The sequence below is a fragment of the Salmonella sp. SAL00672 genome (assembly GCF_046552175.1).
GTDB lineage: Bacteria > Pseudomonadota > Gammaproteobacteria > Enterobacterales > Enterobacteriaceae > Salmonella > Salmonella enterica.
In genome coordinates this window covers 344487-459829 of sequence record NZ_JBGDUQ010000002.1, presented here as the reverse complement: position 1 = coordinate 459829, position 115343 = coordinate 344487, and the positions used below count along the sequence as shown (strand labels likewise).

At 53.0% G+C, this 115343-nt stretch carries 101 protein-coding genes and 3 tRNA genes (2 of these 104 cut by a window edge); 35 read left to right on the top strand and 69 right to left on the bottom strand.

Annotated elements, in window-relative coordinates:
- A protein-coding gene (gene rlmD / locus ACLJTG_RS07980; protein WP_021000727.1) for a 23S rRNA (uracil(1939)-C(5))-methyltransferase RlmD crosses the window boundary here: on the bottom strand, positions 1 to 568 show its 5' portion. The gene continues 728 nt to the left of window position 1, outside the view; only the first 568 of its 1296 coding nucleotides appear in the window; its start codon is at positions 566 to 568; its stop codon lies off the left edge, out of view.
- A 57-nt stretch (positions 569 to 625) separates the two neighbouring features.
- Here rlmD and barA point away from each other — a divergent pair, with 57 nt between their 5' ends.
- Complete coding sequence (gene barA / locus ACLJTG_RS07975) at positions 626 to 3382, top strand: two-component sensor histidine kinase BarA (RefSeq protein ID WP_000186397.1); 2757 nt, start codon at positions 626 to 628, stop codon at positions 3380 to 3382.
- A gap of 43 nt (positions 3383 to 3425) precedes the next feature.
- On the opposite strand, the gene ACLJTG_RS07970 is transcribed toward barA, so the two are convergent.
- The 4 genes from ACLJTG_RS07970 to gudP all read right to left on the bottom strand — a co-directional run bounded on the left by ACLJTG_RS07970 (position 3426) and on the right by gudP (position 8702).
- Positions 3426 to 4568 (bottom strand): glycerate kinase, encoded by a 1143-nt coding sequence (locus ACLJTG_RS07970; RefSeq protein WP_000706481.1) that lies wholly within the window; start codon positions 4566 to 4568, stop codon positions 3426 to 3428.
- Positions 4569 to 4645: 77 nt separating this feature from the next.
- A complete protein-coding gene (gene gudD / locus ACLJTG_RS07965; RefSeq protein ID WP_000107113.1) occupies positions 4646 to 5986 on the bottom strand; it encodes a glucarate dehydratase in 1341 nt (446 codons plus the stop codon).
- A gap of 20 nt (positions 5987 to 6006) precedes the next feature.
- Positions 6007 to 7347: an enolase C-terminal domain-like protein gene (locus ACLJTG_RS07960; protein ID WP_410958917.1), complete on the bottom strand. Its 1341-nt coding sequence runs from the start codon at positions 7345 to 7347 to the stop codon at positions 6007 to 6009.
- Positions 7344 to 8702 carry a galactarate/glucarate/glycerate transporter GudP gene (gene gudP / locus ACLJTG_RS07955; RefSeq protein WP_000097015.1) on the bottom strand — a complete coding sequence of 453 codons (1359 nt, stop codon included), beginning with the start codon at positions 8700 to 8702 and terminating at the stop codon, positions 7344 to 7346. Before gudP ends, ACLJTG_RS07960 begins: the two co-directional genes overlap by 4 nt.
- An 82-nt stretch (positions 8703 to 8784) precedes the next feature.
- On the opposite strand from gudP, the gene ACLJTG_RS07950 reads away from it, so the two are divergent.
- Positions 8785 to 9033 carry a hypothetical protein gene (locus tag ACLJTG_RS07950; RefSeq protein ID WP_001531815.1) on the top strand — a complete coding sequence of 83 codons (249 nt, stop codon included), beginning with the start codon at positions 8785 to 8787 and terminating at the stop codon, positions 9031 to 9033.
- A gap of 149 nt (positions 9034 to 9182) precedes the next feature.
- Here ACLJTG_RS07950 and ACLJTG_RS07945 read toward each other — a convergent pair whose 3' ends face one another.
- The 4 genes from ACLJTG_RS07945 to syd all read right to left on the bottom strand — a co-directional run bounded on the left by ACLJTG_RS07945 (position 9183) and on the right by syd (position 11918).
- The gene (locus tag ACLJTG_RS07945) at positions 9183 to 9632 is read right to left on the bottom strand and encodes a flavodoxin (RefSeq protein WP_000807731.1); all 450 of its coding nucleotides are present in this window, start codon (positions 9630 to 9632) and stop codon (positions 9183 to 9185) included.
- An 18-nt stretch (positions 9633 to 9650) separates the two neighbouring features.
- A complete protein-coding gene (gene truC / locus ACLJTG_RS07940) occupies positions 9651 to 10433 on the bottom strand; it encodes a tRNA pseudouridine(65) synthase TruC (RefSeq protein WP_001619863.1) in 783 nt (260 codons plus the stop codon).
- Entirely contained in the window at positions 10433 to 10762 is a 330-nt protein-coding gene (locus ACLJTG_RS07935) for a YqcC family protein (protein ID WP_000207012.1), read from the bottom strand. The genes truC and ACLJTG_RS07935 overlap by 1 nt, the downstream gene beginning before the upstream one ends.
- 610 nt (positions 10763 to 11372) lie before the next feature.
- Complete coding sequence (syd, locus tag ACLJTG_RS07930; RefSeq protein ID WP_000343990.1) at positions 11373 to 11918, bottom strand: SecY-interacting protein; 546 nt, start codon at positions 11916 to 11918, stop codon at positions 11373 to 11375.
- A gap of 68 nt (positions 11919 to 11986) precedes the next feature.
- Here syd and queF point away from each other — a divergent pair, with 68 nt between their 5' ends.
- The 5 genes from queF to xni all read left to right on the top strand — a co-directional run bounded on the left by queF (position 11987) and on the right by xni (position 18517).
- Entirely contained in the window at positions 11987 to 12835 is an 849-nt protein-coding gene (gene queF / locus ACLJTG_RS07925) for an NADPH-dependent 7-cyano-7-deazaguanine reductase QueF (RefSeq protein WP_000100459.1), read from the top strand.
- Between the two features lie 112 nt (positions 12836 to 12947).
- A complete protein-coding gene (gene ppnN / locus ACLJTG_RS07920) occupies positions 12948 to 14312 on the top strand; it encodes a nucleotide 5'-monophosphate nucleosidase PpnN (RefSeq protein ID WP_079951091.1) in 1365 nt (454 codons plus the stop codon).
- A 564-nt stretch (positions 14313 to 14876) separates the two neighbouring features.
- Entirely contained in the window at positions 14877 to 16166 is a 1290-nt protein-coding gene (sdaC, locus tag ACLJTG_RS07915) for an HAAAP family serine/threonine permease SdaC (protein WP_000450462.1), read from the top strand.
- A gap of 58 nt (positions 16167 to 16224) precedes the next feature.
- A complete protein-coding gene (gene sdaB, locus ACLJTG_RS07910) occupies positions 16225 to 17592 on the top strand; it encodes an L-serine ammonia-lyase II (RefSeq protein WP_000626376.1) in 1368 nt (455 codons plus the stop codon).
- Between the two features lie 169 nt (positions 17593 to 17761).
- Positions 17762 to 18517, top strand: a complete 756-nt coding sequence (xni, locus tag ACLJTG_RS07905; protein ID WP_023221202.1) for a flap endonuclease Xni — start codon at positions 17762 to 17764, stop codon at positions 18515 to 18517.
- A 91-nt stretch (positions 18518 to 18608) separates the two neighbouring features.
- Here xni and fucO read toward each other — a convergent pair whose 3' ends face one another.
- Both fucO and fucA read right to left on the bottom strand, forming a co-directional pair.
- A complete protein-coding gene (gene fucO / locus ACLJTG_RS07900; RefSeq protein WP_053444831.1) occupies positions 18609 to 19757 on the bottom strand; it encodes a lactaldehyde reductase in 1149 nt (382 codons plus the stop codon).
- A gap of 16 nt (positions 19758 to 19773) precedes the next feature.
- Positions 19774 to 20421, bottom strand: a complete 648-nt coding sequence (gene fucA, locus ACLJTG_RS07895) for an L-fuculose-phosphate aldolase (RefSeq protein ID WP_000440819.1) — start codon at positions 20419 to 20421, stop codon at positions 19774 to 19776.
- A 555-nt stretch (positions 20422 to 20976) separates the two neighbouring features.
- On the opposite strand from fucA, the gene fucP reads away from it, so the two are divergent.
- The 5 genes from fucP to fucR all read left to right on the top strand — a co-directional run bounded on the left by fucP (position 20977) and on the right by fucR (position 26811).
- The gene (fucP, locus tag ACLJTG_RS07890) at positions 20977 to 22293 is read left to right on the top strand and encodes an L-fucose:H+ symporter permease (RefSeq protein ID WP_000528625.1); all 1317 of its coding nucleotides are present in this window, start codon (positions 20977 to 20979) and stop codon (positions 22291 to 22293) included.
- Between the two features lie 31 nt (positions 22294 to 22324).
- Complete coding sequence (gene fucI / locus ACLJTG_RS07885; RefSeq protein ID WP_000724126.1) at positions 22325 to 24100, top strand: L-fucose isomerase; 1776 nt, start codon at positions 22325 to 22327, stop codon at positions 24098 to 24100.
- A gap of 100 nt (positions 24101 to 24200) precedes the next feature.
- On the top strand, positions 24201 to 25619 hold the full coding sequence (fucK, locus tag ACLJTG_RS07880; RefSeq protein WP_000806780.1) for an L-fuculokinase: 1419 nt from the start codon (positions 24201 to 24203) through the stop codon (positions 25617 to 25619).
- A gap of 1 nt (position 25620) precedes the next feature.
- A complete protein-coding gene (gene fucU / locus ACLJTG_RS07875) occupies positions 25621 to 26043 on the top strand; it encodes an L-fucose mutarotase (RefSeq protein WP_000920848.1) in 423 nt (140 codons plus the stop codon).
- 57 nt (positions 26044 to 26100) lie between these two features.
- Positions 26101 to 26811, top strand: coding sequence for an L-fucose operon activator (gene fucR, locus ACLJTG_RS07870; RefSeq protein WP_023194068.1), 711 nt, complete (start codon positions 26101 to 26103; stop codon positions 26809 to 26811).
- A gap of 58 nt (positions 26812 to 26869) precedes the next feature.
- Here fucR and rlmM read toward each other — a convergent pair whose 3' ends face one another.
- The 4 genes from rlmM to ACLJTG_RS07850 form a co-directional block, all read right to left on the bottom strand.
- Entirely contained in the window at positions 26870 to 27970 is a 1101-nt protein-coding gene (gene rlmM, locus ACLJTG_RS07865) for a 23S rRNA (cytidine(2498)-2'-O)-methyltransferase RlmM (protein ID WP_001045494.1), read from the bottom strand.
- Positions 27963 to 28358 carry a DUF423 domain-containing protein gene (locus ACLJTG_RS07860; protein ID WP_198898170.1) on the bottom strand — a complete coding sequence of 132 codons (396 nt, stop codon included), beginning with the start codon at positions 28356 to 28358 and terminating at the stop codon, positions 27963 to 27965. Before ACLJTG_RS07860 ends, rlmM begins: the two co-directional genes overlap by 8 nt.
- A gap of 18 nt (positions 28359 to 28376) precedes the next feature.
- Positions 28377 to 29294 carry a glycine cleavage system transcriptional regulator GcvA gene (gene gcvA / locus ACLJTG_RS07855; protein ID WP_000044409.1) on the bottom strand — a complete coding sequence of 306 codons (918 nt, stop codon included), beginning with the start codon at positions 29292 to 29294 and terminating at the stop codon, positions 28377 to 28379.
- Positions 29295 to 29640: 346 nt separating this feature from the next.
- Positions 29641 to 29868 (bottom strand): YgdI/YgdR family lipoprotein, encoded by a 228-nt coding sequence (locus tag ACLJTG_RS07850; protein ID WP_000750393.1) that lies wholly within the window; start codon positions 29866 to 29868, stop codon positions 29641 to 29643.
- A gap of 192 nt (positions 29869 to 30060) precedes the next feature.
- On the opposite strand from ACLJTG_RS07850, the gene csdA reads away from it, so the two are divergent.
- The 3 genes from csdA (at position 30061) to rarD (ending at position 32896) form a co-directional block, all read left to right on the top strand.
- Positions 30061 to 31266 carry a cysteine desulfurase CsdA gene (gene csdA, locus ACLJTG_RS07845; RefSeq protein WP_060451014.1) on the top strand — a complete coding sequence of 402 codons (1206 nt, stop codon included), beginning with the start codon at positions 30061 to 30063 and terminating at the stop codon, positions 31264 to 31266.
- Positions 31266 to 31709 (top strand): cysteine desulfurase sulfur acceptor subunit CsdE, encoded by a 444-nt coding sequence (gene csdE / locus ACLJTG_RS07840; protein WP_198898171.1) that lies wholly within the window; start codon positions 31266 to 31268, stop codon positions 31707 to 31709. Before csdA ends, csdE begins: the two co-directional genes overlap by 1 nt.
- 299 nt (positions 31710 to 32008) lie before the next feature.
- Positions 32009 to 32896, top strand: a complete 888-nt coding sequence (rarD, locus tag ACLJTG_RS07835) for an EamA family transporter RarD (protein WP_077905375.1) — start codon at positions 32009 to 32011, stop codon at positions 32894 to 32896.
- A 51-nt stretch (positions 32897 to 32947) separates the two neighbouring features.
- Here the strand turns inward: rarD and tcdA are convergent, their stop codons facing one another.
- Positions 32948 to 33754, bottom strand: coding sequence for a tRNA cyclic N6-threonylcarbamoyladenosine(37) synthase TcdA (tcdA, locus tag ACLJTG_RS07830; protein WP_000117742.1), 807 nt, complete (start codon positions 33752 to 33754; stop codon positions 32948 to 32950).
- 109 nt (positions 33755 to 33863) lie between these two features.
- Complete coding sequence (gene mltA, locus ACLJTG_RS07825; RefSeq protein WP_000678626.1) at positions 33864 to 34961, bottom strand: murein transglycosylase A; 1098 nt, start codon at positions 34959 to 34961, stop codon at positions 33864 to 33866.
- A gap of 207 nt (positions 34962 to 35168) precedes the next feature.
- Between mltA and ACLJTG_RS07820 the strand changes: the two genes are divergently transcribed.
- Together ACLJTG_RS07820 and ACLJTG_RS07815 are read left to right on the top strand one after the other, a co-directional pair.
- A tRNA-Met gene (locus tag ACLJTG_RS07820) sits at positions 35169 to 35245 on the top strand.
- 29 nt (positions 35246 to 35274) lie between these two features.
- Positions 35275 to 35351: transfer RNA gene (locus ACLJTG_RS07815), tRNA-Met, on the top strand.
- Positions 35352 to 35460: 109 nt separating this feature from the next.
- Here ACLJTG_RS07815 and amiC read toward each other — a convergent pair.
- Entirely contained in the window at positions 35461 to 36714 is a 1254-nt protein-coding gene (gene amiC / locus ACLJTG_RS07810) for an N-acetylmuramoyl-L-alanine amidase AmiC (RefSeq protein ID WP_000011919.1), read from the bottom strand.
- Between the two features lie 232 nt (positions 36715 to 36946).
- Here amiC and argA point away from each other — a divergent pair, with 232 nt between their 5' ends.
- Positions 36947 to 38278 (top strand): amino-acid N-acetyltransferase, encoded by a 1332-nt coding sequence (gene argA / locus ACLJTG_RS07805; RefSeq protein WP_000588970.1) that lies wholly within the window; start codon positions 36947 to 36949, stop codon positions 38276 to 38278.
- Between the two features lie 101 nt (positions 38279 to 38379).
- Here argA and recD read toward each other — a convergent pair whose 3' ends face one another.
- The 12 genes from recD to rppH all read right to left on the bottom strand — a co-directional run bounded on the left by recD (position 38380) and on the right by rppH (position 56802).
- The gene (gene recD, locus ACLJTG_RS07800; protein ID WP_080083323.1) at positions 38380 to 40215 is read right to left on the bottom strand and encodes an exodeoxyribonuclease V subunit alpha; all 1836 of its coding nucleotides are present in this window, start codon (positions 40213 to 40215) and stop codon (positions 38380 to 38382) included.
- Entirely contained in the window at positions 40212 to 43757 is a 3546-nt protein-coding gene (gene recB / locus ACLJTG_RS07795) for an exodeoxyribonuclease V subunit beta (RefSeq protein WP_001000530.1), read from the bottom strand. Before recB ends, recD begins: the two co-directional genes overlap by 4 nt.
- Positions 43750 to 46638 carry a pitrilysin gene (ptrA, locus tag ACLJTG_RS07790; protein WP_147186559.1) on the bottom strand — a complete coding sequence of 963 codons (2889 nt, stop codon included), beginning with the start codon at positions 46636 to 46638 and terminating at the stop codon, positions 43750 to 43752. The genes recB and ptrA overlap by 8 nt, the downstream gene beginning before the upstream one ends.
- Before the next feature lie 177 nt (positions 46639 to 46815).
- Entirely contained in the window at positions 46816 to 50187 is a 3372-nt protein-coding gene (gene recC, locus ACLJTG_RS07785) for an exodeoxyribonuclease V subunit gamma (RefSeq protein WP_000946832.1), read from the bottom strand.
- Positions 50188 to 50202: 15 nt separating this feature from the next.
- Complete coding sequence (locus ACLJTG_RS07780; RefSeq protein ID WP_000019291.1) at positions 50203 to 50523, bottom strand: prepilin-type N-terminal cleavage/methylation domain-containing protein; 321 nt, start codon at positions 50521 to 50523, stop codon at positions 50203 to 50205.
- Complete coding sequence (locus tag ACLJTG_RS07775; RefSeq protein ID WP_001078535.1) at positions 50508 to 50915, bottom strand: DUF2509 family protein; 408 nt, start codon at positions 50913 to 50915, stop codon at positions 50508 to 50510. The genes ACLJTG_RS07780 and ACLJTG_RS07775 overlap by 16 nt, the downstream gene beginning before the upstream one ends.
- Positions 50912 to 51475: a prepilin peptidase-dependent protein gene (locus ACLJTG_RS07770; protein ID WP_024792497.1), complete on the bottom strand. Its 564-nt coding sequence runs from the start codon at positions 51473 to 51475 to the stop codon at positions 50912 to 50914. The genes ACLJTG_RS07775 and ACLJTG_RS07770 overlap by 4 nt, the downstream gene beginning before the upstream one ends.
- Positions 51466 to 51936 carry a prepilin peptidase-dependent protein gene (locus ACLJTG_RS07765; RefSeq protein WP_000744668.1) on the bottom strand — a complete coding sequence of 157 codons (471 nt, stop codon included), beginning with the start codon at positions 51934 to 51936 and terminating at the stop codon, positions 51466 to 51468. The genes ACLJTG_RS07770 and ACLJTG_RS07765 overlap by 10 nt, the downstream gene beginning before the upstream one ends.
- Before the next feature lie 184 nt (positions 51937 to 52120).
- On the bottom strand, positions 52121 to 52915 hold the full coding sequence (gene thyA / locus ACLJTG_RS07760; RefSeq protein ID WP_021000738.1) for a thymidylate synthase: 795 nt from the start codon (positions 52913 to 52915) through the stop codon (positions 52121 to 52123).
- A 6-nt stretch (positions 52916 to 52921) separates the two neighbouring features.
- Positions 52922 to 53797: a prolipoprotein diacylglyceryl transferase gene (lgt, locus tag ACLJTG_RS07755; RefSeq protein WP_000204647.1), complete on the bottom strand. Its 876-nt coding sequence runs from the start codon at positions 53795 to 53797 to the stop codon at positions 52922 to 52924.
- A 215-nt stretch (positions 53798 to 54012) separates the two neighbouring features.
- Complete coding sequence (gene ptsP / locus ACLJTG_RS07750) at positions 54013 to 56259, bottom strand: phosphoenolpyruvate--protein phosphotransferase (RefSeq protein WP_000957887.1); 2247 nt, start codon at positions 56257 to 56259, stop codon at positions 54013 to 54015.
- Positions 56260 to 56271: 12 nt separating this feature from the next.
- On the bottom strand, positions 56272 to 56802 hold the full coding sequence (rppH, locus tag ACLJTG_RS07745) for an RNA pyrophosphohydrolase (RefSeq protein ID WP_000564481.1): 531 nt from the start codon (positions 56800 to 56802) through the stop codon (positions 56272 to 56274).
- Positions 56803 to 57484: 682 nt separating this feature from the next.
- On the opposite strand from rppH, the gene mutH reads away from it, so the two are divergent.
- The 4 genes from mutH to ACLJTG_RS07725 all read left to right on the top strand — a co-directional run bounded on the left by mutH (position 57485) and on the right by ACLJTG_RS07725 (position 60694).
- Positions 57485 to 58180 carry a DNA mismatch repair endonuclease MutH gene (gene mutH, locus ACLJTG_RS07740; protein WP_001274931.1) on the top strand — a complete coding sequence of 232 codons (696 nt, stop codon included), beginning with the start codon at positions 57485 to 57487 and terminating at the stop codon, positions 58178 to 58180.
- A gap of 181 nt (positions 58181 to 58361) precedes the next feature.
- The gene (locus ACLJTG_RS07735) at positions 58362 to 59075 is read left to right on the top strand and encodes a TerC family protein (protein ID WP_000895635.1); all 714 of its coding nucleotides are present in this window, start codon (positions 58362 to 58364) and stop codon (positions 59073 to 59075) included.
- Between the two features lie 169 nt (positions 59076 to 59244).
- A complete protein-coding gene (locus ACLJTG_RS07730; protein WP_000758662.1) occupies positions 59245 to 59463 on the top strand; it encodes a YgdI/YgdR family lipoprotein in 219 nt (72 codons plus the stop codon).
- Between the two features lie 190 nt (positions 59464 to 59653).
- A complete protein-coding gene (locus ACLJTG_RS07725) occupies positions 59654 to 60694 on the top strand; it encodes an NADP(H)-dependent aldo-keto reductase (protein WP_000558960.1) in 1041 nt (346 codons plus the stop codon).
- 86 nt (positions 60695 to 60780) lie between these two features.
- On the opposite strand, the gene lplT is transcribed toward ACLJTG_RS07725, so the two are convergent.
- Positions 60781 to 61983, bottom strand: a complete 1203-nt coding sequence (gene lplT, locus ACLJTG_RS07720; RefSeq protein WP_021000740.1) for a lysophospholipid transporter LplT — start codon at positions 61981 to 61983, stop codon at positions 60781 to 60783.
- Positions 61976 to 64135, bottom strand: coding sequence for a bifunctional acyl-ACP--phospholipid O-acyltransferase/long-chain-fatty-acid--ACP ligase (gene aas, locus ACLJTG_RS07715; RefSeq protein ID WP_000896095.1), 2160 nt, complete (start codon positions 64133 to 64135; stop codon positions 61976 to 61978). The genes lplT and aas overlap by 8 nt, the downstream gene beginning before the upstream one ends.
- A gap of 592 nt (positions 64136 to 64727) precedes the next feature.
- On the opposite strand from aas, the gene galR reads away from it, so the two are divergent.
- Both galR and ACLJTG_RS07705 read left to right on the top strand, forming a co-directional pair.
- Positions 64728 to 65756 carry an HTH-type transcriptional regulator GalR gene (galR, locus tag ACLJTG_RS07710; protein ID WP_000201030.1) on the top strand — a complete coding sequence of 343 codons (1029 nt, stop codon included), beginning with the start codon at positions 64728 to 64730 and terminating at the stop codon, positions 65754 to 65756.
- 10 nt (positions 65757 to 65766) lie between these two features.
- Positions 65767 to 66789, top strand: coding sequence for a LacI family DNA-binding transcriptional regulator (locus tag ACLJTG_RS07705; RefSeq protein WP_000968339.1), 1023 nt, complete (start codon positions 65767 to 65769; stop codon positions 66787 to 66789).
- Between the two features lie 9 nt (positions 66790 to 66798).
- Here the strand turns inward: ACLJTG_RS07705 and lysA are convergent, their stop codons facing one another.
- Positions 66799 to 68061 (bottom strand): diaminopimelate decarboxylase, encoded by a 1263-nt coding sequence (gene lysA, locus ACLJTG_RS07700; RefSeq protein ID WP_000056576.1) that lies wholly within the window; start codon positions 68059 to 68061, stop codon positions 66799 to 66801.
- Between the two features lie 117 nt (positions 68062 to 68178).
- Here lysA and ACLJTG_RS07695 point away from each other — a divergent pair, with 117 nt between their 5' ends.
- On the top strand, positions 68179 to 69114 hold the full coding sequence (locus tag ACLJTG_RS07695; protein WP_000741798.1) for a LysR family transcriptional regulator: 936 nt from the start codon (positions 68179 to 68181) through the stop codon (positions 69112 to 69114).
- Here ACLJTG_RS07695 and ACLJTG_RS07690 read toward each other — a convergent pair.
- The 6 genes from ACLJTG_RS07690 to ACLJTG_RS07665 all read right to left on the bottom strand — a co-directional run bounded on the left by ACLJTG_RS07690 (position 69086) and on the right by ACLJTG_RS07665 (position 75927).
- Positions 69086 to 69793, bottom strand: coding sequence for an aspartate/glutamate racemase (locus ACLJTG_RS07690; RefSeq protein WP_000848629.1), 708 nt, complete (start codon positions 69791 to 69793; stop codon positions 69086 to 69088). The genes ACLJTG_RS07695 and ACLJTG_RS07690 overlap by 29 nt on opposite strands.
- Positions 69794 to 69905: 112 nt before the next feature.
- Positions 69906 to 71324, bottom strand: a complete 1419-nt coding sequence (araE, locus tag ACLJTG_RS07685; protein WP_000253650.1) for an arabinose-proton symporter AraE — start codon at positions 71322 to 71324, stop codon at positions 69906 to 69908.
- Positions 71325 to 71677: 353 nt separating this feature from the next.
- Positions 71678 to 72439 carry a 2-dehydro-3-deoxy-D-gluconate 5-dehydrogenase KduD gene (kduD, locus tag ACLJTG_RS07680; protein WP_000602490.1) on the bottom strand — a complete coding sequence of 254 codons (762 nt, stop codon included), beginning with the start codon at positions 72437 to 72439 and terminating at the stop codon, positions 71678 to 71680.
- A 56-nt stretch (positions 72440 to 72495) separates the two neighbouring features.
- A complete protein-coding gene (gene kduI, locus ACLJTG_RS07675) occupies positions 72496 to 73332 on the bottom strand; it encodes a 5-dehydro-4-deoxy-D-glucuronate isomerase (RefSeq protein ID WP_000383274.1) in 837 nt (278 codons plus the stop codon).
- 430 nt (positions 73333 to 73762) lie between these two features.
- Positions 73763 to 74941: an acetyl-CoA C-acetyltransferase gene (locus ACLJTG_RS07670; protein WP_000665980.1), complete on the bottom strand. Its 1179-nt coding sequence runs from the start codon at positions 74939 to 74941 to the stop codon at positions 73763 to 73765.
- A 122-nt stretch (positions 74942 to 75063) separates the two neighbouring features.
- Positions 75064 to 75927, bottom strand: coding sequence for a LysR family transcriptional regulator (locus tag ACLJTG_RS07665; protein WP_001270774.1), 864 nt, complete (start codon positions 75925 to 75927; stop codon positions 75064 to 75066).
- A gap of 103 nt (positions 75928 to 76030) precedes the next feature.
- Here ACLJTG_RS07665 and ACLJTG_RS07660 point away from each other — a divergent pair, with 103 nt between their 5' ends.
- Positions 76031 to 76486, top strand: coding sequence for a multidrug/biocide efflux PACE transporter (locus ACLJTG_RS07660; protein ID WP_001519547.1), 456 nt, complete (start codon positions 76031 to 76033; stop codon positions 76484 to 76486).
- Between the two features lie 141 nt (positions 76487 to 76627).
- On the top strand, positions 76628 to 77857 hold the full coding sequence (locus tag ACLJTG_RS07655) for an amino acid permease (RefSeq protein ID WP_000036837.1): 1230 nt from the start codon (positions 76628 to 76630) through the stop codon (positions 77855 to 77857).
- Positions 77858 to 77887: 30 nt separating this feature from the next.
- Here the strand turns inward: ACLJTG_RS07655 and rcnR are convergent, their stop codons facing one another.
- Complete coding sequence (gene rcnR / locus ACLJTG_RS07650; RefSeq protein WP_000019953.1) at positions 77888 to 78160, bottom strand: Ni(II)/Co(II)-binding transcriptional repressor RcnR; 273 nt, start codon at positions 78158 to 78160, stop codon at positions 77888 to 77890.
- A 121-nt stretch (positions 78161 to 78281) separates the two neighbouring features.
- Between rcnR and ACLJTG_RS07645 the strand changes: the two genes are divergently transcribed.
- Positions 78282 to 79148 carry a nickel/cobalt efflux protein RcnA gene (locus tag ACLJTG_RS07645; protein WP_058644933.1) on the top strand — a complete coding sequence of 289 codons (867 nt, stop codon included), beginning with the start codon at positions 78282 to 78284 and terminating at the stop codon, positions 79146 to 79148.
- A gap of 209 nt (positions 79149 to 79357) precedes the next feature.
- Here ACLJTG_RS07645 and ACLJTG_RS07640 read toward each other — a convergent pair whose 3' ends face one another.
- The 10 genes from ACLJTG_RS07640 to vapB form a co-directional block, all read right to left on the bottom strand.
- Entirely contained in the window at positions 79358 to 80116 is a 759-nt protein-coding gene (locus ACLJTG_RS07640) for a transcriptional regulator (protein ID WP_000134795.1), read from the bottom strand.
- The gene (locus ACLJTG_RS07635) at positions 80103 to 80615 is read right to left on the bottom strand and encodes a CaiF/GrlA family transcriptional regulator (protein WP_021000746.1); all 513 of its coding nucleotides are present in this window, start codon (positions 80613 to 80615) and stop codon (positions 80103 to 80105) included. The genes ACLJTG_RS07640 and ACLJTG_RS07635 overlap by 14 nt, the downstream gene beginning before the upstream one ends.
- Positions 80616 to 80759: 144 nt before the next feature.
- Positions 80760 to 81836 (bottom strand): fimbrial protein, encoded by a 1077-nt coding sequence (locus tag ACLJTG_RS07630; RefSeq protein WP_021000747.1) that lies wholly within the window; start codon positions 81834 to 81836, stop codon positions 80760 to 80762.
- The gene (gene stdC / locus ACLJTG_RS07625; RefSeq protein WP_024792619.1) at positions 81833 to 82576 is read right to left on the bottom strand and encodes a fimbrial biogenesis chaperone StdC; all 744 of its coding nucleotides are present in this window, start codon (positions 82574 to 82576) and stop codon (positions 81833 to 81835) included. Before stdC ends, ACLJTG_RS07630 begins: the two co-directional genes overlap by 4 nt.
- A 40-nt stretch (positions 82577 to 82616) precedes the next feature.
- Positions 82617 to 85106, bottom strand: coding sequence for a fimbrial outer membrane usher protein StdB (gene stdB / locus ACLJTG_RS07620; RefSeq protein ID WP_198898176.1), 2490 nt, complete (start codon positions 85104 to 85106; stop codon positions 82617 to 82619).
- Positions 85107 to 85225: 119 nt separating this feature from the next.
- Positions 85226 to 85810 carry a fimbrial protein gene (locus tag ACLJTG_RS07615; RefSeq protein WP_001244638.1) on the bottom strand — a complete coding sequence of 195 codons (585 nt, stop codon included), beginning with the start codon at positions 85808 to 85810 and terminating at the stop codon, positions 85226 to 85228.
- Between the two features lie 718 nt (positions 85811 to 86528).
- Positions 86529 to 87161: a YfdX family protein gene (locus tag ACLJTG_RS07610; protein ID WP_000835265.1), complete on the bottom strand. Its 633-nt coding sequence runs from the start codon at positions 87159 to 87161 to the stop codon at positions 86529 to 86531.
- 46 nt (positions 87162 to 87207) lie between these two features.
- A complete protein-coding gene (locus ACLJTG_RS07605) occupies positions 87208 to 87744 on the bottom strand; it encodes an STM3031 family outer membrane protein (RefSeq protein ID WP_079951098.1) in 537 nt (178 codons plus the stop codon).
- Between the two features lie 806 nt (positions 87745 to 88550).
- Entirely contained in the window at positions 88551 to 88949 is a 399-nt protein-coding gene (gene vapC / locus ACLJTG_RS07600; RefSeq protein WP_000911337.1) for a tRNA(fMet)-specific endonuclease VapC, read from the bottom strand.
- The gene (gene vapB / locus ACLJTG_RS07595) at positions 88949 to 89176 is read right to left on the bottom strand and encodes a toxin-antitoxin system antitoxin VapB (RefSeq protein WP_000557545.1); all 228 of its coding nucleotides are present in this window, start codon (positions 89174 to 89176) and stop codon (positions 88949 to 88951) included. The genes vapC and vapB overlap by 1 nt, the downstream gene beginning before the upstream one ends.
- Before the next feature lie 208 nt (positions 89177 to 89384).
- Here vapB and ACLJTG_RS07590 point away from each other — a divergent pair, with 208 nt between their 5' ends.
- Both ACLJTG_RS07590 and ACLJTG_RS07585 read left to right on the top strand, forming a co-directional pair.
- Entirely contained in the window at positions 89385 to 89636 is a 252-nt protein-coding gene (locus ACLJTG_RS07590; protein ID WP_001540858.1) for a hypothetical protein, read from the top strand.
- Positions 89637 to 89910: 274 nt separating this feature from the next.
- Positions 89911 to 90717 (top strand): DUF1460 domain-containing protein, encoded by an 807-nt coding sequence (locus ACLJTG_RS07585; protein ID WP_010989071.1) that lies wholly within the window; start codon positions 89911 to 89913, stop codon positions 90715 to 90717.
- 131 nt (positions 90718 to 90848) lie between these two features.
- Here ACLJTG_RS07585 and ACLJTG_RS07580 read toward each other — a convergent pair.
- Positions 90849 to 90922 (bottom strand) — tRNA-Gly (locus ACLJTG_RS07580).
- 79 nt (positions 90923 to 91001) lie between these two features.
- On the bottom strand, positions 91002 to 91760 hold the full coding sequence (actS, locus tag ACLJTG_RS07575; protein ID WP_000244328.1) for an amidase activator ActS: 759 nt from the start codon (positions 91758 to 91760) through the stop codon (positions 91002 to 91004).
- Between the two features lie 264 nt (positions 91761 to 92024).
- Between actS and idi the strand changes: the two genes are divergently transcribed.
- Positions 92025 to 92570: an isopentenyl-diphosphate Delta-isomerase gene (gene idi / locus ACLJTG_RS07570; protein ID WP_023218751.1), complete on the top strand. Its 546-nt coding sequence runs from the start codon at positions 92025 to 92027 to the stop codon at positions 92568 to 92570.
- Positions 92571 to 92645: 75 nt separating this feature from the next.
- Here the strand turns inward: idi and lysS are convergent, their stop codons facing one another.
- From lysS to xerD, 5 genes are all read right to left on the bottom strand, one after another.
- On the bottom strand, positions 92646 to 94163 hold the full coding sequence (gene lysS / locus ACLJTG_RS07565) for a lysine--tRNA ligase (RefSeq protein WP_000003339.1): 1518 nt from the start codon (positions 94161 to 94163) through the stop codon (positions 92646 to 92648).
- Positions 94164 to 94172: 9 nt separating this feature from the next.
- A protein-coding gene (prfB, locus tag ACLJTG_RS07560) for a peptide chain release factor 2 (protein WP_010989230.1) occupies positions 94173 to 95271 on the bottom strand; the annotation gives its coding sequence in 2 pieces (ribosomal slippage) (positions 94173 to 95195 and positions 95197 to 95271; 1098 coding nt in all).
- Positions 95272 to 95375: 104 nt separating this feature from the next.
- Positions 95376 to 97109 carry a single-stranded-DNA-specific exonuclease RecJ gene (gene recJ, locus ACLJTG_RS07555; protein WP_023181521.1) on the bottom strand — a complete coding sequence of 578 codons (1734 nt, stop codon included), beginning with the start codon at positions 97107 to 97109 and terminating at the stop codon, positions 95376 to 95378.
- A gap of 5 nt (positions 97110 to 97114) precedes the next feature.
- Complete coding sequence (gene dsbC / locus ACLJTG_RS07550) at positions 97115 to 97828, bottom strand: bifunctional protein-disulfide isomerase/oxidoreductase DsbC (protein ID WP_000745622.1); 714 nt, start codon at positions 97826 to 97828, stop codon at positions 97115 to 97117.
- Between the two features lie 23 nt (positions 97829 to 97851).
- On the bottom strand, positions 97852 to 98748 hold the full coding sequence (gene xerD, locus ACLJTG_RS07545) for a site-specific tyrosine recombinase XerD (RefSeq protein WP_000434302.1): 897 nt from the start codon (positions 98746 to 98748) through the stop codon (positions 97852 to 97854).
- Positions 98749 to 98860: 112 nt separating this feature from the next.
- Between xerD and fldB the strand changes: the two genes are divergently transcribed.
- On the top strand, positions 98861 to 99382 hold the full coding sequence (gene fldB, locus ACLJTG_RS07540) for a flavodoxin FldB (RefSeq protein WP_001055885.1): 522 nt from the start codon (positions 98861 to 98863) through the stop codon (positions 99380 to 99382).
- 52 nt (positions 99383 to 99434) lie between these two features.
- Here the strand turns inward: fldB and ACLJTG_RS07535 are convergent, their stop codons facing one another.
- Complete coding sequence (locus tag ACLJTG_RS07535) at positions 99435 to 99848, bottom strand: protein YgfX (protein WP_000244756.1); 414 nt, start codon at positions 99846 to 99848, stop codon at positions 99435 to 99437.
- A complete protein-coding gene (sdhE, locus tag ACLJTG_RS07530; RefSeq protein ID WP_000351186.1) occupies positions 99829 to 100095 on the bottom strand; it encodes an FAD assembly factor SdhE in 267 nt (88 codons plus the stop codon). The genes ACLJTG_RS07535 and sdhE overlap by 20 nt, the downstream gene beginning before the upstream one ends.
- 249 nt (positions 100096 to 100344) lie before the next feature.
- On the opposite strand from sdhE, the gene ygfZ reads away from it, so the two are divergent.
- Positions 100345 to 101325: a tRNA-modifying protein YgfZ gene (ygfZ, locus tag ACLJTG_RS07525; RefSeq protein ID WP_000874175.1), complete on the top strand. Its 981-nt coding sequence runs from the start codon at positions 100345 to 100347 to the stop codon at positions 101323 to 101325.
- A 115-nt stretch (positions 101326 to 101440) separates the two neighbouring features.
- Here ygfZ and trhA read toward each other — a convergent pair whose 3' ends face one another.
- Positions 101441 to 102100, bottom strand: a complete 660-nt coding sequence (trhA, locus tag ACLJTG_RS07520; RefSeq protein ID WP_000250289.1) for a PAQR family membrane homeostasis protein TrhA — start codon at positions 102098 to 102100, stop codon at positions 101441 to 101443.
- A gap of 161 nt (positions 102101 to 102261) precedes the next feature.
- Positions 102262 to 102576, bottom strand: a complete 315-nt coding sequence (gene yqfB, locus ACLJTG_RS07515) for a N(4)-acetylcytidine aminohydrolase (RefSeq protein ID WP_001182977.1) — start codon at positions 102574 to 102576, stop codon at positions 102262 to 102264.
- A 158-nt stretch (positions 102577 to 102734) separates the two neighbouring features.
- Here yqfB and bglA point away from each other — a divergent pair, with 158 nt between their 5' ends.
- Positions 102735 to 104168 (top strand): 6-phospho-beta-glucosidase BglA, encoded by a 1434-nt coding sequence (gene bglA / locus ACLJTG_RS07510; RefSeq protein ID WP_001230141.1) that lies wholly within the window; start codon positions 102735 to 102737, stop codon positions 104166 to 104168.
- Between the two features lie 47 nt (positions 104169 to 104215).
- Here bglA and ACLJTG_RS07505 read toward each other — a convergent pair whose 3' ends face one another.
- The 8 genes from ACLJTG_RS07505 to ACLJTG_RS07470 all read right to left on the bottom strand — a co-directional run bounded on the left by ACLJTG_RS07505 (position 104216) and on the right by ACLJTG_RS07470 (position 114987).
- Positions 104216 to 105109, bottom strand: a complete 894-nt coding sequence (locus ACLJTG_RS07505; protein WP_000819375.1) for a transporter — start codon at positions 105107 to 105109, stop codon at positions 104216 to 104218.
- Positions 105110 to 105564: 455 nt separating this feature from the next.
- Positions 105565 to 108438 carry an aminomethyl-transferring glycine dehydrogenase gene (gene gcvP, locus ACLJTG_RS07500; protein ID WP_000194964.1) on the bottom strand — a complete coding sequence of 958 codons (2874 nt, stop codon included), beginning with the start codon at positions 108436 to 108438 and terminating at the stop codon, positions 105565 to 105567.
- 162 nt (positions 108439 to 108600) lie between these two features.
- On the bottom strand, positions 108601 to 108990 hold the full coding sequence (gene gcvH, locus ACLJTG_RS07495; RefSeq protein ID WP_000073211.1) for a glycine cleavage system protein GcvH: 390 nt from the start codon (positions 108988 to 108990) through the stop codon (positions 108601 to 108603).
- Positions 108991 to 109015: 25 nt separating this feature from the next.
- Complete coding sequence (gcvT, locus tag ACLJTG_RS07490) at positions 109016 to 110110, bottom strand: glycine cleavage system aminomethyltransferase GcvT (RefSeq protein ID WP_021000760.1); 1095 nt, start codon at positions 110108 to 110110, stop codon at positions 109016 to 109018.
- A 454-nt stretch (positions 110111 to 110564) separates the two neighbouring features.
- Entirely contained in the window at positions 110565 to 111767 is a 1203-nt protein-coding gene (gene ubiI / locus ACLJTG_RS07485; RefSeq protein WP_001192144.1) for an FAD-dependent 2-octaprenylphenol hydroxylase, read from the bottom strand.
- Between the two features lie 124 nt (positions 111768 to 111891).
- Positions 111892 to 113070 carry a 2-octaprenyl-6-methoxyphenyl hydroxylase gene (gene ubiH, locus ACLJTG_RS07480; protein ID WP_198898179.1) on the bottom strand — a complete coding sequence of 393 codons (1179 nt, stop codon included), beginning with the start codon at positions 113068 to 113070 and terminating at the stop codon, positions 111892 to 111894.
- Positions 113067 to 114383, bottom strand: coding sequence for a Xaa-Pro aminopeptidase (gene pepP, locus ACLJTG_RS07475; protein WP_000193682.1), 1317 nt, complete (start codon positions 114381 to 114383; stop codon positions 113067 to 113069). The genes ubiH and pepP overlap by 4 nt, the downstream gene beginning before the upstream one ends.
- 25 nt (positions 114384 to 114408) lie before the next feature.
- Positions 114409 to 114987, bottom strand: a complete 579-nt coding sequence (locus ACLJTG_RS07470; protein WP_000027236.1) for a YecA family protein — start codon at positions 114985 to 114987, stop codon at positions 114409 to 114411.
- Positions 114988 to 115153: 166 nt separating this feature from the next.
- Here ACLJTG_RS07470 and zapA point away from each other — a divergent pair, with 166 nt between their 5' ends.
- Positions 115154 to 115343: the 5' portion of a cell division protein ZapA gene (gene zapA, locus ACLJTG_RS07465; RefSeq protein ID WP_001276011.1), read on the top strand. It continues 140 nt past the right edge of the window; the window shows 190 of its 330 coding nt (coding positions 1-190); the start codon lies at positions 115154 to 115156; its stop codon lies off the right edge, out of view.

The window sequence follows — 115343 nt, the reverse complement described above, 5'->3', positions numbered from 1 at the left end:
GCCCAAGATGTCGGGTGCCGTGTAAACTCGCCAGACACGCCCTGATTCGGGGCAGCAATGCTGCAAGCTGGGGCGCCAAAACAGGGCACTGTTCGACATTGACGATATCGCTGGAACCCGCTTTGCGAAATCCCATTTGCAGCGGTTTATCCGGCGGGCAATTCAGACTTAACCGCGCACGACGCCGATAACCCCAGGGCGCGCCGGCGATGATGTCATTCACCTCATGTTTCATTAAACGCGCCAGCGCCGCGCTTTTGCTGCGTTGTTGCAGGTCGATGCCGACATGCTGTTGCTGACAACCGCCGCAGACGCCAAAATGCGGGCAGCGCGGCGTTTCTCGTTCCGGGCTATCATTCAAACGGCGCGAAACGCGTGCGCGGGCAAATTGCTTTTTATCTTCTGTAATAATGACTTCTGCGCTTTCCTCAGGCAATAAACCGGGGATAAACAGCGCCTTTCCGTTATGACGGGCTACGCCCTGACCAAATGAATCGAGGTCATTGACTTTAACGGTTATGATCTGACGCGTCGTCACGCGCCGTTTTGCAGAGTAGAATTGCGCCATTGACCAGCTTTTTCTCAATTTAACAGTGTGACCCTAATTGTCCCATAACGGAACTCCATGACCAACTACAGCCTGCGCGCACGCATGATGATTCTGATCCTGGCCCCGACCGTCCTGATAGGTTTGCTGCTCAGTATCTTTTTTGTAGTGCACCGCTATAACGACCTGCAGCGTCAACTGGAAGATGCCGGCGCCAGTATTATTGAACCGCTCGCCGTCTCCAGCGAATATGGTATGAACTTACAAAACCGGGAGTCTATCGGCCAACTTATCAGCGTCCTGCACCGCAGACACTCTGATATTGTGCGGGCGATTTCCGTTTATGACGATCATAACCGCCTGTTTGTAACGTCTAATTTCCATCTGGACCCCTCACAGATGCAGCTTCCCGCCGGAGCGCCGTTTCCACGTCGTCTGAGCGTCGATCGCCACGGCGATATTATGATTCTGCGCACCCCGATTATCTCGGAGAGCTATTCGCCGGACGAGTCAGCGATTGCTGACGCGAAAAATACCAAAAATATGCTGGGGTATGTGGCGCTTGAACTGGATCTCAAGTCGGTCAGGCTACAGCAATACAAAGAGATTTTTATCTCCAGCGTGATGATGCTTTTTTGTATTGGCATTGCGCTGATCTTTGGCTGGCGGCTTATGCGCGATGTCACCGGGCCTATCCGTAATATGGTGAATACCGTTGACCGCATTCGCCGCGGACAACTGGATAGCCGTGTGGAAGGATTTATGCTGGGCGAGCTGGACATGCTGAAAAACGGCATTAATTCCATGGCGATGTCGCTTGCCGCCTATCACGAAGAGATGCAGCATAATATCGATCAGGCCACTTCAGACCTGCGTGAAACCCTTGAGCAGATGGAAATCCAAAACGTTGAGCTCGATCTGGCGAAAAAGCGCGCCCAGGAAGCGGCGCGTATTAAGTCGGAGTTCCTGGCGAACATGTCGCACGAACTGCGAACGCCGCTGAACGGCGTCATTGGCTTTACCCGCCTGACATTAAAAACGGAGCTGAATCCCACCCAGCGCGACCATCTGAACACCATTGAGCGTTCTGCGAATAATCTGCTGGCGATCATTAATGACGTGCTCGACTTCTCCAAGCTGGAAGCCGGTAAACTCATTCTGGAAAGTATCCCTTTTCCACTGCGTAATACGCTGGATGAAGTGGTTACGCTGCTGGCCCACTCGTCGCATGATAAAGGGCTGGAGTTGACGTTAAATATTAAAAACGACGTCCCGGATAATGTGATTGGCGACCCGCTGCGCCTGCAACAGGTCATTACTAATCTGGTGGGTAATGCCATTAAGTTCACCGAGAGTGGCAATATCGATATTCTGGTAGAAAAGCGGGCGCTCAGTAACACCAAAGTACAGATTGAAGTGCAGATCCGGGATACGGGGATCGGCATTCCGGAGCGCGACCAGTCGCGACTGTTTCAGGCGTTTCGCCAGGCCGATGCCAGTATTTCTCGCCGTCACGGCGGCACCGGGCTTGGGCTGGTGATTACGCAAAAGCTGGTCAACGAAATGGGCGGGGATATCTCTTTCCACAGCCAGCCTAATCGCGGCTCGACCTTCTGGTTTCATATTAATCTTGATCTTAACCCAAATGTCATTATTGACGGGCCGTCGACCGCGTGTCTGGCCGGGAAACGACTGGCTTATATCGAACCGAATGCTACCGCCGCGCAATGTACCCTGGATCTGCTGAGCGACACGCCGGTGGAAGTGGTTTACAGCCCGACCTTCTCCGCGCTGCCGTTAGCGCACTACGATATTATGATTTTGAGCGTTCCGGTGACCTTCCGCGAGCCGCTCACCATGCAGCATGAACGTCTGGCGAAAGCAGCGTCAATGACGGACTTTCTACTGCTGGCGCTACCTTGCCATGCGCAAATTAACGCCGAAAAGCTGAAACAAGGAGGCGCGGCGGCCTGTCTGTTAAAACCATTGACGTCAACGCGCCTGTTGCCAGCGCTGACGGAATATTGCCAGTTGAATCACCATCCTGAACCGCTGCTAATGGATACCAGTAAAATCACCATGACGGTTATGGCGGTTGATGATAATCCCGCTAATCTGAAGCTTATCGGCGCGTTACTGGAAGATAAAGTCCAGCACGTAGAACTTTGTGATAGCGGACATCAGGCGGTGGATCGGGCGAAACAAATGCAGTTTGATCTGATTTTGATGGATATTCAGATGCCGGATATGGACGGCATACGCGCCTGCGAATTGATTCACCAGCTTCCTCATCAGCAGCAAACACCGGTTATTGCCGTTACGGCACATGCGATGGCCGGGCAAAAAGAGAAGTTGCTCAGCGCGGGCATGAACGACTATCTGGCTAAACCGATAGAAGAAGAGAAGTTGCATAATCTGTTGCTGCGCTATAAACCTGGCGCCAACGTAGCAGCGCGTCTGATGGCGCCGGAACCGGCTGAATTTATCTTCAATCCGAATGCAACGCTCGACTGGCAGCTTGCGCTCCGCCAGGCTGCCGGTAAGCCCGATCTGGCGCGGGATATGCTGCAAATGCTGATTGATTTTCTGCCGGAAGTGCGCAACAAAATTGAAGAACAACTGGTGGGAGAAAATCCCAACGGTCTGGTCGATCTGGTCCATAAGCTACACGGGAGCTGCGGCTATAGCGGCGTACCGCGGATGAAGAACCTTTGCCAGCTTATTGAGCAACAGCTTCGCAGCGGCGTCCACGAAGAGGAGCTGGAGCCTGAGTTTCTGGAGCTGCTGGATGAGATGGATAATGTCGCGCGTGAAGCGAAGAAGATATTAGGCTGATATTCGCCGGATGGCGGCGTGACCGCCTTATCCGGCCTACAACTCAGCGTAACTGTTGCCCCGCTTTCAGCGTTGCAGCCACGTTGCGCGCGGTCATTCGTACGTTTTCACTCGCATTCTTCAGCGCGTCCTCCAGCGTGCAGATGGTATAAATCACGCTGAAAACGGCATCAAGCCCATGTTCATGAACCACGCCAACGTCCGCCGTCAGGCTACCCGCAATACCAATTACCGGCTTGTTATACCGTTTGGCGATGTTTGCCACGCCAATAGGGACTTTACCGTGAATGGTCTGACTGTCGATGCGTCCCTCGCCGGTGATGACTAAATCAGCATCCGCAAGACACGCTTCCAGATGAAGCGCATCGGTGACAATCTCAATACCACGCCGTAGCTGCGCGCCGCAAAACGCGTATAACGCCGCCCCCATGCCGCCTGCCGCGCCGCCGCCTGCCAGCTCCAACACATCGACATGCAGATCGCGGGCAATCAAATGCGCATAGCGAGTCAATGCCGTATCCAGGCGTTCAATCATTTCCGGCGTCGCCCCTTTTTGCGGACCAAAAACCGCAGACGCGCCCTCTTTGCCGGTAAGGGGATTCGTGACATCGCAGGCGACCTCTATATGGCACGCCGACAAACGCTTATCCAGGCCGCTGATATCAATGCTGGCGAGTGTTTCCAGCCCAATGCCGCCTTGCGCAATATCATTGCCCTGCGCATCCCGTAGCCTGGCCCCCAGCGCCTGTACCATCCCCGCGCCACCATCGTTGGTGGCGCTACCGCCGATACCAATAATGATATGCTCAACGCCCGCATCCAGCGCATGACGGATCAGCTCGCCGGTTCCCCATGACGTGGTCTTCAGCGGATCGCGTTGCGCGGGCGGCACCTGCTCCAGCCCGCTGGCGGCCGCCATTTCAATGAACGCGGAACGCGCATCGCCGGAAAGCCCATAAAACGCATTGACGCGATGCCCCAACGGCCCGGTGACCTCAACATGCACGATTCGACCCGCCGTCGCTTCAACCATCGCTTCGACAGTACCTTCTCCGCCATCAGCCAGCGGCAATTTCAGGTAATCGGCGTCAGGCCAGATCTCGCGAAATCCTTGTTCAATGGCGGTCGCTACCTCAAGAGCACTCAAACTTTCCTTATACGAGTCTGGTGCGATCACTATTTTCATAAGTCGTCCTTACGCATGTTGATCCTGTTAAGCATACACCCAGAGAAGCACCGGTTCCTTACGGAACCGGTTCTGACTTAACGCACCATGCAAGGACGCTTATTATCAAACGTCCAGCCAGGAATTAAGTACTGCATTCCCATCGCGTCGTCACGCGCGCCTAAGCCATGTTTTTGATAGAGCTCATGCGCTTTCATCACCTGATCCATATCGAGCTCAACGCCCAGCCCCGGTTTGGTCGGTACTTGCACCATGCCGCCTTTAATTTCAAACGGTTCTTTAGTCAGACGTTGGTTGCCTTCCTGCCAGATCCAGTGGGTATCGATCGCGGTGATCTTGCCCGGCGCCGCCGCGGCAACATGGGTAAACATCGCCAACGAAATATCAAAGTGGTTGTTAGAGTGCGAGCCCCAGGTCAGACCGAACTCATGACACATTTGCGCCACGCGTACAGAGCCTTGCATAGTCCAGAAGTGCGGGTCCGCCAGCGGGATATCGACGGATTGCAGCGACAGCGTATGCCCCATTTGACGCCAGTCGGTCGCTATCATATTGGTGGCCGTCGGTAATCCGGTCGCGCGACGGAATTCCGCCATCACTTCACGCCCGGAAAAACCCTGTTCCGCGCCACACGGATCTTCTGCATAGGCCAGAGAACCTTTCAGGTATTTACCAATGCTGATCGCTTCGTTCAGCGACCAGGCACCGTTTGGATCGAGCGTGACGCGCGCTTGTGGGAAACGTTTCGCCAGCGCTACTATTGACTCGGCCTCTTCTTCGCCCGCCAGCACGCCGCCTTTCAGTTTGAAGTCGTTGAAGCCGTATTTTTCATAGGCAGCTTCCGCCAGACGCACTACCGTTTCCGGCGTCATCGCCTCTTCATGGCGCAGACGATACCAGTCGCATTGCTCATCCGGCTGGCTCTGATACGGCAGCGGCGTAGCCTTGCGATTGCCGACAAAGAACAGATAACCCAGCATTTCGACTTCGCTGCGCTGCTGACCGTCGCCTAACAGCGAAGCGACGTTGACGCCCAGGTGTTGGCCCAAAAGGTCAAGCATTGCCGCTTCAATACCAGTCACCACATGGATAGTGGTACGGAGATCGAATGTTTGTAAACCGCGTCCGCCCGCATCGCGATCGGCAAACTGGTTGCGAACGGCGGTCAGGACATTTTTATATTCACCCAGCGTTTTTCCCACCACCAGTGGGATCGCATCTTCCAGCGTTTTGCGAATTTTTTCGCCGCCCGGAATCTCGCCGACCCCGGTATGGCCGGAGTTATCTTTAATAATGACGATGTTGCGCGTGAAGAACGGGGCGTGCGCGCCGCTCAGGTTCATCAGCATACTGTCATGACCCGCAACCGGGATAACCTGCATTTCAGTCACTACAGGCGTCGTAAATTGAGTACTCATAACTGTGTCCTTATTCAGAATTAGTGACGACCAAAAACAGGGCGTTTGCGGTCAAAAGTCCAGCCGGGGATCAGGTATTGCATCGGGCCTGCATCATTACGCGCGCCGCCTGGCAGCTTTTTATACGCGTCATGCGCTTTTCGCACCTGTTCCCAGTCAAGCTCCACGCCCAGTCCTGGCGCATCCGGAACGGCAATTTTGCCGTTTTTAATTTCCAGCGGATTTTTAGTCAGGCGGCAATCGCCCTCCTGCCAGATCCAGTGCGTATCAATAGCGGTGGGTTTGCCTGGCGCCGCCGCGCCGACATGGGTAAACATCGCCAGTGAAATATCAAAATGGTTATTCGAATGGCAGCCCCAGGTTAGCCCCCAGTCATCGCACAGTTGCGCCACGCGAACGGCGCCGGTGAGGGTCCAGAAATGCGGGTCGGCAAGAGGAATATCTACCGCGTTGAGCATCACCGCGTGTCCCATTTCACGCCAGTTGGTGGCAATCATATTGGTCGCCACCGGCAGTCCTGTCGCGCGGCGGAACTCCGCCATGACTTCACGACCAGAGAATCCTTGCTCCGCGCCGCACGGATCTTCCGCGTAGGTCAGTACATCATTCAGCCCTTTGCACAACGCAATGGCTTCATCCAGTAGCCAGGCGCCGTTCGGATCCACGGTAATACGCGCGTCCGGGAAGCGTTTTATTAGCGCGCGAACAGTATCAATCTCTTGTTCGCCCGGCAGCACGCCGCCCTTGAGTTTAAAATCTTTAAAGCCGTAGCGATCCTGAGACGCTTCCGCCAGCCGCACGACCGCGTCGCTGTTCAGCGCTTCCTGATGGCGCAGACGATACCATTCATGACTGCCCGGCGTGCTTTCCAGATACGGCAGATCGGTTTTAGTGCGATCGCCAATATAGAAGAGATAGCCCAACACGGTGACGGCATCGCGCTGTTTACCGGGTCCTAACAGTTCACAGACCGGCACATTAAGCGCCTGTCCCAGTAGATCAAGCAGCGCCGCTTCCAAAGCCGCCACCGCGTTAACCCGCAGTTCAAACGTCCATGCGCCTTTACCAAAGGTGTCAAAATCAGCGGCCTGGTTGCCTTTATGCACCTGCTGCACCACTTTGTTCAGGCGGGCGACTTCCTGGCCTAATACCATCGGAATAGCATCAACCAGCGTCTGATAAATCACTTCTCCGCCCGGCGCCTCGCCGACGCCAGTATGCCCGGCGTTATCGGTGAGGACGACGATGTTACGGGTGAAGTACGCGTTATGCGCGCCGCCGATGTTGAGTAGCATACTGTCATGTCCGGCAACCGGAATGACCTTCATGTCCGTAATAACGGGACTGGATTGCGTTGTCATGATAATTGTCCTGCGACAGGTTTCAGTTCAATACGCTTAATATCGCCTACCAGCACCAGATAGCTGATGATGGCCACCAGGGCATGTACGCCGACATAGATCAACGCGCCGTTGAAGGAACCGGTGGTGCCAACGATGTAACCAATCGCGATTGGCGTCACAATACCGGAAATATTGCCGAACATATTAAACAAGCCGCCGGAAAGACCGCTGATCTCTTTCGGCGCGGTATCCGCCATTACTGCCCAGCCCAACGCGCCGATACCTTTACCGAAGAAGGCCAACGCCATAAAGCCGATGATCATCCATTCCACGTTCACATAGTTACAGAACACCATAACCATTGACAGCAACATCCCCAGCACAATCGGCGTCTTGCGCGCGATATTCAGGGAGCCAGTACGACGCATCAGCCAGTCGGAAATGATGCCGCCCAACACGCCGCCGATAAAGCCGCAGACTGCAGGAACCGAGGCGACAAAGCCCGCTTTGAGAATCGACATGCCGCGCGCCTGGACCAAATAGACCGGGAACCAGGTAATAAAGAAATAGGTCAATGCGTTAATACAGTACTGACCGATGTAAACGCCAATCATCATACGAGAGCCCAGCAGCTGTTTGATCTGGCCCCATTTGACGCTAAACGGTACTTTCGCTTTGGTGTCTTTCTGATCCATATTGATCAGCGCGCCGCCTTCTGCGATGTACTCCAATTCTTTCTTATTTACGCCCGGATGGTTATTTGGTTCATGGATAACTTTCAACCAGATAAAGCTGATGATGATCCCTAACCCGCCCATAAAGAAGAAGACATGCGACCAGCCCACTTCGTGCGTCAGCCAGCCCATAATCGGCGCGAAAATAACCGTGGCAAAGTATTGCGCGGAGTTAAAGATGGCCACCGCCGTTCCCCTCTCCTGCGCCGGGAACCAGGCTGCAACAATGCGACTGTTGCCCGGGAAAGAAGGCGATTCCGCCAGACCAACCAGGAAACGAAGCGTAAAGAGGGCGACAATAATGCCGAAACCACTAAAGATATCGACAAAACCCTGCAACAGGGTGAAGACTGACCAAATGAAAATAGACCAGAAATAGACGCGTTTGGAACCAAAGCGGTCCAGCAGCCAGCCGCCCGGGATCTGCCCGATAACATAGGCCCATGAAAAAGCAGAAAAAACATAGCCCATGCCTACCGGATCAAGGCCGATATCTTTGGCCATTTCTGAGCCGGCAATGGACAATGTGGCGCGGTCGCCGTAGTTGAAGGATGTGACGATAAACAGCATCACCACTATCCAGTAGCGGGCGTTCGTGCGTTTCTCCGCACTGCTCGCCGCGTGACTTAATGAACTCATTGTTGCACTCCTGAAATTTCGCGTTAGCTACGCTCACTCTGAACTGCACAACCGGTAGGGAATCAGAGATAACGTTTCCTTGTTGCAGCTTTTATTAGGTCGTTTGCTTTGCACGCTGCATGCTTTTATTCACTGGCAGGAGAAGTATAAAAAGCGCGCCACACACACTCACCGTGCAACAACACAGTATTTTGGCGATGAATTACGCCTGTTTATGGCAAAAGCCCAGGACAGTGGAAGCCACTTCACGGAAATGAAATCAGAAGGCGTCGGCGTCGACGCAGGAGGAATAAAAAGAGAAGAATGTGAAACAGGTCGCTTGATTACATGAAAACGCCCGTAAAAAACTGCCGCTTTTGCGGGCATATGCCCAAAGCTAACACGATTCAGTTACTTTACACTGTGTACAGGTCGTGATTTTGCTTACTGGCAACGCAAGCAAACGAAAAGGTACCCTCCCGTAGGGGGGAGGGATTTACCTCAGGAAAGTAAAGTTCCCCAGTTTTCAACCCAGGGATTGGACTGGCTCTCCGGCTCCGGATGTTCGCTGGCGTCAATGAATAACATCTCCCCCACCCGCTGCGCGCTTTGCTCTTGCAACAGGGCATCAAACTGTTTGCCGCCATTACAGAAATTGGGGTAGCTGCTATCACCTAGCGCAATCACCCCGTAACGCAGGTTTGGCTGAAAACCCAACGTATCTTTAATGCCGTGAAAGAGCGGCGCAATGCTATCCGGTAGATCGCCCTGCCCGGTCGTCGAGGTAACGACCAGCGCAACCTTATCCTGATATTGCTGCCAGTCGGACAGTTCAGGATCTTCAAACACGATCGCGCTGTGGCCCTGTCTGGCGAGGATCGCTTCCGCTTCTTCCGCCACCAGCAGTGAGTTGCCATACATGGTCCCGACAAAAATACCAATTTCTGCCATTATGCGTATCTCCCTGAATTATGCCTGATGAGTCTCATCCTGCCGGGACGCCGCCGTAAACTCAACCCTTTCATTGTCAGGGAGAAGTCCCCGCCAGCCAAACTGTGTCAGCGCCTGCATCCAGGTTTCATCCAACCCGGCCTGAATTATCAACGGCTGTCCGGTGAAGGGGTGCGTCAGCTCAAGCCGACTGGCATGAAGCATCAAGCGACGACAGGCAAAATGCTCTGCGGCACTGCGGTTTTGTCGCAAATCGCCATGCTTGCTGTCGCCGATGATAGGATGACGCAGATGCGCCAGATGACGACGAAGCTGGTGCTTGCGTCCCGTTTTTGGTTCCAGCTCAACCAGACCATAACGCGTGGTGGGATAACGTCCGGTCGGCACCGCCATTTCGACCGTCGCCAGTCCGCGATAGTGCGTTACAGCCGGCTGGGGCGCTTTATCTTCGCGGGCGAATTTATCGGCAATTTTATCGCGCTCTTCCACCAGCGGATAATCCAGTACCGCGTCATCCATCAGCCAGCCGCGCACAATGGCATGGTAGCGTTTACGGATGTGGTGCTGCTCGAACTGCTGCGCCAGACGGCGTCCCGCTTCGCTGGACAGCCCCATTAACAGTACGCCCGACGTGGGTCTGTCGAGACGGTGGGCGGTAAAAACATGCTGGCCGATTTGGTCGCGCACCGTTTGCATGACCACGACTTTTTCGTCGCGATCCAGCCAGCTCCGGTGAACAAGCCAGCCTGCGGGTTTATTCACGGCAACCAGCCACGGGTCTTGATAGAGGATCTCCAGCATCAGGATTTATCGCGGACGAATAGCGCATCCAGATCCTGCAAAACCGCCAGGATCGCCTCCCGCTGCGGATGATCCGCCGCCAGCGCCATTTCATAATAAGGGGCGACGGCAAACGCCTCGGGCAGCGGTTGTGCATTATCAAGTAGGGTATGCATACGTGGGATCAATACCCATTGCAGCCATTCCAGCGGTTCCATGGTATCCATATAAAATGGTTGGGTGCTGGTAAACAGGTGCGCCTGCGGCGCATCCAGCCGCCAGTGGCGATGCTCGCGCAACAGCGTTTCAAGCGCATGTAACTGCTGACGCACACGGTCATGAGTCGTCATGTTAAAACCTCAATGATGAAAATCTGGCGCGCAGAATAACAAAAAAAAGGGAGCACTGTATAAACAGTGCTCCCGGTTCGTTTCGCAGCATTCCAGCTACTTTTCGTGCTCCCTGCTCATCCGTGACAACTTTTCCTGTGACCTTACGGCCTGTTCATCCTGAACGTTTGCATCCTGCGCACATCGCCCGATGTGATAGCTTCTTCCTGAAGCGTCCCTGGTCATCCAGACCCGCCGAACATCCTGATCGGCTCTCGTTCTCCGTCCTGGAGGTGTCCTTTAACGCATCCTGCGCTTTCCACTTTGCTTCATCCTGAAGCCTTTCCTTGTAACACCATCCTGGCGTGTCCTGCTGAAGCGTCATCATCCTGACGTTCGCTTCGTTGTACGACTCCCTGTCGACGAAGATAGAATCGCCTGTTTCACCTTGTCTTACAAGACGCTTACAGACAATACCTTAAGTAAATTTTCATATGAAAGTGCGCAAAAACATTTTAATTAGTTGTTTTATATAGACTTACATAAGAAAACGGGGCTCAGTATCCGCTGATATCCTGGCGATCTCCTACAGACTTTGTAAGAGATCTCTCACACCTGTTAGGGCAAACGATTACAGAAGAGGATTAAGTTGCGTAAGGAATTCCGCAAGCGTTGCGGCAAGAACGGTACGATTGCGGGTGCCCAGCGTTTCTTTAATCACCTCGCCGGACAGATTACAGACCGAAATGACCTCAAGCTCATTTTCCTGCGTCGCAATAAAAAGCGTGGGAGGAAGCTTGAGCCGCTTTTGCGTGACCAGGTGGCCTATCAGATTTTCCTGCACGCGCCGAAAGTCATCCTGACTCCAGGTTTGCAGTAGCGTAAGCTTTTCATCCGCAAACTGCGCGGGCATGTCGCCAGCAAACTGCGTGGTGTAAAACGCGTGGAGCGCAGGTTGTACCATAATATCAAAGGCGCGTTCAACCGCGTTTACATTTTCTTCGCCTTCAAAAGGTTGCGGCTGCCAGTAAACGGCATCGCGGGTTGAAGAAATAATGCACGGAGAAGGTACGCCATACAGTTCTTCGCTCAACGGCCAGCTACCGTGTTTTTCTTGCCACGCGTCGCAGTAACGCGTCGTAAAGGCTTTCAATGCCTGCGCTGTCAGTTCGTCCACCAGTTTCTCTCTTCATAAAAGCCAGGATACACTTGGCGCATAGTGTATCTGGTTTATGACGGTGAAACATGTCTTCTTATGAAAACCATCAGGCTCTCGATGGCCTGACTCTCGGAAAATCAACGGATTACCGGGACAATTATGACGCCAGCCTGCTGCAGGGCGTACCGCGCAGTTTGAATCGCGACCCGCTCGGATTAACAGCCGATAATTTGCCGTTCCACGGCGCGGATATCTGGACGTTGTATGAACTTTCCTGGCTTAACAGCCAGGGTCTTCCGCAGGTCGCCGTCGGGCATGTCGAACTGGATTACACCAGCGTTAATTTAATCGAATCCAAAAGCTTTAAACTGTATCTGAACAGCTTTAACCAGACGCGCTTTGACACCTGGGAGACGGTGCGCCAGACGCTGGAGCGCGATCTGCGCGCCTGCGCGCAGGGCAACGTTAGCGTGAGGCTTCATCGTCTTGATGAGCTGGAAGGACAGCCTGTCGCCCATTTCCACGGCGCCTGTATTGACGATCAGGATATCAGTATCGACAACTACCAGTTTACTACCGACTATCTGCAACATGCGGTCAGCGGCGAGAAGCAAGTAGAAGAAACGCTGGTCAGCCATCTGTTGAAATCCAACTGCCTGATCACCCACCAGCCGGACTGGGGCTCGATACAAATTCAGTATCGCGGGCGCAAAATCGACAGGGAAAAACTGCTGCGTTATCTGGTCTCCTTCCGTCACCATAATGAATTTCACGAGCAGTGCGTAGAGCGTATTTTTAATGACATTCTGCGCTTCTGCCAGCCGGAAACGTTAAGCGTTTATGCGCGCTATACTCGCCGCGGCGGGCTGGACATTAATCCCTGGCGCAGCAATACCGATTTCGTGCCCGCCACGGGCAGGCTGGCGCGACAGTAATTTTTTTGTCAATTTTGCGTGCCGGATTGCGCATGTAAGGTTGTGAAAGGTCATCAGCCAGGGCTATTGTAATCAACAGGGAATGGCGTGTTGCGTCCCATAAGGAGTTTACTTGATTACACATATTAGCCCGCTTGGCTCAATGGATATGTTGTCGCAACTGGAAGTGGACATGCTGAAACGCACGGCCAGTAGCGACCTGTATCAACTGTTTCGTAACTGTTCACTTGCCGTTCTTAACTCCGGCAGCCTGACCGACAACAGCAAAGAGCTGCTGTCCCGCTTTGAAAATTTCGATATTAACGTACTGCGCCGCGAGCGCGGCGTGAAGCTGGAATTGATTAACCCGCCTGAAGACGCTTTTGTTGACGGGCGGATTATTCGTGCGCTACAGGCTAACCTGTTCGCGGTGCTGCGCGACATTCTCTTTGTGAATGGGCAGATCCACAATGCCGGCCGTTTCCAGCATCTGGATCTTGAAAGCTCAACACATATCACCAATCTGGTGTTCTCCATTTTGCGCAACGCCCGGGCGCTGCACGTCGGCGAAGCGCCAAACATGGTGGTATGCTGGGGCGGCCACTCAATTAACGAAAACGAGTACCTGTATGCCCGTCGCGTCGGCACGCAGTTGGGATTACGCGAGCTGAACATCTGCACCGGCTGCGGCCCTGGGGCGATGGAAGCCCCCATGAAGGGCGCGGCGGTCGGTCACGCGCAGCAGCGTTATAAAGACAGCCGCTTTATCGGCATGACTGAGCCTTCCATTATTGCGGCTGAACCGCCTAACCCGCTGGTGAATGAACTGATCATCATGCCGGATATCGAAAAACGCCTGGAAGCGTTCGTCCGTATCGCACACGGTATCATCATCTTCCCGGGCGGCGTGGGTACGGCGGAAGAGCTGCTTTATTTGCTGGGTATTCTGATGAATCCAGCCAATAAAAATCAGGTGTTGCCGCTGATCCTGACCGGACCAAAAGAGAGCGCCGATTACTTCCGCGTGCTGGATGAGTTTATTACCCATACGCTGGGCGAAGCGGCCCGCCGTCATTACCGCATCATCATTGACGATGCGGCGGAGGTAGCGCGGCTGATGAAGAAAGCGATGCCGCAAGTGAAAGAGAATCGCCGCGATACCGGCGACGCCTATAGTTTTAACTGGTCGATGCGTATTGCACCGGATCTGCAGGTGCCGTTTGAGCCGTCGCATGAGAATATGGCCAACCTGAAACTGTACCCGGATCAGCCGGTTGAGATTCTGGCGGCGGATCTGCGACGCGCCTTCTCCGGTATTGTCGCGGGGAACGTGAAGGAGGTCGGGATACGCGCCATTGAAGCTAATGGTCCGTATAAAATCCACGGCGATCTAGAGATGATGCGTCGCATGGACGATCTGCTGCAGGGTTTCGTCGCGCAGCATCGTATGAAATTGCCAGGTTCCGCCTACATCCCCTGTTACGAGATCTGCGCTTAACGCTTATGCCCGGTTGCCGCCAGCAGCCGGGCGCTTCTCCCATTCCTTTCATTGCGGTATGGCGATTAACGTATGCCTTCATTTTTTATGATGATCATCAGAGGCATAGCCCGCATTGTTTTATAAACACCATTTATAATTCATCATAAATAGATTGCCAGGCAAACGTTTACTTCACTCCTCTTACCGTGATTTATCGGTTCAAACTCTCATTTTTCGCAAGAATCCACTAAAAACCTTGATTTTTATAGTCAAACCTCCGTATCTTGCGCCCCAATCTTTCCGGCCTTATATCGTTAATGGTAGCCTTCGCGCCCGGAAATTCGTTATGACGTTTTTTTAATAGATTAATGGTCCAAATTTATCCATGTAAGAAGCGGATTATTGCATTTGAGATCGGGATCACTGATAGATTCATCACTTAAATGTATCTTTCCGCCCGAAAATTATTACGGCGAAAAATTATATAAAAAGCGTCCCTAAGCAGATTTCATTTTACGATCAGGTCTTTTTTCATTGGATTAGACCAGCAACCTGATTTTTAGCATCCTCCAGGAGAAATAGATGGAAACCACTCAGACCAGCACGATTGCTTCGATTGACTCTCGAAGCGCATGGCGCAAAACGGATACCATGTGGATGCTGGGCCTTTACGGCACGGCTATCGGCGCGGGCGTTCTGTTCCTGCCGATCAACGCAGGCGTCGGCGGCATGATTCCGCTCATCATCATGGCGATTCTCGCTTTCCCGATGACCTTTTTCGCACACCGTGGTTTAACCCGCTTCGTGCTGTCCGGTAAAAACCCGGGTGAAGACATCACTGAAGTCGTTGAGGAACACTTCGGTATCGGCGCAGGTAAACTGATTACCCTGCTCTACTTCTTCGCGATTTATCCCATCCTGCTGGTTTACAGCGTGGCGATTACTAATACCGTGGAAAGCTTCCTGACCCACCAGTTAGCGATTAATCCGCCGCCGCGGGCGATTCTTTCCCTGATCCTGATTGTTGGCATGATGACCATCGTGCGCTTCGGCGAGCAAATGATCGTTAAGGCGATGAGTATCCTGGTATTCCCGTTCGTCGCTGCGCTGATGCTGCTGGCCTTGTACCTGATCCCGCAGTGGAACGGCGCGGCGCTGGAAACTCTGTCCTTTGATTCCGCCGCGTCTACCGGTAACGGTCTGTGGATGACGCTGTGGCTGGCGATTCCGGTGATGGTTTTCTCTTTCAACCACTCCCCGATCATCTCCTCCTTCGCGGTTGCGAAGCGTGAAGAGTACGGTGAAGGCGCTGAGAAGAAATGTTCTAAAATTCTGGCCTTCGCCCACATCATGATGGTGCTGACCGTGATGTTCTTCGTCTTCAGCTGCGTGCTGAGCCTGACGCCGGCAGATCTGGCAGCGGCAAAAGAGCAGAACATCTCTATTCTGTCTTACCTGGCGAACCACTTTAACGCGCCGATCATCGCCTGGATGGCGCCGATCATTGCGATGATTGCTATCACCAAATCCTTCCTCGGCCACTACCTGGGCGCGCGTGAAGGCTTTAACGGGATGGTGATTAAATCGCTGCGTGGTAAAGGTAAATCCATCGAAATCAACAAACTGAATAAAATTACCGCGCTGTTCATGCTGGTCACCACCTGGATTGTGGCGACGCTGAACCCCAGCATCCTGGGCATGATTGAAACCCTGGGCGGCCCGATCATCGCGATGATTCTGTTCCTGATGCCGATGTATGCCATCCAGAAAGTACCGGCAATGCGTAAGTACAGCGGTCATATCAGCAACGTATTCGTTGTGATTATGGGCCTGATTGCCATCTCCGCTATTTTCTACTCACTGTTCAGCTAAGTCCTTTAGCGCCGCTTACCGCGGCGCTTCTCTATGATACAACCGCAATGGATGCCCTATGATTAGCGTATTCGATATTTTTAAAATCGGCATTGGCCCTTCCAGTTCTCACACCGTCGGACCAATGAAAGCAGGCAAGCAGTTCACGGACGATCTGATTGCCCGCCATATCCTTACAGATGTCACCCGCGTCGTGGTGGATGTCTACGGCTCTCTGTCATTGACGGGTAAAGGCCACCACACTGATATCGCCATTATTATGGGCCTGGCGGGGAATCTGCCGGACACCGTCGATATCGACGCCATTCCGTCCTTTATCCAGGATGTGAACACCCATGGGCGTTTACTACTGGCTAATGGGCAGCATGAAGTCGAATTTCCGGTCGATAAGTGCATGAATTTCCACGCCGACAACCTGTCTCTGCATGAGAACGGGATGCGTATTACCGCGCTGGCGGGCGATAAAGCGCTCTACAGCCAAACCTACTACTCCATCGGCGGCGGCTTTATCGTCGATGAAGAGCACTTTGGTTTGACGAATAGCGAACCCGTTAACGTACCGTACCCTTACAAAACCGCCGCGGATTTACAGCGCCACTGCCAGGAGACGGGTTTGTCGCTCTCCGGTCTGATGATGCAAAACGAACTGGCTCTGCACAGTAAAGAAGCGCTGGAGCAGCACTTCGCCAGGGTCTGGGAGGTAATGCGCAGCGGTATTGAGCGCGGTATCACCACCGAGGGCGTATTGCCGGGCAAACTGCGCGTTCCGCGTCGCGCGGCGGCGCTGCGTCGGATGCTGGTCAGTCAGGATAAGACCACCACCGATCCGATGGCGGTCGTCGACTGGATCAATATGTTCGCGCTGGCGGTGAACGAAGAGAATGCCGCAGGCGGACGAGTAGTCACTGCCCCGACTAACGGCGCATGTGGTATTGTTCCGGCGGTGCTGGCGTACTATGACAAGTTTATCCGCGAAGTAAATGCTAACTCGCTTGCTCGCTATATGCTGGTCGCCAGCGCGATTGGCTCGCTGTATAAGATGAACGCCTCTATTTCCGGCGCCGAGGTGGGTTGTCAGGGAGAGGTCGGCGTGGCCTGTTCCATGGCGGCAGCGGGTCTGGCCGAGCTGCTGGGCGGTAGTCCGGCGCAGGTGTGTATCGCCGCAGAAATCGCCATGGAGCATAATCTGGGGTTAACTTGCGATCCGGTTGCCGGTCAGGTACAGGTTCCCTGCATTGAGCGTAACGCAATTGCTTCAGTCAAAGCGGTCAACGCCGCGCGTATGGCGCTGCGCCGTACCAGCGAACCGCGCGTATGCCTCGATAAAGTGATTGAGACCATGTACGAAACCGGTAAAGACATGAACGCTAAGTACCGCGAAACTTCGCGCGGGGGCCTGGCGATGAAGATCGTTACCTGCGATTAATTCTCAGCACATTTTAGGATCTGTAGGCCGGATAAGGCGCTCGCCGCCATCCGGCTTTGTTGCCTGATGTCGCTTCGCTTATCAGGCCTACGGATAGCGCTATTTCGCAATGCTCGCCTCCCCCCGCCGTGAATGTTACCCTACGCGCAGGTTTGTAAGGGAGAACACCGTGGCTGCTCATCTGCTTATCGTCGACGCGCTCAATTTGATTCGCCGTATTCACGCCGTTCAGGGATCGCCCTGTGTGGAAACCTGCCAACACGCGCTCGATCAATTGATTATCCACAGCCAGCCAACCCATGCCGTAGCGGTATTTGATGACGACGCGCGCAGCAGCGGCTGGCGTCATCAGCGTTTGCCGGACTACAAAGCAGGACGTCCGCCGATGCCTGACGATTTACATAATGAAATGCCCGCCCTACGCGCCGCGTTTGAACAGCGCGGCGTACGCTGTTGGGCATCAGACGGTAACGAAGCGGACGATCTGGCGGCGACGCTGGCGCTAAAAGTTACCGAAGCCGGACACCAGGCAACCATTGTGTCAACCGATAAAGGCTATTGCCAGTTGCTCTCTCCGGGATTGCGCATTCGCGACTACTTCCAGAAACGCTGGCTGGACGCGCCGTTTATTGAAAAAGAGTTTGGCGTACTTCCCCGGCAGTTGCCGGATTACTGGGGTCTGGCAGGAATCAGTAGTTCGAAAGTCCCCGGCGTTGCCGGTATCGGCCCCAAAAGCGCGACCCAGCTATTGATTCAGTTTCAAAATCTGGAGGGAATTTACGCCCATCTGGACAAGGTGCCGGAAAAGTGGCGCAAAAAGCTTGAGACGCATAAAGAAATGGCATTTCTCTGCCGCGATATTGCACGTCTGCAAACCGATTTACATATCGACGGAAACTTACAGCAGCTACGGCTGGTACGGTAGTTTTGTTGCCGGATGGCGGCGTGAACGCCTTATCCGGCCTACAGAACTGCACGAAATGTAGAGCGGATAAGCGCAGCGCCATCCGGCAAAATTACCAGGCGGTATGATACAGTTCGACAATGTCCGCCAGACTCGCTTCACGCGGATTGCCGCCCGTACAGACATCATCGAACGCCGCCTGCGCCAGCGCCGGGATATCCTCTTTTCGAACGCCGACATCACGCAAATGCAGCGGAATTCCCACATCGCGATTTAGCGCAAATACGGCTTCCACTGCGGCATTACGCGCCTCTTCAAGACTCAATCCTTCTACCTTCACCCCCATCGCCCGGGCGATATCACGGAATTTCTCGTTGGTAGACCCGGCATTAAAACGCATCACATGCGGAAGCAAAATAGCATTCGCGACGCCATGCGGCGTGTTGTAAAACGCGCCCAGCGGATGCGCCATCCCATGCACCAGCCCCAGCCCCACATTGGAAAACCCCATCCCGGCAACATATTGCCCCAGCGCCATCGCCTCACCGGCCTCTTTTTCTCCGGCCACGGCGCCGCGCAGCGCGCCAGCAATAATCTCAATGGCTTTGATATGTAATGCATCCGTCAGCGCCCATGCGGCCCGGGTAATATAGCCTTCAATAGCATGGGTTAGCGCATCCACGCCCGTTGCCGCTTTCAGCGCGGGCGGCATACCGTCCATCATATCGGCATCGATAAATGCCGCCTGCGGAATATCATGCGGATCGATACAAACGAATTTGCGCCGTTTCTCTTCATCGGTAATCACATAATTGATAGTGACTTCCGCCGCGGTTCCCGCCGTTGTCGGGATCGCCATAATCGGCACGCTGGGTTTACGGGTCGGCGATAGCCCTTCCAGACTGCGCACATCGGCAAATTCCGGATTGTTACTGATAATACCGATCGCTTTGCAGGTATCCTGCGGAGAACCGCCGCCAATGGCGATGAGATAGTCCGCGCCGCTTTGGGTAAAGACCTTAAGCCCTTCCTGGACAACGGAAATCGTAGGATTAGGGATCACGCCCGCATAGATCTCCCACGCCAGCCCTGCGGCATCCATTCTGCTTGTCACTTTATCGACCACACCGCATTGCACCAGCGTTTTATCGGTAACAATCAGCGCTTTATGATAACCGCGGCGCGTCACCTCATCGGTTAATGCGTCCACCGCTCCCCGGCCAAACCATGCCGTTTCATTCAGAATCATTCTGTTCGCCATCGCCTGTCTCCTGACATCACTCTTCAATACGTAATCCGTAAGTTTTAAATTTCTCCAGTACGATAGCGATCGCCTCGTCATCCAGTACCGGTACCGGATCGACAATGGCCAGCGTACTTAAATAGAGCTGCGCCAGCACTTCCACTTCATGCGCCAGCCACAACGCTTTGTCTAAATTTTCTTCACAAGCGATAAGCCCGTGATGCTGTAACAGCGTCGCTTTACGATTTTTAAGCGCCACGGCAACATGGTCAGAAAGTTCGCGGGTGCCAAAAGTGGCGTAGGGCGCGCAGGGAATAGAGTTTCCTCCTGCGGCGGCAATCATGTAGTGAATCGCCGGAATCGGGCGATTCAGGATCGAGACTGCCGTACAATGGACAGCGTGGTTATGTACCACGGCATTGGCGTCAGGGCGCGTCTGGTATGCCGCCATATGAAAACGCCACTCGCTGGAAGGCAGCTTGCCCTGCTCATGCTGACCGTCAGCATCAATAAAGACAATGTGCGACTCTGTCAGCTTCTCGTAGGGGATCCCCGTCGGCGTAATCAGCAATCCGCCCTGATAACGTACGCTCACGTTACCTGCCGTCCCCTGATTTAACCCTAACCGCGTCATTTCCAGACAGGTATCAATAATCTGCCGCGCCAGTCTATTTCGTTCCATTATTTACCTCTCTCTGTGATTCAAAATGAGACAACAAAACCGCCTTTCGCATCGCGCTGCTGTCCTGTTGAAATAATCGAATAGTTAGCAACTATCATCATACTGAATAAAGAGAAAGGAATTTAAATAACGATATTTTGTGATTCACATCAATTAATTCGCCACGATAAACCAGACGACTACCGTTTCTCTCGCCGATAAATGCCCGCTCTTAATAATATTTTTTAAAACGGGCAAAAATGAAGAATAAGTTACTACTGCCCGTTTTCGTGGCAATAATTTAATTCGGGCATTCAGTCTGTGGTTTTTTAAATTAAACATCTCAAACGGTCATTTTTTTATGAAAATTAAAGTGATGATAATCACAGAACGCTCTGCTCTCAGGTATAAATGTGACCGCCATCATATTAAAAGGCCTTTTTTATTTGAAAATGAATCCATGAGTTCATTCCGGACGCCAATTTATTACCGGTAAGAAAAGCGAACTCACCTAATTTTACGGTCTGGTGACCAGAACCGACCGCACGCAAAAGCTTCTGAACCGATGAGGATGCTATGGGAAACACAACAATACAAACACAGAGTTTTCGTGCTGTGGATGCAGAGCAAAGCAAAAGCAAGCGCTACATTATTCCATTCGCCTTACTTTGCTCGCTATTTTTTCTGTGGGCCGTCGCCAATAATCTGAATGACATTTTATTACCGCAGTTTCAACAAGCTTTTACGCTAACTAACTTTCAGGCCGGGCTTATTCAGTCAGCCTTTTATTTCGGTTATTTCGTCATTCCAATTCCCGCTGGGATTTTGATGAAAAAACTCAGTTATAAAGCAGGGATTATCACCGGGCTTTTTTTGTATGCTGTTGGCGCCGCATTATTCTGGCCTGCCGCCGAGATAATGAATTACACATTGTTTTTAATTGGCCTGTTTATCATCGCCGCTGGTTTAGGCTGCCTTGAAACTGCGGCCAACCCTTTTGTGACGGTATTAGGTCCAGAAAGCGGTGGACATTTCCGGCTTAATCTGGCGCAAACTTTTAACTCCTTTGGCGCTATTATCGCCGTTGTGTTTGGGCAAAGCCTTATTTTGTCTAACGTGCCGCATCAATCACAAGAAGCGCTTGATAAAATGACGCCGGATCAGCTTAGCGCCTATAAACACAGCCTGGTGTTATCGGTACAAACGCCATACATGATTATCGTCGCCATCGTATTAGTAGTTGCGCTGCTGATTATGCTGACCAAATTTCCGGCCCTGCAAAGTGACGATCATAGCGATGCTAAACAAAGCTCTTTCTTATCTTCTCTCTCCCGACTCATCCGTATCCGCCACTGGCGCTGGGCGGTGCTGGCGCAGTTCTGCTACGTGGGGGCGCAAACCGCCTGCTGGAGCTATCTGATCCGCTACGCCATTGAGGAGATCCCTGGAATGACGCCCGGTTTCGCCGCCAACTACCTGACCGGCACGATGGTGTGCTTCTTTATCGGCCGTTTCACCGGGACCTGGCTTATCAGCCGCTTCGCGCCGCATAAAGTGCTGGCCGCCTATGCCCTGCTTGCCATGCTCCTGTGTCTGATTTCCGCCTTTAGCGGCGGACATATCGGCCTGCTGGCGCTGACGTTGTGTAGCGCATTTATGTCAATCCAGTACCCGACCATCTTCTCGTTGGGTATCAAAAATCTGGGACAGGACACTAAGTACGGCTCGTCTTTTATCGTCATGACCATTATTGGCGGCGGTATTGTCACGCCAGTAATGGGCTTCGTTAGCGACGCCGCAGGCAAAATCCCGACCGCCGAACTGGTTCCGGCATTGTGCTTTGCCGTCATCTTCATTTTTGCCCGTTTCCGTTCACAAGCGGCGACAAACTGAACATTTATCCGAATAACGTGAGGAATCTGTCATGAAAAAAATCAGCTTACCGAAAATCGGTATCCGCCCGGTGATTGATGGACGTCGTATGGGCGTACGCGAGTCGCTCGAAGAGCAAACCATGAACATGGCGAAAGCGACGGCGGCGCTCATCACCGAGAAAATCCGCCACGCCTGCGGGGCTCAGGTGGAGTGCGTCATTGCGGATACCTGTATTGCCGGAATGGCGGAATCCGCCGCCTGTGAAGAAAAATTCAGCAGCCAGAACGTGGGCGTGACCATTACCGTTACGCCGTGCTGGTGCTATGGCAGCGAAACCATTGATATGGACCCGATGCGTCCGAAAGCCATCTGGGGCTTTAACGGCACAGAGCGTCCTGGGGCGGTTTACCTTGCCGCGGCGCTGGCGGCGCACAGCCAGAAAGGCATTCCAGCGTTCTCCATTTATGGCCATGACGTGCAGGATGCCGACGATACCTCCATTCCTGCCGACGTCGAAGAAAAACTGCTGCGTTTTGCGCGGGCAGGGTTAGCGGTAGCCAGTATGAAAGGCAAAAGCTACCTCTCCGTCGGCGGCGTATCGATGGGGATCGCGGGTTCCATTGTCGATCATAACTTCTTTGAATCCTGGCTGGGCATGAAGGTGCAAGCGGTAGATATGACCGAACTGCGCCGCCGTATCGATCAAAAAATTTATGATGAGGCCGAACTGGAGATGGCGCTGGCGTGGGCGGATAAAAACTTCCGCTACGGCGAAGATCAGAACGCCTCGCAGTATAAGCGCAATGAAGCCCAGAACCGCGCGGTGCTAAAAGAGAGCCTGCTGATGGCGATGTGTATTCGCGATATGATGCAGGGCAACAAGACGCTGGCGGACAAAGGGTTAGTTGAAGAATCGCTGGGCTACAACGCCATTGCCGCCGGCTTTCAGGGCCAGCGCCACTGGACCGATCAATACCCGAATGGCGATACCGCCGAAGCGCTGCTCAATAGCTCTTTTGACTGGAACGGCGTACGCGAACCGTTTGTCGTCGCCACCGAAAATGACAGTCTGAACGGCGTAGCGATGCTGTTTGGCCATCAACTCACTGGTACCGCGCAGATATTCGCCGACGTACGAACCTACTGGTCGCCGGAAGCCGTAGAACGCGTCACCGGCCAGGCGCTCAGCGGACTGGCGGAGCACGGCATTATTCACCTGATTAACTCCGGTTCTGCCGCTCTGGACGGTGCCTGTAAACAGCGCGACAGCGAAGGCAAGCCGACCATGAAACCGCACTGGGAAATCAGCCAACAAGAGGCGGATGCGTGTCTGGCGGCCACCGAATGGTGCCCGGCGATTCACGAATACTTCCGCGGCGGCGGCTACTCATCCCGTTTCCTGACCGAAGGCGGCGTACCATTCACCATGACCCGCGTGAATATCATCAAAGGCCTGGGGCCAGTACTGCAAATCGCCGAGGGCTGGAGCGTCGAACTGCCGAAAGCGATGCACGATCAGCTTGATGCCCGCACCAACTCTACCTGGCCTACTACCTGGTTTGCGCCGCGTCTTACCGGCAAAGGCCCGTTTACCGATGTCTATTCGGTGATGGCGAACTGGGGCGCTAACCACGGCGTACTCACCATCGGCCATGTAGGGGCGGACTTTATTACTCTCGCCGCGATGCTGCGTATCCCGGTATGTATGCACAACGTGGAGGAGGCGAAGATCTACCGTCCTTCCGCCTGGGCGGCTCACGGTATGGATATCGAAGGCCAGGATTATCGCGCCTGCCAGAATTATGGCCCGCTGTATAAACGTTAATGCGGCTTAGCCCGGTGGCGCAGGTTTACCGGGACTACGGGCGCGTGAACCGTAGGCCGGATAAGCGTAGCGCCATCGGGCGGCGTTTATGGAGTTATCTATGAAACAAGACGTTATCCTGGTTCTCGACTGCGGTGCGACTAACGTTCGGGCGATCGCCGTTGATCGCCAGGGGAAAATTGTCGCCCGCGCCTCAACCGCTAACGCCAGCGACATTGCCGCAGAAAATAGCGCCTGGCATCAGTGGTCGCTGGACGCCATCCTGCAACGTTTCGCCGACTGCTGCAGGTCACTCTCCAGCGCCCTGTCGGAGTGTGTTGTTCGCGGTATTACGGTGACTACGTTCGGCGTCGATGGCGCGCTGGTCGATGCGCAGGGTAAGCTGCTCTACCCGGTCATCAGTTGGAAATGCCCGCGAACCGCTGCCGTGATGGAAACTATTGAGCGCTTTATCTCGCCCCGGCAATTGCAGACGCTCTCCGGCGTCGGCGCGTTCAGCTTTAACACGCTGTATAAACTGGTCTGGCTTAAAGAGAATCATCCGCGCCTGCTGGAACAAGCTCACTGCTGGCTGTTTATCTCGTCGCTGATTAACCACCGTCTGACCGGCGAGTTTACAACCGATATCACTATGGCAGGCACCAGCCAGCTACTGGATATCCATCAGCGCGACTTTAGTCCGGAAATCCTGCAGGCGACGGGCCTGGCGCGCCGCCTGTTCCCGCGTATCGTGGAAGCAGGCGCCCCGATAGGCACGCTACAGACAGACGCGGCCAGGCTACTCGGTCTCCCGGCGGGTGTGCCGGTGATCTCTGCCGGACACGATACTCAGTTCGCGTTATTCGGCGCTGGCGCGCAGCAAGGTGAACCGGTGCTCTCCTCCGGAACATGGGAGATTCTGATGGTACGCAGCGGTCAGGTGGATACCTCGCTGCTCAGTCAGTATCCGGGCTCGACCTGTGAACTGGACAGTCAGTCGGGGCTTTATAACCCCGGAATGCAGTGGCTGGCCTCCGGCGTACTCGAATGGGTACGAAAACTGCTGTGGACGCCAGAAACACCATGGCAAACGCTGATCGACGAAGCGCGCGCTATTCCCGCTGGCGCGGAAGGCGTACGGATGCAGTGCGATCTGCTCGCCTGCCAAAATGCAGGCTGGCAGGGCGTGACGCTCAATACCACCCGCGGCCATTTCTATCGCGCCGCGCTGGAAGGCCTGACGGCGCAACTTCAGCGTAATCTGCGCACGCTGGAGAAAATCGGCCATTTTAACGCCACAGAACTGTTACTGGTTGGCGGCGGCAGTCGCAACGCTTTATGGAATCAAATTAAAGCGAATCAGCTTGATATCCCTATCAAGGTGCTGGACGACGCGGAAACCACCGTGGCCGGCGCTGCCATGTTTGGCTGGTACGGCGTAGGCGAATTTAGTAGCCCGGAGCAGGCGCGCGCGCAGGTCAATTATCAGTATCGCTATTTCTGGCCGCAAACCGAACCCGAAATTATTGAGGGAGTATGAAATGCTAAAAACCATTTCACCGTTAATTTCCCCGACACTGCTCAAAGTGCTGGCCGAGATGGGCCACGGGGACGAAATCATTTTTTCCGACGCTCACTTTCCCGCGCATAGCCTGGGCCCACAGGTGATTCGCGCCGATGGTCTTAGCGTCAGCGATCTACTGCGGGCAATTATTCCGCTCTTTGAGCTGGATAGCTACGCCCCGCCGCTGGTAATGATGGCCGCCGTGGAAGGCGACACGCTCGACCCCAGCGTTGAAGCGCGCTATCGCGATGCTTTGTCATTAGAAGCGCCGTGCCCGGATATCGTTCGTATCGACCGTTATGCGTTTTATGAGCGGGCGCAAAAAGCGTTTGCGATCGTTATCACAGGTGAGTGCGCGAAGTACGGAAATATTCTTTTAAAAAAAGGGGTAACGCCGTAATCTCTTGCCGGTGCGCCCGCATGACGCGGGCGTTCATCGAATGATGGGGTGAGAAAAATGAAAGCGGCACGCCAACAAGCGATAGTCGATCTGCTGATCAATCATAAAAGTCTGACCACCGAAGCGCTGGCCACCCTGCTTAACGTCAGTAAAGAGACCATCCGCCGCGATCTCAGTGAACTACAGACGCAGGGAAAAGTGCTGCGTAATCACGGACGAGCTAAATATATTCATCGTGAAAATCAGGACAGCGGCGATCCATTCCATATCCGCCTGAAAAGCCATTATGCGCATAAAGCCGATATTGCCCGTGAAGCGTTAGCGTGGATAGAAGAAGGAATGACGATTGCGTTGGATGCCAGTTCAACCTGCTGGTATCTGGCCCGCCAGTTGCCGGATATTCCCATTCAGGTTTTTACCAATAGCCATCCTATCTGTCAGGAGCTGGGAAAACGCGAACGCATTGCGCTGATAAGTTCCGGCGGCCAGCTTGAACGTAAATATGGCTGTTATGTTAATCCGTCGCTTATCTCACAGCTAAAATCGCTTGATATCGATCTGTTCATCTTTTCCTGTGAGGGGATCGACGGCGGCGGCGATCTGTGGGACTCCAATGCGATCAACGCCGATTTTAAATCTATCCTGCTCAGGCGCGCCTCGCAGTCTTTATTATTGATTGATAAAAGTAAATTTAATCGTTCAGGAGAGGCGCGCATCGGCCATCTGGATGACGTGACGCATATTGTTTCAGATGCGCCGCAATCGTAGACCGGATAAGCGTGCGTCATCCGGCGCTGATGACGCGCCGGACGACGGCAACGCGTTTTTATCGCTCGTCGCGACGTCCGCCAACAGCCGCCCACAACCGACGCACGTGTACCGTCACTTCTTCGCGATCGTGATAAAGCTGACGCGCCTGGATCTGCGCATTAACGCCGTGCTCATCCAACTGCGCCTGAAGATACGCCAGGTTATGCGACACCTCTTCATAGCGTTTTTTCATCGGCAGTTTAAGGTTAAAAATCGTCTCCCGACACCAGCCGTTCACCAGCCACTGCGCCATTAACGCGGTGACTTTGGCCGGCTTCTCCACCATATCGCAGACCATCCATGAAATATTATTCCGGTTCGGACGGTACCTGAAGCCATCCTCACGCAACCAGGTCACCTGTCCGGTGTCCATCAGGCTTTGCGCCATCGGGCCGTTATCTACGGAGTAGACCCACATATTGCGCTTCACTAACTGGTACGTCCATCCGCCGGGACAGGCGCCCAAATCCACCGCATACATGCCGTTCGCCAGACGTTCATCCCACTCATCTTCCGGGATGAAAACGTGGAGCGCCTCTTCCAGTTTCAGCGTTGAGCGACTCGGCGCATCAGACGGAAACTTCAAACGCGGGATGCCCATATAAAACGGTGAATTGTTATGCGCGAACGAATAACCGGTATAGCAGCATCCTGGCGCGATAAAAAAGACATGAACGACCGGACGCTTCGGCGTTTCATAATTCGTCAATACGCCCGCATCACGCAAAGCCGCGCGCAGCGGCACCGTAAATTTGCGGCAGAACTTCATCAGTTCTTTACTTTCATTGGTGTCGGCGACTTCAACTCGCAGCTCGCCGCCCTTTTCCACTACGCCCTGCAACATGCCGACAATCGGCGTGATTCTGTCTTCCGGCGGTAAATGTTGCAGCAGTTCACCCACAACAAACCACTGGCGGGCGAAAATCAACGAACTGAACGGCAGTTCTGAAATCAGCTTTTCGCCATCTTCCGGCTGGTAGCATTCATAAATGACATAGCCTGCGTTCTCTTTTACGCGTGCAAAACCAAATATTTCCCGTTTTCCCGCTTTATCGGTAATTTCTGCAGCGCACTCTTTTTCAAACCCCGGACGGCAGAGCAATACAACTTTATTCATGGCTCGCGCCCTTACGTTTCATACGAATGGCGCCAATCAGCAATAGCGCCCAGCCCACCAGGAAACTGACGCCGCCGACAGGCGTGATATACGCCCACAGGCGCAGATGCGAAAGCGCAAGGCAGTACAGGCTGCCGCTAAACAGCACCGTGCCCAGCGCCAGAAAAACGCTGCTCCAGTAAAACCAGATGCTGATACGGCGCTGCATCGCCACCGCCAGGCCAAAGATCGCCAGCGTATGGAACGCCTGATATTGCAGGCCGGTCTGAAGCCAGCCCATTTCAACCACGCCCAGGGTTTTACTCAAAACATGCGCCCCGAACGCGCCCAGAGCAACGTAAATAAAACCGCTGATAGCGGCGACAATCAGCATAAAACGGCTGGTCATGGTCATACCCTAAGTTAATTATTGTTCGTAACGAAAACGGAATTTTTCTTGCTCCGTCGCCGCCTTCGCCAAAATCCACTGACGGAAGGCGGCTATTTTACCCAGTTCTGCCTGGCTGTCATGACAAACCAGATAAAAAGCATTCTTACTCACCAGAACATCGTTAAATGGACACACCAGTCGCCCGGCTTCAATTTCCGACTGCGCCATAACATTATTCGCCAGCGCGATCCCCTGTCCGTGAATAGCGGCCTGTAGCACCATCGCGCTGTGGCTAAATATCGGCCCTTGCTGAACGTTAATATGGTTGAGCCCTAACTGACGAGTATAGGCCTGCCAGTCACGCCGGGAGGCATCGTGCAATAGCGTGTGTTTCGCCAGATCTTCCGGCGTTTTTAACGGTTTTTCGCCTGTGAGTAATAAAGGAGAACAGACGGGCAGTAAATATTCTGCGTATAATTTTTCGACGCGCAAGCCCGGCCAGTTTCCCCGGCCATAAAAAATCGCGACATCGACATCGTCTGCCAGTTTATCTTCCTGACGGTCAACGGCTTGTATCCGAACGTCAATTCCCGGATAAGCTGAGTTAAAGCTGGAGAGCCTGGGCACCAGCCACTGGATGGCAAAACTGGGCGGTAAACTCACCGTCAGCGCCCCTTTGGCACTGCGCGCCTGGAGCTTACGCGTTGCTTCCGTGAGCTGGGAAAATATCTCTTTAATGTCGAGAAAATAGCTTTGGCCTTCTTCCGTCAGCAGCAGCGAACGATTGCGGCGGCGGAACAGTTTTAGCCCCAAAAAATCCTCAAGTGACTTAATTTGGTGGCTTACTGCGGCCTGCGTCACAAAAAGTTCTTCCGCTGCTCGCGTAAAGCTCAAATGGCGCGCGGCAGCATCAAAAACGCGTAACGCATTTAAAGGAGGTAATCGTTTTGACATGGCCTCTGGACTTAATGTCGAATGAATTTAACAAATAGGTAACAACATGTAACCTATTAGTTTTTTTAATCTGAGACATTATAAATTGTCCGTTGAGGTTCTACCAGCAAATACCTATAGTGGCGGCACTTCCTGAGCCGGAACGAAAAGTTTTATCGGAATGCGTGTTCTGATGGGCTTTTGGCTTACGGTTGTGATGTTGTGTTGTTGTGTTTGCAATTGGTCTGCGATTCAGACCACGGTAGCGAGACTACCCTTTTTCACTTCCTGTACATTTACCCTGTCTGTCCATAGTGATTAATGTAGCACCGCCATATTGCGGTGCTTTTTTTTGTATAACAAACGGTTAGTTTTCCAGAGCCACCATCTCTTTCACGTCAGTACGATTGATCTGCTGTTTGTTGCCATTAGCGTCTTTATACGAAATCATACCGGTATCGTTATCGGTCTGGGGTTTACCGTCGGTCACAATGCTACGTCCATCATTGGTGTGCATAACGTAATTAGGACCGGAACAGGCGCTCAGGGCAAAAGTCAGCATACATGCAGAGATAATTGCGGCAGTCTTTTTCATCTTCTTCTCCTTAAAGCTGTTTGTGCTATTTAAAGCGGACTCCGTAACAGGCTTAAACATTCGCCTAACATTATTCAGCATAACCTCCTTTACATAATTCGCCAGGATATACAGACGATTCCGATGGTTAGGACAAACCTTGTATCAGCCGCGCTTTTACGCCACGATCGGTAAACTGAACCGAGGAATATCATGAACGCTTTTAATCCCACGCAGTTTCGCGCGCAGTTTCCCGCGCTAGCCGATGCGGGTGTTTATCTCGATAGCGCCGCCACGGCATTAAAGCCACAGGCAGTCATTGACGCCACGCACCAGTTTTATTGTTTGAGCGCCGGTAACGTTCATCGTAGCCAGTTTGCGCAGGCGCAGCGCCTGACGGCGCAATATGAAGCGGCCAGAGCAAAAGCAGCGCGGCTGTTAAACGCGCCCGATGAAAAAAGTATCGTCTGGACACGCGGCACCACCGAAGCGATCAACATGGTGGCGCAGTGTTACGCCCGTCCTCGTCTGCGCTCCGGCGATGAAATTATCGTTAGCGTCGCCGAGCATCACGCCAACCTTGTGCCCTGGCTGATGGTGGCGCAACAAACCGGCGCGCAGGTCATAAAACTGCCGCTTAATGACCGACGTCTTCCTGATGTTGAGCGTCTGCCGGAACTGATCACGTCGCGCAGCCGGATACTGGCGCTGGGGCAAATGTCGAACGTAACGGGCGGCTGTCCGGATCTCGCAAGCGCTATCAGCGCCGCTCACGCGGCGGGAATGGTCGTGATGGTAGATGGCGCGCAAGGCGCGGTACACTTCCCGGCGGATGTTCAGCAGCTTGATATCGATTTTTATGCTTTTTCCGCTCACAAACTGTATGGCCCGACCGGTATCGGCGTGCTGTACGGTAAGCCGGAGCTTCTTGAGGCGATGTCGCCCTGGCTCGGCGGCGGCAAGATGATCCGTGACGTTAGCTTTGAAGGCTTCACCACTCAAAGCGCTCCCTGGAAACTGGAAGCGGGGACGCCGAACGTCGCCGGGGTCATCGGCCTGAGCGCTGCGCTGGAATGGCTGTCCGATATCGATATTGAACAGGCCGAAAACTGGAGCCGCGGGCTGGCGACGCTGGCGGAAGACGCACTGGCGAAACGTCCGGGCTTTCGTTCGTTCCGCTGCCAGGACTCCAGCCTTCTGGCCTTTGATTTTGTCGGCGTGCACCACGGCGATATGGTGACGCTGCTGGCGGAATACGGTATTGCGCTCCGGGCCGGGCAACATTGCGCCCAGCCATTGCTGGCGGAACTTGGCGTCACAGGGACTCTGCGCGCCTCTTTTGCGCCGTATAATACCCAACATGATGTGGATGCGTTGGTTAACGCCGTTGACCGCGCGCTGGAACTGCTGGTGGATTAATGACAAACCCTCTTTATACCGGACACCCGTTCGGCACAACGGTAACGGAAGAGACGTTACGCGCTATCTTTCTCCCGCTGACCCAGTGGGAGGATAAATATCGTCAGTTGATTCTGTTAGGAAAACAGCTCCCCGCTCTGCCGGATGAATGCAAAGCGCAGGCGAAGGAGATAGCCGGCTGCGAGAATCGTGTCTGGCTGGGTTTCACCCGATCAGATAACGGAACAATGCACTTTTTCGGCGACAGTGAGGGGCGGATTGTCCGCGGCCTGCTGGCGGTATTGCTCACCGCAGTGGAAGGAAAAAACGCCGCCGAATTACAGGCTCGTTCACCGCTGGCGCTGTTTGATGAGCTGGGTTTATGCGCCCAGCTTAGCGCCTCACGCAGTCAGGGGCTGAACGCGCTGAGCGAAGCGATTGTTGCCGCAACGCATAAGCGTTGAAATAGCGTAAATATCCTGTCGCCTGACAGTGCCGTCCGCGGCGGTCAGGCGATGCAGATAAAATAATCCAGTCACTTTATTAGTTTCGGCGTCAGATTTCCCTGATAAACATTCTTTTGATTTTTATCAGCTATCACAATGAAATTACAATGTTAGAATCCATGTTAAAACGGCGTGAAGATTTTAGAGTAAATAAAGCCACTCGATGTAGCGTAGCAGGAGAACTGGAAAATTCATACGCATCGGGTGAAGTTATAACAGGATATGGATAAGTGGAAAAATATCTGCGTAGCGGTACCATGTTTGTGGTACTGGCATTTATATTATGGGGGTTAACACCTTTATATTATCAATATTTATCAGGGGGAAATCTCGCACAAATATTGATATACCGGGTGTTCTGGTCAATTCCATTATTACTGGCAGTAAGATTGTTATTTCGGCAGCGAACGCGATTTCATGATGCCTGGAAAGATAAAAAATCTTTTTTCTTCTGCATGATCGCCGGACTTTTGATGATTGTCTCATGGTCATCTTTTATTTATGCGCTAACCCATCATCTGGTGCTTGATGCCAGCCTCGGCTATTTTATCAACCCGCTATTTGTTATTGCGCTGGGATGCATTTTTCTTAAAGAAAAACTGTCGTTGTTTCAGGCCATCGCCGTTTTTTCTGGTGTCTGTGGCCTGACTTTTCAAATTATCATGTTACGGCATTTCCCGGCGCTGGCGCTAACCATGGGATTATCATTTGCGCTATATGGCCTGGCGCGAAAGTTTATACATTATGATGTGATGACATCGATAACGATTGAAACATTATGGGCATTGCCTGTCTCACTATTAATTTTTCTCTTTAGCGATACCGGACCACTTATATCCGCTAATACTCCTTTCTTTTTGTATGTCATGACGGCGCCAGTGACGATCATTCCACTGGTATTATTTGCCATCGCGTTAAATCACACCTCGTTGATTGTCACCGGACTGGCGCAATATATAGAGCCGTCTTTACAGTTCTTACTTGCCATTATGATATTTGGCGAGCACATTAATTACGCGGAATTGCTCTGCTTTTGTGCGGTATGGTTCGGGTTGTTTTTATGCATATCTGAAAATTTATATTCCCATTATCTCCGCGCCCGTCTGAAACCGGTGTTCGGCAGGGTACAGCGCTTCTTTCGCTAACGAAGGGCGCAGGGCCGGATACGCGTCTGCGTGACACTCCGCCCCGTCCTTTTATTCTTGTCGCGCCGCTTTAGCCATGATCTTCTTCAGCGCATGGGAAACGGCGACAAAACCGAACGTTGCCGTCACCATCGTCGCCGCGCCGAAGCCAGAGGCGCAATCCATCCGTTTTGGCCCTTCTGCGGTAGCTTTCATCGCGCATACGGAACCGTCTGCCTGTGGGTAAACCAGCGCTTCGGTGGAAAAAACGCAGTCCACGCCCAGCTTACCTTTACTGTTCTTCACTACGCCAAAATTATGTTTCAATCTCTCACGCAGTTTTGCCGCCAGCGGATCCTGGATGGTTTTCGCCAAATCAGCGACCTGGATTTGCGTCGGATCGATCTGCCCGCCCGCGCCGCCAGTGGTCACTAAAGGAACCTTATATCGGCGACAGTACGCAATCAGAGCGGCTTTTGGACGAACGCTGTCAATGGCGTCAATGACATAGGTAAAACCCGCGTCCATATAACCCGCCACATTATCCGGCGTGATGAAATCATCGATAACCGTTACCCGGCACTCCGGGTTAATTTGACGAATCCGTTCGGCCATCACTTCCGCTTTCGCCAACCCGACGTTATCACGCAACGCATGGATCTGACGGTTCGTATTGGTCACGCAGACATCGTCCATATCAATCAGCGTAATCGCGCCGATGCCCGTACGCGCCAGCGCCTCTGCCGCCCATGATCCCACCCCGCCGATTCCCACGACGCAGATATGCGCCTCAGCAAACCGCTGCAGCGCTTTTTCACCGTACAGACGCGCGGTGCCGCCAAAGCGTTGGCGCCAGGCATCACTTATCACCACTGACATATGACCTCAGAATAAAAAAAGGTGAGGTTATTCCTCACCCCTGCTCACTATTTTCAGGCCCGATAGCGATCGCGTTATCGGGCAATCCGGTTGTCGCAGAATACCACAATCAGCCGCTAAACACGTTACCGGCGCCCGGCGCGCTTTTTAACACCCAGACGCGACCATAGTGATTATACCATCCGGCACGATGCCCGGCATCCGGGCCGATCCCCTGGTAAATATCAAAGTGCTGGCCTTTAATCGCTCCGCCGACATCCAGCGCGACCATCAAACGTAGCTCATACTGACCGCTAAATTTACCGTTGTTATCCAGCAACGGTACTTCCGCCAACAAGGTCGTGCCAGGCGGAATGATGCTGCGGTCGGAGGCGACGGATGCTCGCCCAATCAGCGGTACAGCGCTGGCGCCTTTGACCGGCGCAAAAGATTGCGGCTTAAAGAAGACGAACGACGGGTTCTGCTCCAGTAATTCACGCACTTCCGCTTCGCTGTGCTTCTCTCCCCATTCGCGTATAGCCTGCATCGACATATCTTCTTTTTTCACTTCACCGCGATCGATAAGCACTTTACCAATACTACGATAAGGCCAGCCGTTTTTACCGGCATAACTAAAGAAGTTCAGCGGACTACCGTCACCGAAATCAATATAACCGCTGCCCTGGACATCCATAATAAAGTTATCCATCAGCGAATTACTCCAGGCCAGGATGTACTTATCGCTCAGCGCGCCTGCGTAGATCTGGGCGCGGGACGGTAAGCGTCCGCGTTTTGGAGGCATACTATAGATAGGATACTGGAACGCGCCCTGGCGCGTATGGCGAGCCTGAACGACGGGCGTATAGTAGCCCGTGAACTGGACGTTACCGTAGTTGTCGGTGCCTTCCATCTGCCAGGCATCAATACCAAACTGGCGCATAGTGCGCGTATCGCCTCCGGAACGTAACCAGTTCTGGACAGCGTTATAGACGTTGCTTTGATTGGTGTATAAACGCGGCGACGCGGAACGGATCTGGTTGACCTGCTCGGCAAAGTCACCAGCATTAATCGGCGCGCCCACCGCGTCCGGCTGGTTTACCAGGGAGAAGGGCTGGGTAAATTTCCCGTCCTTATATTGCTGACCGCGATCGGTCGGTTTTGATGAACAGGCAGCCAGCATTGCCAGCATTACGCCTGTCGCCACATATTTTGCCCAACGTCCTTTCATGGTGTCTCGTCTTCTGCGTAATCGAAAGTGCCCGGTGAAGATAACAAACCGTCCGGAGTAATGAAATGCGATCGCGATCTCATTATGTAAATTCGTTTAAAAATCGCGCTATCTGCGGTGTATTTGCGCAATTCATGAGAAATTAGCGATTTATATGAAAAAAGGGTTGCAACAAAAGCTCAGCGGAGTATAGTGCGCATCCACGGACGCGGGGTGGAGCAGCCTGGTAGCTCGTCGGGCTCATAACCCGAAGGTCGTCGGTTCAAATCCGGCCCCCGCAACCAATTACAATGAGAATGCAAGTTTAGACGGACGCGGGGTGGAGCAGCCTGGTAGCTCGTCGGGCTCATAACCCGAAGGTCGTCGGTTCAAATCCGGCCCCCGCAACCAACTTAATGAACGCCCTTACGGGTGTTTTTTTGTATCTGTCGTCTGGTCCGCAACGACAGTGCGGGCAGCATCCTACTTACCCGCGCAATAAACTCGCCGTCATCTCAGGTTAACTTCTTCTCGCCAGCGTCGCCCCATCGGCAAAATACGCTTTAATGCCCGCCAGAATCGACTCTGCGACCTGTTGCTGGAACGTCGCGGTCTTGAGCTTGCGTTCTTCTTCAATGTTACTGATAAACGCCGTCTCGACCAGAATAGACGGAATATCGGGCGCCTTTAACACCGCAAACCCCGCCTGCTCGACCTTGTTTTTATGCAGGTCATTAATTTTACCAAGCTGCTTCAACACCGCTTTACCGAATTTCAAACTATCGGCAATGGTCAGCGATTGCACCATATCGAACATTGTATGGTCGACATAACGGTCACCGCTTTTGCTCACGCCGCCAATTAAGTCCGAGGCGTTCTGCGTTTGCGCCAGATATTTCGCCGCGGTACTGGTGGCGCCTTTGGTCGATAGCGCGAATACGGATGAACCGCTAGGCTGCCGGCTGGTGAAGGCATCCGCATGAATAGAGACAAACAGGTCGGCGCGCTGTTTCTGCGCTTTCGCCACCCGGACTTTTAACGGAATGAAGATGTCTTCATTGCGCGTCATATAGACCTTCATGTTGCCTTCTTTTTCGATCAACGCGCGCAGGCGGCGGGCTATCTGGAGCACCACGTCTTTTTCACGTGTTTTGTATTTGCCTATCGCGCCGGGGTCTTCGCCGCCGTGTCCCGGATCAAGCATAATAACAATGGGGCGGTCGCGCCCCGCTTTACCGGGCTGCGGCCCGCTTTGCGAAGGCGGCACCTGTTTATCCAGATCGCCTTTATTGTAGTCTTCCAGCAGCGCCAGCAGCGGATCCTGCATATCCTGCGCATTGGCAGGATAAAGATCCATCACCAGACGTTCTTTAAAGCCTGCCACAGGCGCCAGCGCAAATAGCTGCGGCTTCACGTTTTGTTTTAGCTCAAAGACCATACGCACAGTCTTAGGATCAAACTGCCCTACCCTTGCGGATTTGATATACGGATCGTCGCTGCGAATCTGCGCGCCAATGCCTTTAAGCACCGAGTTCAGATTCACATCCTCAATATCTACCACCACGCGGTCCGGGTTACTTAAGGCAAATTGTTTATATTTCAGCAGACGATTCGACTCTACCGTGACGCGGGTATAGCTGGACGCAGGCCAGATACGCACCGCAACGACCTGGCTTACGGCAGCCAGCCCGACCTGGCTCACGCTTAATAGCCACATGGCGCCCGCGCCTTGTAGTAAACGGCGACGGCTGATTGCTGAATTGGCTCCCGACATGCTTCTCCCGAGCAAAAACTAAATAGAGATCATACAAAGTTCATCCAAATTGACCGGAAACTTTAGCGAATGACGCATAATCTGTCATCTATAAAAGGGTAAACATTCTTTTTATATTCACGGCATTACTAAGAAAAGCGATCGGACCGCATAAAATTTACGCTTGCACAGAGGGCAAAAACAGAATAAAAATACACTAATTTCGAATAATAATTCACTAGTGGGGCGCGCAATGATAAAGGAACGTAAAACCGAACTGGTAGAAGGGTTTCGCCATTCAGTTCCCTATATCAATACCCATCGCGGAAAAACCTTTGTCATTATGCTCGGCGGCGAAGCCATTGAGCATGACAATTTTTCCAGCATCGTTAGCGATATCGGGCTACTGCATAGCCTCGGTATTCGCCTTGTCGTGGTGTATGGCGCGCGACCGCAAATCGACGCCAATCTGGCCGCGCATCATCATGAACCGATTTACCACAAAAACACACGGGTGACGGACGCCAAAACACTGGAGCTGGTGAAACAGGCCGCCGGTTTACTCCAGCTTGATATTACCGCCCGTCTGTCGATGAGTCTGAACAATACGCCGTTGCAGGGCGCGCACATTAATGTCGTCAGTGGCAATTTCACCATTGCGCAGCCGCTGGGCGTTGATGATGGCGTGGACTACTGTCATAGCGGCCGTATCCGGCGCATTGATGAAGATGCGATCAACCGCCAGTTGGATAACGGCGCGATCGTTCTGATGGGGCCGGTCGCCGTCTCAGTGACCGGCGAAAGTTTTAATCTGACCTCAGAAGAGATTGCCACTCAACTCGCCGTTAAACTGAAAGCGGAAAAAATGATCGGTTTCTGTTCTTCTCAGGGCGTTACCAATAGCGAGGGCGGCATCATTTCTGAACTCTTCCCGAATGAAGCACAGGCGCGGGTGGAAGAGTTGGAAGCGCAGGGCGATTACAACTCCGGAACCGTACGTTTTTTGCGCGGCGCGGTAAAAGCCTGTCGTAGCGGCGTTCGTCGTTGCCATCTGATCAGCTATCAGGAAGATGGCTCGCTATTACAGGAATTGTTCTCGCGTGACGGTATCGGTACGCAGATCGTCATGGAGAGCGCCGAGCAGATCCGCCGCGCCACCATCAACGATATTGGCGGTATTCTGGAGCTTATCCGCCCACTGGAACAGCAGGGCATTCTGGTACGCCGTTCCCGTGAACAACTGGAGATGGAGATCGATAAATTTACCATTATTCAGCGCGATAATATGACTATCGCCTGCGCGGCGCTGTATCCTTTTGTGGAAGAGAAAATAGGCGAAATGGCCTGCGTAGCGGTACATCCGGATTACCGCAGCTCATCGCGTGGAGAAGTGCTTCTGGAGCGGGTTGCCGCCCAGGCGCGGCAAATGGGGCTGCGTAAATTGTTTGTGCTGACGACGCGCAGTATTCACTGGTTCCAGGAGCGCGGTTTCACGCCTGTCGATATTGAGTTACTGCCTGAGAGCAAGAAAAAAATGTATAACTATCAGCGACGTTCAAAGGTGCTGATGGCGGATTTAGGGTAACGAGGGGGCCTGATGGCGCTGCGCTTATCAGGCCTACGCTCGAAAGCATCATTTGGAGGCCGGATAAGACGCTGCGCGTCGCCATCCGGCGAGAACTCGTCTTATCCGGTACGACTGACTTCATCAAATAAGGTGGCTAATCCGCTGCGCCGCTCCGTACGCGTCACAATCGCGCCTGCCAGGATCCGTTCATCGGCATACAGCGATAACCGCCGCCGCGCCCGCGTAACAGCGGTATACACCAGCTCCCGCGTCACGACCGGCGAACGTTGGCTGGGTAAAATCAGCGCGGCGTGATCAAATTCAGACCCCTGTGATTTATGTACCGTCATCGCCCAGGTTGTATCATGTTCCGGCAGACGGCTGGGCTGAACGGACTTGATCGTGCCGTCCGGCATCACAAACCAGACGCGTAACCCCTGCCCGCGATCGAGCGCAATACCAATATCGCCGTTAAATAGCCCCAACGCGCTATCGTTGCGCGCAATCATTACCGGACGCCCTTCATACCAGCGAGAATGCGGGTGCCGCTGAATTTTTCGTTGCTGCACCATCGCCTGCTCAATGCGGTCATTCAATCCCCTCACGCCAAATGGGCCTTCGCGCAGCGCGCAAAGCAGTTGATACTCATTGAAAGCCTGCAGGATTGCCTCCGGCGTCGCTTTCTCTTGCAGCAACCGCAGGTAGCGACCATAGCCCGCCAGCGCTTCATCCAGCATCCCGGCATAATCGTCGCTGCTTTGCAATGTACGCTTCTCTATATCGCTAAACCCCTGCTGAAAAACAGCCTGGATTGCCGACCTGTCGCCGCAGTTAATCGCCGCCGCCAGCTTGCCGATGCCAGAATCGCTGCCGAAACGGTAGCTCTTTTGCAATAAACAGAGGCTATCGCGTAAAGATGCGGCTTGCGTTCCGGCCCCCGCCGGAATGGCGCTCCCTGTTAGTCGACTTAACTGTCGGGCGCGTTCCGCCGTAAACCCTGCGTTGACATAGGCGCAAATATCGCCCAACACAGCGCCCGCCTCAACGGATGCCAACTGATCGCGATCGCCAAGAAAAATGACCCGCCCGTGCGGCGGCAGAGCGTCAATCAAACGTGACATCATCGGCAAATCAATCATTGATGCTTCATCGACCACCAGCACGTCCAGATGCAGCGGGTTGCCCGCATGATGGCGTAATCGCTGGCTGCCGGGCTGTGCGCCCAGCAGTCGGTGCAGCGTACTGGCGTCCTCCGGTATACGCTTTTTCTGCGCATCGGTAAGTGGAAGCTGACGCAACGCCGCGCCGAGCGACTCCGTCAGGCGTGCGGCCGCTTTCCCGGTCGGCGCCGCCAGCCGGATACGGCAACGTTCGCCATCCGCCATTTGAATTAATGCCGCCAGCAGCTTCGCGACGGTGGTGGTTTTACCGGTGCCGGGACCGCCTGAAATCACGGAGATACGGCGAGTTAGCGCTACGGCGGCGGCCACCTTTTGCCAGTTCACCTCGTCTGTCGGAGGGAATAGCGCGTCCAGAATACGGGATAACTGATCTTCATCTACGGCGATGGCCTGGTTAACCTCGTTAAAAAAGCGCGCAACCGTACGCTCGTTGCACCACATGCGATTCAGGTAGAGGCGATCGCCGCACAGAATTAACGGCGCGGGGCTATCGCCGCAGCTAACCGCCGCAGACGCCAGTAACCGCTTTTTCCAGTCGATTGGCGTAGCCGTTTCGCTTATCCAGGCGACCAGTAAGGGATGCGCCTCCTCCGTTAACGTTAAACGCGACAACGGCAGACACACGTGACCTTCACCTGCGTCATGACTAAGCAGCGCTGCCGCCAGCGTCACGGCGGGATCGTCGTTACCGGCGACGGTTAAAGCAAACTGGGCATCAATGGGCCGTAAGAGTTTTTGTTCAACGGCCTCCAGCAACCGCTCCTGGATTGTCATTGCGCCTCCTCACTCATTTCACCTGCAAACATATCATCCAGTTGGTTAATTAACGCCGCCGCAGGACGAGTGGTAAAAATACCCTGCTGCGGACGTTCGCTATCCACCCCGCGTAAAAAGAGATAGATGACGCCGCCGAAATGGCGTTCATAGTCGTAATTCGCCATGCGATGACGAAGGTAACGATGCAATGCCAGCGTATAAAGCTGGTACTGCAAATCATAGCGATGCGCCTGCATCGCCGCAGCCATCGCCGTCTGGGTATAAGCGGCGCTATCCTCGCCCAGCCAGTTAGATTTATAGTCGAGCAGGTAATAGCGCCCCTCATAACGGAACACCAGGTCGATAAAGCCCTTTAACATGCCGCGAACCTGCATGAAATCCAGCGCAGGGCAACCTGCTGAAAGCGGGTCGTATCGACGAATCAACGCATCCAGCTCTCCGGCGGTAAGCGGCTGGGCAATCGGCAGATAAAACTCCATTTCGACCTGTTTTTCACGCTCGGTCAGCACGCTCAGACTAACGCCCGTCTCGTTAAGGGGAACGTGCAACACGGTGTCCAGCCAGCGGGTAAGTACGGGCTCCCATCGCGTCTCAAAACCACTCAGCTCCAGTTTTTCCTGTACCCATTGGGGGTTTATCGGTTGAGTAAAATCAAGCTCTTCAAACAGGTTGTGCAAAAATGTTCCCGGCGATGCCCCGCGAGGAAAGTGATGCGGCGTCATTGCCGGCGCTTCCGCCGCTTCGCCAACGCCTGCGGCGTCAATGTCGAGACGAGGAATAAGATCTTGCGCCACGCTATGTCCCCGCTGCTGCAAACCGGAATAACTGGTGACGCGCCAGCTATCATAAAGCAGGCGTTGCAGCGTTCTGGCACTGAGTTCCGCGTGCGAGGCAGCGGCAATTTGCCAGCGGTCGTTATCCGTATTGCCTGGCGTTCGACACACGATATCCTCGTCGCATAGCGCCTCAATACAGGCGCGAAGGCCTGCGGCATCCATCGGTTCGCCTTTTTGCAGGAGTCGCCCAAGCGCGCTTTGGTGCACATCCGTCTCGCCTTTCTTATCGCTGCGACGCCGTACCAGCGGCGCGACGCCGAGGCTGCAATGCCACACTGCACGGGTCAGCGCGACATAAAGTAGGCGCAGGTCTTCCGCCAGGCGCTCGGCTTCCGCCAGTGCTATGCTCTCTTCGGCGTGACTAAGGTCCAGCACCGCCTCGTAGGAGTGCCTGTCGTGATAAAAAGCCTGGTCCTGCACGCGGAAATGGGTGATAAAAGGTAACCAGACCAGCGGGTATTCCAGACCTTTCGATTTATGAATGGTGACGATTTGCACCAGATGCTTATCGCTTTCCAGACGTAGTTGCTGGCTGGAAGCATTGCTATCGGGTTCAAGGATATGTTGCGCCAGCCAACGCACCAGCGCATGTTCGCTTTCCAGCTGCGAACCGGCTTCCTGTAACAGTTCGCTAATATGCAGAATATCCGTCAGCCGACGTTCACCTCCCGCCGTCGCCAGCAGGTTTTCAGCAATATTGCGCGCCGACATTAGCGCGCGCAGCATAGGCATCACGCCGCGTTTATGCCAAATCTGTCGGTAGCCATCAAACTCTTCGACAACCGCATCCCACGCATTTTCATCATTGTTAAGCGTTTCGATATCCAGCGCGGTAAGGCCCATCATTGATGTCGCCAGAGCGCTACGCAGCGTATTCTCACGTTCGGGCGCCATCACCGCCTGCAACACCCACAGCATCTCCTGCGCTTCGAGCGTTTCGAATACGCTGTCGCGGTTAGAAAGATAGACGGAGGGGATCGCCAGTAAGGTCAGCGCATCCCGTATCAGCGCGGCTTCCCGCCTGCTGCGCACCAGCACGCTAATATCCGAGGCGCGAACGGGCCGCGACGAATCGCCGTTCGTCAGCAGCGCGTCGCCCGTTTGCCCGGCACGCAGCCAGTCGCGAATTTGCGTGGCGCACACCTGCGCCATATAACTTTGATAATCGCCCGAACCGCAGCTTTCCCCCTCCATTAGCCACAGGGTCATCGCCGGTTGAGGCGCGTCATTCACTTTAAATTGCAGCGACTGGTTTCTGGGCGCAAACTTTACCGGACTGAAGGGAATATCGCGGAACATAAAGGCGTCATTCATCTGACTGAACAGCTTGTTAACGCTATTCACCATCCCCGGCGCGGAGCGCCAGTTAGTGTCAAGGGTATAGTGCGCGCTCACTTCGCTGCGAGCCTTCATGTAGGTAAAGATATCCGCGCCACGAAACGCATAAATCGCCTGTTTAGGATCGCCAATCAGCAATAGCGCCGTATCGGGTTGATGTCGCCAGATACGGCGAAAAATACGGTACTGTTGTGGGTCGGTATCCTGAAATTCATCGATCATCGCCACCGGAAAACGGGTACGAATCGCCGCAGCCAGCGCCTCGCCGCTTTCACTACGCAGCGCGGTATCTAAACGGCTGAGCATATCGTCAAACCCCAGCTCGCCGCGCCGGCGTTTTTCCTGAGCCACCGTTTCACGGATCTCTGAGAGCGCTCGGGTAAGAACCAGATCTTTAATCGATAGCGGTTCGCCTAACAGGTTATCGATGGCGACAAACAATGGGTGCTGGGGCGTCACGCCGCCAGCTTTGGTGCGCTCAGCTAAAAAACGCTGTGAAAATTTTCCCAACGCCTCAGGTAATTGATAATTTTTAGTCTCTTCTTGCGCCCACGCGGTGATCTTTTCGATCCATTTCGCCTGATTGCCGCGGTTGAATTTTCTGCGATCGATGCCGGATGATTCGATTAGCGCGTCCAGCTCGCTAACCGCCTCACACCACTGCTGCTTCACCTGGTTGATACGCGCCAGGATCTGTTCATGACGCGATGCCAGCGTCTCCTCCTGCGATGGCGGCGCTTTAATGACCGGCGCTTCGCCCTGCAGATAACGATCGATATCCTTTAAGAGCGCCTTCGGTCCCTTCCACACGTCAAACACCACCTGCGCGATGTCGCGCGGCAGCGGATAGCAATGACGCCGCCAGAAATCGGCGCAGGCCTGATAACGCAACAAAGATTCGTCTTCAATAAGCTGTTGCTCAAACAACATACCGGATTCGAAAGCGTTCAGGCTGAGCATACGCTGGCAAAAACCGTGGATGGTAAAGACCGCGGCCTCGTCCATTTGTCGTTCCGCCAGTAATAACCACTGCGCGGCCTGCTTTTTGTCGCTAATTTCTTCCAGCAAGCGGGCATAAAGCGGATTATCCGTGCTTTCCCGCAGACAGGCGATGCGCAACTCATGGATATTACTGCGGATTCGCCCACGCAGCTCTTCAGTGGCGGCCTCCGTAAAGGTTACCACCAGCAGTTCTTCAACGGTCAACGGACGGGGAAATGCGGCACTGCCGCCTAAACCGAGCAATAACCGCAGATACAGCGCCGCGATAGTAAACGTTTTGCCTGTGCCCGCTGATGCTTCAATCAAACGCTCGCCTGTAAGGGGCAAGCGCAGAGGATCAAGAGTCTCGGCGACATCATTCATTCTTTTCGCTCATTAGAGGTAACGTTTGCTGCAATGCGCTGACGTTATCCCACACTTTCCAGCCTGTCGGATGCACGTATTCTGCTTTTCCATTCTGGCTACCGGCAATCTGTGACAATATTGCCATACCTTGTGGTTCCACCACCGCCTGGTGGAAGAAGTCGGCAAGCTTTTGTGGCGTCAGCAATTTTATCTGAGCGATGATTTTATCACGCGAGTCAAAGCGCATATTACCCCGATCGAAATCCTTGCTTAAGCGGGATGCTTCTTCGCCCAACGTTTGCGGCGCCTGGCGCATTTGCGTAATGATCGCCTGCTGAATTTGGGCGAACTCTTCCGGCTTCATCGCCCTCAGCTTCGCCTCGGCGTCAGGGAAAAATGCCTGATAGCGTTGCCACAGGTAAGAGGGCTGTTTATCGTTGCTCTGTAGCAGGAATCCCATTCCCCACTGACGGCCAACGCTCATCGGAAAGGCGAAAACGGCGTATCCCAGTTGCTCTTCGGTTCGTAGCTGATTGTAAAACCACGGTTGAACAATCTGACCTAACATCGCGCTGTAGGCGGCGCTGACATACTCGTCGTAGCCGACCGGGACAAAGACCGCGGCTAACGCGGAGTCGGTGCTACTGCCCGCTTTTTCAAATATTACGGACTGCTTTTTCTCAACCACCACGTCTTTGTTACGACACCACGCCGATCCGTTCGCCGCGAGCTGTTTTTGGACATCTTGCGCCAGAGAGGTCGCCTGGGCTTCGCTCATATTCCCTATAACCAGAAATTCCGGACGAGCGCCCGTTTTTAACGCATTACGATAGGCCATCACCTCTTTTAACGTAATGGACGGCAGCAAAGCGCGACGTTCATCACGGGAAAAATAAGGCACCTGCGAAATCATCTGCACCGGCATAATCGCCTGTTCGTAGGCTTTTCCCTTCTCCGCAGAATCCATCATCTGCGTATACCAGGATTTCGCCTGCGCCAGCTGTTCCTCCGTGGCGTCGTAGCTAAAATATCCTTCCAGCAGCGCCAGGAAAAGCTGCGGCAAACGCTGGGTATAACCGTTCGCAGTGACCATCAGACCATTGTTGGCGTTAGTGGAAAAGCTAATGCCGCCCACTGCCGCCTGGTTGCTGAGCTGATCGAGCGCCATTCCCGCCAGATAATCATTAAGGGCGAACAGTACCTGATTGCGGGCGCTGTCCATCGCCTGCGGGTTACGCAATACCACGCTCACGTCAGCTTTTGGCTCGCTGGCGAAATAACGACTCGGCGCATAAACCACGCGCAAATCCGCTTTATCGACAATCAGTTCTGGCCGCACGTAGTTTTTGTCATTCTTAACAAGCGAAAAATCATCAGGAATATAGGGGTTTAACTCCGGCAGCGACAACGCAATGCCCTGTGCTTTTTGCTGCCAGTTTTTAAACGTCTGTTCGCTAATCTTATCGACCTGATAAGGCGCATCCACAAAATACGCAATCTTATTATGGGGTTCCTGGGGACTGATGTACCAGATGCGCGCATTCTGCGGCGTCATCATCGCCAGGCGATTTTTGATAGCGGCAGGATCGTAACGATCGGCGATATTCGCCGCATCCAGCGTATGCGCTACCGGGACGCGGATCATAGTGTCCGCCAGCCACTCGACATAGTCCATATCGCGGGTAATCGACGGATAGCGGAAGTCGAGATCCAGCACATGCGCCAGCTCGTCAAAGTAACGTTTATCTATCCCTTTTTCACGTAACGTATTGAGATAGCTAAAGATAGCTGCGACGACTTCATCACGATTGGCCAAACCTTTATCGGTCAGCGTTGCCGAAATGGCAAATACGCCGCTGTTACCATTAACAATCGGATCGGAATCCGCGCTAATACCTTCGACCAGTCCTTGTTTTTGCAGCCAGTCAGAGAGCGTCCCCGGGCTACGATTGCCAATCAGATAAGAGACCAGTTCATCGGTCTTGCTACGGAACTGCGCGCTATTGTTATCAATACGAAACTCCACGCGCAGCACTTTACGCGGTAGCGCCGGCACGTAATGAATAATGATGCCCTTCTGCGCCTCGGTGATGACAGGTACGGTAATTTCCGGTTTTTTAATCTGTTTATTCGGCACGCGACCATAGGTTGCGGCGGCAATACGCGCCAGTTCCGGCAAGGGTTTATTACTGTAAATCACCGCCTTCATCAGATTAGATGAATAGTATTTTTCATGAAAAGCGATCAACGCCTGTTGCACCGGATTTCCCGGCTTATCGCTTAGCGTTTCCAGATTGCCGCCAGAAAAGTGCGAGCCTGGATGCGCCGGGTTAATGGTTTCGGCGCTTACCTGCGCCATACGCATACCGTCGCGGGTGCGCGCCATCGTCAGCTCGGCATTCACCGCGTTTCGTTCGCGTTCGGCATACTTTTTATTGAGCAATGGCGCGGCAATGGCGTCGGCCAGGCGATCTACGGCACCTGGAAGCGCGTCGTTTTCAACCTCCAGGTAGAAGGCTGTTCGATAAGGCGCGGTGCTGGCGTTGTGGCTACCGCCATGTCTTTTAAGGTATTCGGCAAGGCTATCCGCCTGCGGATATTTTTTTGACCCCATCAGGCACATATGCTCAAGATAATGAGCAAGCCCCTGATGAGCCTCAGGATCTTCAAGCGATCCAACGGGCACCACTAACGCTGAAAGCGACTTTACAGCCTGCGGATCGGATACGAGCAACACCACCATGTCATTATCAAGACGTATCGCCTGATACTGCCGGGTATCTTTATCGCTTTTACGGATAGTTTCTTGCAGCGGTTGCCAACCGATATCCGCCTGAACTGCAGGCCCCCAGAGGGCGACCAATAACAATAACGCTTTGAACCAGGTGCTGCGGGGCATTCACGGACCTCATCATTAACTTTCATTCCCACTCATCTGTATGGTCACGTAAACCATCGACCTGAGCGGAACGGGATATTATTGTGCTGAACCAGGCAGCATTTTTTTATCAGTAATCAGTCCGTGACGAAGAGCGCATCATAGTCGAAGCCTTTTAATGGCGCGATTTTCATACAATCAACGAGACTGATTAAAACGAAACAGCGGTAACAGGTAATGCCGTGACTGCGCAATGATAGCCTGCAACGTTTCAGATTCCAGCTGACGCCAAAGACGTTGATACCAGATATCTTCGCCTTCGCCGCTCACCATCATGTTGCCTTCATAAGCCTGTAGAAACTTTGTTCTGGCCTTCTGTAAGGTGTCATCGTCGTCTAACATGACATCATTTTCAGCGTCATAACAGGCTTTTATCCATGCGCCGCCGCTTTCCGGCAGTACCAATAGCGGAGAAGACATGCCTTCCCGGTAGCCTTCAATCAGTTGCGCCAGGTAAGCCATTGCCTGCGTTTTATCAAGAGGCGGAAATCGCCACTCTCCCTCTTTGCGCAAAAACAGGCGACTTTCGCCACTCCCGCCGCTGGCACAATAGACAAGGTGTTCCAGCCAAAGTTGCACACCTTGCGCCACGCTGATTAAAGCGGGACGCCAGCGCAATAATCCATCCTCCTGTACCTGCGGCAGCCAGCCGGTTAGCTGAACGCCATTGCAAAGCAGATCCACTTCCAGGCTTTGGCTCGGCTTACGGCAGGCGATGACCCGGCTTGCCAGTTGCTGCATCTCCTGACATTGCGCATCCCAGAATATTTCGCCAAACGCGCCGTAAGGCAACTCTCCCGCAGCCCGGAAACGGCGGAACAAGCGTTCGGCGTCGTCCTCTTCAACCAGCGTATTGAGCAACTGTTGGTTAAGTTGATATCGCGTCAATCCCTCTAATTCAAACGGTTCCGCATCAGGAATCTCACTCTCTTCCGAGCGGAAATTAACCTGAAGCCGCATCTGAAAAAATGCGCGTACCGGATGGGCCCAAAAACGCTGCAGACTTTCCAGAGTCAATGTTTCCGGCATCGTAAAAGGAAGCGGCTGCACAAAGTCAGAATGCGCTTTTCCCGACTGACTCGCCGCGGGCAACCACTCTCTGGCATAACTTTGCTGTTCGCCGGGTTGGTAATTTTGCGCATCAAAAGGCATACGGGTATGCAGACGCGTAATATGCGCTTTGACTCGTGCTTCGCTCTCATCACAGGTCAGCGTTTCGTCGCCCGGCAAATAGTGGCTTTGCCCGATGTAATCCACCAATTCTTGCACCAGTACAGAGGGAAAGCGTTCGCTATTATCCTGGATGGAGCGACCGATGTAGCTGATATACAGCGTTTGCTGCGCCGAGATTAACGCTTCCAGAAACAGGTAGCGGTCATCGTCGCGACGGCTTCGATCCCCGCGCATGGGTTTTTGGCTCATCAGGTCAAAGCCCAACGGCGCAAGCTGGCGCGGGTATACGCCGTCGTTCATTCCCAGCAGGCAAACGACTCTGAACGGAATGGAACGCATCGGCATCAGCGTACAAATATTGATGGGGCCCGCCAGGAAGCGCTGGCTAATACGTTCCTGATCCAGACGCTGCGCCAGTTCATCCCGCAGTAGCGAAATCGGTACCGCGTCGCCATATTCCGCCGCGACGCCTTCGGCGATAATGGCCTGCCACTGCTGTTCAATCAATGTCATTGCCGCTTCCGTGTCCGCATCGGGCAGGAAGAAATCATTGAGCATATCGCGACAAACGGGCAACCACTCTTCCAGCGGTCGCTCCTGCGCCAGACCGCGCCGCCAGATATTAAGCTGCATCAGCAGCGAAGCCAGATGCCCGACCAGCTCAGCAATCAGACCGCTGGATTCGTCATAAGGCAGAACCGACTGCCACTCGCCCTGGGCGCTTTCCATCGCATACCCCAGCAGCATACGCGTCAGGCCAAATTGCCACGTATGCTGCCCCGTGGCAGGAAGTTCCAGCTCGCGTACGTTGTCATCGTCAATTCCCCAGCGAATGCCTGACTCATTGACCCACAAGCGCAAATAACGCAACCCTTCTTCGTTGATCGTAAAGCGGGCAGCCAATACCGGTACGTCTAACAACGCCAGAACATCCTCGGAGACAAAGCGGCTGTCCGGTAACGAAAGTAGGCTGATAAATGCCTGTAACACCGGATGTGACTGACGCGCCCGCCGATCGGAAATGGCATAAGGCAGATAGCGCTCCGTTGGCGCGCTACCAAACACCGCCTGGATAAACGGGCTATAGCTGTCAATATCAGCCACCATAACGATAATGTCGCGCGGCGTTAGTGTCGGATCGGCTTCCAGCATCGCCAGCAGGCGATCGTGCAGTATTTCCACCTCGCGCTGCGGGCTGTGACAAACGTGAAAAGAGAGGCTGTTATCCTCGGGATCGAGCAGACGCTTATTGTCGCTGCGCGAATACTCCTCAAGATTTACGCCCGCCACCGCATGGCTTTCCAGTTCAAGGATATCCGCCTGAATCCGATGCAAAAGATTATCTGGCGTAATATCAACAAACGCATCCAGCTCCTGGCTGTTTTCCAGTTCAGATAGCAGGTAGATATAATCCCGCCCCAGTTTTCCCCATGAGGCCAGTAGCGGATTACCGATATCCTGTTCACCGTCGCTGTTAAATAAGGCTTCCGGATTCTGGTTTTCACGGAACAACGGTAAATGACGGTCTTCAAAACTGTGACGACGCTGGCGAGCCATGAGTTTTGCCAGCCAGGCTGGGTCTTTAATATCCCCCCAGTAATACCGACACGGATTAGTAAAAAGGAGATGGATTTCAATATGTTTACCCAGCGCCTGCAATGCTCTGAGATACACTGGCGGTAACGCGGAAATGCCGCAAATAAAAACGCGGGACGGCAACCCTGGCGGGCAGGCGGTCGCGCTCTCCAGCGTCTGAATAAAGCGTTGGTAGAGATTGGCGCGATGCCAGCGCGGCTGCCCCAGCGCGGCGGTATATTCCACCAATGCTTTCCACAGCGGCGCCTGCCAGTTTTGCGCCTCCCCCAGACCTTCCACGGTTTTTCCCGCTTCCCACTGCGTAAGCCAGTCAGGCCGATAAACCAGATACTGATCGAACAGGTCGGCGGCGCGCGCGGAAAGCTGAAAGAGTTTGCGTTTATCGGTGTCGTCGGTCAGATAATGGCGCAGCAGTACAAACTCATCCTTATCTAGCAACTGCGGCAGCAAGGTCATCAGTTTCCAGCTCATGCTTTGTTTGCTGAAAGCGCTTTCTTTGGGGATATCCGGCAACACGCGGACAAACATCTCCCAGATAAAACTCGCCGGTAATGGAAAAGCGATATTCGCCGCAATACCAAACTTTTGTGAAAGGGTCATCTGCAGCCACTGCGCCATACCCGTGCTTTGCACCAGAATCATTTCTGGTTCAAAGGGATCATCCAGCCGCTCGCGTTCGACGATGAACTCCATCAACGCTTCCAGCACATCCAGACGATTGGAGTGGTAGACCCTTAACATAATTACTCCTGACGATTAACGATTTGGACAATGCAAGCGCGTCATCTGCCCCTGCCTGCCAGAGGGTGAAACCATCGTGACGCTGATGCTGACACATCCCGATTGCGTTGTCTGCATCCGGTTGGCCTTCCAGTCCTCAGCAGGCGAAAATGGATACAGCGCCGTTTGCTGCCACGCCTGCCGCCAGATCTGGAGATACTGGTGTCGTAATGCAAAACTGTGCATTAATACCCGCTGATAGCCTGACAGCGCGGTGACGATCATTACCATTAGAACCATCGCCACTAAAACTTCCGGGAGGCTAAACCCGCGTTGTAAATTCAGGGGATGCGACATAACGCCACCTCTTTTAACGGACAAAAATCGCTCCAGCCGTGGGGAGAAAAGACAATGCTTCCCTGAATGACGTTGCCCAAACGCCATAACGTCATGCCATCATCTTGCGCCGCCATCACCACCTCATCCCCCGATAATCTCCGCAAACAGACCCTCGCTCCTGAAGGGGAATAGCGCCGACATTCCATTTCGGTTACGCCTGACCATAGCTGCCCCCGCCCCCATTCCAGCGCCGACTGTACGAGCGCCTGGCGTTGTATCGCCATGCTCTGCGTCGTCACGCGGGCGGCATAGCTGGCCTGCTGCTGATTTACGCCTTGCAGTAGCAGACTACCCAGAATCAGTATTAAAAGCGCCAGTATTAGCGAAGAAGCGCCACGTTCCCGATTCACAGATTAAATCCCGTTACGCTGTATTGCGCGTCAATAACCGTCTGAGGCTCGGCTTTGCTGGCGCCGCGCAGATGCAGCATGAGCACTGGCGAGAATCCCGTTATATCCCAGCGCTCAACGGTAAACGCCGTGATGAGTACCGTATTGGGATCGGTCATTTTTTCCCATCCCTTACCCTGGCAAGATGTTGCTCCGCGTAATGTTTCCAGAACGTTATCCTTCATACGAAACCCGGTCTGGTCGGCCTCTTTCGCCGGTATGGTATCCCAGACACCGTTATTATTCCCGTCCCACTGAACGATGACGCATTGCCCCTGTTCGGCAAGATGTAACCCTTCGCCAATACAGTGGCCATGGCAGTAACCCGCACGTTGAAGATGCTTCGCTACGGTATAGGTTCGCTGCCAGATTTCATCTTCCAGCGATAACTGTCGCGTGTTGTGCCAGATCTCACGCTGTAACGCCGGTAAAAATCGTGCGGATCCAAGCAGTAAAATGGAACCTATCGCCATCGCCAGCACAACCTCCAGTAGCGAGAACCCCCGCGTGGTTATTGACACGTGGCGGCCTCGTTACGCTCGCATAGCCTGATTCGCCCCCAGGAGGAGACGACCAGACGCCACTCTCCGGCAGCGTTTTTCAGTACGATGTGCCCTGCCCATGCCGTATTGCGCAGGCCAAAGAAGGCTAACGACGGCGTGATATCGGCAAGGACGACATCACGCCAGTCGGGCGTAAACACAAAGGGGGAAGATGGCGTACACGATGTTTGCGTAGCAACAGAGCTGACAAAGCACCATGAACCACCTTCGCTGACCACGCGAAGAATGTGATCGCGGTTATGCCAGTGAGCGTCCTCACGAAGTTGCAGCAGGTAATCCCGCACCTGACATGCGGTTTGCCACAGGCGCTGTTGCTGCTGCCAGCGTTGCCAGCCATAAAGTCCTGTGGCGCTGAGAATGATAATGAGCGACATCGCGACCACCGTTTCAATGAGCGTATAGCCCTGTTGTTTTTTCATGTCGGCAGTATGGCGGGCGGAAGAAAAATAACGAGCGCCAAATACAGATTGTTCGGCGCGTTACGGAAAAAAGTTCATGTCTTGCAGCGCGTTGCAAAATTTCAGGAATCCGCGCCGAAGATTGAAATGAAGGGTAAAAAAAACCGACGCGCGATGGCGTCGGTTATGGCAGGATCGTCAGCGCTTAGATAGCGACCGGCGCTTTAATACCGGGGTACGGATCATAGCCTTCAATTTCGAAATCATCGAACCGGTAGTCAAAAAGCGAATCGGGTTTACGCTTAATGACCAACTTCGGCAGCGCGCGCGGTTCACGGCTTAATTGCAGGTGCGTCTGCTCCATATGGTTGCTGTACAGGTGCGTGTCGCCGCCGGTCCAGACAAAATCGCCGACGTCCAGGTCGCACTGTTGCGCCATCATATGCACCAGTAACGCGTAGCTGGCAATGTTGAACGGCAGACCGAGGAACACATCGCAGGAGCGCTGATAAAGCTGACAGGAGAGTTTTCCATCTGCGACATAAAACTGGAAAAAGGCGTGACACGGCGCCAGCGCCATCTTATCCAGCTCGCCGACGTTCCACGCAGAAACGATAATACGACGAGAGTCCGGGTCGTTTTTAAGCTGGCTTAAGACCGTGGCGATCTGATCGATATGGCGGCCATCCGGTGTTGGCCATGCACGCCACTGCTTACCATAAACCGGGCCTAAATCGCCGTTCTCATCGGCCCATTCGTCCCAGATGGTGACATTATTTTCGTGCAGGTAAGCGATGTTGGTATCGCCCTGCAAAAACCATAGCAGTTCGTGAATAATTGAACGTAAATGGCAGCGTTTTGTCGTCACCAGAGGAAAGCCTTCCTGCAGGTTAAAACGCATCTGATGGCCAAAAATGGAAAGCGTGCCGGTGCCGGTACGGTCGTTTTTCTGTGTGCCTTCATCCAGCACTTTTTGCATCAGTTCTAAATACTGTTTCATGGTTCCTCAGGAAACGTGTTGCTGCGGGCGGCGGCGATATGCCCAAACCATCATGATCGCGCCAGCGATAATCATCGGGATAGAGAGAATCTGCCCCATGCTGATGTACTGTACCCACGCGCCGGTAAATTGCGCGTCCGGCTGGCGGAAGAATTCAACAATGATACGAAACGCGCCATAGCCAATCAGGAATAATCCGGAGACTGCGCCCATCGGACGCGGTTTGCGAATAAAGAGATTAAGGATGATAAACAGCACCACGCCTTCTAATGCCAGTTCATACAACTGGGAAGGGTGGCGCGGCAATACGCCGTAGGTATCAAAAATAGGCTGCCATTGCGGATGTGACGGCAGCAGCGCAATATCTTCCGCGCGTGAGCCAGGAAAGAGCATGGCAAACCGGAAGTTAGGATCGACGCGCCCCCACAATTCACCGTTGATAAAGTTGCCCAGACGCCCGGCGCCCAGGCCGAACGGAATTAACGGCGCAATAAAATCAGACACCTGAAAGAACGAGCGCTTCGTGCGCCTGGCGAAGATAATCATCACCAGTATCACGCCGATAAGCCCGCCGTGGAAGGACATGCCGCCGTCCCAGACGCGGAATAAATAGAGCGGGTTATCCAGAAACAGAGGGAAGTTATAAAACAGGACATAGCCAATACGCCCCCCCAGGAAGACCCCCAGGAAACCTGCATAGAGTAAATTTTCAACTTCGTTTTTGGTCCAACCGCTTCCCGGACGGTTAGCGCGACGCACCGCCAACCACATCGCGAAAACGAACCCCACCAGATACATCAAGCCATACCAGTGAAGCGCGACGGGCCCAATTGAGAAAATGACCGGATCAAAGTCCGGAAAATGCAGATAGCTACTGGTCATCTGTCACCACAATTTCTTGTTATTTCGCTGAAGAGATAGCGATTGATAAGCGCGCCTGCGCGTTGCAGACGCTCCAAAGGTGCGAATAATAGCACAAGGGTTAAAAGCGAGATGCCGATTACCGTTAAAAGATATGTATACGCATTGTCTTTCATCTTGCAGGCGTGTTGTCTGCGCCGTGAATCCACAGTCACTCTCTTTTCCCGCTCCAGTCGTTACAACCCTCCTCGAATCAATCCCCCCATCCCGCGGCGCTCCATAAACGCCGCCACCTGATGACGCACTTCGGTCGCCATCTGCGCCTCAAGGCTGCGTCTGGCAAGGGTTTGCGCGTCTTCAAAATCGATATGCCGCAGCAGATATTTCACACGCGCTACCGAACGGCCATTCATCGAAAGATGGCGATATCCCAGACCGATAAGAATCGCCACGCACATCGGATCGCCCGCCATCTCGCCGCACAAGCGAAGATCGAGGCCATGTTTTTCGGCTTCCTGCGCGATCATGGACAGTGCGCGCAGCATAGCCGGATGCAGACTGTCGTAAATACTGGCCACGCGGGTATTGTTGCGATCTACCGCCAGGATATATTGCGTTAAATCGTTGGTGCCGACCGAGATAAAGTCGATCCGGTTAGCCAGATGCGGCAGCATAAATACCATTGATGGTACTTCCAGCATAATGCCGATACGCGGTTTCGGGATCGCATAGCCGATCATCTCCTCGACCTCGCGCCCGGCGCGTTCGATCAGACGCCGCGCTTCATCGACTTCATCAATACTGGTGACCATCGGCAGCAAAATGCTGAGGTTGCCAGTCGCCGCATTGGCGCGCAGCATCGCGCGGACCTGGATCAAAAAGATCTCCGGCTGATCCAGCGTAATGCGGATCCCGCGCCAGCCCAGACACGGGTTCTCCTCGCTGATCGGCATATAGGGCAGTTGCTTATCCGCTCCCACATCCAGGGTCCGCAGCGTCACCGGTTTATCGTTAAACATTTGCAGCATCCCTTGATACTGCGCCACCTGCTCTTCTTCCGAGGGAAACCCGCTTTGCAGCATGAAGGGAATTTCAGTACGGTACAGTCCGATACCGTCGATCCGACTGCCTAACTTTTCCTCATGCTCGGGACTGAGCCCGGCATTCAGCATCACTTTGACTCGCTCGCCGCTTTTCAGTTGGGCGGGAAGATTGACGTCGTCCTCCGCCAGACGACTGAGTTCTATCTCTTCACTAATGAGCCGCTGATATTCCTGAATAAGCACGGGTTCAGGATCGACCAGTAATTCACCGCGATAGCCATCCACCACCAACGTACGGCGATGTAGCACCGAAGGCTGGATATCAGCGCCCATGACGGTCGGGATACCGAGCGCGCGCACCATAATCGCCGCATGCGAGTTTGCCGCGCCGTCGCGCACCACAACGCCCGCCAGCCTGTCCTGCGGCAGCTCCGCCAGGGTGGTCGCCGACAGCTCATCCGCGACCAGAATAAAACGTTCCGGCCAGGCGTTTGGCCCCTGAACTGAATCATCAAGGTGGAATAACAGCCGCTGCCCCAGCGTGCGTAAGTCTCCCGCACGTTCTTTGAGGTAGTTATCGGTTAGCGCCGCAAATTGCTCGGCAAATTTTTCGATGATTTTTTTAACGGCCCACTCCGCAACAGCGCCTTTGTCGACCTCGGCGAAGAGTTCGCGACGCAGTCTGGCGTCTGAAAGCAGGTGTGAGTACAGATCGAAAATGGCCGCCGTCTCTTTTTGCGCGCCGGCGGCAAAGCGTTTGCTGTATCGTCGGAACTCGTTCGCCGCCTCTTCCAGCGCGCCGGTCAGTCGTTCGCGTTCAAGAGAGGTATCCAGCGTAGACGCTTCGTAAACCTGTTCCATCAGCGGCATGGTCGCGTCTTGCCAGCCCGTTGCGATAGCCACGCCCGGCGCCGCAGGAAGCGCGCGGATTCGCGTCTGCCGGTATTGCCCGAACAGCGCTGTGACCTGCGACTGTGACAGGATAGCCGCCATCTGCGTAGCGAGCGTGACGAGGAAAGACTCTTCGCTTTCATCGTACTGGCGCAATTCGCGCTGCTGTACGACCAGCACGCCGAGAAGTTGGCGACGCTGAATGATCGGCACGCCGAGAAACGCGCGAAAACGCTCCTCTTTTACCGAAGGAATGTATTTAAAGCTGGGATGTTTTTGCGCATCGGCAAGGTTAATGGGTTCCGCCAGTCTGCCCACCAGACCGACGATCCCCTCATCAAACGCAAGCGCAACGGTTCGACCACGCGGTTTTTTCAACCCCCGCGTCGCCATCAGGTAATAACAGCGTCGGTCATGATCGGCCAGGTAAACCGAGCAAACCTCTGTATCCATCGCAAGACAGATATCCGTGACCAGAATATTCAGCGCCTCGTTCAGACGCGGCGCACTGGCCACTTTTTCGACTATTTCGCGCAGGCGAGTGAGCATAATTTGCGTGGCTTAACCTCTTTTACGTCGATAAGCAGGCGCGCTTTGTAGCTTAGGGGGATTATCCTGAAGCGCCATGACAACACTTGCAAACTCTTTCATTACCCTGCGGTAGACATCGCGTTTAAATGACACCACTTGTCGAACCGGATACCAGTAACTTACCCAGCGCCAGCCGTCAAACTCCGGCGTACTGCTGGTTTGCATATTGATTTCGGCGTCGGCGCTCATTAACTGCAAAAGAAACCACTTTTGTTTCTGGCCGATACATACCGGCTTTGTGTCCCAACGCACCAAACGTTTTGGTAACTTGTAACGCAACCAGTTGCGAGTAGAAGCAAGGATCCGCACATCTTTACGGCTTAACCCAACTTCTTCAAACAGTTCCCGGTACATCGCCTGTTCTGCCGACTCCCCTGGATTTATCCCGCCCTGCGGGAACTGCCAGGAGTGCTGACCAAATCGCCGGGCCCACATCACCTGCCCCTGACGATTACAAATTACGATACCTACATTTGGGCGGTAGCCATCGTCATCAATCACCGGACTACCTCAACATAAACCTTATATATGAACGATTGTTTCATACTCCAGTGAGGCGGTAAACCACTCTGTAATAGTGACACAGCCTAATAACAATTGAATAACTCACAGTAAATAGCCGAGTTATAAACAGATGATGACGCCCTTGCGCCATTTTATTCACCTTTTCTGTGGATATAGTTGTGAAGAAGTATGGAATTACCACGGGAAAACCCAGAACAGTCTGAACTCCTCATGCTGGAGACAGTAAAAATAGTGCCTTATATTCATTGCGTTATAGACAAATCTTACATGCTACCTTCATAAAGCGTGACCAGCATCACATCTAAGATCCTTATGCTGATGAAAGATCAACCAGCGTCGGTTTTATCCACAGATTGTGCCAATAACTTACGCACTATTTGTCTGAATTTTCGATTTTCGTCGCACGTCAAGGCTGTAAATGGAAACAGTAGTGGCGGTTTTACACAGTTATCCCAACTTTCTGTGGATAACATAGTGTAAGATCCTGTTTATTGTCAGTGACCAGAATTGGAAAACCCGCTTCAGCGTTGCGCAACACGAAGAAACAACACAAAAAAGGCAATAAAAATCAGTCTATTGAATATAAGACACAGAAAAAGATAAACTCTGCCCATACGGTATAAAATCACTGCTCATTTTTTAATCTAAGGTAATGGTAATGTCCGCTCTTTGTCCGCTACTGACTCCGCCTGCTTCGGAAGCATTGCTGTTAGCCCAGGCGCGGCAGCTTTCCGGCTATACGTTAGGCGAGCTGGCGGCGATGGCCGGCATTACCACGCCTAAAGATTTGAAGCGAGACAAAGGCTGGATCGGCGTCTTGCTGGAGATCTGGCTCGGCGCCAGCGCCGGGAGCAAGCCGGAGCAGGATTTCGCCGCGTTAGGCGTAGAACTGAAAACCATCCCGGTGGATAGTCTGGGTCGTCCTCTGGAAACAACCTTTGTTTGCGTGGCGCCGTTAACCGGTAACAGCGGCGTGACCTGGGAGACAAGCCACGTACGGCATAAATTGAAGCGCGTGCTATGGGTGCCGGTCGAAGGCGATCGCAGCATACCGTTAGCCGAACGCCGCGTAGGTTCGCCGCTACTCTGGAGTCCGAGTGAAGAAGAGGACAGGCAGCTACGCCTCGACTGGGAAGAGCTGATGGACATGATAGTGCTGGGCCAGGTGGAACGCATTACCGCCCGTCATGGCGAAGTCTTGCAACTGCGGCCCAAAGCCGCCAATTCCAGGGCGCTCACCGAGGCTATCGGCGCGCGCGGGGAACCTATTTTGACGCTACCGCGTGGATTTTATCTGAAAAAAAATTTTACGCAGGCGCTGCTGGCTCGCCATTTTTTATTGCAGAATCCGTAACGTCCATTACACGCAAATGCGCCTCCGCTATGGCTACGCGTCGGACCGACGCTCGATAAACGTAAGCGTATTGTCGCCGCTATTTTACACCGTTCCTGGTTGCGCAAATTCAGCCTGGGCTTTCGCCCGTCACTCGACGGGCCTATAATTACCGCTTCTTTTTTTGGCAGGACTTTGTTCGATGTTATTTGCATGGATAACCGATCCTAATGCCTGGCTGGCGCTCGGTACGCTGACGCTGCTGGAGATTGTACTTGGGATCGACAACATTATTTTTCTTTCTCTGGTGGTAGCAAAACTTCCTACGGCGCAACGGAACCACGCACGGCGGCTTGGGTTGGCGGCGGCGATGGTCATGCGCCTGGCGCTGCTGGCGTCAATCGCCTGGGTCACTCGTCTGACTAATCCGCTGTTTGAGCTTTTCGGCGAAGCGATTTCCGCCCGCGATCTCATTCTGTTACTGGGCGGGTTATTTTTAATCTGGAAAGCCAGCAAGGAGATCCATGAGTCCATCGAAGGCGAAGAAGAAGGGTTAAAAACCCGGGTTTCTTCTTTCCTGGGCGCAATAGTACAGATTATGCTGCTGGATATTATTTTCAGCCTTGATTCAGTTATCACAGCGGTTGGCCTCTCCGATCATCTGTTTATTATGATGGCGGCAGTCGTTATTGCCGTGGGTGTCATGATGTTTGCGGCACGGCCCATCGGCGAGTTTGTTGATCGCCATCCGTCGGTAAAAATGCTGGCGCTCTCCTTTCTGATCCTGGTTGGCTTTACCCTGATTCTGGAAAGTTTCGACGTTCACGTTCCGAAAGGGTATATCTATTTCGCCATGTTCTTCTCTATCGCAGTAGAGAGCCTGAACCTGTTGCGTAATAAAAAGAATCCGCTGTAATCCTGTCTCGCTCCCCCGCCGGGGAGCGAATACTCACTTTATTTCCTTTCTTCTCACAGATTAAGATTTTGCTGCTTCCGACATGCAGAGCTGCGCGTTATTACTAGACTATTATCAGACATATGATTAACAGACTATTATCAGATGCAGGCTACGTGAGGACAAACGGATGAAAAAGTGGGCAGTTGTAATTTCCGCAGTAGGGTTGGCTTTTGCGGTATCCGGATGCAGCAGCGATTATGTAATGGCGACGAAAGATGGTCGTATGATCCTGACCGATGGAAAACCACAAGTTGACGATGATACCGGTCTGGTCAGCTATACCGATGCACAGGGAAACGAGATGCAAATCAACCGTGACGAAGTGTCTCAAATCATCGAACGTTAAGCGGTGGCCTGTGATCGAGGTCAGCGTTCTGCAAGCCTTCAGGCTGCGTCCCGTAACGGTGCGTGGCGACCACGCCCGGTAACAATTACGCCGCGCAGCCTGCAATTTTACTTTCCCTTTTGCCTTCCCTCTGCCATTTTTATTGTCCTTTGTCGGGAATTTCTGACTTCATAATAAAAAGGAAACGGCTATGCACTATCACCGTATACCCCACAGCTCGCTCGAAGTAAGTACGCTAGGGCTGGGCACAATGACATTTGGTGAACAAAACAGCGAAGCCGACGCTCACGCACAGCTCGACTATGCCATCGCAAATGGCATTAACCTTATCGACGCCGCCGAGATGTATCCGGTACCGCCGCGCCCGGAAACACAAGGGCTGACGGAGTCCTATATCGGTAACTGGCTCGCTAAACGCGGCAACCGTGAAAAACTGATCATCGCCAGCAAAGTCAGCGGACCGGCACGTAATAATGATCAAGGCATCCGGCCTCATCAGGCGCTGGATCGTAAAAATATTCGCGAAGCGCTACACGACAGTTTGACCCGATTGCAGACCGACTATCTGGATTTGTATCAGGTGCACTGGCCGCAGCGCCCCACTAACTGCTTCGGTAAACTCGGCTATAACTGGACGGACTCCACGCCAGTAGTAAGTCTGCTGGAGACGTTAGACGCGCTAAGTGAGTTTCAGCGAGCGGGTAAGATTCGTTATATTGGCGTTTCAAATGAGACAGCGTTTGGCGTTATGCGCTATCTGCATCTGGCGGAAAAACATGACCTACCGCGTATTGTCACGATCCAGAACCCCTATAGCCTGTTAAACCGCAGCTACGAGGTCGGGCTGGCGGAAGTCAGCCAGTATGAAGGTGTTGAATTGCTCGCCTATTCCTGTCTGGCGTTTGGCACATTAACCGGTAAATACCTGAACGGGGCCAAACCCGCAGGCGCGCGGAATACCTTGTTCAGCCGCTTCACACGTTACAGCGGCGAACAGGCGCAAAAAGCCGTTGCCGCCTACGTCGATATCGCGAAGCGTCACAATCTTGATCCGGCGCAGATGGCGCTGGCCTTTGTTCGCCGCCAGCCGTTTGTCGCCAGTACGTTACTGGGCGCAACCACGATGGCGCAGCTCAAGACGAATGTGGAAAGTCTGCATCTGACGTTAAGCGAAGAGGTTCTGGCGGAGATTGAGGCGGCGCATCAGGTTTATACCTATCCGGCGCCGTGATGGTCAGTGCCCGGTGGCGCTACGCTTCCGGGCTTACAGAGACAATGTAAGCCGGATAACGCGCGCTCGCCGCCCGGCGTATTCACTCAGTATGATGCCTGCCGGCGCTGCCAGATCCACAGCGCCGCGATCGCCAGCGCGAACAGCACGCCAAAGCCGATACCTATCGCCACTGCCGGAACGCCAACCAGCACCGCCAGCGAGTACAGTCCCAGCATTAATAGCATGGCGCTATTCTCGCCCAGATTTTGTACGGCAATGGCATTCCCGGCACCAACGCTCTTCTTACCGCGCTCCTGGAGCAAAGCGTTGAGCGGCACCACAAAAAAGCCGCCCAGCATACCTATCAACAGCAACAAGGCATAAGCAGGCAGCAATGCGTGCTGTAATGAGAAGATCGCAACCACAACGCCAATCAAAATCCCGGCGGGCATACAGCGCGATACGGTCTCCAGCGTCACCAGTTTTGCCGCCGCGCCCGCGCCGACCACAATGCCTACCGCCACCATGGCGTTCAGGTAAGTCGGCGTGGCGTTATCCGTAATGCCCAGCGCCAGCGGCACCCACAGCACCAGCAGAAAACGCAGCGTCACGCCTGCGCCCCAGAATAGCCCGGTCCCCACCAGCGAAAACCGCGTTTCACCGTTACGCCAAAGGACAACGCAAGCGCTGAAGAAGCTACGCGTCATCGCCGACAACCGCCAGGATTGTCCTGGACGCGCCGCCACAAGCTTCGGGATAAACAGGTTCGCCGCCACTGCGCCAGCGTAGGCCAACGCGCAGGCAACCAACGCGGCGATGACATGCCAGTCGGCCAATACGCCGCCCGCGACGGAACCGAGCAAAATCGCCGCAATCGTAGAGGCTTCCATCATGCCATTGGCTTTCACCAGCTTATCGCCCGTCGTCAGTTCACCCAGAATACCGTATTTCGCCGGAGAATAAGCCGCCGCGCCGATCCCGACCAACGTATAACCGACAAAAGGATTTACGCCGAGGCAGATACCTGCCGCTCCCGCCAGTTTAAGACCATTGGCGACCATCATCACCCGGCCTTTGGCAAAGCTGTCCGCTATCTGGCCGACAAACGGCGCAAAAAGAATGTAAGCGCCCACAAACACCATTTGCAAAACAGGCTGGCTCCAGTCCGGGTAAAACTGAGCTTTCAGCAGTGCCAGCGTCGCAAACAGCAGCGCATTATCGCCAAAAGCCGAGAGAAACTGCGCGACAATAACCGACAGCATCCCTTTCGACCAGATGGAGGTGTTAGTACGTACTGACTCACTCATGATGTTGTTCCGGCGCATCCACCCAACTTTTCAGCGTCACAAAATCGGGTTTCCCGCTGCCAAGCAAGGGAAGCTGTTTCAGATAACGGATATCACGCGGGACGGCCAGTTCCGGAATACCGTGTTCACGGGCATAGTGCTGTAACTTTTCTCGGGTGAGTTCGCTGTCAGTCGTAAACAATACCAGCGCTTCACCTTTGCTGGCATCGCTTTTAATGGCGGTAGCGTGCATTTTGTCCGCCGAAACGCCAAGCGCCAGTTGCTCGACCATCTCCAGCGAGACCATTTCGCCAGCAATTTTCGCAAAGCGTTTCGCGCGCCCCTGAATCTGCACAAAACCATTTTCATCGAAGCGTACAATATCGCCCGTGTCGTACCACCCGCGCTCGGTTTCGCCTCTGGCGTTTTCCGCCGACGGCACCTCCAGCACGCCCGGTTTTTCCACGCGCAGATAGCCATTCATGATATTCGGCCCTTTCAGCTGTAGCCGACCGCCGTTTTCAATACCGGGCACCGCCAGCAGACGCGCGTCCATGCCAGGCAGAATGCGGCCAACAGTGCCAGGCTTAGCCGCCATCGGCACGTTAATCGAGACTACTGGCGCGCATTCCGTTACCCCGTAGCCCTCAAGAATGCGCAGACCGAATTTATCCTGCCACAGTTGTTTGGTGCTCTCCTGAAGTTTTTCCGCACCGGCCACCACATAGCGCAGGCGATAAAAATCATACGGATTGGCAAAGCGCGCATAGTTGCCGAGGAAGGTTGATGTACCAAACAGCACGGTACAGTTACGGTCATAGACCAGTTCCGGCACAATGCGATAGTGCAGCGGACTTGGATAAAGAAATACTTCCGCGCCGGTCAACAACGGCGTAAACAGGCCCACCGTCAAACCGAACGAGTGAAAGAGCGGCAGCGCCGACATAAAACGGTCATTGGCGGTGAAATCCGCAATCGTTTTTATCTGCTCGACGTTCGCCAGAATGCTTTTATGGCTGTGCACCACCCCTTTCGGGTGCCCTTCCGAGCCGGAAGTAAAAAGAATAATCGCAGCGTCTTCCGGCTGCTGTTTTACCTGCGCCAGTCGCGGCGCCAGGAGGTGGGCAAAAATCCACAGCTTGTCGGCGAGTGTGACGTCCGCTTTTAAATCTTCCAGGTAAACCCAGCGAACCTGCGTTAGCTGTTCCGGCAGGTGCCACAATTTACCTTTATCGAGGAACTGGCGGGAGGTAAAAATCGTTTTAATTTCCGCCGCGGTAATCGCGCTGGTCAGCCCTTTTACCCCCGCTGTGTAGTTCATCATGGCCGGAATGCGGCGACGAGAAACCGCGCCGAAAATCACCGCCGCGCTGATGGCGGCATTCGGCAGCATTAAACCGATTTTCTCGCCCTCAACGCTGTACTTTTCCAGAATCCGGCCAACAAAAAGCGTCTTGGTCAGTAACTTACGATACGTATCCGGCGTAAAGTTAATGTCCTCAATACAGTTTTTACCCGCGCCGTAACGATATTGCGCCGCCAGCAACGATTCGTATAACGTCTCGCGCGGGCGCACCGCCATACGCGCTTCCATCATGATCTGGTGCAGCATCTCACCCGCTATCTTACGTCTGTCGCGCGCGCGCGGCGCTTCCGGCATCGGTATTTGCGTCGGCGGTAAAATATGAAGCTGAATGCGGGGGAATAAGCGCCGTTTAACCAGACCTTTCAGGCGACTGAAAGGCGTAAGCTCCGCGCCGTCAATGCGGAGCGGAATGACGGTTGCGCCCGATTTTGCCGCCACAAAGCCTGCGCCGTCATAAATTTTCATCAGCGAGCCGGTCACGGAAATCCGCCCTTCCGGGAAAATCACCACTGGACGCCCCTGTTCCACCAGACGCACCAGGTGTTTAATGGACATGGGTTTAGTGGGGTCGAGCGGCACAAAATCGATCAGCGGCGTTAACCAGCGCATATACCATTGCTGGCTGATGGAGGTATATACCGCAAAGACAGGCCGTACCGGCAAAAACAGCGCCAGTAGCATACCATCGATAAATGAAACGTGATTGGGGGTAATTAAGACCCGGTTCCCCTGTAGCGCCCGGACATCGCCAGTGACGCGCACACGATAAAGCACGCGAAACAGGTTACGGAAAAATCCAAACAGCATTTCAACTCCCTTTGGCCGACAATTCGCTAAAAGATGAATTGTGGCAGATTACACGAGTTGCGTAACAGGAGCGATAGCAAAATAGGTTCGAAAAAAAACCTGCGCATCCGCGCAGGTTGGTGCAAGAGACAGGTACGAAGAGCGTACCGAATAATCTCACCAATCAATACCTCTGGGATCTTGATTGTGGGCTTCGCGCGTCTGCATCGCCAGTCCGAAAACGCAAAGGAATAAACGGAAATGCAACGAGTTGTGTAAATTATCCGTTACTGTTACAGGTTCAGGCGAAACAAAAAAAAACCTGCGCATCTCTACGCAGGTTGGTGTAATTCGTGTGATCAACAATGACGTTGATTCCACCTATCAATACCTCTGGGATCACCACTCTATCAACCTGACTCGCTGGCCTGCCAGCAGACAATCGCAACAGCGCTTCGCAAACTGTAACGAAAGATTTGTATTGTCACTTTACAGACGCATTTCTCCCGTGCAGGTCACATTTGCCCGACACGGCGGGGCAAGAGGCTTGAACAGACGTTCATTTTCCGTAAAACTGGCGTAATGTAAGCGTTTACCCACTATAGGTATTATCATGGCGACCATAAAAGATGTAGCCCGACTGGCCGGTGTTTCAGTCGCCACCGTTTCTCGCGTTATTAACGATTCGCCAAAAGCCAGCGAAGCGTCCCGGCTGGCGGTGACCAGCGCAATGGAGTCCCTGAGCTATCACCCTAACGCCAACGCGCGCGCGCTGGCACAGCAGGCAACGGAAACCCTCGGTCTGGTGGTCGGCGACGTTTCCGATCCTTTTTTCGGCGCGATGGTGAAAGCCGTTGAACAGGTGGCGTATCACACCGGCAATTTTTTACTGATTGGCAACGGGTATCATAACGAACAAAAAGAGCGTCAGGCTATTGAACAGTTGATTCGTCATCGTTGCGCAGCGTTAGTGGTACACGCCAAAATGATTCCGGATGCGGACCTGGCCTCATTAATGAAGCAAATCCCCGGCATGGTGCTGATTAACCGCATTTTACCGGGGTTAGAACACCGCTGTGTCGCGCTGGATGACCGTTACGGGGCATGGCTGGCGACCCGACATCTGATCCAGCAAGGTCATACGCGTATTGGGTATATCTGTTCCAATCACACTATCTCTGATGCCGAAGATCGCCTGAGGGGCTATTACGATGCGCTGGCGGAAAGCCATATCCCGGCTAACGATCGGCTGGTGACGTTCGGCGAACCGGATGAAAGCGGCGGCGAGCAGGCGATGACTGAGTTATTAGGTCGCGGCAGAAATTTTACCGCGGTGGCCTGCTATAACGACTCGATGGCGGCCGGCGCGATGGGAGTATTAAATGATAATGGCGTGGGGGTGCCGGGCGAAGTATCGCTCATCGGTTTTGATGATGTACTGGTCTCACGCTATGTGCGTCCCCGACTGACCACCATTCGGTATCCGATCGTCACCATGGCGACACAGGCGGCGGAGCTGGCCTTAGCGCTGGCAGGGAAATGCCCTACGCCAGAAGTAACTCATGTATTTAGTCCGACACTGGTACGCCGACATTCGGTGTCCACGCCGACGGATACCGGGCACCTGTCGACAACCGATTAATCAGGGTAGCATGATGGCGACAATGCTGGATGTTTCCCGCCATGCGGGCGTATCAAAGGCCACCGTCTCACGAGTGCTGAATGGGACGGGGCAGGTAAAAGAAAGCACGCGCCAGAAAGTGTTTACGGCGATGCAGGCTCTGGACTATCGCCCCAACCTGCTGGCACGCTCGCTGGCAAATCGCACCAGCAACAGCATCGGTCTGGTCGTCTCTACGTTTGACGGCTTCTATTTTGGCAGTTTGTTGCGCCGGGCGTCGCGCCAGGCGGAGTTTCATAACAAGCAGTTGATCGTCACCGATGGTCACGATACGCCGGAACGAGAGCAGAAAGCCGTACAAATGTTGGCCGACAGACAGTGCGACGCTATTATTCTTTACACTCGCTATATGGATGAGCCGGCGATTTTGTCGTTGATTGACGCCACGGAAATGCCGCTGGTGATTATTAATCGCAACGTCACTCAGGCCCGCGATCGCGCTATTTTCTTCGAGCAGGAGACGGCGGCATTCCAGGCGGTGGAATATCTGATTACGCAGGGCCATCGCGATATCGCCTGTATTACGCTGCCTGTTCATACTCCCACTGGCACATCACGCGTAGCGGGTTATCGCAAGGCGCTGGAAAAGTATGGTATTCCCTGGCAACCGGCAAAAGTGAAATACGGCGATTACACGCTGACGCGCGGCTATGACGCCTGCCGGGAATTACTGGAGGAAGGCGTCACGTTTAGCGCGCTATTCGCCTGTAATGATGACACGGCGCTGGGCGCGGCAAAAGCGCTGCGCCAGGCCGGATTACGCATCCCGCAGGATGTGTCGCTGTTTGGTTTTGACGATGCGCCGGGCGCAACCTGGCTTGAGCCGGGGCTTTCAACAGTCTATTTACCCATCGAGGATATGATAGCCACCGCAATTGATCAGGCCGTTCGTCTGGCGAACAGCGAGCCAGTCGCCCCGATCCCGCCCTTTACCGGCACGCTGATTCTGCGCGAGTCCGTCGCCGCGGGCCCGTTTTTTCAACGTCCAGTCTAATGATGCGCTTCAGAGCATCTCCAGCGCTAACAGCTCTTCAATGGTTTGACGACGGCGGATCAGCCGCGCCTGTCCATTGTCAAACAGTACTTCCGGCAGGAGCGGGCGGCTGTTGTAATTCGATGACATAGACGCGCCGTACGCGCCGGTATCGTGCAATACGAGGTAATCGCCGGGGATGACCGCAGGTAAGGCGCGTGTTTCAACCATTCCCCCTTCCTGCTGCGTAAAAACATCGCCTGATTCGCATAGCGGCCCGGCGACCACCGTCTCGACCCACGGGCCATTTTCAAGCGCGCGACCATCCGCCGCCAGCGCCGAAATACGGTGATAGCTACCGTACATCGCCGGGCGCATCAGATCGTTAAAACCAGCGTCGACCAGCACGAAATGGCGGCTTCCCATCTGTTTTACGCTACGCACCTGCGTTACCAGCACGCCCGATTGCGCCACCAGAAAACGTCCGGGTTCGATCTCAAGTTTGACCGCATGTCCCAGATGGCGGGCGATTTGCTCGCGCGCCGCGTTCCACAGACCATAGTAATGGCGCGTATCAACGGGCTCTTCTCCCTCACGATAAGGTATCGAGAGTCCGCCGCCTGCCGAAATCGCCTCCACATCCTGACCACATTCCAGCACCTGGCGTACCATCGCGCCGCAAACCTGCTCCAGATGGCCATAATCGACGCCGGAACCAATGTGCATATGGATACCGACAAGTTTCAGTCGGTATTTCTGCATTACCGCCAGCGCCGCCGGAAGATCGCTATGCCAGATGCCGTGTTTGCTGTTTTCGCCCCCGGTGTTGGTTTTCTGGCTGTGGCCGTGACCAAAGCCAGGATTCACGCGCAACCAGACGCGATGCCCAGGCGAAACCTGACCAAGCTGCGTCAGCATATCTACCGAGCCGGCATTGACCGGAATATGCAGTTCGCTGACGCGCGCCAGCGTGGCGGCGTCAATCACATCGGCGGTAAAAACGATATCATCAGGGCACGTTTGCGGATCGTAGCCCGCCGCCAGCGCACGTTCGATCTCTCCCAATGAAACAGAATCCACCTTGACGCCCAGCGCGCGCATTAAGCGCAGGATATGAATGTTCGAACAGGCTTTTTGCGCAAAACGCACGACGTCAAACTGCTGCAGGGCGGCTATCTGACGGCGAATAATGTGCGCGTCATAGACCCAGACCGGACAGCCGAATTCAGCAGGCAATCTGAGCAAATTTTCAGCGTTAAGGTCAGTTTCAGCGTGATAATGCGGCAATGACATAACAAACTCCGGAACGGGCTTTTTAACGATTACGCCATACCTTAGAAAGAATAAAAAATATCGTTTTATTGTCAGTCTATGCAAAAATGATATGGGATAAATGATTCAGGGAAACGTATGGCTGCCGTTAATTTACGTCACATTGAAATTTTTCATGCCGTAATGACCGCCGGAAATCTCACCGAAGCGGCGCGGCTGTTGCATACCTCGCAGCCTACCGTCAGTCGCGAGCTGGCGCGTTTTGAGAAAGTGCTGGGATTAACGCTGTTTGAGCGCACACGCGGGCGCTTACATCCGACGGTGCAAGGGCTACGCCTGTTCGAAGAGGTACAACGCTCCTGGTATGGGTTGGATCGCATCGTCAGCGCGGCGGAAAGTCTGCGCGAGTTCCGTCAGGGCGAGCTCTCTATCGCCTGCCTGCCGGTCTTTTCACAATCCTTTTTGCCGCCGCTACTACCACCATTTCTGGCGCGTTATCCGGATGTCAGCCTGAATATTGTGCCGCAGGAGTCGCCGTTGCTGGAAGAGTGGCTCTCCGCCCAGCGCCACGACTTAGGGCTGACGGAGACGCTTCATGCCCCGGCAGGAACAACCCGTACCGAGTTACTAACGCTAAATGAAGTGTGCGTACTTCCCTGCGACCATCCGCTTGCCGCCAAAACGGTACTGACGCCAGACGATTTTCAGGGGGAAAACTTTATCAGCCTCTCCCGCCTGGACAGCTATCGACAGTTATTGGATACGTTATTTGCCGAACATCAGGTGAAGCGCAGAATGGTGGTGGAAACGCATAGCGCGGCCTCCGTCTGCGCGATGGTGCGCGCCGGGGCGGGCGTTTCGATCGTTAACCCGCTGACCGCGCTGGACTATGCCGCCAGCGGCGTCACCGTCCGCCGCTTCAGCATTGACGTGCCCTTTACCGTCAGCCTGATTCGCCCGCTACACCGCCCCGCCTCCGCGCTGGTTGACGCCTTCAGTAAGCATTTACAAACGCACCTTTCGCGCCTGGTCGAACCGCTGGAGGTTATTCTGGGGCCGATGACGAAAGCATAAAGCTCACGGCATCTGCGGCATGAATTGCCGTGGTATCGAAAACCGGTAGCGCGCTTTGCGTCTGGGGAACAAGCAAACCTATTTCAGTACAGCCAAAAATAACGCCCTGCGCGCCTTGCGCAGCCAGTTGTTCGATAACCTGTAAATAATAGTGGCGCGACGCGTCAGTAAATGTCCCCTGACAGAGCTCGTCAAAAATGACCTGATTGATACGCGCCCGATCGTCCGCCTCCGGCACGATGGTCTCAATCGCAAATTGCTGTTCCAGCCGCCCGCGATAAAAATCCTGCTCCATCGTATAGCGAGTCCCTAATAGCGCCACGCGATGCAACCCCTGACGGGCGATAGCTCGCCCGGTAGCATCCGCGATGTGTAGGAAAGGCAGAGAACAACGAGATTCAATAATGTGCGCGATTTTATGCATGGTGTTGGTACACAGCACAATGCCTTCTGCGCCCGCCTGCTGTAACCCCTGCGCGGCCTGCGCCAGGATATCGCCCGCTTTATCCCACTCGCCGCGGCGTTGACATACTTCAATATCGTGGAAATCTACGCTATGCAGCAGTAAGCTCGCCGAGTGCAGGCCTCCCAGCTGCTGTTTAATGCCTTCATTGATTAAACGGTAATAAGGGATAGTCGATTCCCAGCTCATCCCCCCCAACAGCCCGATCGTTTTCACTGCGCTCTCCTTTTTTTAAAGCATTATGGCAGTGAAACAAACTTACACATCCGTTTCCAGTCTATTTTTCATCATGCCGGATAACAGGCGTCATCCGGCATGGGAGGGGTGATTACACGCCAATATTTCTTAGCTTCTCGCCCGCCATCAGCTTGCGTTCGATATGCTCCAGGGTGACATTTTTGGTTTCCGGAATCAGCCAGAAGGTGATGCCGATAAAAGCGATATTCAGCGCGGTGTAAAGCCAGAATGTACCTGCCGCGCCAATGCTGTCCAACAGTGTCAGGAATGTCGCGCCGATGATCATGTTCGATACCCAGTTTGTCGTGGTTGAACAGGTAATGCCAAAATCACGGCATTTCAGCGGCTGGATTTCCGAACACAGTATCCACACCACCGGAGCGGCGCTCATCGCGTAACCGGCGATACACATCATCGTCATCCCAACGGAAAGCCAGGAGAGACCGCTTGATGCCGTACCGTTATCAAACTGCATCAGGCAGTAGCCCAACACCAATGTCCCTAACGCCATTACGCTGAAACCGATTTTTAACGCCGGTTTACGCCCGGCCTTATCGACCGTAAAGACGGCGATAAACGTCGCGAACATAAAAGTCAGTCCGACCACCAGCGTGGCGATCATTTGCTGTTCCGTGGTGGTAAAGCCGGCCATTTTAAAAATGCGCGGCGCATAGTACATAATGATGTTCATGCCGGTGAACTGCTGCATTGCCTGTAGCAGCATACCGAGGAACACGGCGCGGCGAACATTGCGGTTAGCTTTAAATAATGCCCACCCTCCCTGCTTGAGTTTGAGGCTTTCCCGAATCTCATTCAGTTCATCACGGGCTTTTTCCGAGGTATCGCGCAGCATACGCAGCACCTCTTCCGCTTCAATATGGCGACCTTTTTGCGCCAGCCAACGCGGACTATTCGGCAGGAATACCACGAGAATAATGAGCAACACCGCAGGCAGCGCCAGCACGCCCAACATCGCGCGCCAGTTGCCGCTGTAGCTGAATGCCGTATCGGATAAAAAAGCCAGCACAATGCCTAACGTCACCATCAGTTGATACATACTGATCATTTTGCCGCGAACATTTTCACTTGCCATTTCAGAGAGATAAAGCGGCGCGGTATAGGAGGCAATCCCTACTGCTACGCCCAGTATCACGCGGGCGCCAATCAATACTTCCACGCTGGAAGCAAACGCCGACCCCAGCGAGCCGAGCACGAACAAAATCGCGCCAGCCATCAGGCTATACTTACGCCCCAGCCGGAATGAAAGCCAGCCGTTAAATAATGCGCCAATTGCCGCGCCAAGCATCATACTGCTGACGACCCATTCCTGCAGCCGGCTGGTCAGTACGAAATGGTCGGTAATAAAAGGCAGCGCCCCGGCGATAACGCCGATATCCAGACCAAATAACAGTCCCGCTACCGCTGCAGAAACCGAAACAAACATATTCATACGTCGTGTGTCGCGAAGCGAACGCGGCGTTAAAGCAGAGTCATGATTAATAGAGACCATATTTTCCTGCCACAACAGAGTAAGACATAGCCTGAAAGTACGGGATACTCTTCCTCAAGTGTCAGGCTGGAAACGGCATAAATATGGATTAAATGGCTACGCTATAGCGATATGTGATGGATATTACACTTTTTAAATTTAACGCCGTTGCCAGATATTTTTTCAAACCACCAATATTTCAATAATTTAAATCATTGATTATAGCTATTATTTAACAATATATGGATTAAGTTAAACTCACAATATGGACTATGCTAATGAGATCATAAAAAAACCCTGTACGAGGACAGGGCTTTATCAGTTTTTTCGGCCAAAGCGTCGATTTTCCCAGAAACGCATTTGTCAGTAGCGGATTAACGCGCCAGCCAACCGCCATCTACCGCTATGGTATAGCCGTTAATATAATCAGCGGCGCTGGATGCCAGGAAGACTACCGGCCCCATTAAATCGCCCGGTAGCCCCCAACGTCCAGCCGGAATACGGTCAAGAATTTCGGCGCTACGTTGTGCATCAGCGCGCAATTGCTGGGTATTATTCGTGGACATATAGCCCGGCGCGATGGCGTTTACATTGATATTGTGTTTCGCCCACTCGTTCGCCATCAGACGCGTTATTCCCATTACGCCGCTTTTCGACGCGGTATAAGACGGAACGCGAATGCCGCCCTGGAAGGAAAGCATAGACGCGATATTAATAATTTTGCCGCCGTTGCCCTGGGCAATAAAATGTTTTGCCGCCGCCTGAGACATAAAGAACACGCTCTTGATGTTCAGGTTCATAACGTCATCCCAGTCTTTTTCCGTGAAATCAATCGCATCTTCACGACGGATCAAACCCGCGTTATTCACCAGAATATCAATATGACCGTATTCCGCCACCGCCCGTTCCAGTAGCGCCGGAATACCATCGATTTGGCGCAGATCGGCAGTCAGGCTTAAAAAACGACGTCCCAGAGCGGTGACGCGCGCAATAGTTTCCGTCGGTTCAACAATGTTAATACCGACAATGTCACAGCCCGCTTCCGCCAGCCCTAACGCCATCCCCTGCCCCAATCCGGTATCGCACCCCGTCACAACCGCGACTTTACCTTCAAGAGAAAATGCATTCAAAATCATTGTTAATCCTTATTTTTGTCATGCCTGCCACGCACAGGCGTTATCACCGGTCGCGACTAGCGCAGATCTTGTACCGCAACGTGATCCATGTCATCGAAGACCTGATTTTCTCCCACCATGCCCCAAATAAACGTATAGGCTTTGGTGCCAACGCCGGAATGTATTGACCAGCTTGGGGAAATAACCGCCTGTTCATTACGCATCACAATATGACGGGTTTCCTGAGGCTGCCCCATCATATGGAAAACGCAACTGTCCTCTTCCATATTGAAATAGAGGTAAACTTCCATACGGCGCTCATGGGTATGGCATGGCATGGTGTTCCATAGATTACCGGGCGCCAGTTCGGTGAGTCCCATACTGAGCTGACAGGTTTCCAGTACATCCGGTACGAAGTATTTATTGATGGTGCGACGGTTACTGGTGAGGTTATCGCCTAAGGTGACGGGCGCAACGTCGGCAGGCGACACTTTTTTCGTCGGATAAGCGGTATGCGCTGGCGCGCAGTTGTAATAAAACTTCGCCGGTCTGCTCGCCTCATTGCTGACGAAGACCAGCTCTTTCGCCCCTTTACCAATATACAGAGCATCACGATGACCAATATCATGGCGCTGCCCGTCAACGATAATGGCGCCCGCGCCGCCAATATTAATGACGCCCAGCTCGCGGCGGTCCAGTAACCGGGAAACGCCAAGCTGTTTACCCACCTCTCCGCCGATTTCAACAGAATGGCTGACGGGCATAATGCCGCCGACAATAATACGGTCGATATGGCTGTAGACCATCGTATATTCATCAGCGACAAAAATATTTTCTATTAAAAACTCGCGTCGCAGCGCCTGGGTGTCCAGCGTTTTAGCGTGCTCGCTATGGATGCTTTGCCTTACGTCCACTTTTCCCTCCAATGATAAATCGATCGCAATGGCATAAAATCAAAACACTGTTTTGTTTTATTTAACGGCATCATAGTCGCCTGGATAAAGGTTTTCAACAATAAATAAAACAACGTTTCATTTATATGGTTGGTTATTTTTAAAACTGCTGTAGCGATCACGATCGGCGCTAAAACTTACGCACTTGTCTGATTTTCAGACATGTGCGCCAGATGCTGTATGCGGTTACTCAGATAAAAATTGGAGCTTGTTTTAGAACGAGGTCTGATGTGCGAATTGAATTAAAAGCGGTATGCGTCTGCAATGCCCGACGCGGCAAGAAGTTCTGCGCTATAACGAAAAAGGGGGGGTCTGTCACTGGCTTTGCCCTCGTGATAGAGGGCTTTTTATAACGGAATACTGAAGCAGGAAAAGGGTGGCTGGCGTAGGATCAGTCGCGTTCAATGGTTAAAGCAACGCCCTGGCCGCCACCGATACACAGCGTCGCCAGACCTTTTCGCGCGTCGCGTTTAACCATTTCGTGCACCAGTGAAACCAGAATTCGACAGCCGGAAGCGCCAATGGGATGCCCCAGCGCAATCGCGCCGCCATTAACGTTTACCCGTCGCTCATCCCATTCCAGCATTTTTCCTACCGACAACGCCTGGGCGGCAAACGCTTCGTTGGCTTCGATAAGGTCGACCTCCGTCAGTTGCCAGCCGGCACGCTCCAGACAGCGCCGGGTAGCATATACCGGCGCAATCCCCATTAGCGCAGGATCGACGCCGACGCTGGCAAACGCGCGGATGCGCGCCAGCACCGGCAGCCCCAGCGCCTGGGCTTTCGCCTCGCTCATCATCATCACCGCGGCGGCGCCATCGTTGATTGAGGAGGCATTACCCGCCGTCACCGAACCTAAACTATCAAACGCCGGATGCAGCAGGGCTAACCCCTCCGCACTGGCGTCGGCCCGCGGTTGTTCATCCGTATCGACAATTGCGGTCTGCCCATTACGTTGCGTGACGATGGGGACAATCTCATCTTTAAAACGCCCGGTATCAATCGCGGCCCTGGCTTTTTGCTGCGAACTGAGCGCATAAGCATCCTGTAACTCGCGGCTGATGCCATATTCCCGCGCCAGGTTTTCTGCCGTCACGCCAATGTGATAATCGTTGAAGGCATCCCATAAGCCATCATGTACCAGACTATCCACCAGATTGTCGGCATCAGGCAACGCGCCGGTACGGCTGTCATTGAGGACATGCGGCGCACGGCTCATATTCTCCTGCCCGCCCGCAATAACAATGTCCGCTTCGCCGCACTGAATAGCCTGCGTCGCCAGGTGCAACGCTTTTAAACCGGAACCACAAACGTCATTAATAGTAATGGCGGAAACGGTAGTCGGCAGCCCTCCTTTGATGGCTGACTGGCGCGCCGGATTCTGCCCGGCGCCAGCCGTCAGCACCTGACCGAGGATGACCTCATCGATAGCGTTAGCGTCCACGCCGGTGCGCTCAATTAACGCTTTTACGACCATGCTCCCCAGCTCGACGGCGGAATGACGGGCCAGCGTTCCCTGAAAACAGCCGATGGGTGTCCGTAAAGCCCCCACTATCACAACCTCTTTCATTACCACCTCAGCGCAAAATGACACCGCCATAGTAGAGCATTGTTAAAATTAGTTATCTTGATTGTTTAAAAAAAGTGAGTTTTATCACAAAGGAAATGACGCTGATTTGACGGTGACGCAGCTTATTTCTGCTGCAAATGGTAGCGAAGCCAGTTCCCTGCCGTTCCGGGCGGCGTCTTCTTGTTCCACAGCAAATCAATAGCAATCGCCCTCGGCCAGCCAGGAACTTCCAGCTGGGCCAGCGGTTTTTCCGCCGCAAACTCTTCCACCAGCGCGCAGGGCAATACGCACCAGCCAAATCCCTGAACCGCCATGCTCAACAGTAATAAATAGTTTGGCGCTGACCAGGCCGGGCCGCGCGTAATGTTGGCATTAGATTCAAGGTAGGTATTCAGACGCAGCTCGCGCCAGGTATGCAGTTGTTCCCATTGCAGGTTCGTCTGCGACGCCAACGGATGCGTGGTCGCCACATAAACCCCCATCCAGCTTTGAACAGGCAGACGCGTCGCGCCAATGTCTGTGGGATAGTCATCACGCGCTTCAATCAGACCTATCTGGGCGCGCCCTTTTTGCAGCAGGTCGATGACATCATCATTTTCTCCGATCAAACATTCAAACTCGGTATGCGGAAATTGACGATCAAACTGCGCCATTAACTCTTCCAGACTGTCAGGGTGCAGGGTATCAGAGAGGACGAACGTGAGCCTTGCCTCCGTCTCGCCGGATAACGTCAGCGCCACCTCATCCAGGCGGTCGCTCGCCGATAAAATAGCCTGAACATAGCTAAGCACCCGTTTTCCTTCTTCGGTCAGAACGGGCTGGCGCGATGATCGATCAAATAATGAAAATCCCAGATCCGCCTCCAGATGCGCAATGGCGGTACTAATGGTGGACTGGCTTTTACGCAGGCGGCGCGCCGCCGCAGAAAACGAACCGCAAGAGACGGTCTCAACAAATGCCATTAACGCTTCAGGTGAGTAACGCATAACCTATCTACTTTATCGATGGATGTTATCTTTTAGGTATCACATTAAACGATAAAATAGCGGAAATTTCTTTAGCTTGATTAAGAGTAAGGTTTTTTCGTTTATGCAACATGACGCCATACAACGTCGCTCGCTGCCGGAGCGTATTTTCCATGCTGTCTGTTTTGAAGGTATTGCGACTGCGATACTGGCGCCAACGACCGCCTGGCTAATGCAGCGCTCGGTGCTGGAGATGGGCGGCCTGACGATATTGCTGGCAACGACGGCCATGATCTGGAATATCATTTATAACGCTCTGTTTGATCGACTGTGGCCTGCGCATCAGGTGAGACGAACCGCCAAAGTGCGCGCACTCCATGCGTTAGGATTTGAAAGTGGGTTTATTGTCATTGGCGTGAGTATTGTCGCCTGGGTACTGAATGTCAGCCTGCTACAAGCATTCACCCTGGAAATTGGTTTCTTCCTGTTCTTTTTGCCGTACACGATGCTGTACAACTGGGCATACGATGTTTTACGCCAGCGAATAGTGACCCGCCGCCAACAGCGCGTTAGTGCATGATATTGCTCTTTTTTGCCGGGATCGCAACGCTCCCGGCCCCCCTCCTCCACGACATCCATCTGCTTAAAACGCCCCCAACTGACGCTATTTATGGTAAATTGCGCTTCTTTTTGTGTGTTTTATAGTTGATAAATTCAAATAATGTCTAAAATTTGGTCAAAAGATGAGACTCTCTGGAGTTTTGCATTATACGGAACGGCTGTAGGCGCAGGCACTCTTTTCCTTCCCATCCAGTTGGGATCGGCAGGCGCAATCGTGCTATTTATTACCGCGCTGGTCGCCTGGCCTCTAACATACTGGCCGCATAAGGCGCTGTGTCAGTTTATTCTTTCCTCAAAGACTTCTGCAGGTGAGGGAATTACTGGCGCCGTTACTCATTATTACGGCAAGAAAATCGGCAGTATTATTACCACGCTTTATTTCATTGCGTTTTTTGTCGTGGTATTAATTTATGCTGTGGCGATTACCAATTCCCTGACAGAGCAATTAGCGAAGCATATTCAGATAGATATTCGCATCCGGATGGCAGTTAGCTTCGGCGTAGTACTTATCCTGAATATGATTTTCTTAATGGGAAGACATGCCACTCTTCGCGTAATGGGCTTTTTAGTCTTTCCACTTATCGCTTACTTCTTGTTCCTTTCGCTCTACTTAACCGGAAGCTGGCAACCCTCGTTACTGACCGGGCAGATGTCTTTGGATAGTCACACGTTGCACCAGGTATGGATTTCTATTCCGGTGATGGTTTTTGCTTTTAGCCATACGCCCATTATTTCGACGTTTGCCATCGACAGACGGGAAAATTTTGGCGATCAGGCCATGGATAAATGCAAAAAGATCATGAAGGTCGCCTATCTGATTATCTGCCTGAGCGTGCTATTCTTTGTCTTTAGCTGCCTGCTCTCCATTCCGCCGTCATACATTGAAGACGCGCGCAACGAAGGCGTTACCATCCTTTCCGCGCTCTCGATGATGCCCAATGCGCCGGCCTGGCTCTCTATTTCCGGTATTATCGTTGCCGTCGTGGCCATGTCGAAATCTTTCCTCGGCACCTATTTCGGCGTCATTGAGGGCGCAACCGAAATGGTAAGAACCACCCTACAGCAGGTTGGCGTGAAAAAAAGCCGGGCGTTCAATCGCGCGCTGTCTATCATGCTGGTCTCCGGGATTACGTTTATTATTTGCTGTATTAACCCGAATGCCATCTCTATGATTTATGCTATTAGCGGCCCACTCATTGCGATGATTCTGTTTATTATGCCCACGTTGTCAACGTACCTGATACCGGCATTGAAACCCTACCGTTCAGTAGGCAATTTCATTACGTTGGTCGTCGGTTTACTTTGCGTATCGGTGATGTTTTTCGGCTAAAGTAAAAGATAGCCGGGATATAACTCCCGGCTATTTTATATAAGAATCCAGCACCTTTAATATTACGTCCAGATCTTCTTCACGTCTGGCTTCATCACTCTGATGAACGATATGCTCGGTCAGATGCCCTTTAATCACCTCACGCATTAAGCCATTTACCGCGCCGCGAATCGCCGCGATCTGTTGTAACACGGCCGCGCATTCATGCGGTTCATCCAGCATTTTTTTTAGCGCTATCACCTGCCCCTGAATCTTGCTGGTTCTGGCTTTAAGCTTTTGTTTGTCCCGGATGGTATGTGACATTACAACACCTCACTAACATTAACGAATACAAATTATAGCATTACGATGCTACTGGGGGGTAGTATTCCATACTGGGGGGGAGTAGAATGACGCCCACATAAAACAACTAAGAATCATTCTCATGGGTGAATTTTCGACACTTCTTCAGCAAGGAAACGGCTGGTTCTTCATTCCCAGCGCCATTTTATTAGGTATTTTGCACGGGCTTGAACCAGGGCACTCCAAAACTATGATGGCGGCTTTTATCATTGCCATTAAAGGTACGGTTAAACAGGCCGTCATGCTCGGTCTGGCAGCAACGCTTTCTCATACCGCGATCGTCTGGTTAATCGCGCTGGGTGGGATGTATCTTAGCCGGGCATTCACCGCACAATCAGTGGAACCATGGCTGCAGTTAATTTCTGCGATTATTATTCTGAGCACCGCGTGCTGGATGTTCTGGCGGACATGGCGAGGCGAGCAGCAGTGGCTGGCGGGAAACCATCATCACAACCACAACCACGACCACGACCACGACCATGACCATGACCATGACCATGACCATGACCATGACCATGACCATGACCATCATGGTCACATACATCCGGAAGGCGCAACGTCAAAAGCGTATCAGGATGCCCATGAACGCGCCCATGCTGCCGATATTCAACGCCGTTTTGATGGTCAAACAGTGACTAATGGACAGATCCTGCTATTCGGCCTGACCGGAGGGCTTATCCCCTGTCCGGCTGCGATCACCGTTTTACTGATTTGTATCCAGCTTAAAGCGTTTACACTGGGCGCCACAATGGTGCTGAGCTTTAGTCTTGGCCTGGCATTAACGCTGGTGACGGTAGGCGTTGGCGCGGCGATAAGCGTTCAACAGGCAGCAAAGCGCTGGAGTGGTTTTTCGACGCTTGCCCGGCGGGCGCCCTATTTTTCGAGCATTCTGATTGGTCTGGTCGGCGTGTATATGGGAATTCATGGCTATACCGGGATCATGCAGTAAATATGTAACGCTTCTGCTCAGGCCGTATCATTCACGTCGGGTTTCATTCCAGAAGCGTTTTTACTTATCAAACGGTATGAAAGGCCATACATTCAGCGTCCCGCCTGAATTCTGTATTTTACTCCACTACACCACAGGCAAAACATACCCCACCGCCACCGGGTTTAGCCGGCGTTTCAGGGTTTCTGGATAGGGTCGCCGGAGGCGGGTTATTGCGGAGCGATAAACGGAGTTCGCTGCAGTGATTTACAAAACCGGGTACCAAACAGCAGTTCCCGTAATCGGTTCCGCATTCCCAGCTTCACCAGTAACCGGTATTTGTCCTGCCAGATTTGCTTCTCCTGTGTATTCAGCCTTCCACACAACGCTGACAACCTTCCTCGTCCACGGTAAACTTCCTGAAGCAAGCGTAACTGGGCCAGGCTCACTCCGCATGCCAGTATCTCCCGGTGCATCAACTGATCCATATAGTTCATCAACCGCTTCGGATTGTTAAATATCGGTGGCACTTCCAGAAAGCCCGTCACCGGATCCGGAGATAACAAAAAGGCGTCCAGCCCTCCTGTCCTGCGCAGGCGTGCGCCCCCGGCCCACTGTTCATCCCGCCGCCACCGAATAAGTATCTCCGCCAGTTCCTGCTCCAGCAGCGCCGGGATGCCGCCGTATACCTTCAGTACCACCCGGTCGCTGAAAAACAGCTCATCGCTGATAATCATAACCGGGTAGTCCGGCAGTATCTGTCTCAGGGAATAGAACAAAAAGAGATGTTCACGGGGACGCAGACACAGTATCAGTATGGCCTCCGGTTTCCGACGTAATTGCTGCAACAGAACAGGCAGCCTGTATGCGGTTTCACAGTTGCAGCCCGGCAGAAATCTTCGGACCAGGTGTGCCACGGCGATCGTCACCGGCCAGCAGTCACCGTAAACGATAATCTGCCGGGCCGGCATCCGGTTATGTTCCGTCATCCTCATCCTCCTTCTTTTTCAGGATCTTTCCCGCATTTCTGTTACTGCACAGCCGGTTCCACAGTTCATTTGCCATCGACCTGTCACCATTACCGACCCGGCGTTTTGATACCAGCGGCGGTCCGGCTTTTTCACGGCACGTGGACGGGGTGGGACTGTCAAGAACCCGGATAACATAAATCTCATAGCGTCGTGCTTTATTAGGCAGGGTCTGGTGACGGCAGATGCTGACCACCCGCGATGTTTTGCTTCGCAGATAGGCAATCAGGTAGCTGGCCCGTCTGGCCGTGATGTGAAACGCCTCTGCTATCTGGTTACGCTGAACCCAGTTCTGCTGCAACAGGCACCAGTGTGCCACAATGATATACAGGGGCTCGTCGGCATACTGGCGGACACTTACCGGAATAAAACAGGCATCATGGTTGGTTTGTCCGGGATAATGAATATCGTTACCAGGGGTAAGGTACTGCTTTTTTGCGTGTGTATTATCAGGGCACATAAAACCTCTCCATAACTGGGTAAATGATTTCCCGGAGGTGAAGAACAACTCTTAAATAGTATTTATTATTAATGTGTGTTTATTCGGGATTAGTTCCCCGATAACTCAGTCAGTTCTTTTATATTTATTATCTGCCATCGCCGGTTAGTTATAAGTAACAGTAACGGGTATTGCAGCAGAAAACTTTCCTGTCTTTACACTTCCCCCCGGGGTCGGGGTTATTACTGCGGTATATACCTTCGACACATTACCGGTGACAGCTCCTGTAATAGTAATATCCCCCAGTACTTCTTGTTTATCAAAAGTAATCTCTTTTCCTTTATCATCTTTTATTGAAAGCCGGAGTCCATTAGGCTGACCTTTGTTGGGGCCATCCAGACTGACAAGATTCAGAGTTTGCCCGGTATCCTGTGTCAGCGCACCTTTCCCGAAGGTGATGGCCAGAGGGATCGTGAATTCCTGTCCCATAGCCGGTCGTAAAACCTGCGTGGCGATCACTGTAAAATTTGCCTGTCTGGTCTGTGAAGGTTCATAAGTCGTATAAATATGCCCAAAGTTGACCTGTAATGGAACAATGTCAACTTTACCCAATCCGTTTCTGAGAATTCTCACATTAAAACCAGATAAAACAAATCCGTTTTGTCTCAAAGAATAAGAAAAAGGTACAATATTTAAAACATTACTTATCCCCGTAAAAGCTGTAACTGCACTACTCTCTGAATATGCTTTTGTATATAAGAAATCCAGTGTTATCCTTACTTTTCGTTCTGTAGTCCCAACAGGTAGTTTTGTGCCAAACTCTTTTCGTAACTCATTTCCTGACTGAGTACTCTTTATTTCATCCCAGGAGAACGAAACAACACTTGAAGCATTTCCTGTTTCTTTAATGGACATTCTGAATCCAAGTCCCATCGCATCTAGTGTCTTGGTAAATTTACTGAAGTAGCCCTGATTAAATACCAGCTGTGGAAATTGCGTGTCATATCCCATGTAACATTTAAAAACTGCATCCTGATTGATTGTATAGATAACCGAATCCGGGCCAGGTTTAAAATCATCGGTTGTCAAATTTATACTTCTTAAATTAATATTCTGACCGGAAGTGACTGCACATTCATTTATACCTAGCTCAACCGCATACACTTTAGTCACACATAAAGAGCACAACATCATCACCAGCACGGTCAGTTTTGTTTTCAGATTAAAAATCCATTCTGTCATGATGTCGCCCCTGCGTCCTTAAACGCGCAGTTCAGGGCATCGCAGGTGTAGCGATTCATCTGCAGTCCCCCGTAATCATCAATATACCCCACCCACAGCGTCCGGGTTTCTGCCGGCAGAACAGCCTTTAAAGGCAGGTTCCCCAGGGGCGGCACCATCACGCCCTCGCGGAAACCGCTGAGCCTGTGGCTACGGTCTGCTCCCAGCCACGCCACAGTGATGTAGTACGGCGTCGGGTTTCTGAGGGTCAGGTGTCCCGCATTCCGCTCAGCGGTCAGCTTTCTTTCCGGCTGGTCATTGCTGCTTCTGATAATGGCTTTCGGACGGTAAAACAGTTTCAGCTGGCTCTGCATGGCCAGCTGCAGGACGTTGTCGTCTTCCGGCTTCGGGGGAACGCCCCGCACGTTAAACCAGAACAGCGTTTCCCTGTCCTGAGGGAGCTTATCTGTCAGCCCACGAACCTGGGTGATACGGACCTGGGATTTCTGTCCGGCATCAATACGCTGCAGCGGCGGCAGCGCCATCAGCGCATCGGTTCTCACCCCGTCAGCGTCCGTCACCCAGGACTGCGCCAGAAACGGCGTGGTTTTGTCATCGTTATTCAGCGTGATGGCCACCGTTTTCTGCGGCGCATCCATGATAATACGGGTCCGGTCGACATTGACGGCCGCCGGGCTGCACTGGCTCCATGCTGCCGCCAGTGCGAGTAAAATCACACGGCTTATTCTGCTGTTTTTCACCTGTTTTCTCCTTTAGTCCTGCTCTGTGACAGGGATATTTTTATCTGCAGGGCAGTAACAGTGGCCCCCGGCTGAGTGTCACCGTTTCCGGCAGGGTGAGTCTGCACTGCACCCGGCCATCCCAGGACACGTTCAGGGTCCGGCGGTCTTCCCCGCTGAGTCCGGTCAGGTAGGCCAGACCGCCATCTCCGACCATCCCCGCGGTTCTGCCGGTTTTTCCGGACACCACCAGGGCGCCAAACGGCGGACTGGCGCCATCAGCCAGTCGGATATGACCGAGCACCTGCTCCCCCTGGCTGGCGTCAATCTTCCGGTAGCCCACCGCGCCCTCCGTCAGTACCTGACTGATGACGGAGCTGCTGACGTCCACGTCCTCCGGCAGGGCGGCCACATCAACCGAAATATCGCTGCGGCGGTAGCTGCTGCCGGCGCTCACCACGCCCACCCCGAAGCGGTTGGTCACCCCGCTGTTGCCGTTCACCGGCACACCGGCCACGTCTCCGGTATCTATCATCATGCGGGGCTCATTCCCGGCCATCGACTGGCTGAAAGCGGCACCGTGGGCGGTGGCAGTCACCGAGCCGTACCAGCTCAGGCCCAGGCTGCGGTACTGTCCGGGCTGCAGGGTGGCGTCCGCTGCCGCCTGGCCCCACGGCAGACGGCTCTGCACGCTGCCGCTGAAGTTGCTGTTACTGCCGGTGTCATAGCGGTTATGACCGGCACTGATGTTCCATGTGGTGTCCGGGTTATGGAAATCGCTGTAATTCACGTTCTGCTGCAGGCCGCCCCGGTTATCCTTCTGCACGCTGTAGCTCACCTGGCGACTGTCGCCCCACGGGATACTGATGGTGGCGTAGACCTGGTTCTGGCTGCCCCCGCCGGTGTACTGGTTACGGGCAAATGACACCGAGGCCGAAAGCCCCTGAAGGTCGCCGAGACTGAACACTTTGTTGAGGCTGAGCATGTAGTTATTGTTGGACTGTGCGTTCCAGTAATTGAGCCGGCTTACCGAGAGGGCCGCGCTCATGTTGAGTACCGGAACGGACTGGCTATAAGTCACGGTGTAGCTTTGTTTTTCATGCCACGCATCGCCGCCGTCGGTGGCCCGGCGTTGCAGGTATTCCGGCATGGACAGAAAATGGCGGTCCGAGAACCGGTATCCGACGAACGCCAGGGTGCTGCCGGTTTTATCAAACGTTTTGGCATAGTTGATACGGTAGCTGTAACCGGACTGCTTCTGCCCGTGCGGCAGCCGCGCATCTGAACGGGTGACGTCCGCGGACAGGGCACCCAGCAGCCCCATATTCTGGCCTATCCCGAGCGCAGCGGACCGGTAGTCGCCGGTGGAGGCAATGAGGCCGCCGTACAGCGACGTGTTGTTAAATGCTCCCCAGGTGGCCTCCCCGAGCAGAAAGTCAGGGCTGACCGTGCTGTTGTTATGCGTCCCGCCGTACAGCGGACGTCCGGCGGCCACCTTATAGCGAACCTGTCCCTGGCGTGCCATAAAGGGGACGCTGGCCGTGTTGACCTGCCAGGTCCGGACGCTACCGTCGCTTTCCCGGACGCTGACATCCAGGTTGCCGCTGATATTCTGGCTCAGGTCGGGAAGCTCAAAAGGCCCCGGCGACACCCGGGTCTGGTACAGAATGCGACCATTCTGGCTGACGGTGACCTGTGCATTACTGTTCGCAATGCCGCTAATTTTCGGGGCATACCCCTGAAGAGAGGGCGGCAGCATGCGCTCATCGCTGGCCAAAGTGAGCCCGGCAAAGCGGAAGGAGTCAAAAATAGCGGAGCTGAGGTACGTCTGTCCGAGCGTCAGTTTTGAGCGCAGTGCTGGCAAGGCACGGAACAGATACGTCTGCGGCAGATAAAAATCGGACTGTGATGCGCCCTGCCCACTGTCAAAACGGCTGTACTGGTAATCGCTCCGCAATCGCCAGGCGCCGAGATTAAACCCGGCGGTGCCGTAGAGGCTGTAGCTGGTAGAGGTTTCCCCCTGCTGCGGCATATAGCGGTTGACCATCAGGCTGTAATCAAGCAGGCCGGCGGTGACGCCGTCGCTCCAGCGTGAAGGGGGCACCCAGTCCGGGTCCTGATAACGCATCCAGGCCTGGGGAATAATGAAGGTCAGACGCTGATTTTCAGCGCTGTACCGTACCTGACTGTCAGCGGAGCGCAGCTCAAGGCATTGCCCGTCCGGGATACCGGTAACGGGTTTCAGGCCATGAATAATCTTATCCTTAAGACCCAGCATGGCCACCATGTCTGTTGTCACACAGATGACGGCCGCGTCGCGTCCGGCAACCGGTACAACCCTGACCGGATACTGTTCCCGTACCGGCTGGTCATTGAGCCAGATATCGAGAATATAGTTACCGGGCGCCACATACCCCTCGCGGCTGAAGGCCGTGAGGTCCACGTTAGACAGGTTCCCGCTGTCCAGCAGGCTGGCATTGAACTCCGTGGCCTGCGACTTCAGGACGGAAAATGTCAGGGTAATCAGAATGGCAAGCCGGGTAATTTTCATGGCATGGCGCTTTCGTGTTGTCGTCCGTGTAACAGACAGCCCGCAGGCACAGTCAGATATAAAAGCCGTCCGATCCCCTCCGTGGACGGCTTCTCCCTGTCGTTATTTACCGCGTAAAATCACAGGTATTTCAGGGTGTAGGTGACGGAGGCGTTAACATCGCCAGGAGTTGCGGCATCTGTCAGGGCTATCAGGCGGGCAAAGAAGTTGAGTTCGTTATTCCCGGCCTGCAGTTGCTGGGCGTCGCCATCCGGCATCGGGGTATTGGGTGTAATCAGTGAGGTGTTGTCACCTTTCAGAAGCTGCACACCAACATGCTGGGCACTGCCGGTGCTGACGTAAGCTTTACCTGAGGTATCAGCTGTGCCACTGAAAGAGACGGTTACTTTAGACATTTTCCCTGCGGAGCCGGCTATTGTAGTTTCATTCGGATCGAAGGCGCAGTTCTGCAGATGAATGGTGAACGGTTTTGAGTCCGTGGTTGCATTGGCGGTATTCAGTTTACGGTAAGAAATCTGTCCAAACGGAACGGTGATCGCATCGTCGCCCGGTGCGATATCACAGGGTGAGTTGGTGATGGTACCAGTGAAAAGAATTTTACCTGAGCCGAACGGGCCTGCTGTGGGTGTAGTATCGGCGGCAAATACAGAAGCACCATACATCATACCGGCAGCCGCCATGGCAAGTATTATTTTATTACGCATAGATAATATGTCCTTTGGGTGAATGAGAATTATTTTGCAAAGGCTGAAAACAACTCTGAGGGTATTAATGAAAGCGTTCAGAAAAGATTCGTATGAATAATAAACGCCTGGTGTTAAACGAAGCACCTGAACTTTCCATCGAAAAATATTGATTTCAGCTAATGCCTAATCAGTTGTAAGAAAATTCTTATTCAAATTAAAACAATAAAAATAGATCGATACGATCGATGATTATGATCGTAATTTAAGAATAATCATCAAAGAAATACTTTTTAATGTAATTATAAGCGGGTGAATACCTAACAGACAGATATTCGCAGCGGACATGAAATATTTTGTAATATGTTATCGGGAATGTATGTTTTGCTTTTCCATTACACTGGATATTTACAAAACATAATACTAATCATATATAACAATGAAATTACTGGCAGCATAAAAAACTGGATATAACGCAAGTAAAAGGCATTTAATTCCAAAACATTAACTTAATAAATCATTATGAACCATCATAAGTGGAAGGAATAAAAAATAATAAATGAAATGATATTCTTCTGTATTTGTGATGGGCATCACAATAGATATAAATGCAGGTACCCTGACATTTCTGAACTTCGCGGATGAAATTTAAAAACAATGCCGACAGCAAAGAACAAACTGGTAATAGCTGTCAGACATAATGCTGCCTGCTGTAATGTATACAGCAGGCTGGGGGATATTAATGCGCGGCGTCGTGCTGCACGGAGTGCGTGGGTGATTCCTGAACTGACTGAGAGTCTACAACTATGCCATCCTGAGCTGATTTCAGTAACAGACCTGCCTGATAGTATTTTCCTTCGTTCATCAAGGAAAGCGCTGTGGTCACATCCTTACGGGTTTGCTGAAGAGGAATGAGTTCCTGATTTTCAATAACACTGACGCCTGCTAGTTTCAGGGCCTCTATAGTTCCTTTTTTATCTCCTTCTTTCATTTTCTGGTTTGCTTTATTAATAGCATCATTTTTCTGGCCCGCAGGGAGATAATCTTCTGCTACCGTAATCGATGAATTTATCCGAATATAGTGGTCTCCTTCAACTGGGGCTTTTTTATCTGATTTGACATACAGATTCCAGTCAGTGCTGTCATCGTTCAGGAGTTTTTCTGCTTGCGCAGCCAGTTGTTCCGCCTTTTGGGTGCGACCATTAAACAACTCGAATCGCGACATTCCGATATCACGCATGGCCTGCCAGGCCTGTCCGGATATCTTGTCATTATTCAGAGTAACGTTATCAGTCATGTTTGTTGCGGCCATAATATTTCCTGAAAACAGGATAACCATCAGCGCAACGCCTGGCATAATATGGCTTTTCATAATCCATCATCTCCACAAAGTAACATTTTTTATCGGATTATCCTATTCAGAACCGGTAACCCACGCCAAGATTAAAACCATTGCTATTAAGGCTTCCGCTGTTATAGGTAGCATCAAAATCCGCTCCCTCATAACCCAGAGTTATAGCGACACTACTGACCGGGGTATAAGCCACGCCAGCAGAATAACCATATCCGACCTTACTGTCAGACTCATTTATCCCGTGATCACGCTGATGCAATAATACGGGGCCCACTTGACTATACAGACTTAACTGGTTATTTATTTTCCATGAGGGGCCTGCAAGCAGGGAGTAATAACGGGTTGTTACACGACCATTACTGCTTTCATCGGAATAGCGCTGGCTTCCATTTAGCCATGCAAATGAGGTTGTCAGCCCCCAGTCCGGTGACATTTCATAGTTGTTTGCCAGCCGTACCCCACGCAACGTCCCGGCGTGATTAGTATGGGACTGGGCGTATCCAAGTGAAAATGTACTGGCATTATCGTCTGCCCATACCGGACTGGCTGCAGCAGACAGCAGAACAATACCGGCACTTCCGGCTAATAGCATTTTGTTCATCTTCTTCTCTCCGGTTATTTTTACCTGATGCCTTACTGGCATGTATTAAGTTAAAATCTTTCCGTGATAACAAACTATAAATAAATCTTTTAATTTATGAGCGCTGTTACGCCAGCAAATACCTTTATCTCCGGCTGTCGGGAGGCTATTCACGAAAATATATCCAGGCCAGAAACAGTATTTAATAATAAATAAACTGGAAAATAAAAACTGACAAAAATAGAAGTTCACTGATATATACCAAAAATAATTTGAGTTGCTGAAAGGCGGCAAGGGAGTGAGTCCCCGGGAGCATAGATAACGCTGTGACCGGGGAGAGCAACAAATCTGCTGGGAGCAGATTTGAACGTCGCGTGCGACGGCCCGTCAGGGCGAGGCCCATGGATGGACCGAGTAATCCGTTGCCAACACATAAGCACCTTGAAGTATGAAGGGTATATAACGGGAAAGAAGGCATATCGGCCTGGTAAATCAACGTCTGTGATTTAAGTTGCAGGAAACGGCTATGGAGAGGGGGGGGCGGCAGTTATCGGGCAGTAACGGCATTGTTCAGTGAGTATCCAGGAAACAAAAAAAGAAGGGAGCGGTACTCCCTTCGTAAACATGTCAGAATACGACATTTTGGTACTCTTTTATTTATTATCTGGCCGTAAAAGTTATGCTGTTGGCAGATATCTCCAGTCAACATAAAAAAATACCACCAGCTAAAAATGTGATGCAAACCACCATTAAGCAGGTAACCAAATTGACTGTGCCACTAAATCCGGAAAAGAGTTTGAATCCGGGGATAACATCTGATGCAGAAATTAGCACCAGTCTTCGATTCGGATACCCGGAATGCGTTCAAACTCGCGGAGATTGTTTGTGACGACGACCAGTCCGCGGCTACGGGCATGGCCAGCAATCATCTGGTCATAAGGCCCGACAGGTGTTCCCTTGCGGGCCAGTTCGGCACGGATTTGACCGGTATGTATCGCTGCCTGTGTATCGTAATCCAGAACCTCAAGGCGGGAGATAAATCCCTCCACGACGGCAAGATTACGCTCCGGCGCCAGGCTTTTTTCAGCACCGTAAATCAGCTCCATTAAGGTGATGGAGCTGATACACATTCGGGATGTATTGAGGTTGAAGCGTTCTCTGATGTGTTCGGGCTTATTTTTGATGGTGAAAATACAGGTATTGGTATCAAGCATGAATTTCAGCATCAGAATCCTTCCCGTTCCTGTACTGCGGGTTGTTCTCTGGTACTCATAAAATCAGTACTGGCGCCTTCGCCATCGAACCAGCTGTCCCAGGATTCTCCGACTGGAGTAATGATTCTGCTTCTACCAACCGCAATGATTTCGACATGTTTCACATCATCCGGAAAGGATATCGATTTAGGCAATCTGACTGCCTGGGTCCGGTTACTAAAAAAAAGTGTTGTGTGCATAGCTGCCTCCTTTCTGGATATACAACGCGTATATCCATTATGAGTAGAGGCGATGTATATGTCAAAGAGATATACAGGAAAAAATAATCCAGTCACATGACGCGCACTCCGCAGGGCATCCTTGTCCAACCCCGGCAATCGGGGAAAGCGAGTTTCCCCGACTCCGGCATTTCTGAATACATCCAATGAAGGAAATACCATGCAAACAATGCATAAAAAACATATGTGCCCATGGCTTCTGCCCGGTTTGCTCGGTCTGGCTCGGTGTGCGCCAGTACCGCATACTTACGCAGCCATCATTGAGGCAGGATTTTATCCGGAAGGTACAGATCTCCAGCTTGTTCTTAAGATAATTGAGACCGCGCGACAGGAAATCCGTCTGATGGACTATTCCTTCACCTCTTGGGAGGTGGTCCGGTTCGAACATTCAGTGAGTACAAAATTCTCCATGTCAAAGTGATCGTCAGCGACGACCGCCACACTGAGGTGGACGCGTCAGAATCGCTGATCGGACACGTCGCAATCTACACTCTGACTTATAAGCCAGCCTGAAGGGGCATGTTGGCTTTGACGATCAGGCAAAAAACAACGGCGAATAAAGTCGTATGATGATCTTCACATTTATCATCATCAGCGTTCATATTACTCAACCTGTAATCAACCTCTGGCGTTTTTCTGTATCCATCACAACCATTTCCGGTAAAGGTAAAAAAGGGATTTGAACCTTTCCGGAGATGATAATGAAGGTAAATGCATGGACAATTTTGCTTATGTCGGCGCATCTGACGGCCTGTGCCGTCCCTGGCACAGAAAAATATCAGACCAGCATGGACAGCGTTACGGCAGAAAAAATAAGCCGGATTATCCAGTCGGATGTCATTCCTTATAAAGGCGAAAACCATGGAGAAGTTATCAGCCGCGTATCGTCTGCTTTTCTCGGAACACCTTATCAGGCGGATACGCTCATCGGTGGGCCCGGCATCCCCGAAGTCCTTGTAGCGAATTTCAACGGCGTGGACTGCTTTACCCTGGCTGATTACGTTGAAGCCCTGGCCCGCAGCGATAATCAGAAATCGTTTCTGCATAATCTTGCCAGGACTCGCTACGCCGCGGGCAAAGTTGCTTATCTCAGCCGCCGGCACTTCTTCTCTGACTGGTTCGCCGCAGCACCGCGTAATGCACGGGATGTAACGCCGGATATCAGCCCTGATTATGTCGTTGTTGACAAGCAGCTTAACCATAAACCTGATGGCGGCGAGTACATTCCTGGTCTGGGCATCCATCCTCGTAAAATAAATTACATTCCCGGAAGAGCCATCAACCAGCAGGTCATGAACCACCTAAAAAACGGGGATTATATCGGTGTCTACTCCCCGCTTGACGGGCTGGACGTTTCACATGTGGGTATCGTAGTTCGCCATGATGAACAGGTGTGGTTCAGGAACGCCTCCTCATTGGCCGCAAACAGAAAAGTGGTGGACACACCGTTTATGGAATACATGCATTCCAGACCGGGCATCGTTGTGCTGCGGGCTGAATGATAAAGTCATTACCGGAGTCGCCAGCTGATAATAGCCGTCCGACATAGGTATTGAAACCCTGTGTACTGTGGGGCCGACACGGAAAATTGCTGTAAATTCGTGGATTTAGTAAATACTAGAAGATATTTGTCTGGAGCGGGCGAAGGGAATCGAACCCTCGTATAGAGCTTGGGAAGCTCTCGTTCTACCATTGAACTACGCCCGCTTTGAGATGCGTAAAGCATTATAAACCTTACGCTCTGGTTGGCAAGAGACTTACTGGCTGACTGGCGATTAATTCGCCGTCAGCACTTCGGTTTACTCCCCTGCGGCGGCAGATAACGCAGCGGATCGATGGCCGTCGCCCGGTAGCGAATCTGGAAGTGTAGTCTTACGGATGCGGCATCCGTGCTGCCCATCGTAGCGATTTTTTGCCCCGCTTTAACGCTTTGTCCATTATTAACCAGCATGGTGTCATTATGAGCGTAAGCCGTAATGTAATCTTCATTGTGCTTAATCATGATGAGATTGCCGTAACCGCGCAGCTGGTTCCCGACATAGACAACTTTACCCGCTCCCGCCGCATAAACAGGCGTTCCGCGCGCGCCCGCAATATCGATCCCCTTATTTCCGCCCTCCGCGGTGGAATAAGGTAAAATCACTTTACCGTTAGCAGGCCATACCCAACAACGCTGCCCCACCGGCGGCCAGGAGGATTTTGGCACCGAAGATGACGGTCTGACCGCAGCAGTTTTTGTTGCTGTTTTATTGCTGGTTTTGCGTGTTGAACTGCTACTCTTTGCGCTGCCGCGCACTTTAATTCGCTGCCCCACCTCAATAGTATAAGGCGGAGAAATGCCATTCAGTCGGGCCAGTTCTTTCACGCTGGTTCCCGTAGCGCGCGATATACGATACAACGTATCGCCGCGCTTAACGGTATAGACGGAGCCGGAATACGTTCCTGAGCCGGAATTACTGGAACACCCCGCCAGCAGCAGCCCTGTGCATAACAGCACCGCAATACCCAGGCTATTTTTGTTCAGGCGTCCTGCGCTCAAAACCATTCCTCACTCTATTGACAGACGCCTTATGATAGCAGCCAAATGCCGTATGCCCAATCCATTGACGCCGGAAAGGGTCCGTGTGGATGATGATGCCGCGAATATCCGATATGCCAGCATAATATCGACTCACGGCATGATGGCGCTCGTCTGCGTTCTGTCAGGGCCTGTTTTGGTAATGCCTTTCTTTCTGTTATGCGCTACGCTGATCGTCTGAGTATATGGCCTGGCCATGCTGCCGGGTCATTTTAATTTTCAGGAGCTTTCATGACTGAGGAACATGTCGTTTTATTGGATGAGCAGGATAAGCCTTCCGGCACACTGGAAAAGTATGCGGCTCATACGCTTAATACGCCTTTGCATCTGGCTTTCTCCTGCTGGCTATTTAACGAAGATGGCCAGTTGCTGGTAACACGACGGTCGCTGAACAAGAAAGCCTGGCCAGGCGTGTGGACGAATTCGGTTTGCGGTCATCCGCAACAAGGCGAAACCACCGAAGAGGCGATCATCCGCCGTTGTCGGTTCGAACTCGGCGTGGAAATTACCGATCTCACCCCCGTCTATCCGCACTTCAGCTATCGAGCGACAGATCCAAACGGTATTGTGGAAAATGAAGTCTGTCCGGTATTTGCCGCGCGGGCAACCAGTGTGTTACAGGTTAACAGCGAAGAGGTGATGGACTATCAGTGGAGCGAATTTAAAAGCGTATGGAAAAGCCTTCTCGCTACGCCGTGGGCATTTAGCCCGTGGATGGTCATGCAAGCGTCAGACGAACAAGCGCGTGAACGACTGCTCAATTACTGCCAGCGTTAAAAATTGCCTGATGACGCTACGTCTGAACGAAGAGATGCCGGATGGCGGCTAATGCCCCATCCGGCAATTTACATCTTATTTCACCGGACGCATCGCCGGGAACAGAATAACGTCGCGAATCGTGTGGCTGTTAGTAAACAGCATCACCATACGGTCGATACCAATTCCCAGACCCGCTGTCGGCGGTAAACCGTGTTCCAGCGCCGTCACGTAGTCTTCGTCGTAGAACATGGCTTCGTCATCGCCCGCCGCTTTTGCATTAACCTGATCCAGGAAACGCTGCGCCTGGTCTTCCGCATCGTTCAACTCGCTAAAGCCATTGCCGATTTCACGACCGCCGATAAAGAACTCGAAGCGGTCAGTGATTTCCGGGTTCACATCATTACGACGCGCCAGCGGAGACACTTCAGCCGGATATTCGGTGATGAAGGTCGGCTGAATCAGATGCGCTTCAGCGACTTCGTCAAAGATCTCGGTGACGATACGGCCCAGACCCCAGCTTTTCTCGACGTGAATGCCGATGCTTTCAGCAATCGCCTTCGCGGAATCGAAGTTGTCCAGATCAGCCATATCCGTTTCCGGGCGATATTTCTTGATCGCTTCACGCATGGTCAGTTTTTCGAACGGCTTACCGAAGTCAAACACTTCATCACCGTACGGAACCTGGGTGGTGCCCAGAACATCCTGCGCCAGCGTACGGAACAGAGACTCCGTCAGCTCGATCAGGTCTTTGTAGTCCGCATACGCCATATAGAGTTCCATCATGGTGAACTCAGGATTATGGCGCACGGAGATGCCTTCGTTACGGAAGTTACGGTTAATTTCGAATACGCGTTCGAAGCCGCCAACCACCAGACGCTTGAGGTACAGTTCCGGCGCGATACGCAGGTACATGTCCAGATCCAGCGCGTTGTGATGGGTGATAAACGGACGGGCAGACGCGCCGCCTGGGATCACCTGCATCATCGGGGTTTCGACTTCCATAAAGCCGCGAGCAACCATAAACTGGCGAATACCGGCCAGGATCTTCGAACGGGTTTTGAAGGTGTTACGGGATTCATCGTTAGAGATGAGATCCAGATAACGCTGGCGATAGCGCGCTTCCTGGTCCTGCAGGCCGTGGAATTTATCCGGCAACGGACGCAGCGCTTTCGTCAGCAGGCGCAGTTCGGTGCAGTGGATAGACAGCTCGCCGGTTTTGGTTTTGAACAGCTTACCTTTCGCGCCGAGGATATCGCCAAGATCCCACTTCTTGAACTGCTCGTTGTAAACGCCTTCCGGCAGATCATCGCGCGCCACATACAGCTGAATGCGGCCGCCTACGTCTTGCAGGGTAACAAAAGAGGCTTTACCCATAATACGGCGAGTCATCATACGGCCCGCGACGGACACTTCAATATTCAGCGCTTCCAGTTCTTCAGCTTCTTTCGCGTCAAACTCTGCGTGCAGTTGGTCTGAGGTACGGTCACGACGGAAATCGTTCGGGAACGGGATACCCTGCTCACGCAGTGCAGCCAGCTTCTCGCGACGTGCCTTCATTTCATTGTTAAGATCGACTACCTCGTCAGCGCCCTGTGCGTTTTGTTCAGACATGTTGATTCCTCATAGCCCTGCTTTCAAACTTGCTTCGATAAATTGATCCAGACTACCGTCCAGTACCGCCTGTGTATTGCGGGTTTCCACCCCAGTACGCAGGTCTTTAATGCGGGAATCGTCCAGGACATAGGAACGAATCTGGCTTCCCCAGCCGATATCGGACTTAGTGTCTTCCATCGCCTGTTTTTCAGCGTTCTTTTTCTGCATCTCCAGTTCATAAAGCTTCGCTTTCATCTGCTTCATGGCCTGGTCTTTGTTTTTGTGCTGCGAACGGTCGTTCTGGCACTGCGTCACGATCCCGGTGGGAATATGGGTGATACGCACGGCGGATTCCGTACGGTTAACGTGCTGACCGCCTGCGCCAGACGCGCGATAGACGTCGATACGCAGATCCGCCGGGTTAATGTCGATATCGATATCGTCGTCCACTTCCGGATACACAAATGCGGAGCTAAACGAGGTATGACGGCGACCGCCGGAGTCGAACGGGCTTTTACGCACCAGACGATGTACGCCGGTTTCAGTGCGCAGCCAGCCATAGGCATATTCGCCGGAGATTTTGATAGTCGCGGACTTAATGCCGGCGACTTCCCCTTCCGACTCTTCAATGACTTCTGTCTTGAAGCCGCGCGCTTCCGCCCAACGCAGATACATACGCAGCAACATGCTGGCCCAGTCCTGCGCTTCAGTACCACCGGAACCGGCCTGAATATCGAGATAGCAATCGGCGCTATCGTACTCGCCGGAGAACATCCGACGGAATTCCAACTGCGCCAGCTTCTCTTCCAGCGTATTCAGTTCCGCGACGGCTTCGTTAAACGTCTCTTCGTCGTCAGCTTCTACCGCCAGTTCCAGCAGCCCGGAAACGTCGTCCAGCCCCTGAGTCATTTGATCAAGCGTATCGACGATCGCTTCGAGCGATGAACGCTCTTTTCCCAGCGCCTGCGCACGCTCAGGTTCGTTCCAGACATCCGGCTGTTCCAGCTCGGCGTTTACTTCTTCCAGACGCTCTTTCTTAGCATCGTAGTCAAAGATACCCCCTAAGAACGTTGGTGCGTTCCGTGAGGTCCTGAATGCGGTTATTCACCGGGTTAATTTCAAACATGGTCTGATTTCTTTTATTTGACTTGTCAAAATGCAGTTATAAGGGCGAAATATTAGCGGATTTCGCCCCTTAATTACAGCGAAAGTGTTGTTAAATCGCCCCGATCATAGCGGCCAAATATCATCGATAATAATCTGTAAACTACGGTTGCCGCGAAACTCGTTAATGTCCAGTTTATAAGCCAGTTCTACCTCCCGCACGCCGTTATCCGGCCAACAGGTCGTATCAATATTAAATGCGATGCCATCCAACAGCGGGCCGCCGCCGACAGGCTCCACCATCACCTTGAGGTGACGCTCGCCCACCAGACGCTGCTGTAGCAGACGGAAACGACCATCGAATAACGGTTCCGGGAACATTTGCCCCCACGGTCCGGCATCCCGCAACAGTTGCGCCACTTCCATAGACATCTCCGCCGCGCTTAATGGACCATCGGAGATCACCTCGCCTTGCAACAGGGCAGGATCGAGCCATTCCGTCACCAGCTCGCCAAAACGTTGCTGAAACTGCTCGAATTTATGCTCTTCCAGCGACAATCCCGCCGCCATCGCATGGCCGCCGAACTTGATCATCAGATCAGGGTAAAGGGTATCCAGCCGTTCCAGCGCATCGCGCATATGCAGCCCCTGAATCGATCGGCCTGAGCCTTTTAGAGTGCCGTCGCCCGCAGGCGCAAAGGCGATTACCGGGCGGTGAAAACGCTCTTTAATGCGCGACGCCAGAATTCCGACCACGCCCTGATGCCATTCAGGATGGTACATCGCCAGACCGCCCGGAAGCGTTTCACTACTGCGCTCAAGCTTTTCGCACAGGATAAGCGCTTCCGCCTGCATCCCCTGCTCTATTTCTTTGCGCGTCTGGTTAAGCGCATCCAGCTCGCTGGCCAGAACACGCGCTTCGCCGAGGTTGTCGCACAACAGTAACGCCACGCCAACGGACATATCGTCCAGCCTGCCGGCGGCATTCAGGCGAGGCCCCAACGCGAAGCCCAAATCACTGGCGGCAAGCTGCTGCGGATCGCGATTCGATATCTCCAGCAACGCTTTAATTCCCGGACGGCATTTCCCGGCACGAATACGACTTAGCCCTTGCCAGGTCAGAATACGGTTGTTGGCGTCCAGCGGCACAACGTCTGCTACCGTACCCAACGCCACTAAATCCAGCAGCTCCGCCAGATTCGGCGGCGCGATGTTGCGCTCGTCGAACCATCCTTTGTCGCGCAAAAATGTTCGCAACGCCAGCATCAGGTAAAACGCCACGCCGACGCCCGCCAGCGACTTAGACGGGAATTCGCAGTCGCGCAGATTAGGATTAATAATCGCTTCGGCCTCCGGCAACGTGTCGCCAGGCAGGTGGTGATCGGTCACGATCACCGGAATCCCCAACGTCTTTGCATGCGCTACGCCGGCGTGGGATGAGATGCCGTTGTCTACGGTGACGATAAGCTGCGCGCCGCGCGCCTTCGCCTGATCGACCACTTCCGGGCTTAAACCGTAGCCGTCCTCAAAGCGATTAGGCACCAGATAACTGATGTTGTCACATCCCAACGCACGCATTCCCAATACGCTTAGCGCAGTACTGGTCGCGCCGTCGGCGTCAAAATCGCCAACAACAATAATGCGGGTACCTTCGCGAAAGGCGTTGTAGAGGATCTCCACCGCGTTATCTATGCCGCTAAGCTGTTGCCAGGGCAGCATTCCTTTCACGCTGCGCTCCAGTTCGCGGGCGCTACGAACGCCCCGGCTGGCATATAGACGTCGTAGTAATGGAGGAAGATCGGCGGGGAGTTCCGCCGTCTCATCAGCCTCGCGCCGACGAAGTTGTCTCTGTTGTTTCACGCGTATTATTTACCACTGGTCTGTTTTTGATGCTCATCAAGAAACGCTTTCATCTCTTTCGGTCCCTGATAGCCAGGCACCACATAGCCGTTACTCAATACAATGGCTGGCGTACCGCTAACGCCCAACTGCACGCCCAACGCATAATGATCAGCAATGTTCACGTCACAGCTTGCCGGTTTCACGCCCTTACCTGCCATGGCGTCATCAAACGCTTTGTTTTTGTCTTTGGCGCACCAGATAGATTTCATATCCTGCTCCGCCTGGCTTTCCAGCCCCTGGCGCGGGAAGGCCAGATAACGAACCGTGATCCCCAGCGCGTTATAATCTTTCATCTCTTCATGTAGCTTATGACAATAGCCGCAGGTGATATCGGTAAAAACAGTAATGACATGTTTCTCATCCGGCGCTTTATAGACGATCATCTCTTTTTCCAGCGCATTTAGCTGGCTCATCAGCAGTTTGTTCGTCACGTTTACCGGATGCGCGCCGCTCACGTCATACATCGGCCCTTGAATAATATGTTTGCCGTCATCAGTGACGTACAGTACGCCGCTGTGAGTGAGGACGGTTTTCATCCCTGCCACTGGCGAGGCCCGAATTTCCGTACTCTGAACGCCCAGCTTAGCCAGCGACTGACGGATAGCCGCATCATCCGCATGGGCCACGCCTGAAAACGCCGCCGCCAGTAAAGTGAACATCATAAAACGCTTTTTCATAAACTATCCTTTCCTGTCAGCACTCATGCCCGCGGATGGTGCTGTTGATGAAGTTGACGCAAACGCTCCGTTGCGACATGCGTATAAATTTGTGTCGTCGAAAGATCGCTATGCCCAAGTAGCATTTGTACAACGCGCAAGTCGGCGCCGTGATTCAGCAAATGCGTGGCGAAAGCGTGACGTAAAACATGCGGCGATAGTTTTTCGCTATCGATTCCAGCCAGTACCGCATAATGTTTAATACGGTGCCAGAAGGTCTGTCGCGTCATCTGCTGCGCACGCTGGCTGGGAAATAATACGTCAATCGATACGCCATTGAGTAACCAGGGACGCCCATGCTCCAGATACGTTTCCAGCCAATATACCGCCTCTTCGCCTAACGGCACCAACCGCTCTTTATTGCCTTTACCGATAACCCGCACCACGCCCTGCCGCAGACTGATATCGCTCATTGTCAGCCCCACCAGTTCCGACACGCGCAAACCGGTGGCATACAGCACTTCCAACATAGCTTTATCGCGCAACTCCAAAGGTTGATCAATAAGCGGCGCCTGCAAGAGCCGTTCAACCTGCGCCTCGCTAAGGTCTTTCGGTAAACGCTGCGGAAGCTTAGGCGAGGCCAACTGCGCGCTCGGATCATCCTCACGATACTTTTCACGGTACAGATGCTGGAAGAAGCGCCGCATAGCGCTTAACAGGCGTGCGGAACTGGTCGCTTTGTATCCGCCCTCCACCCGTTCAGCCAGCAGCGTTTGTAAATCATCAGCCTGCGCCGTCGCAAGCGTTTTTCCGCGATGATGCAACCACGCAACGACCATCGATAAATCGCGACGATACGCGCTTAATGTATTTTCCGCCAGATTTCGTTCCAGCCACAGGGCATCCAGAAACTGCTCAATACGCGCTAAATCCTGTTCCATTCGCGCTCCCCACTTCACGCTGACTTTTGGTGCATTATGCCTCATTGTGCCGTGAATGCAGCGATTCTGTTACACTACCCGCAACGCTATAGCAGAATCGAGATGTAACGTAATGAACATGGGTCTTTTTTACGGTTCCAGCACGTGCTACACCGAGATGGCCGCAGAGAAAATTCGCGATATTCTCGGCCCGGAGCTGGTGACATTACATAACCTCAAGGATGACGCCCCCGCCTTAATGGAGCAGTACGACGTGCTCATTTTAGGCATCCCCACCTGGGATTTTGGTGAAATTCAGGAGGACTGGGAAGCCGTCTGGGAGCAACTGGACGATCTCAATCTGGAAGGCAAAATCGTTGCGCTTTACGGTATGGGCGACCAGCTCGGCTACGGTGAGTGGTTCCTGGATGCGCTGGGTATGTTGCATGACAAACTTGCCCTCAAAGGCGTTAAATTTGTCGGCTACTGGCCCACAGAAGGCTACGAATTTACCAGCAATAAACCGGTCATTGCGGATGGGCAACTGTTTGTCGGCCTGGCGCTGGATGAAACGAACCAGTACGATCTCAGCGATGAGCGTATACAGACCTGGTGTGAACAAATTCTCGGCGAAATGGCCGAACACTACGCCTGAAGCCTTACTCGCTGTATTTCCCTCTCGACGGAACCGCGTTTATGCCGTTCCGTCAGTGTTGGCCTGATATCGGCTGCTGTAACAGTATCCGACGCAACTCACGCCATTCCGCTTCTTCCATGCTATCCGCCGCCAGCCATAAATGCTGATGACGTCCAGACTCTGCGCGTAAACGCAACACCATCCCGCTCTTCAGTAACCAGGGCGGACGCAAGAGCGTCCAGTCCTGCCCCTGCCAGCGTAAGCGCCCGTCCATGAGTAGCTTGATCTCTCCCTGGCAGGTATTAATCCTGCGCTGGCTACGTACACAGTCAAACACGACCAGCGACAGTAGTATCATCCATAACGGGGTATAACTCAGCGGCCAGGGCATTAATAAAATCACCGCGGCAACCAGCCCATGAATGAGCAATGAGATCCACTGAGCGCGCCATGAGACGCGTAAATCAGATTGCCACAGGACCACGTTCCCGATTCCGTGTCTGAATGAGTCGGACCATCTGTTCCAGTTCAGCGTCAGCCGGTTTACCGTGATTCATTAACCAGTTAAATAAATCCGGGTCATCACTCTGCAACAAACGGACAAAAATACGCTTTTCTTCATCACTTAAACTATCGTACTCATGTTCAAAAAACGGCATGATGGAAATATCAAGTTCGCGCATACCGCGACGACATGCCCAGTGAATACGTGCTTTATTGTGAATATCCATGTTCTTCCTGCCTCGCGAAAATGAAGTACCGGGCTATTGTAACGTGTTTTTGGCGTTGTTTTACGGGAATCTCAGTAATCTGGAACGCGATCGCGAAATAAAAGGCTGGGAATCAATATGTTCATCCATTTTGGATACCGCCTCGCAAAACGATCAATCCGCTCTCAATGGGCTATTTAAAGCACTTGCAATGACCGATGGCTCTTTTACCATTAACCATTATTGTTGCAGCTAACCAGGACATTATTTATGGCTTTTATCTCCTTTCCACCGCGTCATCCTTCATCGTCAGCCCGCCTGCCGCTGACGCTGATCGCGCTTGACGACTGGGCGCTGTCGACCATTACCGGCGTAGACAGTGAAAAGTATATTCAGGGCCAGGTCACCGCTGACGTAAGCCAGATGACTGAACAGCAACACCTTCTCGCCGCCCACTGCGATGCTAAAGGTAAGATGTGGAGCACTCTGCGCCTGTTCCGTGAGCGCGACGGTTTCGCCTGGATTGAACGCCGTAGCGTGCGTGAAGCACAATTAACGGAGCTGAAAAAGTACGCCGTATTTTCCAAAGTGGTCATCGCGCCAGATGACGAACGCGTATTGCTTGGCGTGGCCGGTTTTCAGGCCCGCGCGGCGCTGGCTAATGTCTTTAGCGAACTGCCCAATAGCGAAAATCAGGTGGTCAGAGACGGCGCCTCCACGCTGCTATGGTTTGAACATCCTGCGGAACGATTCCTGCTTGTCACCGATGTCGCGACGGCCAACATGTTAACGGAGAAGTTGCATGGCGAAGCCGAACTGAATAACAGCCAACAGTGGCTGGCATTGGATATTGAAGCAGGCATTCCGGTGATTGACGCGGCGAACAGCGGTCAGTTTATCCCCCAGGCGACTAACCTACAGGCGCTGGGCGGCATCAGCTTCAAGAAAGGCTGCTACACCGGACAGGAGATGGTCGCACGGGCAAAATTCCGCGGCGCCAATAAACGCGCGCTTTGGTTGCTGGCGGGCAAAGCCAGCCGGGTACCGGAAGCAGGAGAAGATCTGGAGCTACAGATGGGCGAGAACTGGCGTCGTACCGGCGCTATTCTGGCGGCGGCGCAGTTAGACGACGGTCAGTTACTGGTTCAGGCCGTCATGAATAACGATTTAGAAGCCGAAAGCGTCTTCCGCGTTCGCGACGATGCCAACACCCTGCATATCGTCCCGCTGCCCTACTCGCTGGAAGAGTGATATCACGTTAAAAGCCGGATAGCCTGATAGCGCAACGCCATCAGGCTCGCACGTGCTGTTCTCGTAGGCCGGATAAGGTACGACAGCGCCGCCATCCGGCACGGGCATCCGGGAATTACGCCTGTCCCACATACAAATAGATGGCCAGGAAGTGGCACACGCTGCCGCCCAGCACAAAGCCATGCCAGATGGCGTGGTTATAAGGTATGCGTTTGCAAACATAGAAAATTACGCCCAGCGAGTAAACGACGCCACCTACCGCCAGCAGCGTCACGCCGCCTATCGCCAGCTTAATCGCCAACTGATAAACCACTATCAGCGACAGCCAGCCCATTGCCAGATACGTAACCAGTGAAAGCACTTTAAATCGGTGCGCAATCGTCAACTTGAAGAGGATACCGAATAGCGCCAGGCTCCAGATCACAATCATTAGTCCGCGCGCCAGCGGCGAATCCAGACCTACCAGCAGAAATGGCGTATAGGTTCCGGCAATGAGCAGATAGATAGCGCAGTGATCAAATTTCTTTAACCAGATTTTTGCCCGCTGATGAGGAATGGCATGATAAAGCGTTGAGGCAAGAAAAAGCAGGATCATGCTCCCGCCATATAAACTGTAGCTGGCGATAGCCGTCATACCCGCATTCGCCTCTACCGCCTGAACCAACAACAGCACCAGGCCGACAATACCAAATACCAATCCAATGCCGTGGCTAATACTGTTGGCGATTTCCTCAGCCAGCGAATATCCCTGCGTCATTAATGGTTTTTGCACCATAACTTACTCCGGAGAAACGTTCATAACGATGAACTGCGCCTCTAGCGTAACTGAGAATGGTTCCAGTGAACACATGTTAGCTAAAAATAAATTCGCAAAATTAAATTTTGCTTATTATTCAATAAGTTAATTACAAAAACTCAACTAACACGCGTTCATATTTATCGAAGGCATTTAAAATCAATCACATAAAATTGCGTCTGGTTGGGATAGATTTCAGCAATGACCCGTTTCAGCTCATCAAGCGACATATTTTCCTGTTGCGCATGTTTTTCGTTCAGCGTATCCAGCGTCACAGTTGACGTTCCTGTCACTTCGATTGTGCAAAAATAGCCATCATCTTCGAACCGCCCCACGCGTAGCACATCGCCTGCTTTAAAGTGGGACTCGGAGGCATCACGAATAGTGATGGTTTTACGCCCTGCCAGAATGTCATTCTGGAAACGTTGAAAGAAAGTAATGTCATTTGGCTGCATGTGGTTATCCCCCTGAATATGACCCCTTGAAGTGGATGTTACGATCTGAATGTGTTCTTGCCCCGACACGCGAGCACCCTGGAATTTTGCGTACGCTTTACATGTCATTTGGTGCAGAATGAATGATAACAGACTAAATAAATTGAGATTATGCAACAATGAGAAAACTCACCTTGCCAAAAGATTTTTTATGGGGCGGCGCGGTTGCTGCACACCAGGTTGAAGGCGGCTGGAATAAAGACGGTAAAGGCCCCAGCATCTGCGACGTGCTAACCGGCGGCGCACACGGCGTGCCACGCGAAATCACCCAGAATGTCGTTGCTGGCAAATACTATCCGAACCACGAGGCGGTGGATTTTTACGGACATTACAAAGAAGACATCCGTCTTTTCGCCGAAATGGGGTTCAAATGCTTCCGTACCTCTATTGCCTGGACGCGTATCTTCCCGAATGGCGACGAATCCCAGCCAAACGAGGCCGGTCTGAAATTCTACGACGACATGTTTGATGAGTTACTCAAATACAACATCGAACCGGTCATTACCCTTTCTCACTTTGAAATGCCATTACATCTGGTACAGCACTACGGCGGCTGGACCAATCGTAAGGTCGTTGATTTCTTTGTCCGTTTTGCTGAAGTCGTGTTTGAACGCTACAAACATAAGGTCAAATACTGGATGACCTTCAACGAAATTAACAACCAGCGAAACTGGCGCGCGCCGCTGTTTGGCTACTGCTGTTCCGGCGTGGTGTATACCGAGCATGAGAATCCAGAAGAAACCATGTATCAGGTCTTACATCATCAGTTTGTCGCCAGCGCGCTGGCGGTAAAAGCGGCACGTCGCATTAACCCGCAGATGAAAGTGGGTTGTATGCTGGCGATGGTCGCGCTGTATCCTTTCTCCTGTAAACCAGAAGATGTGATGTTTGCTCAGGAGTCGATGCGTGAACGCTACGTCTTTACCGATGTGCAGCTGCGCGGCTATTACCCGTCCTATGTGTTGAACGAGTGGGAGCGCCGCGGATTTAACATCAAAATGGAAGATGGCGATCTTGAAGTGCTGCGCGAAGGCACCTGCGATTATCTTGGTTTCAGTTATTACATGACCAACGCGGTCAAAGCCGAAGGCGGTAGCGGCGATGCGATTTCCGGTTTTGAAGGCAGCGTACCGAACCCCTATGTTAAAGCATCTGACTGGGGCTGGCAGATTGACCCGGTGGGCCTGCGTTATTCATTGTGTGAACTGTACGAACGCTATCAAAAGCCGCTGTTTATTGTCGAAAACGGTTTTGGTGCTTACGACAAAGTAGAAGAAGATGGCAGCATCAACGACGACTACCGAATTGACTACCTGCGCGCCCATATTGAAGAGATGAAAAAAGCGGTGACTTACGATGGTGTCGACCTGATGGGCTACACGCCGTGGGGCTGCATCGACTGCGTGTCGTTCACCACCGGTCAGTACAGCAAGCGCTACGGCTTCATCTACGTGAACAAGCACGATGACGGTACGGGCGATATGTCGCGTTCGCGTAAGAAGAGCTTCAACTGGTACAAAGAGGTGATTGCCAGCAACGGCGAGAAGCTTTAACTCCTGCACGTTACCCGCCAGTCGGCGGGTAACACTTTGAACGAGTCTTACCAGGTCTTACCTATTTTAAATTCCCAGCGTACATCTTCCATTTTGGTTGGCGACTTCGCTTCCTGCATTACCGGGAAGAAGGCTCCGGCACCAAACCATAATTTCAGTGAATCGACGGCAATATTAAATGACGGACCAACAACCCATTCGGTAGTTCCAGAATGGTTATTAATTACGCTGCCATTAGACAGTTTTTTCGTTCCAGAGGCATTATTGCTGTAGGCACTTTCCAGACCAAGATCCAGCGGTAAATCGCTAAACATATACCGCACCTGGGTATTCCACTGGAATTCGTTACCTCGTTTCACGTCCTGGTTACCGCGCTCAAATGGTCCCTGATAGACAAAACCCATATCCCCTTTAATGTTAGGAGTAAATAATTTTGTTAAAGTGAGTGTTACTCTTCCTCCCCAGGCGCTATTCCCAGGCAAATGATTATCTCCATCTTGCCCGGTGGGTAGTAATACTGCCCCACCTACCGTAACCCAAAACGGATCACCTCTTCGCTGGCTCATTAAAGCATAATTGACCCCCACCGATTGGTCGCCCATTCCCTCTATGTGCTCAGGAGACAGATTGTCTCGTTTGTTATTGATATAGGAACCCACTGTTGATAATTCCAGTCTGTCGGTCAAACCGTAACGAATCTTCAATAACCATATCTGGGAGTAAACATCCGGACTTCCGTGCCCCTCGATTTGATGATCTTTATCGCGAAATGAGCTATTCACGGCGGTTAATAACTTTCCTTCCGGCAATACTGAACCACCAGAAATAGCGGTATTAACTGGTGCACCTAATAGATTACTGGGATTATTTTCTCCGTTAGCTGCCATTGCATTCATTAATAGAAAATATGTCATTAATGGCAGAAATATAAATCGTTTCATTATTCCCTCCAGGTATAAAAAACAAAGCGCTAAGTTAATAAATATTTACGTTATTTATGCTTATTTTTAATTTATAATTTAAATTAATAACTTGATGAATTTAATATACGGAAATTTTTGTAACTATATTGAGAGGTAAATAACGATTCCGGAGAGAAACTATTTGTAACTACATGTAAATATACTGTGTTGTTTTGATTAAATAACAGCAAGGTAAAAATGATGCACAATGAATCATTAGGCTCTAAAAAACCGGTAATTTAATTCTGGCTAATACACTGATACAAACGCCAGGTTGCCTGACAGGAGCCAACGATTTACTGTAATATATTGAATTAGTAACAATTTGTAGCCTGAATAAGGCACTCACACTGCATCCGACATAAACAAAGCGCATTTTATTAACAAGCTGAAAAGGCGCCGAAGCGCCTTTAGAAAACAGTCGAATCAGTAAATTACTGGTAGTCGCTAATCGGTACGCAGGAGCAGAACAGGTTGCGGTCGCCATAAACATCATCCAGACGTTTCACCGTCGGCCAGTATTTGTCTGCCACGCCTGCCGGGAATACGGCAACTTCACGGCTGTACGGATGCGCCCACTCGGCGACCAGTTCGCTCTGAATGTGCGGCGCGTTCACCAGCGGGTTATCTTCCAGCGGCCAGACACCCGCTTTCACCTGGTCAATCTCTGCGCGAATAGCCAGCATCGCATCGATAAAGCGATCCAGCTCAGCCTTACCTTCAGATTCCGTCGGCTCTACCATCAGCGTGCCCGCCACCGGGAACGACATGGTTGGCGCGTGGAAACCGTAGTCGATCAGACGCTTGGCAATATCCAGCTCGCTGATGCCGGTTTCTTCTTTCAATGGGCGAATATCAAGAATACATTCGTGCGCCACTCGGCCATCGCGACCAGTATACAGTACCGGGTACGCGTCTTTCAGACGGCTGGCAATGTAGTTAGCGTTAAGAATCGCGACCTGACTTGCCTGCTTCAGGCCTTCTGCGCCCATCATGCGGATGTACATCCAGCTGATTGGCAGGATAGAGGCACTACCGAACGGCGCCGCAGAAACCGCGCCCTGACGGGTTAACATGCCTTCGATTTGCACCACGCTATGACCCGGTACGAACGGTGCCAGATGCGCTTTCACGCCGATCGGTCCCATGCCTGGGCCGCCGCCGCCGTGCGGAATGCAGAAAGTTTTATGCAGGTTAAGATGCGAAACGTCCGCGCCAATAAAACCCGGTGAGGTAATGCCGACCTGGGCGTTCATGTTCGCGCCGTCAAGGTAAACCTGACCGCCGAACTGGTGCACAACTTCACACACTTCACGGATCGTTTCTTCATACACGCCGTGGGTGGACGGATAGGTCACCATGATGCAAGAGAGGTTCGCAGCATGTTGTTCTGCTTTGGCCCGCAGATCGTCCAGGTCGATGTTGCCGTTCTTATCACAGGCGACTACCACCACCTGCATTCCTGCCATATGTGCAGAAGCAGGGTTAGTGCCGTGAGCAGAGGCCGGAATCAGGCAGATATCGCGATGCCCTTCGTTGCGGCTTTCGTGATAGTGACGAATCGCCAGCAGCCCCGCGTATTCCCCCTGTGCGCCGGAGTTAGGCTGCATACAGACGGCGTCGTACCCGGTGAGTTTCACCAACCAGTCAGAAAGCTGGCTAATCATCTGATGATATCCTTCGGCCTGTTCCGGCGGGCAGAACGGATGCAGTTCAGCGAATTCCGGCCAGGTGATAGGGATCATCTCGGCGGCGGCGTTCAGCTTCATTGTGCAGGAACCCAGCGGGATCATCGCCTGATTCAGCGCCAGATCTTTACGCTCCAGCGAGTGCATATAGCGCATCATCTCGGTTTCGCTGTGGTAACGGTTAAATACCGGATGCGTCAGAATCGCATCGTCACGCAGCATACTTTGCTGAATGGAACGGCTATCAAGCGCCACGTCTTTATCCAGTGTTTCAATGTTCAGACCGTGGCTGTCGCCCAGCAAAACATTGAACAACTGCGCCACATTCTCACGGGTGGTGGTTTCATCAAGGGTAATACCCACCGCGTTATGAATATCGCTGCGCAGATTGATCTCTGCCGCTTCCGCACGCGCCAGTACCGCAGCTTTATCAGCTACTTCCACACACAGCGTGTCAAAGTAGTGCGCATGACGCAGCTTTAAGCCTTTCTGTTGCAGACCTGCCGCCAGAATATCGGTCAGGCGGTGGATACGATTCGCAATGCGTTTCAGTCCAACCGGTCCATGATAAACGGCATACAGACTGGCGATGTTAGCCAGCAGTACCTGCGAGGTACAAATGTTGGAGTTCGCTTTCTCACGGCGGATATGCTGCTCGCGAGTCTGCATCGCCATGCGCAGTGCGGTATTGCCCGCCGCATCTTTTGAGACGCCGATAATACGGCCTGGCATGGAGCGTTTAAATTCGTCTTTGGCGGCAAAGAACGCCGCATGCGGGCCACCGTACCCCATCGGTACGCCGAAGCGTTGCGCAGAGCCGAAAACAATGTCCGCGCCCTGTTTACCCGGCGCGGTAAGCAGCACCAGCGCCATAAAGTCGGCGGCGACGCTGACAATCACTTTACGGGCTTTGAGTTCGCTAATCAGCGCGCTGTAATCGTGAATTTCGCCCGTGGAGCCAACCTGCTGCAACAGCACGCCAAACACATCCTGGTGATCCAGTGCTTTCGCCGCGTCATCCACAATGACGTCAAAGCCAAAGGTTTCGGCGCGAGTACGCACGACGTCCAGAGTTTGCGGATGGACATCAGAGGCGACAAAGAACCGGTTGGCATTTTTCAGTTTGCTGACGCGCTTTGCCATCGCCATCGCTTCAGCGGCGGCGGTCGCTTCATCCAGCAGCGAGGCGGAAGCCATGTCCAGCCCTGTCAGGTCCAGCGTCACCTGTTGGAAGTTGAGCAGCGCTTCCAGACGCCCCTGAGAGACTTCCGGCTGATAAGGAGTGTAGGCGGTGTACCAGCCTGGATTTTCCAGCATGTTGCGCAGGATAACCGGCGGTAGCTGCACGGCGGTGTAGCCCATGCCAATGTACGACGTGAAGCGCTTGTTACGCCCGGCGATGGCTTTTAATTCCGCCAGTGCGGCATATTCGGTTGCCGCCTCTCCAACCTGCGGCGGAGTCGCGAGCTGAATGTCTTTCGGCACAATCTGACCTGTCAGCGCGTTTAACGACTCGGCGCCAACCGCATTCAGCATCTCTTGTTGCTGTGCGGCGTCCGGTCCGATGTGGCGTTCAATGAAAGCGCCGCGGTTTTCAAGCTGGCTTAACGTCTGTGTCATGGGCGATGGTTCCTGAAACGTGCAGTGAATCGTGATTGTCTCTAACTCAATTGCCCGGTGGCGCTGACGCTTACCGGGCCTACGCGTGCGAAAACGAATACGCAAAATCATTCGCGTTGCAGTGAGTAGGCCGGATAAGCATTAGCGCCATCCGGCACAACATTATTCGTCTTCTAACAATGCCTCATACGCGGTGGCATCCAGCAGCGATTCAAGTTCGCTTTCATCGCTGGCTTTGATTTTAAAGATCCAGCCACCGGTATACGGTTCGCTGTTCACCAGCTCCGGGGAGTCGCTCAGCGCATCGTTTACCGCCACGATCTCGCCGCTTACCGGCGCATAAATGTCGGACGCCGCTTTTACGGACTCCGCCACGGCGCAGTCGTCGCCCGCGCTTACGGTCGCGCCGACTTCCGGCAGATCAACAAAAACCATATCGCCCAACAGCTCCTGAGCGTGTTCAGTAATGCCAACGGTGTAAGTGCCATCCGCTTCTTTACGCAGCCATTCGTGTTCTTTGCTGTATTTCAGTTCTGCGGGTACGTTGCTCATCAATTAATCTCCAAAAAAGGATGAATCACGCGACGGCTTTGCCGTTACGCACAAAAACAGGTTTAGTCACTTTTACCGGCATTTCACGGTTACGAATTTGTACAATCGCCGTCTCGCCGATGCCCGCCGGAACGCGCGCCAGCGCAATGCTGTAGCCCAACGTTGGGGAAAACGTCCCGCTGGTGATAATGCCTTCTTGCTGATTGCCCTGCGCATCGGTAAAACGCACCGGCAGTTCATTACGCAATACGCCTTTCTCGGTCATCACCAGACCGACAAGCTGCTCATGGCCTTTTTCACGCTGCATCTCCAGCGCCTCACGGCCAATAAAGTCGCGGTCAGCAGGTTCCCAGGCGATAGTCCATCCCATATTAGCCGCCAGCGGAGAGATACCTTCATCCATCTCCTGACCGTACAGGTTCATGCCTGCTTCCAGACGCAGCGTGTCGCGCGCGCCAAGACCGCACGGCTTCACGCCCGCCTCCACCAGCGCACGCCAGAAATCCGCCGCTTTTTCATTCGGCATGGCGATTTCATAGCCCGCTTCGCCGGTATAACCGGTGGTGGCGATAAACAAATCGCCCGCCTGAACGCCGAAGAACGGCTTCATACCTTCTACTGCATGGCGCTGTTGGTCAGTAAACAGAGTCGCCGCTTTTTCCTGCGCATTCGGCCCCTGTACCGCAATCAGCGACAGGTCGTCACGAACGATGATGTCGATGGCATAAGGTTCAGCGTGTTGGGTAATCCAGGAGAGGTCTTTTTCGCGGGTGGCGGAGTTAACAACGAGACGGAAGAAATCTTCAGTGAAGTAGTAGACGATAAGGTCATCAATCACGCCGCCCGATGCGTTAAGCATACCGGAGTAGAGGGCTTTACCCGTCTTCGTTAGCTTCGCGACGTCGTTTGCCAGCAGATAACGTAGAAACTCTCGTGTACGGCTGCCATGAAGATCGACAATGGTCATATGCGATACATCAAACATCCCGGCATCGGTGCGCACAGCGTGGTGTTCATCAAGCTGAGAGCCGTAATGCAGGGGCATCATCCAGCCATGAAAATCGACCATGCGGGCGCCGCATAGCGTGTGTTGTTCGTACAAAGGCGTCTGTTGGGCCATCTTTTCCTCGTTGAATTAGCGGGGGCTAACAACCATTTTCATGGGAAATCTTCGCCACGAAACCTGGCATCGACGCCCTTTTTCCTGCGCCGACGCAAACGTTCTCTTGCTCCTGAACTTACCACCGAACCAGGCGCTAAACCATAAGGCTGAATTTACCATCACATTAGCTTATGACTAAAAAACGCCAAAACCCCATCAGCACAAAAAACCACTATTACGCTAAATAACCTCCATAAAAATGAAGCTGATACGATTTATCACAACATAAATTAATATTAAATGTGGAAAAAATGTCGAAAATCTCGTTCGCAAAAAATAGTGGCATTAGAAAATATAATGCGAAATAAGCGGTGAAATTAGATTATTTCAAACGAGGAAAGCCCCCCGGCGCGATAGCCGGGAAAGCAAAGTGTGACGGGTTTCAAACTCTTGCTGGCGTGCAGTCAGACGCTTAACGAAGCCATTGCGGAAGGTCGTTTAGCCCCATTGCCTGGCGAAGCAGTTGGGGTTTGACGCCGGGGAGCGTGTCCGCCAGTTTCAGTCCGATGTCGCGCAGCAATTTTTTTGCCGGGTTTTCGCCGGCAAACAGGTCACGAAAACCTTGCATCCCGGCAAGCATCATCGCCGCGCTATGTTTACGGCTACGCTCATAACGACGGAGATAAAGATGTTGGCCAATGTCTTTGCCCTGGCGCTGAAGCCGGCGCAGATCGTCCACCAGTTCGGCCGCGTCCATAAAGCCGAGGTTGACGCCTTGCCCTGCCAGCGGATGGATGGTGTGCGCGGCATCGCCGACCAACGCCAGACGATGCGCGGCAAACTGGCGAGCATAGCGGCCCGTCAGCGGAAAAACCTGCCGTTCGCTTTCCAGGCGGCATAAGCCCAGCCGATTATCGAAGGCGATAGTCAACGCCTGGTTAAACGCCTCGTCGCCGCTCTGTTGCATACGCTCCGCATCCTGCGGAGAAAGCGACCAGACAATGGAACACAGATGCGGATCGCTTAACGGCAAAAACGCCAGAATACCTTCACCATGAAACACCTGGCGAGCAACCGCGCCGTGCGGCTCTTCGGTGCGGATAGTCGCTACCAGCGCATGGTGACGGTAGTCCCAGAAAGTTAAGGGAATATCCGCTTTGTTACGCAGCCAGGAGTTGGCGCCATCCGCGGCAATCACCAGACGCGCGGTTAACATCGCGCCGTCTTTTAAAGTCAGGAAGGCGTCGTTCTCCCCCCAGGCAACCTGCTGTAACTCCGCTGGCGCCATTAAGGTGATATCCGCCGCTTGCTGCGCTTTTTGCCACAATGCGTAGTGAATGACGCTGTTTTCAACAATATGCCCCAGATGGCTATATCCCATGCTTGCGTCATCAAACGTAATACGGCCAAAGCTGTCTTTATCCCAGACTTCCATACCGTGGTAGCAACTTGCCCGTCGCGCCACAATGTTTGACCATACGCCAAGACGGGTAAGCAGTTTTTCGCTGGCGGCATTAATCGCCGACACCCGAAGCTGAGGCGGCGCATCGTTCGCCAACGGCTGGGGGACAACGTGATCCAGTACCGCAACGCGCAAACCGCTCCCCTGCAAGCCGCAGGCGACAGCCAGTCCCACCATGCCTCCGCCAACTATTGCTACATCAACACTTTGCACTATTTACTCCTGGAAACCGGAACAATCAAACCGTAGGCCGGATAAGGCGAAGCTGCCATCCGGTATTTTTACGAACACGATGCCGGATGGCGGCATAAATGCCTTATCCGGCCTACAGATCGGCTTAACGCGCAACCCAACCTAAGGTCCGCTGTGCCAGCGCATCGCGCGCAGGCGGTAATAACTCCATCGCCATTAAACCGATATTGCGCCCAATAACCAGCGGCGCCCAACGATTTGCAAACACATGGACCAGACCGTTCGTTACGCCAATCGTCGTATCCCGGTCAACCTGACGACGCTGCTGATAGCGCGATAATACGTGCCAGGCGCCAATATCCTCGCCCGCGTCCTGTGCCGCGACCAGCGTTTCCGCCAGGCTCATGACATCGCGCAGACCGAGATTAAACCCTTGTCCGGCGATAGGATGCAACGTCTGCGCCGCATTGCCGACCACGACAGTCCGGTGAGTAAACACTTTCGCCGCCGTAGTCAGAGCAAGCGGATACGCGCTGCGCTTACCCGCCTGAGTAATTCGCCCCAGCCGCCAGCCGAACGCGGCCTGCAACGCATGACAAAACTGCGCATCGGACCAGCTCAGCACCTCATCGCGCTGGTCGAGCGGGTGACACCAAACCAGCGAACATCGGCCATGCGACATCGGCAACATCGCCAGCGGGCCATTGGGGGTAAAACGTTCAAAGGCGCGTCCCTGATGCGGGATAGCGGTCGCGACATTCGCTATTACCGCTAACTGTTCGTAAGGCTCCTGACGCCAGTCAACGCCGCAGGCTGACGCGAGCGCGGAGTGGGTACCGTTAGCCGCCACCAGCACGCTGCCAGCTATCACATTGCCGTTTTCCAGAGTGACGTTAACCTGCTGTTGGGTACGCGACACGCTGGCTACGCGCTCCGGGCAGTGCAGCGTAACGCCTGGCGCTTTACGCAAGAGCGCAAACAGACGCAGCCCGATATCATGCAGCTCCGCAACGTGCCCCAACGCTGCCAGACTGTAGTCCTGCGCGTCGAGAGTCACAAATCCGGCATGGCCGCGATCGCTGACGTGTACGGTGTTGATTGCCGTTGCGCAATCGGAAATCGCCTGCCAGACGCCAATTCGCGCCAGTTGCTGACAAGTGCCCGCCGCCAGCGCAATCGCTCTGGCGTCAAAGCCGGGATGACCGTCGGCTTCAGGCGCTTTCGCTTCAATCAGGTGTACCGGCAACGTCCCATGACAGAACTGAGAGATGGCCAGCGCCAGCGTCGCGCCTGCCATGCCGCCGCCAACGATAATGACGCTCATTGCTGCCGCGCCGCCGCCATTAATGCCTCAATGTCATCCGCCTTCTTCACAACGCCAGCGGTCAGGTTTTCATTACCGGTTTCGGTAATGACAATGTCATCTTCAATTCGAACGCCAATGCCGCGATACGCTTCCGGCACGTCGGCATCCGGCGCGATATAGAGGCCTGGCTCTACGGTCAGCACCATGCCCGGCTCCAGGGTACGGGAGCGATCCGGCCCATAAACGCCGACATCATGAACATCCAGCCCCAGCCAGTGGCTCAAGCCATGCATAAAGAAAGGACGATGCGCATTTTCGGCAATCAGTTGATCAACCTCTCCTTGCAAAATCCCCAGCTTCACCAGCCCGGTTATCATGATGCGCACGACTTCGCCGGTCACCTCCTGAATAGAGGTACCAGGACGGAACAGTCGCAGGCTGGTCTCCAGCGATTCCAGAACGATGTCATAAATTTCACGCTGGGCTGGCGTAAATTTCCCGTTCACCGGGAAAGTACGCGTGATGTCGCCCGCGTAACCTTTATATTCACAACCTGCGTCGATAAGCACTAAATCGCCGTCGCGCATTTCACTTTCGTTTTCAGTGTAATGCAGGATACAGCCATTTTCGCCGCTGCCGACAATGGTGTTATAGGAGGGATAGCGCGCGCCGTGGCGATTAAATTCGTGGTGAATTTCTCCTTCCAGCTGATACTCAAACATCCCCGGACGGCATTTTTCCATCGCGCGGATATGCGCCAGCGCGCTAATTTCCCCGGCGCGGCGCAGGACAGCAATCTCTTCCGGCGATTTGAACAGGCGCATCTCATGGACGATCGGTCGCCAGTCAGTCATGGTGGCCGGCGCGGTCAGATTCTGGCGGGAGCCTTTACGCAGCTTCTCCAGCGCAGCCAGAACAATCTCGTCGGCATACGCATATTCGCCCTGCGCGTGGTACACCACATCCAGACCATTAAGCAACTGAAAGAGTTGCTGGTTGATTTCGCTAAACGCCAGCGCCCGGTCAACGCCCAGTTTTTCCGGTGCGGCATCCTGTCCTAAACGGCGACCAAACCAGATTTCCGCAGTCAGGTCGCGAACGCGGTTGAACAAAACGCTGTGGTTGTGGGTGTCATCACTCTTAATCAGTACCAGCACGGCTTCCGGTTCGTTAAAACCGGTGAAATACCAGAAGTCGCTACTCTGGCGATACGGATATTCACTGTCTGCGCTGCGCGTCGCCTCCGGCGCGGCAAAGATCAGCGCGGCGCTGCCGGGCTGCATTTGCGCCAGTAATGCCTGGCGACGGCGTTGGTATTCCTGCTGAGTCATGACATGGCCTCCATTTCGTTTTTTCTTAGTGTAGCGTCGGTTTACGCACTTCCGGCGCGGTCGGCTGTTGGCGCGTGAAAGTGTCATGACATAACAGCGCCGCAACACGGACATATTCGATGATCTCTTCGAGCGACATCTCCAGCTCTTCCTGATCTTCGCTCTCATCATAACCAAGCTGCGCAATATTACGCAGGTCGTCAATCGCTTCACCCGTTTCGCCGGTGACTTTATCAAGTTTAGGCTGCGTTACGCCGAGGCCAAGCAAAAAGTGGTTAACCCACCCGGCTAAGGCATCTGCGCGATCGAATACGCTGACATCGTCGCCTTCAGGCAGATAAAGCTGAAAAAGAAAGCCGTCGTCTTCCAGCGCGTCGCTGGTCGCCGCGTGCATTTTGCGCAGCGCCTGAGCAAGCTCATGCCCGAAGGCCAGACCTTCGTTCGTCAGGTCGTGCAGCAGCGGCTGCCATGAGCTGTCGTTGTTGCCGCCGCAAATCATCCCGCTGATTAAACCATGCATTTCAGCCGGGGTCAGACCGGCCCCTTGTTGATTCAAAAACCGGTTCATTTCGTTGTAACCAGGCATTTCGTTCTGTATAGACATAAGCATTCGTCATCAAAGGGAGGATATTCATGATATGCTACCACTTTGGACCCTGGTGAACCAGAAAAGGGCTTGTATCTTCACACCAGGGTAGCTATAGTGTCGCCCCTTCGCGGACCCTGGGTCTGGAGACGAAGGCAGCGCAGTCAATCAGCAGGAAGGTGGCATGTCTGCACAACCCGTCGATATCCAAATATTTGGCCGTTCACTGCGAGTGAATTGCCCGCCTGACCAAAGGGATGCGTTGAATCAGGCTGCGGACGATCTGAATCAGCGGTTGCAAGATCTGAAAGTTCGCACTAGAGTCACAAATACTGAGCAGTTGGTTTTCATTGCCGCATTGAATATCAGCTATG

What these genes read in the sequence shown, in the direction of transcription:
- sdhE (WP_000351186.1), bottom strand. Translation starts at nt 100,095, where the DNA reads ATGGATATTCACAATAAAGCACGTATTCACTGGGCATGTCGTCGCGGT.
- kduD (WP_000602490.1), bottom strand. Translation starts at nt 72,439, where the DNA reads ATGATTTTGAATGCATTTTCTCTTGAAGGTAAAGTCGCGGTTGTGACG.
- ptsP (WP_000957887.1), bottom strand. Translation starts at nt 56,259, where the DNA reads ATGCTCACTCGCCTGCGCGAAATAGTCGAAAAAGTGGCCAGTGCGCCG.
- rlmM (WP_001045494.1), bottom strand. Translation starts at nt 27,970, where the DNA reads ATGAATAAAGTTGTATTGCTCTGCCGTCCGGGGTTTGAAAAAGAGTGC.
- ACLJTG_RS07935 (WP_000207012.1), bottom strand. Translation starts at nt 10,762, where the DNA reads ATGACGACTCATGACCGTGTGCGTCAGCAGTTACATGCGCTTGAAACG.
- ACLJTG_RS07505 (WP_000819375.1), bottom strand. Translation starts at nt 105,109, where the DNA reads ATGAAACGATTTATATTTCTGCCATTAATGACATATTTTCTATTAATG.
- gcvH (WP_000073211.1), bottom strand. Translation starts at nt 108,990, where the DNA reads ATGAGCAACGTACCCGCAGAACTGAAATACAGCAAAGAACACGAATGG.
- lplT (WP_021000740.1), bottom strand. Translation starts at nt 61,983, where the DNA reads ATGAGTGAGTCAGTACGTACTAACACCTCCATCTGGTCGAAAGGGATG.
- csdA (WP_060451014.1), top strand. Translation starts at nt 30,061, where the DNA reads ATGAACGCTTTTAATCCCACGCAGTTTCGCGCGCAGTTTCCCGCGCTA.
- ACLJTG_RS07605 (WP_079951098.1), bottom strand. Translation starts at nt 87,744, where the DNA reads ATGAACAAAATGCTATTAGCCGGAAGTGCCGGTATTGTTCTGCTGTCT.
- ACLJTG_RS07660 (WP_001519547.1), top strand. Translation starts at nt 76,031, where the DNA reads ATGCAACATGACGCCATACAACGTCGCTCGCTGCCGGAGCGTATTTTC.
- sdaC (WP_000450462.1), top strand. Translation starts at nt 14,877, where the DNA reads ATGGAAACCACTCAGACCAGCACGATTGCTTCGATTGACTCTCGAAGC.
- ACLJTG_RS07670 (WP_000665980.1), bottom strand. Translation starts at nt 74,941, where the DNA reads ATGAAAGAGGTTGTGATAGTGGGGGCTTTACGGACACCCATCGGCTGT.
- ACLJTG_RS07655 (WP_000036837.1), top strand. Translation starts at nt 76,628, where the DNA reads ATGTCTAAAATTTGGTCAAAAGATGAGACTCTCTGGAGTTTTGCATTA.
- ACLJTG_RS07585 (WP_010989071.1), top strand. Translation starts at nt 89,911, where the DNA reads ATGATAATGAAGGTAAATGCATGGACAATTTTGCTTATGTCGGCGCAT.
- trhA (WP_000250289.1), bottom strand. Translation starts at nt 102,100, where the DNA reads ATGGTGCAAAAACCATTAATGACGCAGGGATATTCGCTGGCTGAGGAA.
- lysA (WP_000056576.1), bottom strand. Translation starts at nt 68,061, where the DNA reads ATGTCATTGCCGCATTATCACGCTGAAACTGACCTTAACGCTGAAAAT.
- xerD (WP_000434302.1), bottom strand. Translation starts at nt 98,748, where the DNA reads ATGGAACAGGATTTAGCGCGTATTGAGCAGTTTCTGGATGCCCTGTGG.
- ACLJTG_RS07630 (WP_021000747.1), bottom strand. Translation starts at nt 81,836, where the DNA reads ATGACAGAATGGATTTTTAATCTGAAAACAAAACTGACCGTGCTGGTG.
- actS (WP_000244328.1), bottom strand. Translation starts at nt 91,760, where the DNA reads ATGGTTTTGAGCGCAGGACGCCTGAACAAAAATAGCCTGGGTATTGCG.
- gcvP (WP_000194964.1), bottom strand. Translation starts at nt 108,438, where the DNA reads ATGACACAGACGTTAAGCCAGCTTGAAAACCGCGGCGCTTTCATTGAA.
- ACLJTG_RS07850 (WP_000750393.1), bottom strand. Translation starts at nt 29,868, where the DNA reads ATGAAAAAGACTGCCGCAATTATCTCTGCATGTATGCTGACTTTTGCC.
- bglA (WP_001230141.1), top strand. Translation starts at nt 102,735, where the DNA reads ATGAGAAAACTCACCTTGCCAAAAGATTTTTTATGGGGCGGCGCGGTT.
- ptrA (WP_147186559.1), bottom strand. Translation starts at nt 46,638, where the DNA reads ATGCCCCGCAGCACCTGGTTCAAAGCGTTATTGTTATTGGTCGCCCTC.
- recB (WP_001000530.1), bottom strand. Translation starts at nt 43,757, where the DNA reads ATGAATGATGTCGCCGAGACTCTTGATCCTCTGCGCTTGCCCCTTACA.
- gcvT (WP_021000760.1), bottom strand. Translation starts at nt 110,110, where the DNA reads ATGGCCCAACAGACGCCTTTGTACGAACAACACACGCTATGCGGCGCC.
- ACLJTG_RS07725 (WP_000558960.1), top strand. Translation starts at nt 59,654, where the DNA reads ATGCACTATCACCGTATACCCCACAGCTCGCTCGAAGTAAGTACGCTA.
- truC (WP_001619863.1), bottom strand. Translation starts at nt 10,433, where the DNA reads ATGCTGGAGATCCTCTATCAAGACCCGTGGCTGGTTGCCGTGAATAAA.
- fucP (WP_000528625.1), top strand. Translation starts at nt 20,977, where the DNA reads ATGGGAAACACAACAATACAAACACAGAGTTTTCGTGCTGTGGATGCA.
- ACLJTG_RS07665 (WP_001270774.1), bottom strand. Translation starts at nt 75,927, where the DNA reads ATGCGTTACTCACCTGAAGCGTTAATGGCATTTGTTGAGACCGTCTCT.
- ACLJTG_RS07470 (WP_000027236.1), bottom strand. Translation starts at nt 114,987, where the DNA reads ATGTCTATACAGAACGAAATGCCTGGTTACAACGAAATGAACCGGTTT.
- csdE (WP_198898171.1), top strand. Translation starts at nt 31,266, where the DNA reads ATGACAAACCCTCTTTATACCGGACACCCGTTCGGCACAACGGTAACG.
- thyA (WP_021000738.1), bottom strand. Translation starts at nt 52,915, where the DNA reads ATGAAACAGTATTTAGAACTGATGCAAAAAGTGCTGGATGAAGGCACA.
- ACLJTG_RS07610 (WP_000835265.1), bottom strand. Translation starts at nt 87,161, where the DNA reads ATGAAAAGCCATATTATGCCAGGCGTTGCGCTGATGGTTATCCTGTTT.
- ACLJTG_RS07970 (WP_000706481.1), bottom strand. Translation starts at nt 4,568, where the DNA reads ATGAAAATAGTGATCGCACCAGACTCGTATAAGGAAAGTTTGAGTGCT.
- gcvA (WP_000044409.1), bottom strand. Translation starts at nt 29,294, where the DNA reads ATGTCAAAACGATTACCTCCTTTAAATGCGTTACGCGTTTTTGATGCT.
- gudP (WP_000097015.1), bottom strand. Translation starts at nt 8,702, where the DNA reads ATGAGTTCATTAAGTCACGCGGCGAGCAGTGCGGAGAAACGCACGAAC.
- ACLJTG_RS07780 (WP_000019291.1), bottom strand. Translation starts at nt 50,523, where the DNA reads ATGTCGCATCCCCTGAATTTACAACGCGGGTTTAGCCTCCCGGAAGTT.
- yqfB (WP_001182977.1), bottom strand. Translation starts at nt 102,576, where the DNA reads ATGCAGCCAAATGACATTACTTTCTTTCAACGTTTCCAGAATGACATT.
- dsbC (WP_000745622.1), bottom strand. Translation starts at nt 97,828, where the DNA reads ATGAAAAAGCGTTTTATGATGTTCACTTTACTGGCGGCGGCGTTTTCA.
- ACLJTG_RS07705 (WP_000968339.1), top strand. Translation starts at nt 65,767, where the DNA reads ATGATGGCGACAATGCTGGATGTTTCCCGCCATGCGGGCGTATCAAAG.
- sdaB (WP_000626376.1), top strand. Translation starts at nt 16,225, where the DNA reads ATGATTAGCGTATTCGATATTTTTAAAATCGGCATTGGCCCTTCCAGT.
- lgt (WP_000204647.1), bottom strand. Translation starts at nt 53,797, where the DNA reads ATGACCAGTAGCTATCTGCATTTTCCGGACTTTGATCCGGTCATTTTC.
- vapC (WP_000911337.1), bottom strand. Translation starts at nt 88,949, where the DNA reads ATGCTGAAATTCATGCTTGATACCAATACCTGTATTTTCACCATCAAA.
- mltA (WP_000678626.1), bottom strand. Translation starts at nt 34,961, where the DNA reads ATGAAAGGACGTTGGGCAAAATATGTGGCGACAGGCGTAATGCTGGCA.
- ygfZ (WP_000874175.1), top strand. Translation starts at nt 100,345, where the DNA reads ATGGCTTTTATCTCCTTTCCACCGCGTCATCCTTCATCGTCAGCCCGC.
- idi (WP_023218751.1), top strand. Translation starts at nt 92,025, where the DNA reads ATGACTGAGGAACATGTCGTTTTATTGGATGAGCAGGATAAGCCTTCC.
- ACLJTG_RS07960 (WP_410958917.1), bottom strand. Translation starts at nt 7,347, where the DNA reads ATGACAACGCAATCCAGTCCCGTTATTACGGACATGAAGGTCATTCCG.
- ubiH (WP_198898179.1), bottom strand. Translation starts at nt 113,070, where the DNA reads ATGAGCGTCATTATCGTTGGCGGCGGCATGGCAGGCGCGACGCTGGCG.
- galR (WP_000201030.1), top strand. Translation starts at nt 64,728, where the DNA reads ATGGCGACCATAAAAGATGTAGCCCGACTGGCCGGTGTTTCAGTCGCC.
- ACLJTG_RS07645 (WP_058644933.1), top strand. Translation starts at nt 78,282, where the DNA reads ATGGGTGAATTTTCGACACTTCTTCAGCAAGGAAACGGCTGGTTCTTC.
- queF (WP_000100459.1), top strand. Translation starts at nt 11,987, where the DNA reads ATGTCTTCTTATGAAAACCATCAGGCTCTCGATGGCCTGACTCTCGGA.
- ACLJTG_RS07640 (WP_000134795.1), bottom strand. Translation starts at nt 80,116, where the DNA reads ATGACGGAACATAACCGGATGCCGGCCCGGCAGATTATCGTTTACGGT.
- araE (WP_000253650.1), bottom strand. Translation starts at nt 71,324, where the DNA reads ATGGTCTCTATTAATCATGACTCTGCTTTAACGCCGCGTTCGCTTCGC.
- fucK (WP_000806780.1), top strand. Translation starts at nt 24,201, where the DNA reads ATGAAACAAGACGTTATCCTGGTTCTCGACTGCGGTGCGACTAACGTT.
- stdB (WP_198898176.1), bottom strand. Translation starts at nt 85,106, where the DNA reads ATGAAAATTACCCGGCTTGCCATTCTGATTACCCTGACATTTTCCGTC.
- ACLJTG_RS07765 (WP_000744668.1), bottom strand. Translation starts at nt 51,936, where the DNA reads ATGAAAAAACAACAGGGCTATACGCTCATTGAAACGGTGGTCGCGATG.
- ACLJTG_RS07945 (WP_000807731.1), bottom strand. Translation starts at nt 9,632, where the DNA reads ATGGCAGAAATTGGTATTTTTGTCGGGACCATGTATGGCAACTCACTG.
- recC (WP_000946832.1), bottom strand. Translation starts at nt 50,187, where the DNA reads ATGTTAAGGGTCTACCACTCCAATCGTCTGGATGTGCTGGAAGCGTTG.
- rarD (WP_077905375.1), top strand. Translation starts at nt 32,009, where the DNA reads ATGTTTGTGGTACTGGCATTTATATTATGGGGGTTAACACCTTTATAT.
- pepP (WP_000193682.1), bottom strand. Translation starts at nt 114,383, where the DNA reads ATGACTCAGCAGGAATACCAACGCCGTCGCCAGGCATTACTGGCGCAA.
- rcnR (WP_000019953.1), bottom strand. Translation starts at nt 78,160, where the DNA reads ATGTCACATACCATCCGGGACAAACAAAAGCTTAAAGCCAGAACCAGC.
- argA (WP_000588970.1), top strand. Translation starts at nt 36,947, where the DNA reads ATGATAAAGGAACGTAAAACCGAACTGGTAGAAGGGTTTCGCCATTCA.
- vapB (WP_000557545.1), bottom strand. Translation starts at nt 89,176, where the DNA reads ATGCACACAACACTTTTTTTTAGTAACCGGACCCAGGCAGTCAGATTG.
- fldB (WP_001055885.1), top strand. Translation starts at nt 98,861, where the DNA reads ATGAACATGGGTCTTTTTTACGGTTCCAGCACGTGCTACACCGAGATG.
- amiC (WP_000011919.1), bottom strand. Translation starts at nt 36,714, where the DNA reads ATGTCGGGAGCCAATTCAGCAATCAGCCGTCGCCGTTTACTACAAGGC.
- fucI (WP_000724126.1), top strand. Translation starts at nt 22,325, where the DNA reads ATGAAAAAAATCAGCTTACCGAAAATCGGTATCCGCCCGGTGATTGAT.
- ACLJTG_RS07615 (WP_001244638.1), bottom strand. Translation starts at nt 85,810, where the DNA reads ATGCGTAATAAAATAATACTTGCCATGGCGGCTGCCGGTATGATGTAT.
- fucO (WP_053444831.1), bottom strand. Translation starts at nt 19,757, where the DNA reads ATGGCGAACAGAATGATTCTGAATGAAACGGCATGGTTTGGCCGGGGA.
- ACLJTG_RS07635 (WP_021000746.1), bottom strand. Translation starts at nt 80,615, where the DNA reads ATGTGCCCTGATAATACACACGCAAAAAAGCAGTACCTTACCCCTGGT.
- fucR (WP_023194068.1), top strand. Translation starts at nt 26,101, where the DNA reads ATGAAAGCGGCACGCCAACAAGCGATAGTCGATCTGCTGATCAATCAT.
- recD (WP_080083323.1), bottom strand. Translation starts at nt 40,215, where the DNA reads ATGACAATCCAGGAGCGGTTGCTGGAGGCCGTTGAACAAAAACTCTTA.
- barA (WP_000186397.1), top strand. Translation starts at nt 626, where the DNA reads ATGACCAACTACAGCCTGCGCGCACGCATGATGATTCTGATCCTGGCC.
- ACLJTG_RS07695 (WP_000741798.1), top strand. Translation starts at nt 68,179, where the DNA reads ATGGCTGCCGTTAATTTACGTCACATTGAAATTTTTCATGCCGTAATG.
- mutH (WP_001274931.1), top strand. Translation starts at nt 57,485, where the DNA reads ATGTCCGCTCTTTGTCCGCTACTGACTCCGCCTGCTTCGGAAGCATTG.
- gudD (WP_000107113.1), bottom strand. Translation starts at nt 5,986, where the DNA reads ATGAGTACTCAATTTACGACGCCTGTAGTGACTGAAATGCAGGTTATC.
- fucU (WP_000920848.1), top strand. Translation starts at nt 25,621, where the DNA reads ATGCTAAAAACCATTTCACCGTTAATTTCCCCGACACTGCTCAAAGTG.
- aas (WP_000896095.1), bottom strand. Translation starts at nt 64,135, where the DNA reads ATGCTGTTTGGATTTTTCCGTAACCTGTTTCGCGTGCTTTATCGTGTG.
- lysS (WP_000003339.1), bottom strand. Translation starts at nt 94,163, where the DNA reads ATGTCTGAACAAAACGCACAGGGCGCTGACGAGGTAGTCGATCTTAAC.
- ACLJTG_RS07730 (WP_000758662.1), top strand. Translation starts at nt 59,245, where the DNA reads ATGAAAAAGTGGGCAGTTGTAATTTCCGCAGTAGGGTTGGCTTTTGCG.
- fucA (WP_000440819.1), bottom strand. Translation starts at nt 20,421, where the DNA reads ATGGAACGAAATAGACTGGCGCGGCAGATTATTGATACCTGTCTGGAA.
- ACLJTG_RS07860 (WP_198898170.1), bottom strand. Translation starts at nt 28,358, where the DNA reads ATGACCAGCCGTTTTATGCTGATTGTCGCCGCTATCAGCGGTTTTATT.
- ACLJTG_RS07590 (WP_001540858.1), top strand. Translation starts at nt 89,385, where the DNA reads ATGCATAAAAAACATATGTGCCCATGGCTTCTGCCCGGTTTGCTCGGT.
- ACLJTG_RS07735 (WP_000895635.1), top strand. Translation starts at nt 58,362, where the DNA reads ATGTTATTTGCATGGATAACCGATCCTAATGCCTGGCTGGCGCTCGGT.
- tcdA (WP_000117742.1), bottom strand. Translation starts at nt 33,754, where the DNA reads ATGTCAGTGGTGATAAGTGATGCCTGGCGCCAACGCTTTGGCGGCACC.